Below are 112800 nucleotides of genomic sequence, written 5' to 3' on the forward strand. Positions count from 1 at the left end.
GTTTCGCTCGTGGCTTTTTTACGACGGATATCCCGTAGTCAGTGCTGAGTTTTTCGACAATGGCTTCGAAGAACGCGGCTTTCATGCGGGTATCCTCAAGTTCTGCTTCGAGTGCTTTTATCTTTTGTTCAGGGGTCAGTGTGGTGGGCTCAGTCATTAAATGTCCTCGCATTGATGTAGATGGTGTCCCTTGGGACCAATCCAGTTTTCCATGCTTGCGTAGCCAAACTAACACGGTGGAGCAACCTTGAATACCGTACTTGTCTTGGGCCTGCTTATAGGTTAGCTCGCCTTTTTCCACTTGGTCGACAACGGCCAATTTAAAAGCGAGGGAATAATCACGTTGAGTTCGTTTAATTGTTGAAGTCATTACACTCTCCAAAATGAGTTTGAAAAGTGTCAACGCTATTTAGGACGGGTCAATCATTGGAATTAAGAGGCAAAGTGTGAGCTTTTTCTGCTTTTTATCAATTAGCTGCTAGAATTGCGCGTTGTTTTATTGCCGCAACAAATTGAGCAACATATACAAGCAAATACAAGGAAATAAGTAATGCAAAGCTATCCAATCACTTGGCCAATGGCTCTCCTTACTGGCATGGTTGCCGTGCAACTAGCGGGTTGTAGCGATCCTAAACCTATGGCTTTGGTCGCCACTAGCAATGAGTCATTAGTGCAGTTTGATAATGGAAAAGTGATTCAATTTAGGGAAAAACCGAGTCCGCAATACCGCCATATTCCCTGTGATTTACCCGCAATCGAATCCATTATTGCAAATAATATGGCTGTTGCAGCCATCACCAAAAGTGGTGATGTGATCACTTGGGGAAACAGCTTTACTGGGGGAGATAGTCGTGAAGTGACTGCTCAACTTAAAGATGTGATCCAAATTGTGCCAGTTAAGGATGGTTTTGCCGCGCTGCGTAAGAATGGCACTGTGGTGTATTGGGGTAATGCGGGTAAGCTTAGCCTCGACAAAATCCTACAAAAGCGTATGACAAATATCGTAAAACTCTATGCCAACAATAATGCGATTGCGGCGCTCGATGCTACAGGCAGGGTGTACACTTGGGGTTATGGGCCCGAAGGGGGCAATAGTATGCATGTGCAAGAACAGCTTGTTGATGTAGTCGATATCTTTGCTGAAGGACGTAGTTTTACGGCACTTAAAAAAGACGGCAGTACTGTGATTTGGGGGCAAATTGAAAGTTCAGCCAATATGAAAAAGCTGCTCCCGCAACTCATTGATGTAGTGAGTGTCGAGTATACCCAAGGTACCTATGCTGCCTTGAAAAAGGATGGCAGTGTCGTGACTTGGGGGCATAGTAGTGATGTTTATCCTATTCGCAGTGCGCTACTAGATGTGGCGAGTATCACGACCAATCGCTGTGCTTTTGCCATCTTAAGTCCAGCGGGTGAGGCGCACTTTTGGGGTAATGAAACTAACTGCGGTATCGATTGGCTCAAACAAAGGGGTATTCAAGGCGTGAGCAGTATTGTCAGCGTCGGTACAGGCTTCTTGTTACTGCGTGACAATGCCGTACCGCAAATCATAGTCGACGATACTGACTACGCTTATCTTTACGGTTTTCACTATGCCCAAGATATTCTCAACCAATATTGGCAAGAAGGGAGTCGTATTATCAGCGGACAAGCTTCATTTGTGTTTATTCGACCTGATGGTAAGGTCGTGCCAGTAGGCTATAGAGCTAATCTAGAAAATGTCGAGAAGTTAATAGATCGTATTCCGAGATTAACTTGGTTAGGTGCAGTGGATGATGCTTATGTAGGGATCAGTGAAAAGGGTGAGTGGGTATCTTGGTCGATGAATACCGATATGTTCGCTAAATCTCCTGTAAAGGTTGCCGATTCACTCGTGATTAAACCCCTCGATTTTACGCCTGTTGCCCAATGTGAAACCTCGGAGCTGCGTCAAGCCATTTTGAGTAAGGAAAGACCAAAGCCCGAAGTGAAAATGTGGCTGTTTAGCGAATAGTGTTTACCTATTGCCGTCATGGCGAAGATAGAACGGGATGTTTCCCTGTTATTTACACCGTGATAGTGATTGTTTCTTTTAAATCTCTTTAAGATAGCCAACAGACGCTTACTTGAGTTTGATGGACTTTCATCCGTATAGACGTCTATAATGCTCGCGCTTAGTGTAAGTTGATAGGGTATAAAGAGATTAATGAAGTTTCTCTAGCCCTATGTATCAAATTTTTAGTCAACCTTCTGAGGTGCTTGCGTGCTCAGGCCGCGAGATAATCGGGAAGCCAGTGAAATTCTGGCACTGCCCCCGCAACGGTAAAAGGTGAGAGACTGCCGCATTCCATTCGAAGTTCAAGATGGACTCGATAATAGAATGTGCAAAGGTGAGTCTCACGTTAATCCTTATTCTTAATGGATTAACATAGCTTAAGTCCGGAGACCGGCCCTAAAGGTGTTTTTGAGATTTCGGTGGGCAGATCTCAAAATACGATAGTCACTGTCAGTATTTATGACTGAATGAACGGTATCGTGGCGTCTATGCTCCGTTTTCCTTGCAGGAGTTAAAGGTAAAATGGCAACAAATCCAACAAAAATCGCGCTGCTGATCGGCAGCCTTTGCAGTTTTTCATTTATCGCGCCAGCTATGGCAGCCGATGATACCAGCACAGCTAAAATCGACGAACATCTGGTCGTGATTGGCCGCACTGATAATACGCCACTCAATATTGCTGCCAATGTGAATGTGATTGACGCTGCTGCGATTGAAATGAGCGGCGCAACGAGCTTGACCGAAGTATTGCGGGGTCGCAGCGGTATTCAAATTTCCGATAATAATATCGGTACTAGCTTTGCTATGCGTGGGTTTAGTGCCAGCACTGCCGTTAACAACACGCTGATTTTGCTCGATGGCCGTCGGCTTAACAATATCGATATCGCCGCCCCGAGTCTCAATGCCATTCCCCTTAACCTCGTTGAGCGCATTGAAATTTTGTCCGGTAGTGCGGGTGTGCTCTATGGCGATCAAGCCGTAGGTGGTGTGATTAACATTGTTACTAAGTCCCCTGAAAATACTGGCGGTAGCGTGCAGTTATCGGGCGGTAGTTTTAACACCTATGAAGGTCGCGGTGATTTGTCCGGCGCGATTAATAAGGAGTGGCGTTACTTTTTTACCGGTAGTTACAACCAAGGCGATAATTATCGCCAGCATAATGCCAATGAAACCGGCTCCATTTTAGGGCGTATTCAGTATAAAACCGCCACTGACGCTTTCTTCGTTGAAACCAGCTATTACGATGATGACCGTGAAAATCCGGGTTCACTCACGAAAGAGCAATTTAAACAAAATCCACGTCAGTCAGTAAACTCTCAAGAATATGTCCATGAGATGACCACGGCGGCACGTACGGGGTATCAGCATCAACTTAACCAAAACTGGGCGCTCGCAGCGGATGTAGACTACAGCGATACTTTAGTCTCTTCATTAAACTGGGGCTCGAACAGCCAGAATACGCGTTCGTTGTTGATGTTTAGCCCTAAAGCACTAGCCAATTACAGGATGCGTCAGGGTGAGCTGAATTTAGTGACAGGCTTAGATATTAGCCGAGGTAAGGCCGATTTTGATTCTATGCAACGCAATAATGTGCAGGAAATGCAAAGTGTCTATGTGCAGGCCACTGTGCCATTAAGCCATACCTTAAGCTATGTTGCTGGTGGCCGTTATGCGCGGGTAACCGATGATTTAGTTGATGGCAATGTTTATTCTCAAGGTATTGATTTAGATGAAGATGCTACAGCATTTGAATTAGGTTTAAATTACCGCCCAAGTGTCGAGCACAGGTTATATCTGCGTGGGGAAGATAACTTCCGTTTCGCCAAAGTTGACGAGCAGGCCTATACCTCGCCGGGCGTACTTGGCTTAAAACCCCAAACTGGCCGCTCCTATGAAGCGGGTTGGGATTGGGTGCTGACCGACCAAACTTTGCGAGTGAGTCTATATCGTCTCGATTTAGAAGATGAAATTGTGTATGACTCAAGTGCCACTAAACCCATTGGTGGTGTTTTTAGCGGTGCAAACGTCAATGCCGACGCTTCACGCCGTTACGGCACCAGTGCCGATTGGGATTGGCAAATCACTAAAGCCTTGCAATTAGGGCTTGAATATAACTATATCGATGCTGAATTTACCGATGGATTGAATGATGGTAAAGAGTTGTCTTGGGTGGCTAAACACTCGGGGCGCGGTTATGTCAGTATGGATTTTGCCGATAGTTTCCAAGTCTTTGCCGAGGCGATTTATACGGGTAATCGCTTTATTGAAGGTGATAATGGTAATGAAGGAGATAAGCTGGCGAGCTATGTGCTCGGTAATTTAGCCTTGAACTACAACCGTGACGCTTGGCTTGCTAGCCTACGTATCGATAACCTGTTTGATAAAGACTATGTTAGTGCTGGTTACTATGTTGATGGAGTGTATGATGGCTACTACTCCGGCCGAGGTCGTGATATACGCTTAACCTTGGGTTACCGCTTCTAATTGCTTGCCAAAAAACTTAGCCGCCTTTAAATAAATTTAAAGGCGGCTTTTTATTTTTACGTTAAACTATTTGTTTAGATATTTAGTGTGCTTGATATAGCATCAGATCTGTATAATAATTATCTGTTCTAGCCGAGGATTTTAATGCTCATCTCTTTAGACTAGAATATATAAGTAAATATTACAGTTATGGGACTCACTAAAATAATGAACTGTCTCTATTGACATCCATGAAATTACCAGAACGAACAACATTTAATCTTGAAATGTCAACACGCTCTGGTAATCGAATTATTAATTATTATCTATCATTTAAGCGCTGATTGATTATCTGTATCATCAAATAGATAGTTAAAAACAAGATTAGCGTCTAATGTTTCGATTGTTTCTATCGTAGATTTTTTCATTGTTTTATAGAATGCGACGATACCATGTTTACCTAGGGTGACTTCAGAATTGATTTTCTTGCCAGTGCCCACCTTAGCTCCATCAACATACCAGTCAGCATCAACGTTGCTAGTGAGTGTTACGACTGTAGACTTCAGACCTAGTTTGTCATTGAGCATAGACTCGATTTTATTGTTATATGACGGTTTAAAAGTCATATTAACTTTATAGTGCAGCTCACCATTCATATTCATGCTGGCATCAATAACTTTATATGACAGAAGAACGCTTTTATCACTAAGAAAGGGATCTGAGTTGACAGTGTTTTTAACTGTATACTTTTCAGTGTCTTTTAAACAATCATTTATAGATTGAAATTTAGAACATGTCATTGAACTTTCTAAATCGATGGATTTAATATTCTCAGCACTTGATAATTCAGTTATGATTCGATTTACAATTTTCTTTTTTAACGAAGACAGTTGTTCGATTTTCTGGATGCGTTTGCTGTTGATAATATCGTACTGTTTTAATATGTCCTGATAGTTTTCTTTATTTCTAACTTCATCACTTACAGATTTCTTTTCAAGTGAATCAATATTTTTAACTAAGGTTTCAATTTCTTTAAAATAGTTGTTAGCGTTATTTTCTTTTAAGATTTCATTAGGTAGTGCCAATATAGCTTTGTTGTAGTTCTCTTTCTCATTCTTGATATTTGTAAGTAATAAATCATAATCATATTCATTTCGCTGATGCTCTGATAATCGATTATTTACCGATATTAACAAATTATCAATATCAAATTCTTGTTTGATCTCATCTGCAGCTTGGTTTTCGGTTGTTGTTATCAATTCTATGGCGAACGAGTTACTTACAAAAAAGCACAAAAAAGCAATTGTAAAGTTACTGTATCTCATCTTTCTCTCCGTTAATTTATCTGAAACAGTCAAAACGCTTACTATTTCTGAGCTTTGAGCAAAAAACTATATTCTACGTATAATACTTAAGTTGATTTTTCTTTTCAAATGGATTGTTTTTGTTGATTTTAGTCACACTTGCTCAATTTTTCATATAACTTTAGCGTGTAATTGTGATCTTTTGGGTGTTTTAAACTTGTTTTATTTGATTGTCATATAATATCAATTTAAATGTCAGTCATTTTTAAAGAATTAACATATGTATTTCAGTTGGTTATGTGATATTTCTTGATGTTTTTTAAAGTTTGATTATCAAGGTAGCGTTTAGTTTAGCCGCTTATTTTTTATCAGCTTTGGAGTTGTAGTCATAGCTGTATTTATGTGCAATTCTAGAGGATATCTGCTGTCGGTTAAGTATGGTCGAGTAGGTATTATTGTGAAAATGGTGAGGTGTTATCTAACTTAAGTATTTGCTAATTTTACAGCATTAATGATAAAAAATGTTTTAAAACATGGCATTAAGAAGTGTTTTAGTGTTTTATCATTCGTGTTATCTATACAGTATTAATTTATAGTTATCTTCATTACACTATCTACGACTAAGTGCTGAAATTCTTTGAATGTTGGGTATGATATGGGCCGTAATCGAATCATCTTATTGTTAATAAACAGGTGAAAAGTGTCTTATGACTGATCTTGAGCAACAAGTTTTTACTCAAGTTAGGGCGATCATAGCAAATGAAGAGCAGGTGATTGGCCGAAGAGGGATTTTAATTCCCCTTAAAAAAGCGATCCTTGCCGAAGGCGATATTCGTAATGTGATCGATATTATTTCGAGTGATCCTGCATTGGCGGCACATATGCTAATGCGTAGTCATTCTGCGCAGGCGGCTGTGGTGGCAAATCACAAATCTCGCTCATTGAAAGAAGCGTTGATCCGTTTAGGCCAAGTCAATATTTACCGTTATGCCTTTACTTTCTATCTTAAAGAACGCCTCGATGAGCTGCCGCAGCCCTATAAAAAGCTAGTGCAAGGTTATTGGAAATTAACAGAAAGTATTGCGATTGATGCGGTAGACAGTTTGGTGGATATGGACGCCGTTGAGATTGATCCCGATGAAGTGCAAACCTTAGCGCTCTTTAGTGTCTTCGGCCAAATTATTACGCTCACCGCCTTTGCTTATCTTAATGCCAGTGCTGAGCAATTTTTCCATCTCAGTGTGATTAAGTCATTGATTGATAAACAGCAGCAAACCTTAACCATAGAAGCGTTCGAGGCGTTAGATCTCGATCAAGATCTGCGCCAAGAGTTTATGATTGCCCACAATCTGCGCCAGACCCGTAACCCAAATTCCCCAGGGTTAATCCTGCGCCGTGTCTTGTCTATGCGTGGATTATTGATGAATCCGCTATAACGGCTGGATTCAATAAAGGGTCGCTTGATTCGATTAGTGATGGCTCAATTTAAAGTAAACAGCCTGCATGCAGGCTTTTTTGATCACTTTTTAGGCTTAATTCGTCTTCTGCTGGCGGGATAAACCTTCACTCGCCACCAGTTGTAACCAATTCTGGATCAATGCAGAGTTAGCACTGTGGCGGCGATAGGCACCAAATAGCGGTCGTTTTAAGCCTTCTTGGCCGAGTTTTACCGTGGCGAGACTCAGTCCATGTCCTTCATTGATCGACCAACTTGGAAGTGCGGTTATGCCGTCTTTACAGGCGATGCGCTGCAATAACATCATGGTTAAATCACAGGTTTTTTGCTCGCCCGCCTCTATGCCCGCAGGCTCTAAAAAGTGGCGATAAATATCTAAACGCGCTAACGGCACGGGATAACTGATAATTGGCAAGTGAGCCAATTGCTTAGGGGTGACATAGGCCGCTTTTGCTAAGGGATGATCTTTTGCAACCACTAACTTCACTTCAAAATCAAACAAATGCTGATAGGCGAGTGAATGCCCAGGCACAGGATCTGAGGTTAATACGATATCCAGTTCACCCATTTCTAAGGCATTGAGTGAATCGAACAGGTGACGGCTCGACAGATCTAACTCAGCTCTGGGGTGATCTTGTCTAAATTGCTCCATCACAGGCATTAACCAGCGAAAACAGCTATGGCACTCAATGCCGACTCGCAACTGATTGGTTTCGGTTTCCAGCCCATTCTTCAAATCTGTCTCGGTTTCTAACACCTTAGGCAAAATTTCTTCGGCCAGATGCAGCAGGCGTGCACCTTCTTGGGTGAATGACAGCGGTTTACTCTTACGCACAAAAATGGGTGAGTTAATTCTTTGCTCCAACTCCTTAATTTGATGGGAGAGGGCAGATTGAGTGACAAAACGTTTTTTGGCTGCGCCCGCTAAGCTGCCACTTTCCTTCAGGGCCATTAAGGTTCGCAGGTGTCTTAGTTCGATCATGTTCACTCCAAGTGAATTTCGCTCATGTTGTGCTTGAAATCAATTCTGTTGCTGGGATAGAGACTAACACAATAAACTTCTAGACGTCCAGACGCCCATTGTTATTTATCAAGGCTGAAGTGCTGAAAAGTGCCAAGAGAAAACAAATTTTGTGGGTGCAAGTGCCGAATATGGCTTCTCTCAAATAAAGGAAGATAGAGTATGCAATTAAATAGTCTTGGGTTTCCCCGTATCGGGCGTCGTCGTGAATTGAAATTTGCCTTAGAAAAATACTGGCGTGGTGAGAGCACTCAGGCGCAATTGCGTGAAGTGACGAGTGAACTTCGCCGAACCCATTGGCAGTGGCAAGCTGCTGCTGGTACTGAGCAAGTTCCCGTAGGCGATTTTGCCTTTTATGATCAAGTGCTGACCTTAAGCGCGACTTTAAATGCCATTCCTGAGCGTCATCGTGGTGAAGGGGTAATCGATCTCGATACCTTATTCCGTGTTGCCCGCGGCAGAGCGCCAACGGGTCAAGATGCGCCAGCCTCTGAAATGACTAAGTATTTCAATACTAACTATCACTATCTGGTGCCTGAGCTTAGTCAAAACCAAGTGTTTTCGATTGCCTATGACCAATTTTTCGATGAAGTCAGCGAAGCGCAGTCCTTAGGCTATAAAGCAAAACCTGTGCTACTAGGCCCCGTCAGTTACTTGTACCTTGCTAAAACCGTGGGCCAAGATTTTGATAAGTTAAGCTTATTACCCAATTTATTAACTGCTTATGCTGACATTTTGGCGCGTTTTGCTGCTCAAGGTGTGCAATGGGTACAGCTCGATGAGCCAATACTCGCACTGGAATTGGATAGCGAATGGCAAGCGGCGATCACTGAGGCGTATCAAGCACTCAGTACTGCGAAGGTGAAGATCCTTCTTACCAGTTATTACGGCGGTATCGCTCACCATCAGGCGCTGGTATCGGCCCTGCCAGTTGCGGGGGTGCATGTCGATTTAGTTACAGCGCCGGATCAATTGGCAATCTTTGCTAATGCGCTTGGTCAAGATCAGATTTTGTCGGTGGGAGTGGTCAATGGCCGCAACGTGTGGGCGGCAGAGGTGGATTTGATTGCCGAACGCATAGGCGCGGTTGCCCGTGATCTCGGAGATCGCTTGTGGATTGGTACTTCTTGCTCACTCCTGCACAGCCCTGTGGATTTAGAGGTGGAAGCCACGCTTGAGCCCGCGCTGCGTCAACAACTCGCGTTTGCGAAGCAGAAATTACTCGAACTGGCCAATGTGCGCCAATTGCTACTGGCACCTGAATCGATAGCGGCAAAAGAGATTGTGCAAACTTGTTTGGCGCGCCGCGAGGCGAAAGCGCAGGCCGCCGACAGCCAAGTGATTGCTCGCGTTGCCGCCTTGACATCTGCCGATTATGAGCGCGTCAGTGATTTCAGCGTACGCCAAGCAGTGCAGCAACAGAAGTATCGTTTACCTCTGTTGCCGACCACTACCATTGGCTCCTTCCCACAAACACCGGCAATCCGTGGATTACGTAGTCGCTGGCGCAAGGGCGAGCTGAGTGATGCACAATATACCGAGCAATTACAACAAGTCACCCGCGATACTATCGATCGCCAGTTAAAGTTGGGCATAGATGTGCTAGTACACGGTGAAGCTGAACGTAACGATATGGTGGAATACTTTGGTGAGCAGCTTGCGGGCGTTGGCTTTACCAAAAATGGTTGGGTGCAAAGTTATGGTTCACGCTGTGTTAAGCCGCCGTTGATCTATGGTGATGTTAGTCGTCCAAAGGCGATGACGGTCGATTGGGCCGAGTTTGCCCAAAGTCTCACCGACAAGCCTGTTAAAGGCATGTTGACTGGCCCTGTGACGATTCTGCATTGGTCATTCGCCCGTGAAGATATCGGCCGCGATGTGATTGCGACTCAGCTGGCGTTGGCGATCCGTGACGAAGTGGTGGATTTACAAAATGCGGGCATTGGCATTATTCAAATCGATGAGCCCGCCTTCCGTGAAGGTCTGCCATTGAAACATAGTGAGTGGCAAGCCTACTTAGATTGGGCGGTCAATGCCTTTAAACTCAGCGCTGCTGGGGTGATTGATGAGACTCAAATCCACACCCACATGTGTTACAGCGAGTTTAACGATACGATTGCCGCGATTGCTGCCATGGATGCCGATGTGATTACTATCGAGACTTCGCGTTCACGGATGGAGTTACTCAACGCCTTTGAAGATTTTGAGTATCCCAATGAAATCGGTCCCGGTGTGTACGACATTCACTCGCCAAACACCCCAAGTGTTGAGGCTATGGTGCACTTAATCGAGAAAGCGGCGCAGAAAGTGCCCGTACGTCAGCTGTGGGTCAACCCAGATTGTGGCCTAAAAACCCGTACTTGGGATGAAGTCGAACCCGCCTTGAAAAACATGGTCGATGCGACCCGTGAGCTGCGCCGCCGTTTAGGGTAATTGCCCATCAGTTGATTAATAATGATATCAATATGATAGAAAGCGGATGTTTACGCATCCGCTTTTATTCTTTGGTTATCGGCGAACCATATTCCGCCTGTTTTGAGGCAACGCAAGTATTGTCGCGAGTATGAATCAGCTGAATTGAGTGATTAATTCGGTTAATCATTGGGTATAAGTTATTTGGAGTCATTATTTCGAAAGGGTTGGCTAGGTATTTAGTGGTTTCTTTTTTATTTTAAGTCAACACTTGTGCATGCTAATTAGCTTGTAGTATTAGCTAAGTCTGATGGGAATCTAGTTGGAATGGCGTAATCATTGCTGACTAAAATGTATATGCAAGCAACCCGTGATTAGGTTCAGCATAAAGCTGACACTATAGGGGAAGCCCATTGATGCTTGACCATTTTCGGCACCCTTTACCCATTTTACAATTAGCGGGCAACCGCAGAACAAACTGTTTGGTGCACGCCAGTACAATATGTGGATCATCAATATAATGCTGAATAAGTTCGCGCACAGGCACTGCATATTTGAGCGGTTCCGGTATGCAATTACTCTGCAATTCCGATACGCGCAGCTTACCTCTAGTATCGGCAGGTACTTGCTTTGTAAACCTGCGATGATCGCTGTAAACTACCCTGCCTTTTGACCGTGCATTTATAGCGCGGTATACCATCAGCGTTTGCTCTTGAGCTTATAACGTAAAATGCCATTTTGGGGCACCCAGTCCAATCCATAGTGGATCACGATAGGTTCCCCGAACAATGCAGAAGATGCAAAAATTAGCAAAAATATCATTTAGTCGGTAGCCAATGAATTTAGATAAAACCCCAACACACCAAGGCTTAGGCCGTAATTCAATCGATAGAACGTTTAGCGTGGCGCCTATGTTGGATTGAACGGATTTTAAGCTAGTTGATTGATAAATATTAATAAAATATTTGCGTGGATGCCTATTGGATACCTCACTTTTTTTTGGTTGGTTTTGGATACCTGAAAGCGTAATCTACTGTTTATCAACATTGAGGTGATCTATGGATAGAAAAACTTTAATAATACTGGCGGTGATGTTAACGGTCTGTCCTACTTTTTCGGCCTTTGCCGAAGTCTATAAATGTGCTGATGGAAAGTATCAAGCAGATCCTTGCGATGAAAACAGTCAGCCAGTTGATTTAAGTGGCGTCGGTAGCTTTATTAAAAGCAGTGACAGCATTTCTCAATCAAGCGTGGGTTCAAACGCTACTTCTGATAAGAAAAATGAAATCAGTACCTATATTGAGAAGCAACGTATTGCCCGAGAGATCACTCGGCTTGAGGGTGATCGTAAGCGGGTGATTGCTGCGCGTGACCAGCGCTTACGTAATCTTCGTGAAAGTCGGCAGTATGCGAATAACAACTTAGCCGGTGCAACCTGGCAACAAAGCTTAGCTCAGGAACAAGTCGCTGCAGCGCAAGAGGCCGACACGTTGGTTTCATCTATCGATAGACAAATTGAGCAGCTTAAAAATGAGATAAAATAAAAGGGCCGTTTGGCCCTTTTGTTCATTTGGTTTTAATGCGACCTAGAAAGCGGTTTAAACAACTGGTTTGCTTTGATGTATAGCGCTGACTCTTTCTTTTCTAACTTGTCGAGATAGCCATCATTGCGCGTCTCTTTACGTTTTGACATGCTGATCGCTAACTTACGTGGTCTGCTAATACCCTGTTTCCGCAATGTACTACGGACTATCCACATAGATATTCCAGTTTCTGCTGAAACTTCTTCAATGCTCATGCCTGATAAGTACAGTTCGGATATGCTATTCATTTAATCCCCATCCTATCTAATCGAGCAATCACGGCTTGCTCACGGCCTTGAACAGTTGATAGATCAAACTCAGGGCGCTTACTCAGGATTGTCACTTGTTGCTCAAGCTCGGTAATTCTGGCTTTAAGTTCTGTGTTCTCTGCGATAGCTAGGTTAAGTCTGTCATTCATCTTCATGCTTAACCTGCCTTGGCTTATGCCATACTTCCCATGTTTTAGCCTGAAACATACCAGCAAAAGTCTTGAACGTACCAAGTATAATCAGCTTCCAAAATGCCATGATAATATGAACCAAGAAGCCGAAAGCATTTAAAGAAATAACCGCGAAAATAGTGGGCAAGGTCATCAACACCATTAACGATCTTCTAATGCCGTTATGTTTGATTGTGCCAATATATCTAGGCCTTAAACTTTTTTTATCTTCAGTGAATTCAAACATTAGTCACCATCCTTATTACTATATTTATTTTGAAGTTTGGTAAAATTTTCAAATCCCATTTCTTTAGCTGCTATATCTAATCGTTTCATATAAGCGCAATCTGGATAATCGGCTTTAATCTGCTTTGCTCGGCGCTTACAAAAATTAATTTTATCCATCACTCACCTCCATTAGCCGCTTGGCGATGTTCAGCCGCCAGAAAGTTAAAAGCATCCTTAATATCTTGATAGTCAAAATCACCGCTGACCGTTGTGTGTCGCAAAGCTATTGAAACAAAGTTAACAGGGTCAATTGATTCGATAGCCTTGGCGCTCAGCTCATTTAATGCATTACGCGCTGTTGTTGCGTCATCGTCATCCCATGGCTGTGTGTCATAGCCATAGTTAGCTTTAAGGTGGTAACGTGCCAACTGATAAACGTCATAAACGGTTAGTTCAGCAGTGACGGTGCCACTTAGATAAACATCACGGGGTAATTCAGCAAAGTTCATTACTGCCTTGGCACGGACATGGTTAAGGCATTGTTTTGGAGTGACTTCAAATAATTCCCACAAAGAACATGGGATTGGGTCATCATCCGAATCATCTGCATCAACACTAAGATCAGCCATTGTTTTATTAAAGCGTTCAACATACGCCGCTAGCTGGTCGCGTTCTGCGGTGATTGCTTCGAGCTTTTCACAGGCCGAAACCAGTGCATCTAGCGTTTTGTCGAATAAAGCTGGCAGCTTTTCGGTATTGGCCTCTTTCTTAAGCTGTGCGGCTTTAGCCTGCGCGATGATCATATCTAACGTGAAATCTTCCATATCTAAGCTCATGCTGCCTCCGCGTCTTTGATTTTCATTACTTGCAGAGCGTGAGCGCTGATAAGTTCTGACGCATCAGCCATGGCTTGTGCTTCTTCTAGATATCCGTTAGCGCCAGCATTATCGGATGCTTCAATAAGCACTAATGCTAATTCACTCACTACACTTGCTTTGATTGATTCAAGCTCATCAATCAACAGCCTTGGTGACTCCTTACGCTGGTGCAGCATCATGGCGAAGTTGGCAACATCTTCAAATGTGCCATCGTTACCTTTGCTTAAATGTTCAACCAATGCCGCAGCTAATTGATCGCCTGAGCACAGCGCTTGATCATTCCAACCGCTGCGACCTTTTGATCTGGCATAGGCCATTTTTAGGCGCATAGCATTGGTGAATCTGTCGATGCCGATATCATCGATATGCGTTGATTGTTCCAACTGCATTGCGTTTACTTGGTCTTTCAATTGCTGAATCTCAGTACCTAGCTTTTGTTTAACATCGAGTAGATCGGTGGCAGGAACATAAGCACCAAGACCTTCAACATTGATTTGTCTTGAGCCGTTGCCGTCTAAAAACACTCTGCGTTTAGTTGTCATCACTTACCTTCCTTTGCTAAATCTTCTGCTAATTTTTTCAGGAAATGTTGACAGCTTCCTGAGGTTTCTTTGGGTGCCTTGTACCATTTCCGCAAGGCATCACGGATTACTTTTGATTGCTTCATAAATCCTCACATCACGAGAAAATTCGGGTTGTTTATGTCTTGCTCTGTCACTGCCCATTGAAGCCAGTTTTTCTGAATTTCCCTTATCGCCTTCTTGCCTTTTAAATCGATTTCAACAATGTTGCATTCGAAGGTATCTAATCCATTGATCTGATATTTATTCATCAACTCTTCATTGATTGATGGCTTTGCATAAAAGTCTTGTGCATTACGAATGGTTATAAAAAAGCCCATTTTCATTGGTAATAAAATGGTTAGTTTATGGCTTGCGGCCATGGCTAAAGCTTGTGGTAATTTCATGCTGCCTCCTTCTCCATCGGCGCGAAGAACAGGGCAACTGGGCCATCTTCTGTATCGTGAATACTCAGTAAGAATGATCCGGCTTTGTCGCAAACTGGGTTCCAATCACTGATATCGATGTCGCCATCATCGAAATAACGCTCAATCAGATCTTCATCGGCGTCAGACTCAAACCAAATAACAACAAATTCACCTCCATTTGCTGCAGCCCATGCCTCACATTCTGCTCTTGGAGTACCTTCATCCCATTCAGGCAAATCTGGATGGGTCCAATAGCCTTCATCACGTTCAACTTTTGCTGCTTGTATTGGGTTCATAAAAACTCCTATGCCGCTTCGGCGGTTTGAGTGCAAAGCTCGGGGAGATTTGCGCGGGTGAGGGCTTCGGCAAATTGCGGCGGTACAGAGTTGCCCACTCGGGCGACTTGCTGCTTTTTGGTCGATTTGCCGTTGTAGTTGTTGATGATGTAATCAGGGGTGAAACCTTGGCAGGCGAATAGCTCATGGGGTTCGAGCATGCGCATACCGATATCGATTATTTGATAGGGTTCACCCTTGATCATCACTAGGCCAAAGCGGTCATTGGTGGTGATGGTGTGCAGTGGCTCGTTACATGCCACGCCGTCTTGTTCGTTGCCGTAGTATTTGATGAAGAACGCGCGCACTTCGCCGAGGTGTAAGCCGCCTGCGGTGATCGTGTGTGCTGGTTCGTCCATTGCAAAGCCGATGTTAGTGCCGCGCAATTTAATCATGTGGCTGGTGATCAGCGCGTTGTGATCAACCGTTGTCACTGTCGGCAAAGGGTTGTTTAGGTCATCACCTAGTCCCGTATAGTTACCGCCGTAATGCTTGCAGATATTGGCGGCAGCGAGCACAGGTTGCACCACAGCAAAGTGACCGCCTTTGACTTGGGCGCAGATAGTGCGCAAGGGCTCATTAACTGCCATATTGCGTTGATTGCTGGCGTTAGCGTGCTCGGTAATGAATGGCGCTAATGTTGGTACCACAATCCCATGCGCTTCATGTGCTGCCGTAATGGTATTGAAAGGCTTATCTAAACCTTGACCGCGAAAACCATCACCGCCGTGATTGCAAGTGACAATAAACGGCTCTTTGGCATCAATCACAAAGCGCTGAATACCTTTAGCAATGCGCTTCATGGTGTTTTCAGCCAGTGGCTTTTTACGGCCAAAAATTGATTTGCAGGGCAGTGACCAGTCTATGCATTCGGCGGCTGTGCGCCACGCTAGCAGCTTGCCCGATTTAACCGCTTCGCTATCCGGTGCGCCGTGGGTTGGCTCAGGCCAAACGATTGGCTGACCATCACAACGGGCGATCATGAATAGACGCTTACGGATTGTAGGTGCGCCGTAGTCACAGGCCCGTAGCTCGCGCCACTCGACCTTATAACCCAGCCCGTTAATCAGTTTGGCGGTATCGAGCAAGCCTAAGGTTTCAACGCATTCAGCTAGTGCGGGGTGATCTGCATCTATGCCTGTGCTTAACATGCTGACAAATGCGTTAAAGGTTTCGCCTTTGCGCTCAGGGCAGGGATGCATTGCATCCGTTACCGGGCATTGAATTAACGGCCCCCACGTTTTAAATTCCTCGACATTCTCAAGCATCATCACGCGAGGGCGTACCTTCATCGCCCATCGAACCGTTACCCACGCTAAGCCGCGAATTTCTTTATTGACTGGCTTGCTACCTTTGGCTTTTGAGAAGTGTTTGCAGTCGGGTGAGAACCACGCCAAATCAACTGGTTTACCTGCCGTCGCTTGTACTGGATCGATATCAAATACCGACTCACAATAGTGCAGGGTGTTCGGGTGATTAACTGAGTGCATCGCAATGGCGTCAGGGTCATGATTGATAGCGATATCAATGCTGCGACCGATTGCCCAGCCAATACCAGTGGAAGCACCGCCGCCACCCGCGAAGTTATCTACGATTAAGCCGCGCATGATGTATCTCCATTGATCCTGAGTTTTGATTCGGCGTTGAGTGCGAACTTATCGGCGTCTGCTTGGTTAAAGTCTTGGCAATCTACTGCGTTGCAGGTTCTGACGATGCCCCAGCCGTGATAGTTGTTAGGCTTGTAGGTCACTTCGACTTGTTGCTGATCAAAGTGAATGGACCAGAATGGTGCGTATACGGTGACGACGCCGTTGGTAGTAGTGAACGCTCTCATGCCATCACTCCTATTTCGAGGTAGCGCGCTTCAAACTTTAAAACTCGACATAGATGGCTTATTTCAATTTCCATCTTTTCGGCGATTTGGAACGGACGTAAACCTTCTTCATGCAGCTGGCGACACAGTTCAATATCGTGATTTGAGTGTTTTGCTAACGGGCTGTTTTCACCAACCTTCATGAAATACACACCTAATTGAAGTGCCTTGCCCTTTACTGATGCTTTACTCCTGCCAAGTAGTTCGCCAACTTCAAATGCAGTATTTGTCATTGATAGCGATTTAAGCTTCTTAATTTCATCAAGATGCCATGGCTGCTTTTGCACTAATGTCCGGCCAAAGTTGAGTGATATTTTTCTGTAACACGCCGCTCTTCTTAGTTTTCTTTCTTCAACTCCATAGAGCTGGCAAATCTCTTTCACTGACATTTTCCCTGCATGCTCTAGGGCTTTCTCATAAATAGGATTCGGCTTGAATTGGGTTGCTAAGTTAGTTTTCATGCTGCAACTCCCATAGGTTCACATTTTTCGAGCATGGCAATTAAGTTACTTAGAATGTCGTTATCACTGACATTGTCGAGTCGTAACTTATTAACCTTTTCACACAATACGCGGTGCCTAAGCTCATTGAATTTGTTGGGTTGTTCCTCAAATGCCTTTTGAACTAATTTAAGAACTTCAATCGGCCATACGCTATTAGCTGGCTCAGCTAGCACCTTCGCTATTTGTTCCTCGATATCAATCTGCGCACTGACTTGAGGCGCAATGATTGGCTCGCCTTGTACTGCAGTCTCTGGGCGCGTTTCAATGGTCCCAGTGATGTAAGTTGCGGCTTTTTTCTCGGCTGCGGCTTCAACCATATCGAGCAGCTTTTTACCTTGAGCGCGGAGGCTGTCGCGGTGAATGTAGCTGATAGGACCGCCGCGCCATTCTTTATCAAAAATGGCAATCGCACCTGCGAAGCCGGCGCTGCTGGCTTTTTGTTTGTCATTGGCTGGTATAAACCAATCAGGTAGTTTGAAACCCACACGACCTTTGATGAAACAGATGTGATCTGCCAGTTCTGGCCACCATGTCTCGGACGGCACGCCACGGATTAAGAACGCCAGCTTTGCCCCTTGGTCGCGCTCAGTTTTGGCTTTGTTCATGATGGTGATCATGCCCGTCATGTCGTTGCCATCTTCGTCTTTACATGGGCGTGAGTAAGGTGGGTTGGCAAAGCCTTTGCCGCCGTTTAGGTCTGCCGTCCAATCTTGGGTGAGCGCGTTATCTTCAGCGGTGTAGTAGCGCGCACAGTGGGCGTTATCGCCGTCGGTAAATAGGTCCATGTCGAATGGGCCAAAGACAGCATTAATCCCCCAAAACAAATCTTCGGGTGTGCGCCATTGATCACCGACTTCTTCAAGCAAGTGGGCTTGTTTGGTTTTGAGTTCGCGCAGGTCGCTGGCGTATTGGCTGTTGACGCTCATGCAACTTGCTCCTGTGGGATTGAATCAGTTAACTGATAACTGGCTAATTGGGTTTCTAGCTGTGTTTCGAGCTGTGCGATGCGCGCATTGGCAGCGGCGAGCTTGGCTTGGTGCTTTTCCCAGTCGATTTCTTTGATGGCTTCAACAACGCCCATGGTGTTGTTGAGCGTGGTTTGGGCGCGCATCAGGTTTGATAGCTCGATACGGTTGCGAGCGGCGCAGCGTTCTGGCTCCAAGCCTGTGGTGTAATGCAGCTTTAATGCGGCAATAGTGGGCTCGGATGTAATGCGCGTTAGCGATAGCAGTAAGTCGAGTTTGCGCTCTGACTCACTGCCAGCGAGTAAGTAGAGCATTTCGCGTGGGGCAGCTTTAGTCATGCTGCACCGCCTTCGATAACTACACCCTCGAATGCTGGCGGTTGATAGTTCGCCCATCCAAGCAATTGATAATCACTATTGAAATCAATCTTTTCGTAGTAATTATCAAAGTCTGTGTGTTGGCGATTCATAACCCAACCGACAGAATTGACATACTCACCATCAACATCAACAAGAAGGTCTTCATCACCTATTGGCTCACCATCTTCATCAAGATTCACTGGTCTATTTTGGTATTGCGCTAAATAAACGTGAGTTTTGTTGGTGTGCTGGCTATGAACAGCAATCCAGAACTCTTGCTCTTCACCTACAGGAACTGCTGGAATAGTTTCAGGTGCTTGCCATATTGGTTTAAATGTAGCTAGCTCTAATTCCAGTTTGCGATAATCACAGTATTGAACCAATGCACCGCGCGCATCTACTCGACAAGTGCTAGTGGCTTTAAATCTAATTACGTTTTTCATGCTCTATTCCTTCTTTCGTGAATAACGTGCTTACGCGGCGCTTGATTGTTCTGCGGTGGTTGGTGTGTTGTTTGATGGTTTCGATTTTGCGGGTTGCTGACGGCCGCAGTGATGAACAAACGCAGGTGGTTTGATGCGGTCTGATTCATCGAGTCGCATTGGCATCATCATCACGACGATTTCACGTTGAGCACCCATTACTGCGACAGCTGCAGAGTCAGAACCGAAAAAACAAAGATTGGCACCGGCTAACTGGTTGTGTTTTAGCTTTATTAGACGGCTAAAAAGCTCAGGATTTATGGCGATTTGACTAACAGATTTAGGCTTATTAAGGCGCTCGAATAAGCGACCAGCATTAGGATATTGGGCGTCTATGGGGTTGATAAACTCTAGGTATGTAACCAAATCCCTGACGGCGTGCTCATTGATATCGTCAAAGTCATTTAGCCAATCTTGAATATCATCAATCCCCGTTACCATGGCGATGCCATCGATGATTACTACGTTTTTAGTCGGCATTCTGAGTGACGGAACTTGCTTTCCATTTGCAGCTGATAACAGTGCTTTGCTGATTGGGAAGATGTATTCGCCATCACTAACGCCCTCAGCATCGTGAATGGTGACGAGTGTATGGCCGTCAGTGGCGGTGAGGATTACGCCCTTTTCAGGGTGCGGCTTTACGTGAAAGCCGTTTAGGTAATAACGCACATTTTGCTTGGCTGTAAATGCGGCTAACATGGCTAAATATTTGTTGTTGAATATGATTTTCATGGCTGCTCTCTGCTCTGTTTTTACTGCACTTATGGTTGTGTTACGCGGCTATTTCGCCGTTGTAGACTTGCCAAGAGATAATTTCTTTATTGGTCTTGGGGTTAACCTTGCCCGTGGGTTTGCGGTAACGAACGTGCAGTCCACGGCATTGGTCCTGTTTTTTTTGCTAGCTCAATGTATTGCGCGCAAAGCGAAGGCGTTGAGAGCGAGTGCGACAGCTTTTGTGGCATCATTTTTTCAAACTTGGCCTTTGCCATTTCATCTAGCTTGGCTTGGTACTCCGCAGGGCTGAGTTCCCGACGGTTTGGGTGTGCGCCTTCGTATAGGCTGCACTTTTTAGCCGCTTCTTTTTTAGCTATGGTCATGGACACGCCGTATACGAAAAACATGGTGCTCTCCCGTTTCTTTGCTGCTAATGTTTAGTGCTATGCCACGCGGCTTTGGTTGCTAATCTGGTCTTTTGCTGCGGCGTCTCGTTGTTTGTCGAGGTACGCGGCTAGGTCGTTAACGTTGACCAACCACGGGGCTTTATTGCCTTCGCCGCCGCGAAAGGCGGGGACGGGCAAGCGGCCTGCTTTGGCGTAGTTCGATGCGGTGCGTGGCTCAAGGGCAAAATACTCTTTGCTGATTTGTTCAAGCGGCACGATCACTTTGTTGAACTGGGCCATAAGTAATAATGCGGTGTTCATGCTTGCTCCTTAGGTTGTGCGTTGGTTGGCTTTTCGTTTCTAATCACGGCAAGGTGGCGGCGTTTGGTGGCGCGCCAGCCTTTGATCACCTGTTCTAGTGCCATGCGTTCGCGGGGATAGTCGGCTATCAGTTTTTCGGTTTCAGCGATTTGTTTATCGCAGTGATCACTTAAGGCACTCATATTGGTTGCGCTCATAGCCGTTCCTCTGTTTAACGAGCAATTAGCAGGCAAGTTGATGCACGTTGGTTGGCGCTTGGTCGTTGCGCCATACTGCTACAGTGCCGTACAAGCCTTTATTGGGTTCGTTAAACCGCAGGCTAAAGCTGTTGCCGAGTTCGCCAGTGCGGCCGATGTATTGGCTGTAAAAAGCTGGACTAGGGTGGTTGTAGGCAAGGTGTTTGGTTAGCTCTGCACAGCGCATTTGCACTCGTGGGCAGTCCATTGGATTGGTGTGGCCCTTGGCGAGTGCCATTAGGCAAGCAAAGCGAATGGCGACCAGTAGACGAAACTCTGTGCGCTGTTTTGCGGTGGTTTGAACTTTCGCTAGTATCATTTCCCTGTCCTCTGTAGTGGGTACAGGTATAAAGTTAAGATAACTTGACTTATTGGTCAAGTGGTAAAGTTTAAAAAACTTGACTTATTTTTGATTATTTTTGATTTGGTGATTTTTAGAGCAGAGGGTGTTATAAATAAGATGTTAAAAAATGGAGATTTTTTAGTAAGGATTTAGCTATGCCGATCACATGTCCATCATGCCAGTTTATTCGTGAAGATGATCAACATTTGGATGTTCCTGAATGGAAATGCCCTAATTGCGACATTGTTTATGAGAAATTCATTAAAAATTACAATGATGGTGCTATACCTGCCAGCCCATCAACGATAAAACCTGTCGATCAAAAGCCGCCAGTTGTAAGTTCATCTGAGCCTAAAAAAGATAAACCCAAACCTTCAGATGAACAGGCATCGTCCCAGCCAGCCCCGTATAAGCCTGAATCTACTCGGTCTAAGGCTGGTCAATTTATTGAGCGCCATGATCTTGGGCATTTTGTTACCGCCAAAGGTGGTTTGATTATGCTACTGGTGTTTATCACGGGGTTCTTTGCTGGTAGAGAGTATTTTAAATACGAGGTAAGACAAGCGGTGGTGAGTGCTTTCCCCGGATTAGCAAAACCTGCGGAGCAAAGTTCAATCCCTAGTACTGATGTTAAATTACCTGAGGTTTTTACCAATTCTAAGAAGTTACCTGTTTTTTTAATTGCTAAGGATTATCGGGATTTTGACTCAAAGCTTGGTGGAGATGCTGTGACCATGGACATTCACATCACAAACACTTTTGATAAGGACATCACTGGTTTTAATGGGGTCTTGGTGTTTAAAGATATTATTGGAAATGAAGTTATACGTTTGAATATTAAATTCACTGATGGGATCGCGGCAGGGGGGAGTGTCGTTTGGCAAGGTGAAATGCAATACAATCAATTTATTGATTCAATCCGAGCACTACGCAATGCAGAGCGTGAAAAATTGAAGATCGAGTTGGAATTAAAGAAAGTGGTGTTTGCTGACGGTACTGTTGAAGAGTTTGATTAATCGAAACAAAAACCCGCAAATGCGGGTTTTAATTTCGATCTCTAAAATCTTTGGCCTTTTGTTTATAGCCTCGCATTAGAGAATGACTTTTACAAATGTTATGGGCATCATCTTGAATGACGTCCATCACTAGATATTGGTCAGGGTCTAAATCACCAGAAGTATAAACAAGGTATGAATTACTCGTTTTGCCTGCTAACCATGTTTTATGGCAAGAAACCCCATTCACGTATACGTGAAGGTGGTGAACTTCTGCATCAAACATCGATTCTGGTCTTAAAAATGGGGCATCTTTACCGAGATAGGCTGGTTTTTTTCGCTTATTAGAATCAAAGTAGGCTTCTAAGTCTTTTTTTAATTGAGTGAGCTCAAAACCCATGCGCTTGAGCTCAGCCTCTAGACCTTCCATGAAAGTTACTGTGCTAACCACTCGTAACTACTCCTTAAAAAATTAGTGCCTGCCGTACACTTTGTTGCTAGCGTCAACTGCTGCAAGCCAAAACTCTTTAGATGGAGTGAAGTGTGTATCAGTAATAATTTCAACATCACCAAGTTGCTCGGCATAAAAAGCCGCAACATTACTAATCACTTTATAAAGTTGGCCATATGTAGCCACCACTTTACGCAGTAATAAATAACCTTCTTCACCATGTTCTGTACGTACTTTTTCGCCAGTTTTAGCAAAAAAGCTTTTCATTAAGCCACTATAACCTTTAAGTGTAGACTCTAGGTTTAACAGGTTTTGATATTCTTCTGCTTCAATAGCTTGATCACCATTACATATATCATAATGGTATTGTTTAAAATCTAGCAGTATCTTACTTAGCTCGTGAATACGACATTCTAATATTTTATATGGCGAATTTTTGTGGCAATTTTCAGCTGCAACGCTGGTATTTGATAGCATACTGGCCTCTACATTAGCTGTAGTTGCACCAAATGCACTTGCAATGATGGTGGCGATTAGCATAGCAGATCCCCCCTTCATAATGACTACTCCGTATTTATTATAGCAGCTTAGACGCAAAAGGCCTGTTACGTAGTGTAAACAGACCACTTTCTAAGGCCGCGACATTATCCATTTCCCTGACTAAAATACAAGCGATTTAGACAATTTCTATCAAAACACCTGTATCGTATAATTCACTCTACACGAGAAATCACAAATTACAAATAGATAACAAAGGATATTTTGATATGGATAGCAGATTGTAAATGTTTGAAATACTGTGTTTATATACAGATTAGATCAATACTGAGTACCAAAACACTTTGCCGATGATCTTGATGTGTTTTAGCTGATCATGGCTGATATGTTCATCTGGCCATTCGTCAGTATTGTAACTGCGTAGGCGCATGCCTCCACCTGGTAACTTGTAGAGCATTTTTACGCGCAACATGCCATCGTGATCAATAGCATACATTTTACCGTCGATAATATTGGTTTGTGAGGTGTCAACCCCCACGGTTGATCCGTGGGGTAATACCGGTTCCATACTGTTGCCGTTAACTTTAACACATCGAGCCTCTGATACGCTTACTCCTTGGCGCCTAAGTGTGGATTTGGAAAAACGGAGTTTAGGGCCGTAGTATTCGCGGATGTCTGCTATTCCTGATCCCGCTGCTAGCTCTACTTCCATATAGAACGGTATCTCCACTTCGTCATCACCGAGCGGGCTATTTCTATCCCACGTTTCAAAACCGCCCAACCATTCAGCGTTTGATTCTGGATTACTTTGTTTTTCTTCACCATACAAAAGGTATTCGGAAGCGCAATTAAGCGATTTAGCCAATGCATAAAGGTTTTCGCCCTTGGGTGAGGTTGCACCTGCTTCCCAAAGCGAAATAGTGGCTTTTGTTACGCCAATCATTTTTCCAAGCGCTGGTTGCGTTAATCCAAGCGCTTTGCGTCTTTCTTTGATTCGTTCATTCATCATAGTAAAGCCATCTTAACTTGATTGTGGTCAAGTTACCTTTTCTTTTGTTGACAAAATGGTATAGTTTTCTTAACCTTTCAAAAGATCACTTTTCGGAGTTAATTGATGAAAACAAAAGATGCAATAAAGCACTTTGGTAACAAAGCAAAACTCGCGAAGGCACTGAACATTTCAAAGTCGGCAATTACGCAATGGCCTGATGACGTTCCAGCGCTTCGCGCTTTTCAAATTGAGCGTTTAACGGGTGGTCAACTGAAGGCGACTGCGTTGCAGTTAGCCAATCCAGAGCAGGCCGCTTAACTTATTTTACATTAGCAGAGAGAGGGTATTTAGCATGAAAACCAATTCACGTATGAATGTTAGTCGTTTGAATCTATTAATGAAGTCTATTCACCGTGTGTTAGAACTGCCGAAAATGAATCGTTTAGCGCTAGCGATGGATGTAGTCGCAGCGGTTGATCGCCTGGGGTTGGCTGAGGTGTTGGCGGCTGAGGGGATTACGTTTGCACGCACTGATGATGTGCATAACAACGCACGGGTGAATGCGCAAAAGCTGTTTCGCTGGCTTGGGCAATATGAAGGGCAACATCCGCAAACAGATCAGTTGTTTTATATCGAACAGGCGTTAGTGTCTGCGCTGCCTGAGCATTTACGGGTGCAGTATCTGAATGATGTTTTTGGTTGCACTGGGGTGACTGTGATTGCTGATCGCTTAAGTGATGGCCATGTGTTGCATGTGTCCGATATGGCCGCACAACTGACTAAAGAGAACGCCGAGGCGCAAGTGGCGGTGATTCATTTGGCTAATTCACCCAGCCATGATGATTTAATTAATGCTCACCGTGAGCTACGTGAGTCGGCGGCAACGACCCAAGGCAGTATTGCGGCGCTTGAGTTGGCCCATCCTTTTTTGGCGCGTTCTGGTTGCGATAAATCCCCCACTGTTGCGCTACGTAAAAATGAGCGGGGGCCAGATGGCAGATAACGTGGATGATGCGAATAAGCTGGCCGATTTGCAGTTGCAAGTGGCGATGGCGGGGCGAGAACGTCCTGTGATTAGGCCGTTTATGGGGTGTTGTTATTGGTGTCGCGATCCAGTTGCCGCGCCAAAGGTGTTTTGTGATGCCGATTGCCGTGATGATTTTGAACGTGATGCGGCGTTAAAAGGGAGAGTGAAACGATGAGTTATGCAGATGAGGTTTTGGTTAAGGTTGCATTAAATCAGTTAAGTGATAAGTGCGCGAGTGATAAAGCCGCTATTCCTAATGTGGGTGCTAAACCAAAGTTCCCGAATTGGAATGCGTTAAATCAGTTAACTGATAAGTGCGCTCATATTGAGCACACACCAGAGGAAGATGCTGAGTTTGAACGCATTGAGCGTAACCAAGCTATTGCATTGATGGCTAACGTGATCCGCACTGCGCCAACCACGAGCGCGGAGGGTATTGCAACAAGGATGTTTGAGGCGGGTTATCGGTTTGATAGTTCGAAGGTTGAAGTTTAAGAAAGCCCGCTAAAGTTTGGCGACTGAGTGCGGGCTTAATACCTAAAGAGAGGCGATTACATGTTACGCATACATGGGAATTTCGTCAATTTTATGCTGGCTATCACTTGGTTTGGTGGTGCGCTATGAGCATGGAATTGATGGTTAAAGCGATGAAGGCCAAAGTGGGTAATCCACTGCGTAAGCTGGTGTTGATTAAGCTTGCTGATAACGCGAATGATCAGGGCGAGTGCTGGCCGAGTTATAAAGCCATTGCTGATCAGTGTGAGATCACTCGGCGCAGTGTGATGGCTCATGTAAAAAAGCTTGAGGAAGATGGATTTTTACGCCGTGAGTATCGGGCTGGCGAGAAGGGTAATTCGACTAATATTTTCCATATTAATTTCAGTTTTCCACCGCTAAAAACAGTGAGTGAATTAAGTTCATCGGGTGAACCAGATTCACTACCCCCTAGTGAACCAAATTCACTAGCTAGTGAATCATATTCACCACCCCTAGTGAACCAGATTCACCCAGAATCTATCAATCTTGAATCTATCAATGATCCTTTAAAAGACTCTTGTCCAGTCATTAGCACTAAATCAGTTTTCAATGCGTTTTTCAAAGCATATCCAGCGCATCGCAAAGGCGGTTCGGATGCTGCTGCGTGGAAGGCGTGGAAGGCCGAAAAGCTGACCGATGATGATTGCGTGTTAGCGGTGTCGTGGCTTAAGAACGCTGCGGCTGTTGAACCGAGTTGGGGTTTTAGTGCTAACGGCCAGTTTGTTATTGGGATCACTCGGTTTATCCGCGAACGCCATTGGTTAACGCCGTTGCCGAAGGCTGGGCACAACTCGCATTTGGATATTGCGGTTTATCAGGAGTCGGCTGGGCGGTTTGAGTCGGTTGGTAGCGAGTTTAATACGGAGCTATGACGATGATAGATATGAGCCAAGAGGTTGACAAATTATTGAAACGCCTAGGTTGTCCTGAGCATATCAAGCCTGATTCGCCTGAGGTTTATCGGCATAAGTTTCGTGAGTTGCAGCACCGTGATGAGGTGATTAAGTCGAATGAGCATCGTAGTCGTTTGAATAACGCTTTGTTTGGTAAAAGTGGCTTGAATGCGCATTTTTTAAGTTGTTCGTTTGAAAATTATCAGGTTGAACGGGCAGATCAGCGCAAGGCGTTGGAGGTTGCTAAGCGATTTGTTGAGAAGTTTGTTGAGTTGTCGGCTGTTGGTAAGGGTTTTTTGTTTATCGGTACGCCTGGCACTGGCAAAAACCATTTAGCTGCTGCGATCGCAAACGCATTGATGGCAAGACATCACTCGGTGGTGTTGTTGAGTGTGATGGATTTATTTGCGCGGGTGCGTGATAGCTATAACGACCGTTCGCTGAGTGAAGAACGCTTGATCGCCGAGTTTATGCGCCCTGAGTTGTTAATTATCGATGAGATTGGCCTGCAGCGCGGCAGTGTTGACGAAATGCTGTGGTTAACACGGATTATCGATAAGCGGCTTTATGGGCATAAGTCCACGGGTTTTATCACTAATTTAGATACTGCTGAGTTGCAAAAGGTGCTGGGTGAGCGGGCCTACGAGCGTTTACTTGATGCGGCTACGGTGGCGGTGACGTTCAACTGGCCCAGTTACCGTGGTAAGCGGGGGTGAGCATGGCGGCACTTAAGCAATTACCCGATGATGCGCCCGATTTTTATTCGGCTTTGGTGAGTGATGCAGCGGCGCGGCCTGTTGTGCAAGAGGCGGTTAATGATGTTGTTTTTGATGATGTTGCTGAGCAAGTGCGGCTTGAGGTTGAGCGCATTAAGGCTGAGGTGGGCTTTGCTGACACGCTGGTTAAGCGGGTTTATCCGCTAATGTGGCATTGCCGCGGTGGTGAGAGTGATTTGCGGTTTGTGCAGCGTTGTATGCGTGTTATCCCTGATCCGTTAAAGCATGACGTTTCGATGACGTATGAGTCGTTATTTGGGATGGGTGGTCGCAAGGGCCGCTTGTTTGCTAACCATTATTTGCATGGGTTAGCGAGTCAGTTTAGAGGAGTTCCCCATGGAAAATAATTTAACTCAACCGGCTAAGCCGTTAACTCAGCGTGAGCGCCTAGCAAAGATTATCACCGGATCACGTTATTGGACGCTGTTTGAGATCCAACAGGAGTGTTTAACCCGCTTTGGTTCATACGATAGCGAAACAGCGTTAAGTGCGCGCTTTAGGGATATGCCTTTGGATAAGCGCTGTAAGCGTATTCGCTATGGCACTAAACACACCTTTGAATATCGGTTGGAGGCTTAGGCAATGGCTAACGCGAGTGGTGTTGAAGTTGGCAAGCTGAAAGATGCGCCTATGCGACGCTGGCTGCGTGGCGGAGTGACGCGGGATTATCGGGATCCTGAATATCCGCAGTTGCGTTTGCGGGCGACTGCGGACCGTAAAAAGGCCTCGTTATTTTTGGTGGTTAATGAGGGCGGTAAGACGGTTTGGCAAAAGCAAGGTGTGTGGCCAAGCATGTGTATTAAGACGTTTTTAGAGCAGTTGCCTGTGGTGATGGCTAAGCGTAGTGCGGGCGCTGAGGTGTTGCGCGGTGAGTTTGTGACTGTGGTTGATCTGCTTAAGTGGTTTTTGGCGCATATCGAGGGCAATCGTTCGTTTAGCCCAAGTTGGCGGGCGAATTGTAAATCAGTGGTGAGTAAGCATTTGTTGGGGATGTTTGCTGATTTTCCGCTGGCTGATCTTTCGTTTGTAGCGGTCGATACCCGCTTGGTTAAGCCGATGTTGGCTGAGGGTTATTCGACTAACTATATCAAAAGTGCGGTGAAGATTTTTAAGCGGGCGATAAGTGCGGCGGCTGATTTGCGGTTGGTGGAGGTTAATGCGTTGGCGGGGTATCGGGTGGAAATGAGTTTGAAGATGGACCCGTGTGTTGGAACGCAGTTGATGGAGTCGGACTTAGGGCCGTTGTTTACTGCGCTGCGTGATGCGATTTGGCCTGTGGCGATGTTGTTTATGTTGATGCTGATGTTTGGTACCCGCATTAACGAGACTCGTTTGGCACGGTGGGAACATTTTGCGGGGGATTGGTGGTTAATTCCTGCATCGAATGCGAAGAACCGCCAAGAGCATAGGTTGCCATTGACTCCAACGGCTAAGGCGTTGTTGACGCATTACTTGCAGTGGCAGGTTAAGCATGTGGGTAAGCGGGCGTTTTTATTCCCTGGGGAAGATGGGGCGATTAGTATTCGCACGGCGCAGTATTGGAGTGTTGATATTCGCTTTAAAGCGTTTACTTCTCATGCTCTGAGAAAGCTTTGCCGCACCATTATTGCGGATATGGGGGTAGATACCATGGTCGGCGAGCGGCTGCTTAATCATGCCTTGCCTGTGCTTTTGCGTACCTATGTTCACTCGACCTTGGATAAGGGCATGTTGAGTGCACTCGATGCTTATCATGCTCATTTAATTTTGCGCGGTTTTAACGAGGTTGCGCCCGAGATAATCCCTAGATCGTCTGTAGATCATCAGCATGACAAAACCAAGATGGCTAGCGGGTGGCTGTGATGATCGTTGCATCAACCCCTATGGAGTATGCAATGACTCAAATTAAGGTGAATTTATGAGCAATCGGTCAGCAATAATTCTAAAAACTGGGCGCTGTATACGCGGGTTTAGTCAGCATGAAGTGGCCGAAATTTACGGGGTTGATCGTCGGACTTATCAACGCTGGGAAAGCGGTAAGTGCAATGTCCCTTCTAATGATTTTCTTGCCATCTTAGATGATGTTTTTCACTTATCGATTGAGCAGATCACGGGGGTGGCGAATGAGGCAGTCTAATTTATGGGTGACTTTGCAAGGCGTTAACAGTGATGACTTGGTCAACATGAAGGCATTGCGTGCAGGCCTTAACACCTGGGGGAGATATTGGGCCTTCCAAGAACTAGGCCGCAACTATGGTAACCGCAGCGCCTGCGATAAGTTGGACGATCCTGTATCGCGCGGTGGTGCGGTGGTGCATGAGTTGAATGTACCTAAGCATGTTGCTCAATACGACATGGTGATTGATCGCCTATCAATCAACTGCAAGCGCGCTATCCGTGCCCATTATGTATGTAAAGGCCAATGGGCCTTGATGGGCTTTGATAGTAAGAAGTCTTATATCTACTGGCTCAGACGAGCCGAAATGCAATTAGTTAAGTGAGGTGAGTGATGGATCAATTCTTTTTGTTTGGTGATTTAGAAACGGGTGGACTTAACGGTCGCTTAGATAATGGTCAGTTGGGTATGGAGTATTACCCTATCTTTGAGGTGGCTTTCATTGTGACTGATAGTGAGTTAAATCAAGTGGGTGAAGCACTGCACATCGTTATACATCAAGACGATGAGAGTATTGCAAGGTCACACGAGTGGGCCATAGATGTGCATACCAAGAGTGGATTGTTAGCTGCTGTTCGTGCCTCATTAGTATCTTTGTCACAAGCTGAACAGATGGTTATAGAACACCTCAAAGCACTTGGAATACCCAAGCATGACCGTAAATCTAAGACTGGCGTGGTGTTTGCTGGTAACTCAATCATGTTTGACCGTTCGTTTATTATGTGTCAGATGTCTGAGTTACATGAGTACATGCATTACAGACAGCTAGACATATCTGCACTAGGGCTAGCAGCCAGAGCTTGGGCGCCTGAGGTTGAGCGTAATGCGATTAAGGCTAAGCTGTATCAGCATGAAGCCTTAGCCGATATTCGGGAGTCGATAGCGGAACTCAAGTACTATCGCGATAAGTTGTTTGCTTGTAAACCTTCCGCCTCTTCGAGCGGTTGGCTGTGACTCATCCCAAGTGAGAACGATTACCATCTCGGCTAGATGCGACTTGTTATCATCGCGGGTCCTTCCGGCCGCCTTCACTGCGGGGGCGGTGACGCTCAGTGCTTCACTACATATGAAAATTTTAGGTGGTTGAGTTGTTGTTTTATAGGGTAGTGGTTTTAAGTTCTGAATCTTTAAATCTAAACAAGTGGTTAACAGTTTGATTTTAATTATCTTTTTATGTTTATGGTTGTTGCCAATTTTTAGCAATTAGTGGAATGGATAAATAACAACTTAGTCAGATCTTTTTTGATCGTTCGATCATTCAATCAAAAAACTCGCGCGGTTTTTCCATAAACCATTTTGCCAACGCTGGGAAAATGGTGTTGTCTGTGCGTACCAAATCAGTTAAGTGATAAGTAATTTAAAATATTCAACTTACTAAAATCTAAAATCAGTTAAGTGATAAGTAAATCAAAAAAACACTGTGAACGAGTTTTCACATATCACACCTTTACAAATTTGGGAACGGCACATTTGCCGCTTTATGCGGCAGATCTGCCGCTTTCAAGCCCATTAAAATCGGGTAGATTTATATACGCTTGCTAAAGCTTCGTTTCTGGTTCGCACTCTCTCCCGCTCAAGGCTCCATCGTGGAGCCTTTTTATTTGGTGCTTTTATGGCTCGTGTTTCGCTGCGCAAAAAAGTTTACATCGCTGGCCCTATGACTGGGTTGATTGATTGCAACCGCCCTGAGTTTCATTTGGCTGCCGATGTAATGCGCGAGATTGGTCATATCGTACTTAACCCGGCAACCCTACCGGACGGATTAACCGAACCCGAGTACATGGCAATTTGTTTGCCGATGTTGATGTGCTGCGATCGGATTTATCTGCTCGATAACTGGGCGAGTTCAAAAGGCGCAAAAGCGGAATATGCGTTAGCAACCAAACTGGGCTTGGAGATTGTTTTTCAAGATGGGGTGGATCATGAAATAACGCTAATCGGTTTGCGGGGTGATCAATAACCGCCGCCTGATTTCTCACAGGTGTAACCGCAAAAGAGAGTTCGCCTTGCTCTAAGCAAAAGCAACGCAGTCAGCGAAAGGTGGCCGATCTTGAAAAGATAACGGCATGACGTAGTTCGGGTTCGCGCCCCGTTAATGCATCTGTAGCGTACTAATACTTACCTAACTTACTTACTCAATTACCTACTTAGGAACTCACTATGTTTACACTCAAATTTTATAAAGTGCCTTTTGATGATGGTGCAGAATCTTCTGCTGTTGTTTCTGCAAAGTCATATGAAAAATATAAGCGTAGTAACGGCACTACAGAAATCATCGTACATGATTCAGCAGTTCAAAATCTTGGAGTTTGTTACAACGTATCAAACGAAGAACAGCATTATCAAACTTGCTATGTTGAAAACATTGCAGGAAAAACAATAGATACAGTTAATTCCTTAACATTTGCCAACCCAATCTAAATATTAGCCAACCCCCGCTGAACAAAAGCGGTCGCTGCAATGGTGGCCGTGGTGGGTCTGTGTTGCCGTGGTTTAGACATGCTCACCGCCACGGACGTTGAAAGACACTAAAAACATCAGCTGTTAGAGGCGGCTTACCTCACCGTTGATCTAACCGTTGGCCGCGCTAAGGCTAACCAATATCTTAAGGAGTAGCCCATGTCATTAAAGCAAAAGCTCATGGCACTGGGGCTGTCCTCCGCTGTTGCATTGGCAGGGGCGAATTTAATTGCCCCAGCCGAAGCCCCAAACGGTGAGCCGATTTTGCACACCTATCTTGATCCGGTGCAAATCCTCACCGCTTGCTTTGGGCACACAGGCCCCGAGCTTGAACTCAACCAGTTTTTTAGCGACCAGCAATGCATTGAAATGTTCGCCGAGGATTTAGGCAAAGCGGATCGCCAGCTGCGCCGCCTTACTTATCCGGTGCAGTTAACCGAAGGTGAGCACGCGGCGTACATCAGTCTCATTTACAACTTTGGCGCGGGTAACTTTCAATCCTCCACTTTGCTAAAGCTATTAAAGCGTGGCGAACGGGTAGCGGCTTGTCGTCAACTCACCGAAGCCTGCGGCAAACATGGCTGCAATGGTTTCGTTTATGCCAATAACGTCAAATTGTCTGGTTTAGAAGTACGGCGCCAAAAAGAACAGGCGATATGCCTTAAGGATCTCTATGTTCCAAAAACTCATTAACGCCACTGGCACCTTGCACTTGTACATTATCGGCGCGCTGATACTGGTGATTGCATTACTCGGTATTAGCCTCACCGCCACCAAAACCGACCTAGCCCTAAAAAATGCACAGCTAGAGTCTGCCGCTATCAACCAGCGCATGTTGCAGGATGACCTAACGACCATTACCGACGAATTACAAGCACAAGCCATTGAACGTGACCGACTCGCAAAGGATTACGCCTTTGCCTTAGCACTCAATCAACAAGCCGCCAAAGCCAAGGCCGAGATTGATCGCCAGCTTGCCGATCAGCGAGAAGCAATTAAAAAACTAAGGACCTCAGCCAATGAACAAACCCGAAGTTGGGCTAATACTGCTGTGCCTGATGATGTTAAGCGGCTGCTCAAGCACGCCGCCTATTGCGCGCACCGTAGTCACCAAGCAGACCCAATATGTGTTACCGCCGCAATCATTAATGAGCCAGTGCCTGCCAGCCGAATGTAGCTCAGACGCTAATGCCGATCTGCCCGATTGCATCATTCAACTCTTAGCAGTGATCAGCAAATGCGATACCGATTGGCAAAACCTCGAAACATGGCGTGAGACCAAATCCAATGAACTCAACTGAATCAATCCGCGAAGTTGGCACGCAAAAAATGCTCGCCGCTGCGTCTTATAGTGCATCCGCTACAACCGCAGCCGGAGGAGTGTTTACAGTGAATAATTTAGCGCTGTGGATAGGGATATTTTTAACAGTGCTCACATTCCTTGTTAACTGGATATATCAAGCGTTTAAAGACAGGCGCGACGCGGAGCGGCATGAGTTGCAAACACAAGTGCTAAAGGCACAGTTAAAACAGGTAGAACAACGCAATGGCCCGCATTCAACCCCAAGAGACAGCGCCTGTTCTGCTGAATAAAACCGACCTGTGCAAAAGTCTCGGCATCAGTACCCAAGCGTTTGATAAATGGGATGTGCCCGTTCACAGCAAAAAAGGCCGTGAATGCCTATACACCATGTCAGATGTGGTCGCTAATCGCGTGGCTAACGAGCGTAAAAAACACCTCAGCAAACCCGATGAGGATGATCCAGAAAAGCCAGATCTCGACTATGAGCGCTGGCGCTTAACCAAAGCTCAAGCAGACGGGCAAGAACTTAAAAACGAAAAAGAGCGCCAAGAAGTCGTTGAAGTCGGCTTTTGTACCTTTGTGCTCAATCGAATCTCTGCCCAAATCGCCCCAGTGTTGGATCAAACCCACATTCGGATGAAGCGCAAATACCCCGACATTCCAGAACGCTATATCGACGCCTTTAGAGCGGAGGTGATTAAAAGTCAAAACACCGTAGCCGAACTGGCAGCGGGTATCGAGGATCTACTACATGAGTATATCGGCAGCACAGATTAAAAATCTGAAAGCTGCCGTGGCTGCTGGGCTGCGTGGATTTTATCGCCCGCCCATGCTTACTTGCTCAGAATACGCCGACGAACATTTTTACATGTCGTCGGAGTCCAGTTATACCGAAGGCAAGTGGGAAAGTTTACCGTTTCAAATTGGCATTCTTAATGCCATGGGTAACGACCAAATCAGCACGCTTAACTTAATGAAGTCGGCGCGGGTCGGTTACACCAAAATGCTGATGGCTAACTCGGCTTACAAGATTGAGCACAAAAAGCGCAACGTGCTCATCTACCAGCCGCGTGATGCACAAGCCAAAACCTTTATGAAAAAGCACGTTGAAACGGCGATCCGCGATATCCCCGTTTGGCGTGCGCTTGCCCCTTGGATGGGGCGCAAACATAAATACAGCACGCTTGAAGATAAAATCTTCACCAACGGCAAAACGCTAATGGTGCGCGGTGGTACCGCTGCGGCTAACTACCGTGAGATCTCCACCGATGATGTTATCTATGACGAGCTAGCGGGTTTTGACGAATCCATCGAGCACGAAGGTAACGCCACCTCATTAGGTGATACCCGTATCGAACTGTCGATGTTCCCCAAGTCCATTAGGGGATCAACGCCTAAAGTGCTCGGCACATGCCAGATCGAAAAGGCCTGCAGTGAATCACCGCACTTTTTTAAATTCAATTTACCGTGCCCACACTGTGGCGAACTGCAATCGCTTAAATGGGGTGGGGCCGAAGAACCCTTCGGCATTAAGTGGCGCAAGAATGAGAAGGGCGAGCACGACCCAAGCACCGCATATTACCTGTGCGAGCACTGCGGTTGCTGCATTGAAAACAATCAGCTCGACGATATGGAGTTGCACCCAAGCGCGATTTGGATATGTGAAAACACCGGCATCCGCACCCGCGATTTTATTGATTTTTACGATGCCGAAGGCAATGACATAAGCACACCGTCAAGCATCTCGATTCACATTTGGTCGGCGTATAACTCGCTCAACAGCTGGGCGAAACTGGTTACTGAGTTCTTTAAAGCCAAAGGCGATAAAGAAAAGCTGCAAACCTTTGTCAACACCAAGCTGGGATTGCCGTGGGATAACGACACAGGCGATCGGGTAGAGTGGGAAGATTTAAAACGCCGCTGCGAAATGTACCCCAGTGGCAAAGTGCCCAACTGGGTGGTGTATCTCACCTGCGGTATCGATACCCAAGACGACCGTTATGAGGGCCGCATTTGGGGATGGGGCGCGGGTAAAGAGGCCGCGCTAATCGACCGCTTTATTTTATATGGTGAACCTGCAAGCCAAGTCTTAACAGACAAAGTGGCCGAGCGTATCGCAAAAAGCTATAGCCGTGCCGATGGGGTGATCCTCAATATCGGTATTACCTGTTGGGACTCAGGCGGTAACTACACCGATGAAGTCTACAGCATGAGTAAAAAGCTTGGCGTCATGCGGGTAATCCCGATCAAAGGCGCCAACGTCTACGGCAAGCCGATCGCCAACTTCCCGCGTAAGCGCACCGCCAAGGGCGTGTACTTAACCGAAGTCGGTACCGACAACGCCAAAGAGTTGATCATGGCGATGTTACGCATCTCCCCTGATGTGGATGTGCGTAAACCTGGTGCAATTCACTTCCCGCTTAACGAAGCGGTTTGTGACGATATAGAACTGCAACAGCTTACTGCCGAACGCAAAATTCCTAAGCGGGTAGATGGCCGCATTGTCTACCGCTGGGATGCGGGGAATCGCCGCAACGAGGCACTGGACTGTTTCGTCTACGCTTTGGCCGCGTTGTATATCGCCATTGAAAAATTTGGCATCAACCTCGACAAGCTTACAAAAGTCACCCCGATCGCCACATCAAGCGAGCAACCAAAAGACCCTAAACCTAAAGCCGCAAAACAGGCCAATGCGAATGCGGCTTACCTAAACGGTGGCGGTGGTGGCAGTTCTGGCGGTTGGCTGTAGTTAATACCATAAAGCCAAGGATAAAAGCATGACCAAAACCCAATGCCAACAGATGATCGATACGTACTTTCAGGCCGAGCTTGATGTGTTGGCAGGTAAGCAAACCACGATCAACGGCAAGACGATGACCACAGAAGATCTAGGCGAAATCCGCGCAGGTCGCCTTGAATGGGAACGCCGCTTATCAGCCTATAGCCGCCCACAAGGCGGGGTAAAACTCGCGAGATTTGGCTAATGAAAAATGTAATTGATACACGCAATCCACCATCGCCTCCAGTGCCGCCGCCATCCAGAGAAATTAACTATGGTGAAGATGTAAAAGACCTTATTTATATCTTTGCTGTTTATCTGGCGGCTTTGATCGTTATTCCTTTACAAATTTACCAGTTTTCCACTCTTACCGATTTTTTCTTAAATTAATTCACTAGGGGCTTAAATGAGCATTATCAATGATGCGCTGGCGATATTTGCCCCGCGTTTAGCATTACAGCGTGAAGCGGCCGCAATGAGCTACCGCAACCTGAAAGGGTATGAAGCCGCCAGCCCAAGCCGCACGCATCGCGCTAAAAAGGAAAGTCGCGGGGCTAACCAAGCGGTGTTTGCTGCGGGTAAAAGCCTGCGTGAGCAAGCTCGCTGGTTAGATGAAAACCACGACTTAAGTATCGGTATCCTTGACCGCTTTGAAGAACGGGTTATTGGTGCCCAAGGGATTGTTGTTGAGCCGCAGCCTCGCAGCATTAGCGGTGAAATCCTTGATGACTTAGCCAACGATATTCAACGCCGTTTCGGTGCGTGGTCGCTTAAGTGCGATGTCACAGGCCGCTTTAGCCGCCCTGAGCTTGAACGCTTAGTGCTGCGTAGCGCGCTGCGGGATGGTGATGTTTTCGGTCAGCATGTGATGGGAAAAGTGTCGAAGTTCGGCCACCCAAACGAGCAAGGCACTCAATACAGCATTGAAGCCTTAGAAGCCGACTTTATCCCCTACGAGTTTAATGACGTATCCAAGCGGGTACGCCAAGGGCTTGAGGTTAACGGCTGGGGCCAAGTTGTTAACTATCACGTATTGCTGGATCACCCCGCTGATCAAGTTGGCTTTCGCTACAAAACCAAAGTGATACCCGCATCGAGCATGATGCACTTAGGCTTATTCAAGCGACTGCACCAACTGCGCGGCGTGTCGATATTCCACGGCATTTTAACCCGCCTAGCCGACATAAAGGACTATGAAGAATCCGAGCGAGTAGCCGCAAGGATTGCCGCTGCGCTGGCGTTTTATATCAAGCGTGGTGATGCCAGCATGTTTCAACCAGACCAAAGTGGTGAATCGTCAAGCCGCGAAATCCCTATCGCCCCAGGCATGACCTTCGATGATCTCAAGCCCGGTGAAGATGTTGGGATGATTGAGAGTAATAGACCCAACGTCCATATGGTGGAATTTCGCAACGGCCAAATGAAGGCCGTTGCAGCGGGTAGCCGTGGCAGTTATTCCAGCATTGCCCGCGACTACAAAGGCAGTTATTCAAGCCAGCGCCAAGAGCTAGTTGAGCAAGACGAATCCAACCGCATTATGCAGCAATGGTTTTGTGCCGGTTGGTCGCGCCCTGTATTTCGCAACTGGCTAAAAATGGAAATGCTCAACAAGCAGGATCCTTTAGTGTTGCCGCCTGATATCGATATGCGCACCTTATTTGATGCGGTGTACTACGGCCCAACCATGCCGTGGATTGACCCGCGCAAAGAGGCCGAGGGTTGGGAAATGATGATTGCCGCCAACGTAGCCACTGAGGCCGATTGGACCCGCGCCCGAGGCCGCAACCCAACCGAAGTCAAGCGCCAGCGTAAACGCGAGGTGGAATACAACCGTGAAAACCACATGGTGACCGCCAACGACCCCGACCCATCGCTAGGAGATCCAAATAGTGAAAAAAACCAAGATAGCAATAGCGGCAGCAGCGCTAAGCGCAATGCTGCCAAGCGGAACGCTGATCGCGCCCGCCGCAACGCTGAGCCAGATTAACAACGAGTCTCACCCAAGCAAAAGCTGGTATAGCCTCAAGGCACAAAACGGCAATGCCGAGTTGATGATCTACGACGAGATTGGCGGCTGGGGAATTACAGCTAAACAGTTTGCCCGTGATCTACAGGCCCTAGGCAAAGTGGGCACCATTACCGCCCGTATTCATTCGCCAGGCGGTGATGTGTTTGAGGGGATGGCGATTTACAACATGATCAAGGGCCACCCTGCGCACAAGGTTTGCTACATCGATGGCCTTGCTGCTTCGATGGCTAGTGTGATTGCCATGGCATTTGATGAAATCATCATCCCTGAAAACTCCATGATGATGATCCATAAACCTTGGGGTGGCACCCTCGGTGATGCGGATGATATGCGCAAATACGCCGATTTACTCGACAAAGTAGAAGGTAACTTAGTCGGGGCTTATCAACAAAAAACAGGCTTACCCGAAGATGAACTTCACGCCTTATTAGCCGCTGAAACATGGTTAACAGGCCGCGAAGCAGTGGAAAAAGGTTTTGCCAACACACTAACCGATCCGCTGCAAATGGCGGCATCACTTAATTCAAAACGTCTTAAGGATTTTACCAATATGCCTGAACATCTAAAAAACCTGTTTGCACCCAAGGGAAACATTCCTTCGCCTGCACCACAACCCGCACCTGCGCCAAATGCTCAGGTTCCTGCTCCATCAAATCAACCCGCGCCAGCGGCACAACCAGATGCAGCGACTATTCAAGCGGCGGCGATTGCGTTAAACACTGCGCGCATGAATGGCATTAACACGGCTTTTGCGGCATTCCCGCAACTTGCAGAGTTAAAAAATCAGTGTATCGCTGATGCGACCATTGATGCCGATAAAGCCAAAGACATGATCTTGGCTAAGCTTGGCGAAAACACCACCCCAGCGGCGGCCATGCCAAATCGCGTGATTATTCACTCTGGCAACGGCAACTTAGTTGGCGACTCGATCCGCGCCCAGCTAATGGCGCGCTCAGGCCACGCGAAAGCAGAAGCTGATAACGGTTATGCAAGCTATAACCTGCGCGAACTGGCGCGGGCATCACTGGCCGATCGCGGTATTGGCACTGCTGGCATGAATGTGATGCAAATGGTTGGCCTAGCGTTTACTCATTCAAGCTCTGACTTTGGCAACATTCTGCTAGATGTGGCTAATAAATCAGTGCTAAAAGGTTGGACTTCTCAGGTTGAGTCCTTCGAGCGTATCGCCAAGAAGGGGCAGCTAAGCGACTTCAAAATTTCCCATCGTGTCGGCCTGAATGATTTCAGCGCATTGGAAAAAGTTGAAGAAGGTGCTGAGTACAAATACGGCACTATCGGTGACCGTGGTGAAAAAATCATGCTGGCGACCTACGGTAAGATTTTCACATTAACCCGTCAGGCGATCATCAACGACGACATGAGTATGTTGATGGGTATCCCTGAAGCCATGGGTAAAGCGGCAAAACGCACCGTGGGTAACCTGTTCTGGGCGGTCATCACTGGCAACGTCAAGATGAGTGATAACGTGGCGCTGTTCCATGCCACTCACAAAAACTTAGGTGCGGGTGCGCCATCGGTAGCCGCGATTAGCACGCTATCTGAGCTCATGGAATCGCAAACATTAGGCGAAGAAGCGCTGAATATTCAGCCCGCCTTTGCACTGTGCCCACCTAATCTGCGCCGTGAGTTTATCCAAATCATCAAATCTAGCTCTGTTAAAGGTTCTGATGTTAACGCAGGTATTGCCAACCCAATTCAAGATATGGTGGAAGTGATCTCCGAGCCACGCTTGAAAGCGAATAGCGACAAGGCTTGGTATCTGGCGGCTGCTCAGGGGGAGGACACTATTGAGGTGGCATACCTCGACGGTATCGACACGCCCTACATCGAGCAAATGGATGGATTCAGCACTGACGGTGTGGCTACTAAAGTGCGCATCGATGCAGGTGTGGCACCGCTTGATTACCGTGGTTTGGTGAAATCAACAGGCGTGTAATTAATAAAGCAGGGCGCTTCGCTGCTAGAACGGGCTCGATAACTGCTCCTGCGTTATTCTACCGCCTGCATCCATGCAGTTGTGCGCCCTTATAGATTCTAGATTCTAGAGTCTGGTCCCTTCTTTATCTCAAGGAAACCCCATGAAAAATTACATTCAAGATGGCAAGACCATCAGCTTTACTCCCACCGCCGCAGTTGCCAGCGGTGAAGCCGTATTGCTCGGTATGTTGTTAGTTGTAGCTATTGCCGCTATTGCCGAAAATACACAAGGCGAAGCACTCACCGAAGGCGTGTTTGAACTGCCTAAAAAATCCACCGATGTGGTAGCCCAAGGTGTTGATCTGTATTGGGACGATACGGCAAAAGAACTCACCACCACCGCCACCGACAATACTAAAGTCGGTAAAGCATGGGTGGCGGCGGGCAACCCATCCACCACGGTTTGGGTGAAGATCAATGCCTAACGTGGGCAAAAACTTTGCCGACCGGGTGAACGGTAAAATGGCACGGGTGTTTAAGCGCTTGGCTGACCCGTGCCAATTTACCCCAGTGGATGGCACCGTGCCATTTACTCGCCTGGTGAGCTTGGATGATAACGGCGCCGAAATTGCCGCCTCAGCCAATGAGTATGTGCCCGAGCTCATCAGCCGTGCCGAGTTCTTACTCAGTGAGGGCGCCGTGAGTGCAGGTGATCAATTTGCCTTAGGCAGTGTTGACGAAAGCGGGGCATTTATCCCCAACGGCCAACAAGGCCGACTCACTCAGCGGGTAAGCATGGATAGCGTTTGCGTGGCGTTTATCTATATCACGATTGAGGACTAGCTCATGGCTCGGATAAAGATTGAAGGCATGGAGGCGGTAACAAAGGAGCTGAACCGCATCCGTGCCGCCCAAGCACCCGCGATTAATCGTGCCATTGAAGACACGGTTAAATTTGGTGAAAAGGCGGCGGTAGATGCCATCTTTAACCGCTATGGCTATAACTCCCGCAGTTATATCGAGCAACACCTCTCGGTAAGTGTGGACCCGCGTAATTTAAAAGGGGTGATCACCGCCCGTTATCGCGCCAGTACCTTAACCAGATTTGCCAGAGCATTAACCCGCACAGGCAAAAACGGCCGTTCAAGAACCGACGGCCATATGGTTAGCGCACTGCGCAATCAGCCTGTTTGGTTTAAAGGTACTTTTACCGTGATTGGTAAAAACGGCAATCAAATCATGTTCCAGCGCCAAAAAGGCGATAACAGTTGGCGCAAGCTTAAAGGTCAAAAAGCCATGTACGGCCCTTCAGTGGCAGGCAGTTTCCGCAAAATCCGCGACGATATTGAGCCGCCGATTATTGCTCATCTGCGAAGTAAATACGGCCAGTACACGAATAGATAGGCGCTAGGTTATAGATCCTAGGGCCTCGCTGTTCCTATCCCTTTTTTAAGGACTCCCCATGATCCAAGCAATTATCGACCGTTTAAAAATGGTTGAAGGCGCGGCCGTGCGCGAAGGTTTTTACGCGCAAGGTGTAGCCAAGGATAAGCAGTTTATTTTTTTGCAACCGTTTACTGATGGCTTTGTCGCTAAAAACGGGGTTGATAGTTATCGTGATGATCTGGTGCTGCAAGTAGTGGCGGGTATCACTGTTGATAAAACCCCAACGCCAACTGCTGATCTGATTAACCTTGTGCGCGCCATCCGCACAGCTTTTTACAAAGATGAACGCACAGTTGAAAAACTCAGTTGGTTGCCATTGGTGATCACTTTTAAAGAGCTAGAACCCTGCAAGTACATCATGCCCGAAGCCCACGAAAAACACGGGTTAGCGGTGCTCACCCTATCCCTTGTTAATACAGTTAAATTTGGAGACTCACTATGAGTGAAACAGTCGTTGAAAGTTACATCGGCTCAGGCATCGTTTACGTTGCTGGCCGTGACGTTGGCAACGCCTCAGGCGTAAAAATTGCCATCGAGCAAGAAACCAAAACCCAACCAAACTACCGTGGCGGTGGCGGCAATGCTGCTGAAATTACCAAGGTAAAATCGGTTAAATTGTCATTCACTATGAACGACTTTAGCAACGCTAACATGGCGTTAGCACTGCGCGGTAAAGTGGAAGTGTTAACGGCTGGCACAGTGGATGATGAGCCAATCACCGCAGTATTGGACGGCCTAGCCGATACCAAGTTTATGATAGACACCACCGGAGTAACTGAGGTAACAAACGAAGCTGGCGCAGTCACCTATGTCAAAGACACTGACTATGTAGTGAGCGCAGGCGGTATCCGTGCGTTATCAACTGGTGACATTACCGAAGGCCAAGCGCTTAAGGTCAGTTACACCAAAAAAGCGGGTAATGCGATGCAAGCATTAACCGAATCCGGTGCGGTGGTGCCTGTGGTGATTGACGGTGTTAACGATGCAACAGGTAAACCGTGGACGCTGAAGTTTTTCAAGTGGAGCCCAAGCCCGACAGCGGGTATGGACCTAATCGGCGATGACTTTGGATCGTTTGATATCGAAGGCGGTGTACTTGCTGACGGTTCAATCGTGGCCACAGGTAAGTCTAAGTTCTTCGTCCGTAGCGCCGCTTAATCCTTCTGTTTAACCCTCTAGCCCACAGCATTTATTCAATGCTGTGGGCTTTTTATTTTGGTTTGTTTATTCCATTGGTGATGCCATGAGTTTTAATGATCAAGAAGTCAATCTAACTATCCAAGGTAAGGATCTGTTTTCGGCTGAGGCCAAAAAGTCTGAGCAAGCGTTGCAGGAGTTGGGGCGCGAGAGCGAAAGGCTCAATGAGCAACTAGATGATTTAAAACAACAACAAGAAGCCATCCGCGCCATTGACGAGTTAACCGCCTCGATTAGCCGCAATGAGCAGGCGTTTAGCGACAACAGTGTTGCGCTTGATCAATTAAAGCGCGAGCAAAAACAAGCAGCGACCGAGGTTAAAACCCTTGAAACCGCCCAGCGTGAAGCGGCGGCATCAACCGCAAAATTAGAGGGCGAATATAACCAAACCGCGGCGCAATTAGCGCAATACGATAATCAGCTTGCCTCGGCCCGTGCTGAGGTTGAGCGCTTAAGCGCTACCCAAGGCAAAGGCGCACAGGCCACGGCAGCCCAAGCGCAGGCACTGTCAAAGGCAAAAGCTGATTTACAACAGCTTGAAACCACCCAGCGGAGTACCGCTGCTAGCGCTGAAAAGCTTAGCCAAGAACTCGAACAGGAGCGCCGCGGCCTTAATCAATTAAACACCGCTGTCGATGAGGCCAGCCGTAAAAAAGCAGAGTATGCGCTTAAAGTTAAAACTGCCAGTAGTGAACTGACTCAACTTGGTTCGTCTGTGAGTCGCAATAAGCAAGAGCTCGGTAAGCAGCAAGCTGTTTTGCAAAAAGCTGGCGTGGATATGGAACGCCTTGGTGATGCCAGTAAAGAGTTAAAACTAAAGCAAGCGGCAGCAGAACAAGCACTTAAAGGCGTGAATGAAAAGCTAACTGTGCATAACGCCTTATTGCAAACGAATAAAACAGTTGCGGCATCAACCAATGCTCAAACGGCATTAACCACCAAAGCGGTGCAAACCTTAGCCAAGGCTTATGCGGCATTACTTACCGCTCAGCAAGCGGTGACTGCGGCTAAAAGTGGGGTTGAAAACTACGGTGAGTTAGAAGCAGCCATTACCAAGGTGGAAAAAACCACAGGTAACGCCCGTGAAACTGTGGTGAAAATGGCCGATGAGCTTAAAAACCTCAGCGAAAACGTCACCCCAAACAGTACCAATGAATTGCTGCGCATGGCCGAAGTGGCTGGGCAATTGGGGACTAAATCGACTGAAGATATTCTCAGCTTGGTGGCTGCGGCTGATGCGTTGGGGTTATCAACCAACTTAGCCGGCGATGAAGCGGCAACCATGTTGGCCAGAATCCTTGGCATGACTCAAGAAGGTATCCCAGAGATCCACAATTTGTCATCATCAGTTGTGGCATTGGGTAATGATTTTGCGGTGACCGAAGCCGATATCGTGCACATGACAAAGGAGATTGTGTCAGGTACCCGTGAAATTAACTTAGGCAGTGCGGCAGCAGCGGCCTTTGGAGCTACCTTAGCCGAGTTAGGACAGCCTGCAGAACGTTCGCGCACGGCAATACAACGCCTTGGTGCTGAGATTAATAGCGCCAGCAAAAAGGGTGGTGACTCACTTGAAACCTTAATGAAGATCACGGGGTTAACTGCCAAGCAAATTGAGCAAGATCTTGGTGATGCGCCTGAAAAGGTGTTAGTTAAATTCCTCGAGGGGTTACAACAGGTTAAGGCTGAGGGCGGCTTAGTCGCTGATTCGCTTAAGGCCATGGGTATTGATGGCACCGAGGCAACAGGTGTTTTAACTGTGTTAGCTGGCGGCACTGAACGGTTGAAAACTGCATTAGAGCTTAGCAATAAAGCCTATGCCGATGGCGATTACCATATGAAGGAAGCGATTAAAGCTTACTCAACCCAAGAGTCTGCACTTGGTCGTTTATCAAATAAGTTTCACCAACTCACCACTGACATTGGACAGGCGTTTTCGTATGACACGGACCGCGCTATTCGCGGTACAAGTGATGCTATAGATGATGTTGAACAAAGTGTCATTGGTTTGATGGAATGGCTCCCACAATTAATGGAGGGGTTCCTTGAACTTGCCAGCAGTGTTGAGAATTTTACAAGCAGTTTAACTGGTAATGATCTCAACGTATTTGAGTCGTCTTTCAGTAGAATTTCGGTACTCACTAACAGCCTTAAATCTACATTTGATTTAACAGCACTCGGAATACAGGGTGTCACGTATGAGATCGGTGAACTTGTGTTACGATCTGCCGCATTGTCCGGTATCAAAGTGGATACTGGTTGGATTGACAATCTGCGTAGACGAATGGGTGATACCAAAACGGCTATTGCACAGGATTTCAAGGACATTGAAAACTCTGTTAAACGTATGGCGGGTGAATCTTCACTCGCCTACGAAAAGCTTTTGGATTCGGCTGATCAATATAAGGGTGCAATTAATAAGCTCAGCGCAGAGCAACAAGCAAACCTAAAAAATATCCTTGATAGCAATAAATATAATGCGGAGTCAGAAACGTTATATCGTGACTTAACATCTGCAATTGTACTCGCTAATCGTGAGCTTGATATTGAGATTGCATTAAAAAATAAGTCGGCTGATGCCAGCGCTAAAAAAACCGAAGCTGAAACTAAGGGCTTGGATGTTACGACCAAACAGACTCTCACTCTTGCTGAAAATTCTGCGGCATTAAGAGCACAGACTCTGTCTCTTGATGAAGCTAGAAAAAAGGGGATTGAGCTACAAGAAAGCTATGATAAAGGTTTTATAAGTGGTGAAACCTACACCAACATGCTTAAGTTGTTGAATGAGTCGGTAAAAGTTAACAGTGCTGAAATTGACAACAACAATAAGGTCCAAAAATCTCAAACCGAGCTAACCACGGAGTTCCTTGCTAAGCGTAAAGAACTACAGTCTCAGTATGATAAAGGTTTGATCACTGAGAAAGAACTAACCTACGCCCAACAAGATTTGGCGCGGGCTTATGATCAGTCAATCGCCAGCGCCAAAGGCTCAGCCAGTTCAACCGAAGCATTGTCCGATGCGCAATTAGCCTTACAAGAAAAAATCCTCACCACTGAAAAAGCGATTCGTGAACTGCAAAAGGCGGTTGAGGATGAAAATAAAACCAGTAGTGAACTAGCGATAACTAAAGCCAAACTCGCCAAAGAGGAAGCTAATCTTGCCGACCTAAAACGCCAAGCCGCTGAACTGGCAAAAATTGAAAACGCCAACTATAGCGAACTGCTGATTATGCAGGCGCAATACCAAGTGCAGCTTGAAGCCTTGGAGCGTAGCTTTAAAGCGGGGTTAGTGACTAAGCAAGAGTACGATAGTCAGTCTCAGGTACTTAAAGGCACCTTGGATGAACTGAGCAAAGTGCTGGGTGAAAGCAGCAAAAAGACCGATGAAAACACCGCGGCGACTAAAGAAAATACCAAGGCGACTAAGGAAAACACCGCTGCAGGGATTGAAAACGCCAAGGCCATTGTTGAACAGTTAAGCTCGATTGATGAGTTTCGTGGTAGTGCTGTTGCTACCCGTGAAGTGATGATCTCCCTCAATAAAGAGTACGATTATTCAAGCGCTACCATTGAACAAATGACCGAAAGGTTAGCGCAATTGGATAATCAAATTGAGGGGGCAGATCAAAAGCGTGAGCGCCGCGAAATTAATAACGCGATTCGTATGCGTGATTGGATTGCGCAAATTGAAAGCGGTTCACTCAGCTTGCAGGAGCTTGGACGCATTGCTGATTTAGCCAATGACTCAGTGATTAAGCTTTCTGAAAACCAACTTACGCCACTTAACAAAGCAATTGATGAGGCTCGGGCAAAGTTCCAAGCGTTAACGGATGAAATCAATCAAACTACGCTCGATATCCAAGACAGGTTAGATGCTGCCTTGGGTAACGAAACGGCCATTGCTGAACGTAAATTTGCCAGCGAGTTAAAAGAAGTTGAAAGCCTAATTGAAACCGCCAAGTCTTACGGTGATAGTCAGTTAATTACCAAGTTGCAAAAGAGCCTGAGTGACTTAAAGCAAGCGCAAGATATCGAGCGCAAAACCAAACAAGCCCAGCAAGAAGCCGATAAAACTGCTAAAGCCAAAAGCGAGGCCGAGGCCAAGCAGCAAACCGCCGCGGCTGTCAGTGCTAAACCTATCCAGCAAACCACTACAACCACCACGAACACATCTAGCGCGAATGCCCCCGGGGGCAATAGCGCAGATACCGTGGTGCTGAAGTTGCAGGTGGGTGGCAACACCTTTGACGCCCAAATGAAGCGCAGCCTGGTGACTGAGTTAGTAGCGGAGATCAAGCGACTGCAATCGATAGGCGGGTAAAAAGGTGCTAGGCCCTAGGTTATAGACTTCACTCTTTTGCCGTCATCCTCGCGAATGCGGGGATCCAGCTTTTAGGACCTAGCATATAGGCTTTACCCCTGGCACCTTCTTTTTTCGACAAGGAACCCCATGACCACCATCGATACCATCGCGATTGGCGCGGATCTGCTGTGGCTGAATCGCAACGAAAAGGTGCGCGTTGTGGCCAACCTCAAGCGCGCGTTAAACGGTGCGCCGCAGGTGCAGCAAACCGCTATACCTGCTGGCCATGCCATGACCTTAGGCACTAAAGACGGCTGGCTTGTGCGCAGCGAGTTTGAGCAATTACAGGACCATGCCGCCAGTACCTTAACCGCCTTTACCCTCGCTTATGAGGGCACCGATTACAACGTGATTTGGGATAACACCCAAGGCGCGCCGATCGCCGGCGAAGATGTGTTTGACGAAGTTGCCGGCTATCCGCAGCTAACCAATGTCACCCTGAAGTTTTTAACGATGTAGTGATAGATCGCTTCGCTGCTAGAACGGGCTCGCCCTTATAGATTCTAGATTCTCGCGTCTAGATCTTCTTTACCCATTTTAATGGATATCATATGACTATCACCCGTGCAGATTTAAAAGTATTTAAGCCAGAACAGCTTGGCTCAAGCGATGATGCGGGCGGTCAGCGCACTAAGCTGGCGGTTGAGTCTGGCAAGCTTAACGAACTGTTTCGCGCAATATCAGATATCGACCACGCCGTAAGCGCTGTTGATATCGTTAAGTGTTATCCCGCGCTTGATACTGCTGATACATCAGTGTTGCTCGACGCCCATGTATTTATCAGCCAAAAACCAACCGATGATTTAGTGAGCATGTTAATCGCTGAGGCTGACACGCTAGACGATGCCGACCGCATGACTGATATGGTTGAGATTCTGGAATCCTCAGTTCGTGCTGGTCAGTTGATCCGTAAAGGCTTGATCGGATTATTAGCAGGTCAAGATTCGTTCCCACGCGCTTATTTGCAATCATCTTACTTTTTTAACGGCCAAGAATATTGGTCAAATGTAACGCTGGTGCAAGGCCAAAAGATTGTTATTTCAGTTGAGTACACTGGGGCTGAAAATGCGCTTTATCCACGCTTCGAGCATTTTTGCGAGATATTAGAAACTGTCACAGGAGGTGCAACAGGTATTGTCCGATTCAAACCAGCTATTCCATTTAACACACCAGATACCAACATCAATATTGGTGGTGAAACGGGTTGTACTAAAATGCGTTTAACTAGCGATAACGATGGCATTAAATATCACGGCGTAAGCAAACTCACTGCTGCATCTTCATCAAGCAATGAGATCATGCTTGAGTCAACAGTGAGCGAACTTTTACCCAAAGTTAAAACAGTAAATCCCCTCTCTGGCAACAGCATCACCACAGACAGCGGCGGCATTATCGCTAAAACGGCGAGCACGCCATACATTGCAGGGCAACAAACTTATATCTTTGAATTAGCTGATTTGCTCAATGATGATTTTGTTAACACTGGTTTGTTTTTAGCGCCAAAAGTGGTCAATGCATTAGTGACATGGAATAGGTCAATCGTTGGTACTACAGTTACATTTACAGCGACATCTAACCTCAGTACTTACGATATTTCGGCGATCACTATCGAATATATATCTACATCAAAATACGATGTATTCAGCTACGGCGACACATTCCCTGCCTCAAAAGTAATAACGCTTGGTTCAACGCAAATGGTGGTTTCGTTCACTAACACAATCTATGGTGCACAAATACTTACCGAGAACTCAGATGGTAACTTTGTTGATGCTCAGATGAGTGTGCGTTTAGTGCAACTTGATTACGAAACTGGCGTTGCCACTAAATTTTTAGACAGCCGTGGTGAGTTCACTATCACATATAGCTGTTTAGTTGAGTCATCAACAAGTGCTGACAATATTGCTAATTTTGCACTAGTGACAGATGCGCCCGTGCTCGACACCTTCTATGTGCAAGTGAGCAATACAGCGGGTGACACATTATTATCGGGCTCGAGTGATAGTGACGGCGTGATCACTGGCTCAAGCGTAACTGGTACGATCACAGGGACTAACGTATCACTGACTTTTGCTCAGAACGTGGACCTAAAAACGCTACGTTATGACATTAGCGAAACAGTATCGCTATCACCACCGCCAGAACTCTACGGCTTAAACCCTTTGCGGATTAAAAACGGCGGGGTAGTAGAGGCGTTCACTGCGTGGAATCCAGTATCAGTCCAAGATACACAAGTGCAAGTATTATCAAGCCCTGCGCCAGCGCAAACCAAGTCAGTTCGCGCCAATGCGCGCTTTGTTGATATCACTGACGCCGAAGGCAAATCACTCTGGACGCTAGCTAACACTCATTACACATGGGTTAAAGCGACTGGGGTGGTTACTATCAACAGCGATTTTACTGGTTTTACCGCGCCATTCGTTCTGACCGATACCATTGGTGAAGTTGCGCTAGTGACTGAGGTGCGTAAAAACTCGCTGGTACTCGCATCGCCGCTAAGCCAAATATATCCCATCGGCGCCAATGTATCGAGTGTGCAAAATCTCGGTGATTTACAAGCCCGCGTTGGCCCTGTTCGCGATATGACTGCGTGGGCTAACAACTGGGACTTAGATGGCACGCCAGCCACGGGCAATTTAAACGCGGTGGATTTTCCGATTGAAGTGCTCAACAACACTGCGATAAACGAAGATTGGGTATTGATATTCACCTCAGCAACAGCGTTTCGGTGCGTTGGACGTAGGCTTGGGCAAATCGCCACGGGTGACACATTAAACGACTTTGCACCTATTAACCCGCTCACTCTAGCCCCGTATTTTATCATCCGCGTAGGTGCGTTTGGTGGCGGCTGGAATGCGGGTGAAGCTATCCGCTTTAAAACCTTCGCAGCATCAAAACCCGTGATGCTACTGCGCACAGTGCAAAGCGGTCATTCACAAATCACCACTGACCGCGCCGTGCTAGCGTTCCGCGGCAACGAATCTTAAACAGTTATTCGTCATCCTCGCCCATGCGGGTATCCAGCTTTTACTTTGTCATCCTCGCGAACGCGGGGATCCAGCTTTTACTTTGTCATCCTCGCGAATGCGGGGATCCAGCTTTTACTTTGTCATCCTCGCGAACGCGGGGATCCAGCTTTTTATTTAAGAGGATTAAACAATGGGATTACCAGTAACCGTTTATCGTTGGGATGATGCTGGGGCACCACAACTGACAACAGGAAAACCAAGTGAGTTAATTGATATTCTTAAAAAATGTTTAGTAACTGGTTATGGTGCAAAAGCCGCACTTGGATGGAGTATAGCATTTGAAGATGCCCCAACATTTAAAGTTGCATTTCGCAATTCAACCGCCGATGGTAGTGGTGGTTATGTGCAGTTTTGGTCAATCAATGGTCTAGATACAAATAATAATGACATTAGGCTTAGAGCGTGTGCAGGTATGAGTGCGCTTGATACATTCGTAAAAAGTGGTATTCAACAACAATTCAAAATAGCTACAACAATGAAGTTTTGGGTGTTAATAGGTACATCCGCTGGTTTTTATTTGATGTTTAACTATCGCACTACTAGCCCCTTATGTTTATCAAATGATGGTCCTACAATGTTTGTTGGTGACATAGATACTACAATAGTTAGTGATGCTGGTCGTTTTATTAGTGTAATGACCAGTACAACATCAGATATGACCAGTTCAAATTATACATATCGATTAGAATATCAAATCACAAATAACGTAGTAATAGGTAAGATGTATGACGCGGATGGTGATAGTTCGTTTGTTAATGTATATACAGCGCCAGGTGTATTTGTTAATTCCGCGTCAGTGACTGGTGAAATTGGGGCAATTGCAAATTTTAAACCAATTATTATTCATTCATCAAATTCATCACAAGATGTACTTGATAGACTAGGTATAAAACAAGCATATAGTGTAACTCGACCATTTATTAGAGGGAAATTTCCCGGTGTATTAAAATCGCTGCAAAGTGCATATAGTGACCAAACATGGCCTTTATTGTTGGAAATTAACACCCAAGATTATTTTTTAATGCCTGGCTGGATAAATACTCAATGGTGGATAAACACGGTGGAGTGGTATGAATAGTATAATTAATATTGTTACTCAAAAAATAGGTGTAATCCCAGTTGGACTCATAGCAGTAGATATGGATTCAGCAGCAGAACGATTAGTTATTTCTGATCGTTTGCAGCTATTACCCATCAACATTGTAACGCGACCATCATCTGGAATTGCAAAGATATTGGTGCCTCAAATATACACCATTTCTAACTCACTAATTGTTGGCATTCTAGATGATAGCGGCGTTTACGACTGCAAATTCGTAGATGGTGTTATGGCTGAATTAGTTGATGCTAATACTGTTGATATGAGTCAGTAAATGAATTTTGAAAAACCATGGGTTAACCGTGTATCACCAGTAAAATTGCGATTCATCGATCATATAACCCTACGTTTTTCTAAGTTACTACGTAACTCTACATCCCCAATACGCTTGAGATTACTCGATGAATTTCATGGTGTAGTGTTGCGATTTGATGATCCATGGGTTGATCGCACATCACCAATCATCATCCGTTTTGTAGATGAACCACTACCATCTGACAACACGGTAGGCATTGAGATCGGCATAGGTTGGTTCGCACTCGATGCAATAGAACAAGCATTGTTGCTAGCCGAGTTTGCAGCAGATCATGAAATACAGTTTGAGTCAGCGTATACGAGTGATGTGCCATCATCCGTTGATCACAGCATTGCTTATCGAGCGGATGAATCAATTGGATTACATGCAGATTTTGTTTGGTTAATCAATGATGAGATGCGCACAGATACCGCAGTAAGCTGGCAAATACCAGAATCCCACGGAACAGCAATTAGTTTTGATTGGAATACACCAGTTGATCACATGTATAACACGGTTATCAACTGGTTAGATATTGCAGCACATCAGTCAAACATAGATGTTAGTTGGATAGACGCTAAACAGCAGCAAACAGATTTGATAATTAAATACAGTGGATTAGCTGTTGATACAGAGCAATCAATAAAATGGGGTTTTCACGAGCCGCGATGGGTGTGCTCAACTAAATACCGCCCGCCAGAGGGCAAGGTCACGCTGCGCTTTAATGAGCCGCTTGGCGCCACAGCAAACCCCGTAGTGCTGCGCTTTACTGCATCACCGAACTATTGCTACTGGGACGATGGCGGCGGGCTAATTGACAGTAGCCCAGTATTACCCCCACTTGATTTTAAAATCCCGATTGAACCCCAAATTCGCAGGTACTACTTAATGCAGCCAACGATCACATGCGTGCGAGTGTCCGACGATTTACCGATTGTGATCAGCAGCGTGAACATTAGCCACAGCCGTGGTCAGTGGGCCAGCGCTGTGAGCTTGGAGTTCTCAAGCCGCATTGATGCCGAGCGGGCTCATAATGAGCTATTGCTGATCACAATCAACGGTTATGAGTTTTATGCCATTGCTGAACAGCCAAGCGTAAGTAAAGTATTCGGCAGTGCAACATATAGCAGCACAGGCCGCTCTCGAGTGGCAGAACTAGCAGCGCCTTATAAGCTGCCGCTTAGTTACACCAACGCTACCGCCCGCAGCTTTGCGGGTTTGTTGGGGGATTTGCTGCAAACCACAGGCTGGACGGTAGAGTTAAGCGGCATCCCTGATTTTACAATTCCAGCGGGGGCGTTTAGCGTGGGCAATAAAACGCCTATTGAAGCAGTAGCCGAGGCGGTAGGGCAATTGGGCTGCATGATCTTAACCGATGATGCGGCCAAAAAGCTGACTATCGTCCCGCGCTGGCCTACTGCACCGTGGGAAATGGCAACTGCAGTGCCAGATCTGGCATTGCACGATGCGGTGATCACTAGCTATAGCGACTCAGTGAGCCGCAATCCATTGTGTAACGTGGTGTGGCTGCGTGGCGAACAGCAGGGCATTAGCGCCAAAGTCAAACGTGCAGGCAGTGCGGGCAATATCCCCGCGGCTGATATCAGCGCCCAGTTGATTGTTGACAACCAAGCCGCCCGCGTAGCCGGTACCAACGCACTGGCAGAAACGGGCGATAAGCTGAGTGTTAATTTGTCGATGCCAGTGATGGCCGATTTACCACCCGCAACACCTGGTATGTTGGTGGGCGTCACCATCAACAGCGAAGTGTTTAAAGGCGTGTGTGATAGTTGGACTATCCGAGCCAGCATCAGCGACCGTGGTGATATCGATATCGAGCAAAGCATCACACTGATCAGCCCGTTGGAAAGTTAGGTTTTGCCGTCATCCTCGCGAATGCGGGGATCCAGCTTTTAGTATCTTTATTCCGTCATCCTCGCGAACACGGGGATCCAGTTTTGCTTTTATAGAGTCTAGCCCCTATCTTAGAGGTTCCCATGCTTAAACAACTTCAGTCAGCTTTGGTATTGCCCCGTCAGATCATGCTTGTGTCTGCGGTTAATGCGGATGGCACTGTCACCGCCAGCAGCGCCAGCGGCCACACTATCCGCGCTATTGGCTCAGGAACGGTAGGCGATCATATCTATGTACAAGACGGCAGGGTGCTAGGGACTGCACCAGATTTGCCATTTGTGGAGATAGAGGTTTAGATTAAATGACTATTCATCATGAACTTTAATAGTGTAATTTTGGAGTTCTAAGTAGCAATAGCTTTTTTTAACTCCAAATCCTTCTTCAATATACCCAACTTCATCAAGGAAGATACCAGCAGTATCACCGCTAATAACTTTTCCTTTAGCGACTAATTTTCCAATTTTGTTATCAGTTAAAGAAACCACTTTGCCATCAAGTTGGCCTTTTGAATATTCGGTCATGTCAAATCCTTGTTTAATTAGTTTAAACATCCTTATCATGCAAACGCTTAGGAAATAACTCGGTATACACTTGCCACAGTGTATTGATATTCCTATGCCCTGTCACCTGCGCAACCTCATCAATAGTGTAACCCTTTTCAAATAGCCGGCTTGCTCCTTCGCGCCTTAGGTCGTGATAGCGTAAATCTTCAATGCCCAATTCATTACGCACACGCTGAAACCCTGCAGTAACACTGCGCTCATTGTAAGGGAAAACTCGCGCATCATTCCTCGGCTGCTTTTGCAGTATCTCCCACGCCCCACCTAGCATAGGCACTAACATGTGATTCCCCGCTTTTTTCCGCGGGTCCTTACGGTCACGAACGATCACGGCCTTTTGTGCCTCATCTACATCGTCCCATGTTATCCGGCACACTTCACCAATACGCATGCAACTCAGTATCGAGAAATCCAGCAAATCAATATAAGGGATATGTGCAGCCCGTTGATCTGCTCTTTCAAGCAAGCCTATTTTCAACTTCTCAATTTCAACTGATGTTGGCCTACGCGAGCGGCGTTCTGACTTGCCGATAAGATTTTGGCTATGCAAAGTCTCATAAGCTTCAATCACAGATATTTCTGAAGCATCATAGCCGTAGTTTGGCTTAGCCATTTTCAAACACCAGCGCAAATAGCTGACATCATGATTAACAGTAGATGGCCCAGCGCCAGCTTCGCGCCTTAATTTACAATGCTCAACAATGTGATGCGATTTGATGTCAGTAACAAGCCGCTTACCTATGTCGCTATCAGCTAACATATTCATTACATAAAGCTTAGTTCGACCTAAGCTGATGTGCGGATCGTCAATGTACTTAGCGATTAATGCCTGCAGTGTTATGCCATCATCCAATGCACCAGGTACACCTTCCGACTCTAGCTTGGCAACTTCTTGCTTCGCCCACGCTTCAGCCGCCGCTTGCTTTGTAAAAGTCTGGTGATCGCTGTAAACTATCTTACCTTTCTTCTTCACCCTAACGGTGCATTTGTAGCGTGTAGTTCCATCAGCGCGAGTTCTAGGATCAATTACATAGAACGCCATTTTGGGTACCCAGTCCTATAATTTTGGATACCTCTCAGGATACCTGACAACGTTAAAATGTGCAAAAATGCGTAAAAATTAGCAAAAATATTAACTTTTCGGATTATAATGAATTTAGATAAAACCCCAACACACCAAGGCTTAGGCCGTAATTCAATCGATAGAACGTTTAGCGTGGCGCCTATGTTGGATTGGACTGATCGCCACTATCGTTACTTTGCGCGTTTAATGTCGGCGAATGCCTTGTTGTATACGGAGATGGTGACAACAGGTGCAATACTCCATGGTCGCGGTGACTACTTGGCCTATAACCTAGAAGAGCATCCTTTGGCACTGCAGTTAGGTGGTTCCAATCCACAGGATTTAGCACGCTGCGCCAAACTCGCAGCTGAGCGAGGTTATGATGAAGTTAACCTCAATGTGGGTTGCCCTTCCGATCGCGTGCAAAATGGTCGCTTCGGTGCTTGTTTAATGGCGGAGCCTGAGCTTGTGGCTGAGTGTGTTTATGCCATGAAACAAGTTGTTGATATTCCGGTTACAGTCAAAACACGCATAGGTATTGATGAGCAAGACAGTTATGAATTTCTTACACACTTTATCGATATAGTCAGCGCCAAAGGTTGTACCGATTTTACTATTCATGCCCGTAAAGCTTGGTTACAGGGATTGAGTCCAAAAGAAAATCGTGAGATCCCGCCGCTCGATTATGATCGTGTATATCAACTTAAGCGTGATTACCCTGCGCTAAATATCGGTATTAATGGGGGGGTCACAACACTTGAGCAAGCGCAAGTCCATTTGGCGCAGCTCGATGGGGTGATGATGGGGCGTGAGGCGTATCAAAATCCCTATATACTTGCGCGGGTTGATCAGGTGCTTTGCGCCAGTCAAAGAGTCGTGATTAGTCGTGAGGATGTTATTGACGCTATGTTGCCCTATATCGAAGCACATCTACAGTCTGGCGGGCGACTTAACCATATCACTCGACATATGATTGGCCTATTTCAAGGTTTACCCGGTGCCCGCGCTTGGCGTCGTTATTTAAGTGAAAACGCCCATAAAAATGGTGCGGGAATTGAGATCGTTAAGCAGGCATTTCAAAGTATTCAGACAGAAATGGTAGTATGATTTTTGTTCATCTTAAAAGGTGGTGAAATTAGCTAAAGCTAGTAGTATTTTTCACCACTTCTTATTTTATCTTTTTATTTTTTTAATTTAAGAATATTTAAATTAATTATTATTCAATAGGTTAATTGGTTTATTTCAAGTTGGCACGCCATTTGTAATAGTCTCTTCGTCAAGTTAATTAATCGAAAGGGACGACATCATGTTTACTTCAAATCTTAAAAAGTCAGTTCAAGTGAGTGTGTTATTAGGCGCGTTAGTCGGTAGTGTTGCAGTGCATGCACAAGCTGCTCCTGTGTCAGATGTGGCGGTTGCAATTGAGCAAACCCTCACAACGCAAGCACAGGAATTGTTAGTGAGTGCTAAGCGTGAATTAATATTATCACTACAAACGCAACTTGCAGAAAGTATCTACGATTTTAATAGCCAACTTAGCTTAAGTGCCGACAATAAAACCGAATCGGCCGCTGCCGGTGAATATAGCGCTAAGTAATAGGAGCTGCCTATGTGGTTTGTAGCCCCGTTAGTGACTTTGCTACTGCTACCAGTGATTAGCCTCGCGTTGTTCTCAGGAATTATCTGCTGGTTTCAGTGGCACTGTTGCAGCGAAAAATAAGTGAGTATTTAAGTGATGGCGGAGTTTAAAATGAAACGAGTTCAAATGCGGATGGAAAATTCAGATCGTTTAGTCTGTGGTGTTGCTTCAGGAATGGCGTGGCAATTTGGTTGGTCTTGTTTTTGGACAAGAGCAGTATGGGCTGGAGCTATCATATTCATGCCTGGGGTAAGTTTACTGGTTTACTTTGTGCTGGCGCTTTTAGTTAACCAGTGGAAGAAACCCATCTAAGTCGATTATAGATAGCATTTTTTGGATATTGCATTATAAACAGTTCTATAAACGTTAATGCTTAATCCATCAACAAAGAGGGCACTTGACCCTCATGTAAGTAGTGAACGCTTAACTGTCTAGTGAGCATTATTTTTTAAGAAAGGCCTGAAATCTGGCTTTTGCTTCATCACTCTTTAGCCTAGCGCTAAATTGCTCCAGCTCTTGATGCATTTGATGTTGTACTCGATTTTTATGTGGACGCATCAATTGGCGAGTAATTTGCAGAGCCTGCGGCGGTTGGTTAGCCAGTTTTTTAGCTTGGGCTAGTGCATAACTGAGTAGATCTTCTTGGGCGATAATCTCGTTAATCATATTGAGTCTATGGGCTGTGTTGGCATCGAAGCTTTCCCCGAGCAACAACAGTTCAGCCGCCTTTTGATAACCAACAAGTTCAGGTAAGAGTAAGCTTGCACCGGCCTCTGGCACCAGCGCTAAGTTTACAAAGGGTAGCTGAAATTTTGCGGTGTTATCTGCGTACACAAGATCGCAGTGCAATAGTACTGTAGTGCCTATACCAATGGCGGATCCAGAAACTGCGGCAACGAGTGGCTTTTTAAGTTCGAGTAGGCAAAATAAAAAACGTACAGCGGGATGATTAGTGCCTAAGTCACTATTTTTCAAAAAGTCTGCAATATCATTCCCCGAGGTGAAACAATTATCTTGCCCATGGAGCATAAAGGCACGAATGTCGTTGTCTGCCTCACCTTCGATCAGGTATTCTGTCAGTTGTTTATACATATTAAGATCAAGTGCATTGCGTTTATCAGGGCGATTAAAGCTGATAATACGGACACCTTGATCATCCTGAACCTGTATATGACTCATGGGTTGTTTTCCTTTACGACGACATTGGGTAGACATGGAGTTTAAGACATTGAAACCAATATTCAAACAGATGTTTAATTGTCTCGCACTATCCTGTGCATCGTTTTCTGTGTTGGCGAGTGTGGTTGTGACCGAGGGGCATGTACGAGCTATGCCTGATACAGTGCCTAATACCGCAGCTTACTTTACGCTTGAAAACCACACAGATAAAGCGCTTCGCCTTATTGGCGTTCAAACTGATGTGGCAAAAGAAGCACAACTTCACACCATTATTGAAGAACAAGGCATGGTTAAAATGCGTCATGTTGAGGGATTTGATATTCCATCCCACGGCACATTGACGTTAACGCCATCGGGAAATCATGTCATGCTGCTTGGTTTAAAAGCGCCACTTGTCTTAGAGCAACAAGTCGAATTGCAATTGCAATTTGACGATGGCGAAAACATGGCGATAACACTGCCCGTCAGTAAACAAGCAGAGAACACTGCTGAGCAAGAGCATCATCACCATCATTAAGGAGTCGCTTGATGCAAATAACATGGAAGAAAGTCACCGCAGTCGGTTTATTTATAGTGCTAATTGGTTATGCAGTGAGTGTGTGGTGGAGTATTGAACCCGATACGCTTACCCCTCAAGAACTGACTGCAACAAATAAGAATGTTGTTGGTTTTGCCACCACAACATCGCTGATCTTAACCGTTGAAACGTTATTGGATAAACAAGGCGGTTGGTTATCTAACGATGTGATTCCACCTTCCATTTTTATGGATAACATGCCAGCCTTTGAATTCGGAGCGTTAGAGCAAGCCCGTGACTTGGCACTCATCATGCGTAAAGAGTTTAGCCGCTCACAGTCACAATCCACCGCTGATAAAGATTTAGGTGAAGCGCAATCGAAGCTGAATATCGATCACACAAGTTGGTTAGTGCCTAGTGCGGAAAGCGAGTATCGTGATGCCGTCAAGCTATTAAAGCTGTATCGCGCGCGTATGGTGGATCCGAACAATCAAGATGCGCAGTTCTACGCTCGGGCTGACAATCTCAATGAATGGTTAAAAGAAATTCAAAAACGTTTAGGTAGCATGTCGCAGCGTTTATCGGCAAGTGTGGGTCAGGAAAGGTTAAACACGGACTTAGCTGGTGATAATTCTGCGCGTCAATCTACACCTAATTTAGCAAGCCATCAGGTGAAAACAAGTTGGTGGAAGATAGATGATGTGTTCTATGAAAGCCGTGGGGCTTCATGGGCATTACTGAATTTTATGCGTGCTGTTGAAGTCGACTTTGCCGACGTTTTAAAGAAGAAAAATGCTGAAGTGAGCCTAAAACAAATCATCCGTGAATTGGAAGCTACTCAGCAAACCGTCTGGAGCCCTGTTGTACTTAATGGCAGTGGTTTTGGTCTAGTCGCTAATCATTCATTGGTTATGGCTAACTATGTATCCCGTGCGAATGCCGCGGTGATTGATTTAACGAACTTGCTATCTCAAGGTTAATTATGAAAAAGACACTCCTCGCCAGTGCTGTATTAGGATTTTTGATGGCCACATCAGCCCAAGCGGCAACTGTGGTAGGTTTTAAACTTGGCGGTGACTACTGGCATGCCGATACCAGCGGAACTCTTGCTGATAAAGGTCAACCACAGCAAACTTTTAATTACAGTTCATCGGCTCAAGGTAGTTATTGGATTGCCGTTGAGCATCCATTGCCATTTGTGCCTAACCTCAAAATTCGTGAAAATAGCCTTGACCAAAAAGGGAACATGTCAGGTGCGGACTTCAGCTTTAATGGGCATGATTTTACAGGTAATGTGACGAGTTATACCGATCTAAGTAACACTGACTTCATACTTTATTACGAGCTGCTGGACAATGATATTGTGTCATTTGACTTAGGTGCCGCTTACAAGCTGATGAATGGCTCTCTGCGTGTACAAGATCCTGGACATCCAGAAGAGAAAGATGTCGATAGTGGTATTGTGATGGGTTATGCCAGCGCCCAAGTCGGTATGCCGGGATTCGGTTTATTTGGTTTTGCGGATTTAATGCTCGGTGTTGATGAATCGAGCGTTCATGACTATGCAATCGGTCTTGGTTGGGAGTTTGATGGCCTCGCTGTGGATACGCGCGTGCGTGTGGGCTACCGTGAGTTTTTATTCGATGTGAATAATTTTTCCGGGATCAGTGCTGATACTAAGTTTGATGGTTATTTCGCAGGTGTGGAAATCATTTTTTAATCATTTCTTGCCGCAATAGAATAAATAAAAAAACCGCCCATAGGGCGGTTTTTTATTGAATGACATTAGCGCTAATCTTACTCAGCTTTTAAGCCGCTGTTGATTGCGATAACATCATCTTCGTTAAGTGTACCTGCAGCTTGCTTCAGGGCGACGATCGAATTGATATAGCTGTAACGAGCCTCTGACAATTTGCGTTTTGAGTCATACAGGTCACGGGTGCGGTTCAATACGTCAACGATAGTACGAGTACCCACTTCAAAACCTGCTTGTGTGGCTTTCAATGCACTTTCAGATGAAATGACTGATTGCTCATAGGCTCGGATTGAGCTAATAGAGGCACCTACGTTGTTGTAGTTATTACGTACATTCTTAACAACGCTACGGTAGGTTTGCTCAAGTTTCTCGCTTGCTTCAACATATTGAAATTGAGCTTCCTTGACTTGAGAAGTGACTTTAAAGCCCTCAAAAATCGGGATGCTTAAATTCACCCCTACGTTCACATCATCAAAATCAGGATCGTTAACATTACCTGTTTCTTGCTCAAGACCCTTGCTGTAACCCGCATTTAAGCTCAAGGATGGCATATGACCCGCTTTATAAAGGCTGATGGTTTCCTGAGCGATATCTTTACCAATACGTTGGGTCATCAGATCGACACTGTTCGATTCAGCGATCTTTAACCATTCACTTGGTGAAGAGGGGGCTGGAGTCGTAGCGGAGAAACGATTTGTATCTAGTACATTAATTGTTTTGTGGTCGATACCTGTGATTTCACGAAGTGCTTCGTAGCTATTGGCAAGATCATTTTCAGCAAGGATCTCGCTAGCAGAAGCTAAGTCATACTGGGCTTGAGCTTCATGCACATCCGTTATTGCCGTTAGACCTACAGCAAAGCGTTGCTTCGTTTGCTCAAGTTGGCGTTCGATTGCGCGTTTTTCTGCACCTTGGAACTCGTAGTTATCCTTAGCTGTTAACACATCGAAGTAGGCTTTAGTTACGCGAGTAATTAAGGTTTGTAAAGTTGATGCATAGCTTGAATCAGCTTGAGAAGCGGCTTTCTCTGCGAGGCTTAAACCCACCCAAGCACTGTGATCATAAATGATCTGATTTAGCTTAAGACTACCCGTTAAACCACTGGTATCATCCCTAGGGTCATTCCATGCTTTGTCATACCCTACGTTTGCGCTAAGTGTTGGTAACAGAGGCGCACGATTTTGCTCAATTTTTTCGAATAAAGCATCACGCTGAGCCTGAGCTTGTAACACTAGAGGGTCACTAGTCAGTGCTTGTTGATAAATTTGCAGTAAATCATCTGCTTGTACCGCTGATGCGGAGGCGGCGAGAGTTAATGCTGCGCATAAAGAACGGATCTTAAATTTCATTTGCTGTCCTTATTAGACAAAATCTCCCAAAGGAGAAATATTTTAACTTCGTTTAGACTAAGTAATGCCTTTACCAAGGCGGTTTGCGCTTCCCGACGCTTCCCGATACAGCTAAAACTTAATGATGTAGAGTCTAAAAACTCTGACACTCGCAAGTCAAATGCGAAGTGTAACAGATTTTATTTTAAAAATGTGTCAAATTGCCTTGATAATAGGCGCAAATTTAACTTTTAAGGATAGAGTATGAAACCCCCTGTTTTTTCGCAAATGGATATTGAAATTCTCGATAAAAAGTCACTATATCAAGGCTTTTTTGCGCTAGAACAGTTCACTTTTAGACACAAACTTTTTGCGGGAGGATGGAGCCAGCCTGTGTGCCGAGAGGTATTTGAGCGGGGCCATGCGGTGGTTGTATTACCCTATGACATTCAGCGCGATCAAGTCGTATTAATCGAGCAAGTACGTTTTCCTGCATTAGCGACCACTAAATCTCCTTGGCTTATGGAGTTAGTCGCGGGTATGATTGCGCCCGAAGAAACGGCTCTGGATGTTGCGCATCGTGAATTGCTTGAAGAAACGGGCCTAGTTGCTAGCAACATTCATTTTGTTAACAGCTGTTTAGCAAGCCCAGGTGGCAGTACTGAACGTTTTTATTTCTATTGGGCCGAAGTGGATTCAACCCAAGCCCGTGGATTGCATGGATTAGCTGAAGAACATGAAGATATTCGATTGCATGTAGTGAGCCGTGAGCACGCTTATAATAGTGTGGTTGCTGGGGAAATAGACAATGCATCGACCGTAATTGGATTGCAATGGTTGCAATTAAACTATCAGAAACTGGTTTAAGTTGGACAGAATTTGGCTACCTCCACTTCACATCAAAAACCACGCTATCGACCCAATGTCAGTGATTTCTTAGCACTGTGTGGCCGCAATTATGGCTATATGCTGAAATGGTTACCTCTGGAGGTCGCTATTGGTCAATCATGGCAGCTAGAAGGTGAGTTTGGTATATTAGTTGTGCGTATTTTAGAAAATACCAAATATACTCAACTGGTTGAGATATCACGCCCTCTTGGAATGGTCGAGTTTATCAATACTCCCAAGGTGTTAGTGAGAATTTATCACGATGCTAAATTAGCAGAAGTGTTAACTGGTCAACAGATTTACCAATTACGCCCAGTGTATGATTATCCCAATTTACGCATGTATCATAGTGATGAAAAGTACCAGGTAAACGCATTCCTGGAAGAGTTGTTGAAGATTGGTAGCCAACAACATTTAGTATGCCAGTCTTAAAATTTGGGTATTCAATGTGCTGAAAGAGGCAGTCTCTTACTCCATAGCTGAAGGAGAAAGTGTGCGCATAGTGCAGGTCACCGATCCGCACCTTTTTGCCGATCCTGAGGCTCAGCTTTTGGGAGTTAACACCAGCAAAAGTTTTGCTGGTGTGCTTAATACTATTAGGGCGGTCGATTATCCTGCACACATAATGTTAGCAACGGGGGATTTAAGCCAAGATTATTCGGCTGAGTCTTACCAACAGTTTGTTAAAGCTGTTACGCCGGTAGGTTTGCCTTGTCATTATCTTCCGGGAAATCATGATGATCCTCGTATTATGTATTTGCATATGCAAGGTGAGCAGATTTTTGGTCAACAGCGTATCCTCGCTGGCAAGTGGCAAATTTTAATGTTGGATTCCACTGTTCGAGGAAAACCCGGTGGTAATATGGCCCAGAGCCAGTTCGAGCTTATCGAAGAGGCCATTGCAGCGCACCCCGAATATTACACTTTACTGGTGATGCACCATAATCCGATTTTGGTTAACTGTACTTGGTTAGATCAACATTGTATGGATAATGGCGCGGAGTTTTTAAAGCGTGTTGCTATGTATCCTCAAGTTAAGGGATTGCTCTGGGGGCATGTGCATCAGCGAATTGATACCCACTATGAAGGGCCGCATGGTGCGCTACAGCTTATGGCGACGCCTTCTACATGTATCCAATTTAAGCCTTTATCGCCTTATTTTGCCTTGGATGCCTTGCAACCCGGTTATCGTTTGCTGGAGTTGAAGGCCGATGGTAGCATCGGCACCAATGTATATCGCGTACCGGGTAACCACTTTTTCCCCGATAATGATTCCAGCGGTTATTAATGCGAGTGACCGCAGCTTGAGGAACTATGCTGCTTTATATTCACGGGTTCAACAGTTCACCTTTTTCTGATAAAGCGGTAATGACTGCGCAATACGTGGCGCAGCATCATCCGTCAGTCATCTTTCATCAACCCCAATTACCTAATACTCCTAAGGCCGCAATGGCACTTCTGCTGGAATATGTGGAAGCGGCATTAAAGACTAATGAACCACTCACCTATATTGGTTCATCATTGGGTGGGTATTTCGCCAGTTATTTCGCTGAGCATTATGGTGGCCGAGCGGTATTAGTTAACCCTGCGGTAAAACCCTTTGAGTTGTTTAATGAGTTCATGGGGCCACAGTTTAATCCTTATACAGGAGAAAACTACCAAGTATTACCTGAACATAAGATTGAAGTCGCTGAATTTAATACGCCAGTTATCCGCAATCCCGATCGTTTTTTGGTACTATTGCAAAGTGGCGATGAAGTGCTCGATTACCGTGAAGCACTGAGTAAATATCACCATTGCCAATTGCGGATTGAAGCGGCTGGAGATCACAGTTTTGTGGGTTACGAGCACTATCTGCAAACTATAAGCCAATTTTTACACTTACCTTGACAAACCGACATCCAGAGCCGCAACATGGCCGGATATAACAATTTATAGCGGACACTATGACGAATCAATACACCTCTGACGCCATTGAAGTCCTTAACGGACTCGATCCCGTTAAACGCCGTCCAGGTATGTATACCGATACCTCTAGACCTAACCATTTAGGTCAAGAGGTCATAGATAACAGCGTTGATGAGGCCTTAGCGGGTCATGCAACCAAAATTGAAGTTGTTTTACACCCAGATAACTCCCTTGAAGTCACTGACGATGGCCGTGGAATGCCCGTGGATATTCATCCCGAAGAAGGCATTCCAGGGGTTGAGCTCATCCTCACAAAATTGCATGCGGGGGGAAAGTTCTCCAATAAAAATTACCAGTTCTCCGGTGGTTTACATGGGGTTGGTATTTCGGTTGTAAATGCGTTATCGCGTCGTGTTGAAGTGACGGTTCGTCGTGATGGTCAAGTTTATGATATTGCCTTTGAAAATGGTTTTAAGGTCGAAGAGTTAAAAACCACTGGTACCTGTGGTCGCCGTAATACGGGTACGCGAGTGCATTTTTGGCCCGATGCGAGCTATTTTGACTCTGCAAATTTCTCCAACTCAAAACTCATTTATCTGTTGCGAGCTAAAGCCGTACTATGCCCTGGATTGCGGATAAAGTTCACCAATAAGCAGACCAATGAAGTCCATGAATGGTTTTACGAAAGCGGTTTAACCGATTATCTCAAGGCTGCTATTGGCGATAACTTGATGTTACCAGAGGAGCCTTTTGTCGGCTGTTTTAAGGGGCAAATTGAAGCGGCCGATTGGGCGATCACTTGGTTGCCTGAGGGTGGCGAATCCATCAACGAGAGTTATGTAAACCTTATTCCTACGCCACTTGGTGGCACCCATGTGAACGGGTTTCGTCAAGGTTTGCTCGAATCTATGCGGGAGTTCTGTGAGTTCCGTAATTTGATCCCCCGTGGAATTAAATTATCACCAGAAGATATTTGGGACAGAGCGGCGTTTATTCTGTCGGTTAAGATACAAGATCCACAGTTTGCAGGGCAAACTAAAGAAAAACTTTCCAGTCGCCAATGCTCGGCTTTTGTTTCAGGTATAGTGCGTGATGCTTTTTCACTCTGGTTAAATTCGAATACGGAATTAGCCGAGTCTTTAGCCGAATTATGTATTAACAATGCCCAGCGTCGCCTTAAGGCTGCAAAAAAAGTAGCACGAAAAAAGGTGACTTCAGGCCCCGCATTACCGGGTAAGTTGACGGATTGTAGCGGGCAAGATCCTATGCGCGGGGAATTGTTCCTTGTAGAAGGGGACTCTGCTGGTGGTAGCGCTAAGCAAGCTCGGGATCGTGAGTTTCAAGCGATTATGCCACTGCGTGGTAAAATTCTTAATACTTGGGAAGTTGACGCTTCTCAAGTATTGGCTTCTCAAGAAGTGCATGATATTTCAGTCGCTATTGGCTGTGACCCCGATTGCAGTGATATTTCAGAGTTGCGTTATGGCAAGATTTGTATTCTGGCGGATGCGGACTCCGATGGGTTGCATATTGCCACTTTACTCTGTGCGCTATTTTTGAAGCATTACCGTATATTGGTCGAACAGGGTCATGTGTATATTGCTATGCCGCCACTATTTCGTATCGATATAGGTAAAGACGTATACTACGCCTTAGACGAGGCTGAAAAAGAAGGTATTCTCGACCGTATCAGCGCAGAAAATAAAAAAGGAAAAGTTCAAGTTACGCGCTTTAAGGGCTTGGGAGAGATGAATCCATTACAGCTTCGGGAAACAACGATGGATCCTAACACCCGTCGTTTAGTACAGTTGACTATAGATGATGTGGAAGAAACCGATTCTTTAATGGATATGTTGCTCGCGAAGAAACGTTCTCCGGATCGTAAATCTTGGCTCGAAGATAAGGGTGACATGGCTTTACTTTAATGTTGTGCATTATTGCCGATAACGATAAAACATAGGCATAAAGAAACTACAATGTTGTATATAAAAACTAATAATTATAATTGTTTAAAGGTGTTCTCAGCCTATATTATTCTACTCACATCTGTGACTTTACTCCCCTTTCACAGTGCAGTAGCGGCGTCTCAGTCGGTCATGATTACCGTTTCTAAGGGATTTGGCTTATCCCTTTATGCCTCTGATTTGGGTGATGCCAAACAGATAGCTATGGGATCAAATGGCACTTTATTTGTGGGCTCCAATAAAAGCGGCACTATCCACGCGTTGGTCGATAGTAACCAAGATGGTCGAGTGGATAAGCGTTATGTCATTGCAAAAGGCTTAAAATCCCCTGAGGCGATAGCCTTTTACAATGGCGATCTTTTCGTTGCGACTGAGCATCGAATTATGCGCTTTATCGATATAGAGCAGCGCCTGCGTCGCCCTAGTCGCCCGAAAGAAATCTACAGTGATCTGCCTGGGTCGGATAAAAAAAGTACCAGATCAATGAATTTTGGTCCCGATGGTCGTCTTTATATTTCTATCGGTGCGCCCTGTAATGTGTGTGAGGCAGCAACACCCTATAGCAGCATAATAGCTATCAATGTAGATACCGGGGCAAATGAGCAGATAGTCTCTGGTGTGCGTGATGCTACTGGGTTTGATTGGTCGCCCATAGACGGTAAGTTGTGGTTTGCCGATCAAGGGCGAGATTGGATGGGGGATAATTTACCCCCCGATGAAATCAACCGTGTTGATTCTATTGGAAGCCACTATGGTTTCCCCTATTTACATGCCACATCCGTCGTTGAGCCAGCCTACGAAAAGCCTAAAAATTTAAAAATTACCGTTCCTATTTATGAGTTACCTGCCCACGTAGCACCGACAGGGCTGGCTTTTTATCGTGGTGTTCAATTTCCAGAAATGTTCCACAATCAACTGTTTATTGCCGAAAATGGTTCCTGGAACCGCTCGAGCAAAGTCGGTTATCAAGTGGTAATGCTTAAGATTGAAAATCAACAGGTTGTGAGTCGTGAAACCGTAGTCAGTTTTCTTGACGGGGAATTTCCCGTTGCTCGCCCCTATGCGCTGTTATCAGCCGATGATGGGGTTATGTATATATCAGATGATTTAAAAGGTAATGTGTATCGCTTGTTCTTTAAAGGTGGCGATAGTACTGAAGAACCACAGGAACTAGAAGAAAATGAGTGACGCAATCGAGTTAAGCCTAGATGGGGTAGAGCAAATGCCGCTGCGGCGCTTTACCGAAGAGGCTTATCTGAACTATTCCATGTACGTCATTATGGACAGGGCCTTACCGCATATCGGTGATGGGCTTAAACCAGTACAGCGCCGAATTATTTACGCCATGAGTGAGCTAGGTTTATCGGCTCAGTCTAAGCATAAAAAATCAGCCCGTACTGTGGGTGACGTATTAGGTAAGTACCATCCCCATGGTGATAGTGCCTGTTATGAGGCCATGGTGTTGATGGCGCAGCCATTTTCCTATCGATATCCCTTAGTTGATGGACAAGGTAACTGGGGGGCGCCCGATGATCCTAAGTCATTTGCAGCTATGCGTTACACCGAGGCGCGTTTATCTAAGTTTTCCGAAGTGTTGCTCAGTGAACTGGGTCAAGGCACTGTTGAGTGGGGCGCAAACTTTGACGGAACATTAAAAGAACCCAAAGTATTGCCTGCTCGTTTACCGCATATTTTACTCAATGGTATTACGGGTATTGCTGTGGGAATGGCGACGGATATTCCTCCCCATAACGTCAGAGAATTAGTCTCTGCCTGCGTGGCCTTGCTCGATGATCCAAAGCTCGAACTCGAGCAATTGATGAGTTATGTGCCTGGGCCAGATTATCCGACTGAAGCCGAAATTATTACCCCGTCTGCCGATATTGCGAAAATTTATGAATCGGGTCGTGGTTCATTGCGAGCGCGGGCGGTTTACAGTGTCGATGGCGGTGAAATTATTATCACCGCTTTGCCACATCAAGCCAGTAGCGGCAAGATTTTAGAGCAAATCGCAGGTCAAATGCAGGCGAAGAAATTGCCTATGGTGGCCGATTTACGCGATGAGTCGGATCATGAGAATCCAGTGCGTTTAGTGGTGGTGCCACGTTCAAACCGTGTCGATTGTGATCAGCTAATGGCACATTTATTTGCCACCACAGATTTAGAAAAGAGCTTTAGGGTTAATCTCAACGTACTCGGGCTCGATGGACGTCCGCGAGTCAAAGGGCTGAAAACCCTATTAACTGAGTGGCTGGAGTTCCGCGTTGATACGGTTAAACGCCGGCTTGAATATCGTCTAGATAAGGTGGTATCGCGGTTACACATACTCGAAGCTTTGATGATCGCTTTCCTCAATATCGATGAAGTGATTGAAATCATTCGTTTCCACGATGAACCAAAAGTCGAGTTAATGGCCCGTTTTTCACTCAGTGATAAACAAGCCGAATCGATCCTCGAATTAAAATTACGCCATTTAGCTAAGTTAGAAGAATTTAAGATCACCGCCGAGCAGAATGAACTCGAAGCCGAGCGCGAAAAGTTGGAACAGTTATTGGGTTCTGAGCGGCGGTTAAAGACCTTGATCAAGAAAGAATTAATTCAAGATGCTGAAACCTATGGCGATAATCGTCGCTCGCCAATCGTATTGCGTCATGAGTCCAAGGCATTAACAGAACAAGAGCTGACTCCGACAGAAGCAGTGACGGTTGTCTTGTCGGAAAAAGGCTGGGTGCGCTGTGCTAAGGGGCATGATATCGATCCGCTATCCTTATCCTATAAGGCAGGCGATCAATATCTGTGTAGTGCCATGGGGCGCAGCAATCAGGCCGCCGTATTTATTGACTCTTCTGGGCGGGCATTTGCGACAGATAGCCATACTCTGCCATCGGCCCGTAGCCAAGGTGAGCCAATCACCACCCGCTTTAATATGGCACCTGGTGAAACGATGCAACACGTGCTCATGGGTGAAGAGGAGCAATGTTACCTGTTAGCCACTGATGCGGGTTATGGTTTTATTTGTACCTACAACGATATGGTGTCGCGCAATAAGGCGGGTAAGGCCTTGCTGAGTCTACCGACAAACGCTAAATCATTGACGCCTAAGTTGATCGACCGTACTAAAGAGATGTCACTGTTAGCGATCACCAATGAAGGCCGTATGTTGCTGTTCTCGCTTGCAGCCTTACCACAATTATCTAAGGGTAAAGGCAATAAGATTATCGGCATCCCCTCAGAACGTGCAAAGAGCCGTGATGAGATAATGACGCACCTGCAACTAGTGCCGAGTGATACCTCGGTTACCCTGTGGGCGGGTAAGCGAAAACTGACCTTAAAATCGAGTGATCTTGAGCATTATCGTGGGGAACGTGGTCGCCGTGGGGCTAAATTACCTCGTGGCTTGCAGCGGGTTGATAGTGTTGAATTAGGTGAGGGTGGAGAGCCATTACTTAACATCTAATGATTTTGTATATTAAAGGCCACTGAAGCTATTCCATCTCGGTGGCTTTTTTATATATTTTAATAAGTTAACTCAATTAATGCTTACGATGGTACAGTAAATATCGACAGAAAAAGTCAGTTAAACCCTGACTTAACATATATTTTTTGCCAAATTTCAGGCACAAAAAAACCGACACTAGGTCGGTTTTAATCCCTCATTAGAAGGATTGGTACCAGTGGCCGGAGTCGAACCGGCACGCTTTTAAGGGCGCGGGATTTTGAATCCCGTGTGTCTACCAATTTCACCACACTGGCATAACTAAATTTTATTTAGAAACAACAAAAAGCTGGCTATCTCTAAGTGCTGGGAATTATACCTTTGCCTATGACAATGGCAAGCCTTTTACCTAGACAAACGTACAAATTAGATTTAACCGCTCAAAAATCATGCTCTTGAGATTATTCAGCACCATGGGAGAGTAAAAATTGCGTATATTCCTTATCACTTTTTTGAATATGGTTAACCAGCCAAGATTTTAAAAAAGACATTAATTCATCGGCAACATCTTCTCCTTTTCCTACACGTTTCTGAAAATCAAGAACTTGGCCAACAAGTTGCCCGTGTTTTTCTTTATGGCTTGTACTTTGAGGATAACCAAAACGCTCAAATAGCTCTTCTTCATAGGAAAAATGATTTGCAGTGTAATCCACCAATCCTTGTACTATGCGTTTTATCGCTTCTAGGCCATAATCTTCACTTAAAGTTCTGTGCAATTCATTGATAAGTGAGACTAATCTTTGGTGTTGTCGGTTAATTTCAGGCATACCTATATCAAGTTCCGGCCCCCATTTTACAAATAACTTACTTAATGCTTGGTTCGAATTAAATAGTGCTTCATCCACATGGAATCGCTGCAGCAGCGAGCCTATTTCCTGTGACATGTTATAAACCTTAAGACTCGATAAATTCGTGTTATTTGTACGGCGTGCATTGTTTAGAGCCAGCTTTGCCATGGCGTTAATATTTTTATTTATCTCCTCGGCAACCGTATATTGTTCCTCTGAAGCTGTAGCGATTTGGTGAGACATATCTGTAATAGTATCAACTTGAACAGCGATATCACTGAGGGCGTGATGCGCTTGGCTTACCATCAGTGCTGTTTCATCTGCGATAATGACGTTGTTCAACATGACCTCAAGCCCTTTATGGGCACCTTTTTGTAATCCTGCAATTTGCTGTTGGATCTCGACTGTGGCTTCGGATGTTCTTAGTGCTAGGTTTCGTACTTCATCTGCGACAATGGCAAAGCCACGGCCATGCTCACCCGCTCTAGCACTTTCAATAGCAGCATTTAAAGCGAGCAGATTTGTTTGCTGTGCTACTTGGGAAATGGTTTCGATAATGCTACTGATGTTATTAGTATCTGTTGCTAGGCGTTCAATAACAGTTTTAGTTTCATGGAGTTGTTGGGTAATGCCATTAACTTTATCGACAATGCCCGCCATGATTTGATCGCTATGTTTCGCTGAGTTTTGAGCGATATCGGCAGCTTTGGCAGTACTAACCGCATTTTGTGAGACTGCTTGTACCGTTGAAACCATTTGTGTTATTGCTGTCGCGGCTAGCTCAGTTTGATGTTCTTGCTCTAATACACCTTGCTTTGCCTGTTCACTGATGATTTTGATATCCGAGGCAACTTTTTTCATCCCTTCGCAAGTATCTGACAAAGATAAAATAGTTCGACTGACGTCTTCACCCATGCGGTTGATACTATGCACAACCTTGATAAATACGCCGGCATCTTTTTCATCTAACTGATAACTTAAATCCCCATCTCCTAGATGATGGGCTGCATCTTCAAGTTTGCTTAGGTTGTTAAACAGTTTATGGATATAAAAAAATAATATTGCCGCCAGTACAAGTAAGCAGAGTGTGGCAATAATGCGTTGCTCTATGATTAGACAATAGAGGGGATAAATGAGTAGCAGCAGGGGGGCGAAGATTGAACGATACACTATCGTGCTCCTTTGAACCGTTGTTTTTGTCATTTTTGGCTCCTTCAAAAATGGGGTCTGGTTTTGCGGAAATGAGTCAATTTAAGCACCAGAACCAATCTCTTTAGCATCTTGGTGATTCAGATAGTTAATCCTAACCGCTATCGCGACAAGAAACAAAGTCAATACCTTGATCTATGACTAAATACTCCTTTGGTAAAATTTGATTTGCATCACATAGTTATGCTGATGATTAGCGTTTTGTATGCCCATCTTGGTTTTTTATTGATCCGGATCAGTGTTTGCTTGAATAAGGGAAGCTAGTTTAGAGGGGACTTCACTGGAACGAGGATCTCAGTCATGGCATTTTGGTTAGATTTAATGTTTGGTAACCCTATTGGCTTACTTTCAATGATTGTTATCTTTAGCACAATAGGGATAATTTCGTATATCACTTGGATGTTCATTGTGAAGTCAGCACAACAGCCGTAGTTTTTGCTTCCATTGTTTATTATGTTCTTTGTTTAAATTGCAAAATATTATGGGGGCCTTAAATGCCCCCATTTTTTTATGCCAGCCTTAAACCTTATTCAAATTTAAGCTTCATCCTTTATTAGAGAGTTGACGTTTTGAGATTAAATTTTGTCCACTCAGGCAAGGTTGTGCCCGCGAAACGAGAAACTAAGTGTAGTTATGCTAAATAAGTGACGAGCTGCTCATCATAAAAAGAGTCAAATCGCTGTAAAAATAACCCTCAAACGTCGATACGCTCTAGATAGCGTGCTTGCGATTTTGCACTAGGCCATTTAAAAATTGCGGTCTTGCTTTGATCAAATGCTGCATTTCCTCTTGGCTTGGCTCACCGGCAGGTAGACGTAACACATCGCGATTCAAATATATGCGCGCTTTCATTGCAATTTTATAGTCGGCTGTTGGGCCTTGAATGGCGTAATGACGTTCATTACCTAGGTTTTCTAAAATACAGGCGTTTAGCAGACTTTTCACAGCAGGTTCATTTTGCGGCAGAGTCAAAATAGTGGCACCTTGCAAGAAGAACTCACGTAAGAGTGCCCGTTCAGCGCGGTCAAGCAAATTCACTTTAGCCTCTATAGTTTCGATAATACGTTTATCACTCAAATGGCGAATGGATTCATCCAAACCTAAGTTCAACAATCGACTTAAAAAATAGGCAATAGAAATAATGAGCCCTAAACCCACAAAATGGGCGTTTTCCGGCACAAATTTATCGAGAGCCAGTATTTCTAACGCATTGGGTGGAATAGATAATAAAACGACACAACTCACCATCAACCACAGCATGATTTTGAACATCATTTTTTTAGGGTTAAAGAACTTAACTGAATCAAGTTTGAGTTTTAACATAGCATTATCCCAGTGACAGAAAATTGAACTTATTGACTAATAAGCAAATTCAATGCCATATATGGGATCACATTTGATGGATTTTTCTGGTGGATAAAATGCACAATTCAAGGCATCGGGTCTATGCTTATAAACATCTCAAATCGCTATTCTGTATAGAAAATTTAAGATGCTGACATTCTTTAGCCAATTTATCAAAAGTCCAATAGGTAGGCATCTTACCCTGTCTATCGTCCTCTTTAGTTCACTGATCACGTTAGTTACTACAGCCTACCAACTCGTAAATGATTACCAAGGTGATGTTCAGCGCATCGATAGAGTTTTCTCCAACCTTGAGAAAGCCAACTTAGATGTGTTAGCGGCAAGTGTTTGGGTTATTGATGAGCGGCTGATTAATACCCAGTTAAATGGATTGATTCAATTACCTGATATTAACTACATTTCGATCAAAGACGACAGTGGTCAGTCTTGGAGCTCAGGTACGCAAAAATCTGAGCAATCCCTCGATAGAATCTTTCCTTTAGTCTACAAATCCCCCATTGAAAATATCAATGTTGGGATGCTAGAAGTGCAAGTCGATATGGATGCGATTTATCAGCGCCTCTACAACAAAGCAATTCTTATTCTGTTATCTAATGGGATTAAAACCTTCTTAGTTGCTGGATTTATTCTTTTCTTGGTGTGGTACAACATAGCCAAACATCTCGATAAATTGAGTAATTATTGTAAACGGATCAATCTTGACGCTGAATATGAGCCCCTTCAATTTGATCGAAAAGAAAAAGCTGATGAGTTTAAGCAGGTTGCCGATGCTATCAATAGCATGCAGAACCAACTAAGGAATTCCTTTGGCGCCCTTAAAAACTCTAAAGCTGAGTTGCAAACGGCCTTAGAGGATAGAGAACGACTGCTTAAACTTGAACGCAGTTATAAAGAAGAACTTGCAAGGCAGGTAAAAGAAAGAACTCAAGAATTAGAACAATCCCTCGCTGCATTAAAACGGGCGCAGCAGGTATTAGTTGAACAAGAAAAAATGGCGGCATTGGGGGGATTAGTTTCAGGTGTCGCCCATGAAATAAACACACCCATCGGTATTTGTCTTACTGCCGCGAGTGCACAGCTCAGCCATATAGATGAGCTTATTGAACTGATCCATAGCGAACAAGCGACGCTGGATGAAATCAATGCCATTTTGGATGAATACCAACAGAGCTGTGAACTTATTGTACGCAATATCACTAAAGCGAGCAGCTTGATCCAAAAATTCAAGACGGTTGCGATTGATCGTAGCCAAGAAGAACATCAATGCTTTAACTTAAACGAGCAACTTAATGAGATCTTTGAATCGTCATTGCTTATGCATCCAAATCTTGAGGTTAAAGCTTCTATACTCGTTGAACCTAAACTCAATATAAAAACTAATATAAGTTTACTTAATCAAATGGTTAGCAATATTCTCTCTAATGCGTTTACCCATGCATTTCAAACTCGGGAAGGTGCCCTTGTGCAGGATAACCTTATTCAAATTGATGCAGGTATTGATGAGGGATTTGTCCATGTAAGCATACAAAACAATGGGATAAAAATACCGCCTGAAGTCGCAGAGCACATGTTCGAACCTTTTTTTACGACAAGTAGAAGTAAGGGCGGGACAGGGTTGGGGTTATCGGCGGCATTTAATACCGCAACCTTACTTAATGGCACTATGAGTTACCAAGCGGATTCATCATTAGGTGGCGCGCAGTTCAACATCCGTTTTCCTTTTGTTCAATGCGATTCAATACAGATTAGTCAATACTAGGATGAAGATAAAAACCCCACAGGCTGGGTTGTGGGGTTTCAACGCTATACATCTTTAATTTCTATACAAACAGCATTCTATCCGTTGGCGATTTGTGCCAGTCTCGCCAGTACGCGACTTACAGCCACAAAACCAAAGGTGCCAGTCACCATAGTCACAGCACCAAAACCAGAGGCACAATCCATTCGCATACTGCCATCGGCCGTTGCCTTAGTACTACAAACCGAACCATCCGTTTGGGGATAGACTAACTGTTCACTGGAAAATACTGCGTCTATAGCAAACCGACGTTGTACATTTTTAGAGAAATTATATTCGCGGCGTAAAATGTTACGCACTTTAGCCAGCAGAGGATCTTGGTAAGTTTTAGCGAGATCCGTCAGTTGAATTTGGGTTGGATCCGTTTGACCTCCCGCACCACCCACAGTCACTATCTTAATCTTTTGACGTTTACACCAAGCAATGAGGGCCGCTTTTTGTTTCACGGCATCAATACAATCGACAACGTAATCGATATTGCCACCCTCTTTAGTGCCAAGCAAATAGTCACCTAGGTTATCAATAGTGATAAAGTCTTCAATTTCATTAACTTGACAATCTGGATTAATCTCACGGATCCGTTGTGCCATCACTGCGACTTTCGATCCGCCAACAGTCGAGGTGAGTGCGTGGATTTGGCGATTGATGTTAGTGACGCAGATATCATCTAGATCAATTAAGCTAATTTGTCCTATGCCACTACGAGCTAAAGCTTCTGCGGCCCACGTACCTACGCCACCGATACCAATCACTACCACATGGGAACGCGCAAATTTTGCTAATGCCTTTTGTCCGTACAAACGGCCAATTCCACTAAAGCGATTCTGATAGGCTTCAGTCATAAATACTTACCTTCTATAGACTTGAAAAAGCTTGTTCCCTATCAGGGCTCAGTTGGAGCCAAGATACAGGTACTGTGCAGTACAACTAAAAATGCGCCATGGATTCTAAACGATTTAGCATAAAAATCGAAATCAATCTCCGAGCTTGCATAGGGACATTATCAAGGTATGGATATCAATTAAATGTAACAAAAGGGCTTCTGTTGAATAGTCTGATAATGTTATAGGTTAAAAGCATCAAAAGAGTGTTTTTGATATGTAAAACAGTATGTTGAAAATAATGTGATTTTAGGTAATTTTGATCTAGATCACATTTTGTTTTGTTCTGTCTATGCAAACTCTGCCGCACAACATCTCAAGTTCAGTGTGGGTGCCGATTATCGTCTTTTTACTAAGACTATGGTCTATGGTCACGACACTCGCTTCGATGGTGACCTTATGCTATCTGATGCGAAACAGGACTTAGATGATATTGTATTTACAGTAGGTTTACGTGTTGATTTTTAAATAAATTACTTAGTATTTTAAAACTGTATTTTGGGTAAAAAAAGCAGTTTCTATCACTTTTTTTACCCACCTATAGCCAAAAAACACTCATAAGCCTGCTTTATGACAAACTTGCTACAACATTAGTATATGCTACAGTTAGCGTCGCCAACTCACTTAGGCCTACGCGTCTGTTCTACCTCTTAAGTAGTAAGTGATAAATGGTGTTTTACTGCTTTCATGTCAAATTGTGATCGAGGTATGTAGGAATATCCTAAAAAAGTCTGAATAAGGGCAAGGACAGCCAAAAACTTGATCTACGACACAGCCTGCAAGTCGTAAAACTGTAAAAATCGGCGGCAACTTTGTTACTGATACTAGTAGCAAATGTTTAAAACCACACAAAAACCATGAAAAATGGATAAGAACTTAGGTTCGAGGGAGCACAAAACATGAAAAAGACATTCATCTCTGCATCAGTTGCATCAGTATTGGCATTGGCTTCATTCGGTGCGCTAGCCGAAGGCCCAAGCTTCTATGGTCGTTTTGATCTAGGAGTGACCACTACAGATTCAAGCACTACCCTACAAGGCAGTACTAAAGGTTCTACCGTTGGAGAAAGTGGCACTTATCTTGAGAACAACTTCTCATGGTTAGGTGTAAAGGGTTCTGAAAAAGTTGCCGACGGCGTAGACATTGTATACCAAATGGAGTTTGGTGTTGATAACACCAATAACACTGGTAATACATTCACCGCTCGTAATACATTCTTAGGTTTTAAAACTGCCGCTGGTACAGTGTTCGCGGGTCGTAATGATACCGTATTTAAGCAAGCTGAAGGTAACGTAGACTTATTCGGTAATACTAACGCTGATATCGACCGCTTAGTGAGCGCCCAAGTTCGTAGTGGTGACGGTGTATGGTACTATTCACCAAAAATTGCTGATTTAGTTACCATTAATGCTACCTATTTATTTGATGATAACTATGAAGCTACAGCCACAACTTCAGATAGCATGTATGCTTTAAGTGTGACTTTAGGTGATAAAGCATTTAAAGCGCAAAACTATTATTTAGCCGCAGCTTATAACAGTGCTATCGGTGGCGTAGATGCTTACCGTGGTGTTGCTCAGGTCAAGCTTGGTGACTTTACTGTTGGCGGTTTATTCCAAAATGCCGAGAGCATTACAAATGATAACCGTGATGGTAACTCATACTTCGTTAACGTAGCCTACAAACTACCAATGGGTATAAACCTGAAAGCGGAATATGGTAAAGACGAAGCTGGTTTCGGTAGCTACTTCAAAAATGCATCAGGTATTACTAGCAATATGACTGTAGATTTGGATGATGTTAACGTTGATCAATTCATTATCGGTGCTGATTATCGTTTAGTTAAATCAACACTGTTATATGGACACTATGCACATTATGAAGGTGATTTCACACAAGCTGGCGTGAAACAAGATCTGATCGAAGATGACGTAGTTTCTATCGGTGTACGTTACGACTTCTAAATCCCAATAGATATTGATTGAAAAAAACCTACTGTTCGCAGTAGGTTTTTTGTTTTCTAGATTCCAAAGGTGTGCGATTGATTTACCTTAAGTATTCTTGAGGTTTTAGGCATCGCGGGGTAGACCCTTTTCAATAATCCGTACTATTCGCGCTGTTTTACGACGTGCTTTTTGTTGCACTATTGTGCTGCTGGCAGCAAGACGTGATTGCTGTGCATCGATTGCCCACTGAATATGCTCCCGTACCATTTCATCCACTTCTGCACTTTCTTGGCGAGCAGCTAATGCCTCTAGGATCACCGGACTTGCTGGTGCATTACCGAGTGCCACGGCGATATTACGTAACCAGCGTTTATGCCCAATTCGGCGAATAGCACTCCCTTCGGTTTGTTTCAGAAACTGGGTCTCAGTCCAAGCAAATAAGCTAAGTAGATCAGGCTGCTTTAATGTCGGGCGAATATGAAAGTCTGCTTCTTCCGTCAGTGGTGCTTGGCGATTGACCGGACATACAAGCTGACAATCATCGCAGCCATAAATTCTATTACCCATAAGTGGTCTAAATTCTTCGGGAATAGCGCCTTGTAACTCAATAGTGAGATAGGAAATACAACGCCTACTATCGACGATATAAGGTTCTACAATTGCGCCCGTAGGGCAGGAGGTGATACAGGCTACGCACGTGTTACAAGCTTCCTGAATAGGAATATCAACGGGCACAGGTAGATTAATAAAGAGTTCACCTAAAAAGAACCAACTTCCTGAATCATGGTTAAGGATGAGCGAGTGTTTGCCTGTCCAGCCAATACCGGCTTTTTCAGCTAATGGGCGTTCGAGAACCGGAGCCGAATCGACAAAAGGTCGAAAGTCTGCAACATCGTAGCCGAGGGTGACTAACTCTGCACTTATTTGATCCCCAAGCTTTTTTAAGCGAGAACGGATCAATTTATGATAATCCCTTCCTCCGGCATAACGGGAAATATACCCTAAGTTTGGGTCGGTCAGATTTGTCGCAAAGCCAGCTTCTGGTGGCAAATAATCCATACGCACCGATATGACTCTTACTGTACCTGGATGTAGTTCATGTGGGCGAGCACGCATCATGCCGTGGCTTGCCATATAGGCCATTTCGCCATGATAACCTTTGTCCAGCCATGCTTGGAGTTCAATCTCTTGACGGGTTAAGTCGGTATCACAAATGCCAACCTGTGCAAATCCCAGTGCTTTTCCCCAGCTTTTAATTTGCTGTGCAAGTCGAGAGAGCATAATTGCATCGGGATAATTGGGCTTAGGATGAATACTGGGCGACATGGACATACTGAAATGACATCGTTAGGTGGCAATATGATACCAGTTTTAGGTTGATCGCGACGAGTTAACTAAAAGACATGGCTTTTTAAAGGTATATCCTTTGAAACGGTATTGAGCTCGGCTTAGCGTGGCAGGTACAGGCATAATTAGGAGCACTTATTTATTCAGCGACTTTAACGCAATTTCTTCCTGCGTTCTTCGCTTCGTAAAGGGCGGCATCAGCTCGTTTCAACAGACTGGCAAAGTCTTTATCCTGAGACAAGGCGTTATGATTGCTAGCATCAAAGGTAGCAACACCTGCGCTAACCGTGAGTCTAAGCGTCGAAGGTAACTCTTTGGCACTAAAATGTGCGATATGGGTTTGAAGCTCATTGACAAGGGTTAAGGCACGTTCTGCATTGGTATTAGGTAAAATAATTAAAAACTCTTCCCCTCCGATACGACCAATGAGATCTTTATTACCTATTAATGCATTCGTGGCATTCGCGATCGTGATAAGAGCGTTATCACCGATTTCATGACCAAAGTTATCGTTGATTTGCTTAAAATGATCCGCATCAAAAATAATCAATGAAAAAGGGGTTCGTTGCTTTAAGGCTTGCTGGAAATATTGGTTTGCTTGATCGTAGATATGCCGACGGTTAGGTAGTTGAGTTAAATAATCCGTTAGGGCGATGATTTGTAGCTGGCGATTTCTGTGCACTTGTTTATAGGCAAATACAGAGACAATGGCGAGTATGCATCCCGTTAACAATAAAATAATAAGTTGTAGTGATTTGTTCTTTTCAAGGAGAGTGAGTTCCTGCTCCTTAAGATTTTGGTTTTCAATCAATTGTTTATTCTCAGACTCTATACGATTGGTACTAAACTTGACCTTTAATTCTGTTGTGTGATGTGAAAGATAATTGCCATCAACCTGTTTAGTTAAAGTCACAAACTCCTGAAGCGCTTGATAAGCTGCTGGTAAGTTATTAATTGCAAAATATATATCACTCTTAAGATATAGTAGTTGAAGCAGTCCTCGATCATTTTGAAGCTTACGGAATACCTGTTCTCCCTGAGTGAGCTCCTTTAGTGCTTCGGCATAGATCCCTTGCTTAAATTTCAGTTCAGCCATAAATAACTTCATAAAACTGTAGGCCGGTGGATCTTTTTCATCAATTATTGGAGCGGCTTTGGCTAAATAACCTTCTGCTTCAGAAAGACGATCTAATTTGATTAAACTGAAAGCGATATTTGTCGCTAGAACGGCAGCTACAGCTTCTTGCTGATGTTCCTTGAAATAGTTATAGCTGATTAAGTAGTTATCGATAGCCTGTTGATGTTCACCCAGTTCATCTAAGGCTAAGCCTATGTCAGAGGTGACACTAATCGCGAGTTCTTGATTATTATTTTTGACATAAATTTCTTTGAGTTTAGTGTAATAGCTAATCGCACTTTGGGGATCGCCATAACGTCTAAAGCTCCCTGCAATACCCGCAAGGTTGATATTTGCCCAGCCAGTTAAATTGAGTGATTCATAAAGATTTTGTGCGGTGACAAGATCGTCCAATGCCGAAGAAAAATCGCCAATATAGGAATACAGTGCCCCACGTAAACTCCGTGAGTCGGCGATCAGCTTAAGATCTTCCTGCTGATAGGCTCTTGTCACACTTTTATTGTAACCTTCCATAGCGCCATGAATATCGCCACTTTGTTCCAACAACCACGAATGGCAAAGGGTCAGATCAGTCACATAATGGGGGGAGGCCGTTTTAGGTATACTCGCTAACGCCTTGGTCGTATTTTCAAGTGCCAATTTAACTTGATTATCACTTTCAACGGATTGATCCCAGCACTTTAATAGTTGGAGTTTTTCAGTTCGGATAACATCATGGCTTGGGATCAATTGGCTCAGTAATTTAAGATTTTCTTCGATCACTTCGCGAGTCATTGGTTCGCCACGGTCGAATTTTTCGAATATTTTATCGGCCTGACTTTTTTCGCTGGCCATCACGGAACTCAAGGCCAGTAAAAACAATAATAGAGTGATAGGTAAATATCGTAACGGGTGTGGCAAAGTCGAATATTCCTGTTTTTGTTGAAACCATTAGTTAATCATTATTTTAGCATAGCTCTAACCATTAGCTTTTTGCCAGCTTATTACACTGATATATAGCAATTTTGCATTCAGCTGGCGATCGAGGTATAAACATCGCCTTAAACATCAGGGCATCATCATGACGCCTTTAGAGGCAATGGTATTTTTAGTTTATCTTCGCCGCCAGTTTTAGTTATGGTCAGTGATTACTGCATAGATTAGAGAGTTTTTATGATTGAATTATCAGATGCTTATCGCGAAATCGCGGAGCAAATTTCTTACAATGTCGCCAATAAAGTACTCCCCATGGAAAAATTGCCAGAGAGTTTATTGGCGGCTTACCAAAGCCTATGTGCCGAGTTACTGGAAGACAGGGAAACTAAATTTAGCCAAGCTTGGGATGCTTTACCTGCCAGTGCACGTAATTTGATGCTACAGGCGGAGTTTCATGGTTTTTACATGGCTAACGCTTGGCTGCAATTAAGTCGTGTTGCCCAAGAGATTTCAGAGCAAGCCGATACGGACGAAGCCATCAAAGAGAAGGAATACAATGGTATTTTTACTCGGTTAGCCGATGAATCCTTGAAGGAAAGCCTGCGTAAATTGAAAAAAGCGCGCACCGATCGTTCTATGCTCAATAGCTTTAAACAGGTTATGGCACCTTAGTTTTGTATTGAAATGAAAATTGCGCCTGAAATGAAAAAGCCCGTCACTTAACAATGGCGGGCTTTTTAGCATATCATTCAACTAGTAAGATAAAACCTTAGAATGACGTACGCTTGTAACGGCGGTATTCTGGTTTCCAGAAATTACCTTCAATTGACTGTTGCAAAATCTCATCGCTCATTGGCAGAGTTAAACCTTGCTCTATCGCTACTTTACCCACGGCGAAAGCGATGTGCTTACTCACCGCATGGATATCTTCCAATTTAGGCAATAGTGGACCTGTACCGTCAATTGCCAGTGGCGAACATTCGGCTAGTGCACGGCTTGAGGCCATTAACATGGCATCGGACACATGGCGCGCGCCGGAAGCTAATACTCCTAAGCCAATGCCTGGGAAGATAAAGCTGTTGTTGCACTGGGCAATCTCAAAGGTTTCACCATCGACGACAACAGGCTCAAACGGGCTACCCGTAGCGACGAGTGCTTGACCTGAGGTCCAATGCAAAATGTCCTTTGGTGTCGCTTCTACGCGGCTGGTTGGATTCGACATAGGGAAAATAATCGGGCGAGCACAATGGCTGTGCATAGCACGGATGATTTCTTCGGTGAAGAGTCCTGGAACGCCAGATACCCCAATGAGGACAGTTGGCTTAGCGTTGTTAACCACATCGAGCAGCGAAATATTGTCGCTGAAGTTGATCCAGTTTTGGATCTTCGTACATTTCTGAGCTAATTTTTGCTGGAATGGCAACAGGTTAGGCATGTTGTCTAGCAATAAACCCCAACGGTCAACCATACATACTTGGCTGCGAGCTTGCTCATCGCTGATCCCTTCTGACACCATTTGCGCCACGATAGCTTCGGCGATACCACAACCTGCGCTACCAGCACCGAGGAAGGCGATACGTTGTTGATTCAATTCTGTGCCCGCAGCCTTACAGGCGGCGAGCAAGCAACCTACGGCAACCGCAGCAGTACCTTGAATATCATCGTTAAAGCAGCAATAGCGATCCTTATAACGCTCTAGGATCGGCATGGCATTCTTTTGGGCAAAGTCTTCGAATTGGATCAACGTATCTGGCCAACGAACGTGGACAGCTTGCATAAAGGCTTCGATAAACGCAGTGTATTCTTCGCCGCCGATGCGTGGATGGCGCCAGCCCATATACATAGGATCTTCTAACAACTGCGGATTATCTGTGCCCACGTCTAAGGTAATGGGCAGAGTGTAAGCTGGACTGATGCCGCCACAGCTAGTGTAGAGTGACAGCTTACCGATAGGGATCCCCATGCCGCCAATACCTTGATCGCCAAGGCCTAAAATACGTTCACCATCAGTAACTACGATAATTTTAACTTTTTGGCGAGTCGAGTTATTGAGAATGTCATCGATCCTATCTTTGTTTGGATAGGAGATGAACAAACCACGGTTGCGGCGATAGTTTTTCGAGAAGCGCTCACAAGCCAAACCTACCGTCGGCGTATAGATGATGGGCATCATCTCGCTGATGTTATTTTGCACTAAACGATAAAATAAGGTCTCGTTAGTGTCTTGAATATTACGTAGGTAAATATGCTTGTCTAAGTCGTTATTGAAACTTCTAAATTGATCGTAGGCGCGGGAAGCCTGCTCCTCAATCGTTTCAATGGCATAGGGAACTAAGCCTTCGAGGTTAAAGAAAATACGCTCTTCTTCAGAAAATGCACTGCCCTTGTTAATCAGTGGGGCTTCAAGAATGGCGGGTCCTGCAAACGGAAGATAGAGGGGGCGTTTATTATCGTCCATGGGTAACCTTTTGAGTTATTGTTTAAGTGGTCAATACGTGCTGTAAGTCACGTAAGGTTATCATGAAATGTGATCTTTGTTGTCCGTGGAGCGAGGTATTTGTGGTTTTTTTTGCAGCAGTAAAAAAGCCAATTGTTTTAAACAGGAATTCTGAGGTTATTCAGATGGAATTATTACTGTCTTGTTTATAGAAAATCAGCCATAAAAAACGCAGCCTTGGCTGCGTTTGATATTATGAGCGAATGCTTAACCTTATGCGCCGCGATACTTAAGTGATAAACCGCGGATAAAATTGCGCAGAATTTGATCGCCACACTCTTTAAAATTCTTGTGATCCGGGTTGCGGAACAGGGCGCTAAGTTCTGATTTTGACATTTGCACTTCGGCTAAAGCCAGAGCAGCAACTATGTCTTCTTCACGCATTTCGAGGGCAACTCTCAGCTTTTTGAAGATGAGGTTGTTGTTTAAACGTGAAACGGGCGCTGGAATTTCAGCACCTTCACGTAGACCGCGCTTCTCGATAATAAGACCATCTAAAAATTGACATAAGGTCGTGTCGTTACAAGCTTTATAACCTTCTTCCTCTTCTTTACGTAGAAGATCAATCATCTCTTCGACAGGCACTTCTCTTCCAGCTTTGGCAAAAATTTTAATCATTTTTGCATTGCTAAAATCAAACACGAAGCGCAAACGGCGCAAAATATCATTATTAATCATGGTCATCTCTTGGCGCGGCTGCGCTATCTGGTTTAAGAGCCCGCATTATATACCCAAACCACCTCTAAATGCAGAATTCAGAGGGAATTTAATGCCAGTTAGCTAATGCCATTTACTGCTCCTGCATAAATGACATGCACGCCGTCCTAACTATTGCCACGGTTTGCGGGCTGACGGACTAAACCCATTTAACATTGAGGTTGAGTTTACGTTCAATTGCGCGCGCACGTAAGCGTGAATGTCATCGTGGATTTTAAAACCGTGGATTTCAATTTAAACATGTCGACTCGTTAACCTTTAATGGTGTTGTACCAATAGATAAACAGTGCCGCGAAAATCAGCAGATAACTTAGGCCAAACCAAGAGAGTAGTTTCATCTTAGCACCGTATCTATCGGCCTCGGGGAGCTGTTTACTGGTCATTAAGCGGTAGTTTAACCAAGCAAAAATGACTGTGGTCATAAAGGCTAAGATCATCACAAACTCGAGTAGCGGCAATAGTGCGCCTTTAAAGAAGAGGATCAGCAACAAGCCAAAGGCACTGATGGCGAGCATAATCCCTGTGAAACGTTTATCAGAGCTGGTCGCTGAAGTGAGTAACTGCCAGCCCATATCTAAGGTGCGGCTATAACCATCGATCACTGTCACTGTGGTACTAAAAATACAGAGAAACGCCACAATACCAATAAGATAACGACTCTCGCCGCCCATCACTTGGCTGTAAAGATTAATTAGTTGATTCGCAAATTGCGCGCCGGAATCTGAAAAACGCTCACCACTGCCGTGCATCACTAAGGCACCTAATGCTAAGAATACAATCGCGAGGATCGCAGTTACTATGTAGCCTAAGTTAAAGTCGAGCAGCGCCTGCGCTTTCGTCACTGTCTGGCTTTTTTGTTTTTCGAGCAACCATAGGGAATTCCAAGCACTCACTTCAATCGGTGCCGGCATCCAGCCCATCATGGCGACCAGAAATCCCACATGGGCCCATTGCCAAGGTGAGGGAGAGACGAAATTGCTCGCTAATGGTTGAGCGTGATCCCAAGCCAAGGCCACGGCAATTAATGTGGTTAAGGTTAGGGCAAACATGATGATTTTAGTGAGTCTATCGAGCAGTTGATAATGACCTAAGATCAGCAAAGCCAATGAACTCAGTAATACCAGCAGGGCCAACCAATCGATGGGCAGCGGAATAAACTGGGTCAACATAGCGGCAGTTAACATGCACACACCTGCGGTACTGGCAACTGCGGCGATCACATTGAGTCCAGTAAACAGCAGTAAGTAACCTCGACCCTGTTTTTGGTAACCGTGCAGTAAACTCTCCCCTGTGGCAGCGGTGTAGCGTGCACCAGCCGCAAAGAAGGGATACTTAAGCAAATTCACCCCAAGAATAACCCATGCCAGTTGCCAACCAAATTCGGCGCCGGCGCGAGTGGATGCGACTAAATGGGATGCACCAATAGCCGCTGCAGCCATAAGAACACCTGGCCCCATGGCTTTAATGCCGAGCATAAGGTGTGCAGTCCAATGAGAGGGGGATAATGCAACAGAGGATTTAGTCATGTCGTTATCTAATATTGCCTATTTAATCGATGGACAATGAAGTGAGCTAAAGTTTGCTTAGGCTATGGGTTTTAGCTTAAACATAAGAACATAAATGTAAAACGATAAAAACTGCTTTAGCCATTAAGTTTTTGGGTGAGTAAAGCTTCGATCCGTTTTAAGCTTGCTGCCATCTCGGTCACGTTTTGCAATAACACATTATCTGGCTGCACCGATGGGATTGTTGGGTGCGAGGGTTGAGTAAGACGTTCTTTTTGTTCTAGTACGCGGGTTCTAAACCTAGGTGCATCGATTATGCCGACTAGGCTTATCAAGGCCCCAGCCCCCGATTGTCCAGCAGTTTCAACTGTGAGTTTATGCAGGCCAAAAAGGCGCATAATCGGACCTTGGATCAATGCCATATCGGTAATTTTATCTAAAGGAACTGTGTTTTCGGTGCGCGTTAATATGCCACGGCGTACGATAAGTTTGTTATGGGTAAGCTGCGCACTCATATTGTTAATATAGCGACGAGTTCCCCACAGCCCAATTGGAAACCAAAGCAATAACAAGGGAATACCTACTATGCTTAAGCTGAAATAGGCTGCCCCAGAAAGCAACCAATACCAACCTAAATTTGCTGCAAACTCTGCTTGATAAATAATTTTGTCTTCCATATTTCCTCCATAAATTCCGTTACTAAACATCATGATGTGGCTTGAGTTTGCACTGTATGCTGGGATGATTATCTTGAGTTATTTATGGATAAAAATACAGATTTTTAACATATTAGGATATGCTTTTTTAACTCTATGATTTTGCAGCATAATAGCTTTGAAGAATTTTAGTATAGAAGATAGGGTGTTAACTGTATCAAAGGTAAAAAAGGGCAGATAGTGATATCTGCCCTTAATTTTCATGCTGGTATTAACCGTCTGGATTCAGCCGCTTATAGCTGCGTTGCTGCCCATTTTGCGCGGCTTTCACGGCTTTCACTCATGCCATTCTGTTCGCGGTAAGCTTTATAGGCTTCAACATTGAGTGGGATTAAACTCACATCCACCTCGAGTACCAATTTGCACTCCTTCTTAATGCGCCATGCGGATGTGTTGTAAAGTTCTGCCAGTGGCAGTGAGCTTAAAAACTCAGGATTATATTGGTTATAAATGGCTTGGGTTGGATATACCACAAAGGCGAGTTGACGCTTAGGTTCTTTCTTAAATAATTCTTCAATACCATCGCAGGTGTTGAGCACTTGCATCTCAATGATATCGTCGATTTCTAATAGCTTCTTTTGGGCAAGCTCAGGTGCCAGTTGTTCGCCGTTTTCCCAGGCTAATACATCGGCTTCGCTATGGTTGGTAAGCGTGCCAACTTGAGCCGCACTTAAGCTTAGTGATTGGCGTAAGTAGCTCATTTCGATGGCATTCAAGCCAATATTTTTAGACATAATGCTGTTCTCAAGTTCGATAGTAAAAAATTAGTATTTGTTTTTTAACCAAATATCTTCAACCCATTCCCAGAAGGATTCCCAATAGATATCGGCAAAATCCCCATTTTTCCAAAAGTGCACTTGACCCTCTTGGTCGATGCAATAAAAGTCATCACCCATCTGACAAATGGCAATCATGTCCCTTGGCATACCGATTGACCAAGCATAGCAGGTGACTTCCGGGAGATAAGTGTGTGAATAGGGATCTGCAACGGTAACGGGTTCAATTGCGCCATAAATGACATCACTGGCATAAAGTAGATATTCCTTTAGCTCCCTTGGCAATGAAATGAGGATCTGTTCTTCCACTTCGACTAATTGCTCAAATGTGGGTAATTCGAGCGGAACGGGCACGGTTTCACTGCGTTCTTGGAGTTGCTCAATAATGTCGTGCATGGCATTTCCTGCGGTTAGGGCTATGGCGCGGGATTATATACTCAAATAGCGCTTTGATGCGAGAGAGTGGTTTTCGCGCAATATTTTGAGGTAACTTTTAGCGCTGTAAAAGATGGAAAAAGGCGCTGGCACCTTTGCAGGATACCAGCGCAAGAGTGGAAGGTTTAGGCGACGGCGACTCTTAATAAACTGGCCTCATCGACCCGTTTATAGTTAAGCCAAGCTTTGTGATAAAGCTTGTGTGATTCTTGGCGCAGTTGGGTAATTTGCGCTAACTCAAACTCGCTCAATGGACGCTGTTGTTTGATCGCATTCGCCTCAATCATCTGCACTTTCTCATATACCTCGTGCTCGGAACCATTTTTGATATCGGCGATATCTTGTAGATGTAATTGCACTTCAGCAATCATGCCTGATTGGGGTAAGCGTACCAGCAGGTTGAGATCGCGATAGCCTGAGGCTTTTGGCGTGGCAAAGCGGTTTTTTTGTCTAATGACTTGGGTTTGTTCGCTCAATACTTGATAGGCCTGCATTAGCTCTTGGATGCTATCGGTAACGATACTGGCTCTAGCAAGATCCGTAATTTGGCTAGCATCACCGTTGAATTTAGTCGCGACTTTATCGGCGGCACGTTGATAGCTTTTTACAGCAGGGATAATGATGTGCGCTTGAGATTGCGTTGCAATCTGTTGGAGTAATTGACTCAACTCGGCTTGAGCTTCATAGGCCCGTGAATATAAGTTTGCTAGGTCGGTTGAGGTTTGGAGTGGTGTGTCGAAAGTTTGGCTGCTTAGAGCATACAGACCTTGAATATCATGGCTTTGTGCTTGTCTTGCACTGTAATTGCTGCGGTCTGTTTTCGTGTCACTGATATCTAGGGCATTTGCAACAGTTGCACGGCTTGATAATAAGAGTAGAAAAATAAAAAAGGTACGAAATAACTTATTCATAACGGCCTACTTCCTTATTGGGAGTGATATACCTCAGGGCACCACATTAGACTGTTATTGCTTAATTAAAGCTGAATTAATAGTGAAGACTTGTTCATGTTGTACAGGGGTCACATTCATTGCTCTGTGGTTTAGATAAATAAAAATGGCGCTACCCATTACAGGCCGCGCCATTTAGTCGCTCAGCCAAGTTGGCTGAGCGGTGATTTAAATTTGGCTTACCAAATTTTTACGCGTTTTTCTGGGGCGATATACATAGCATCAGCGGGTTTTACATCGTATGTGGTGTAGAACTCAGGCATGTTTGATAAAGCACCCAGTGCGCGGAATTCCGCTGGTGAGTGTGGATCGGTGGCTACGCGGTTACGCATGGCTTCTTCTTTGGCTTTTGCTCGCCAAATTTGCGTGAAACCGATAAAGAAGCGTTGATCGCCCGTTAGGCCATCGATAATCGGTGCTTCTTTTCCGTTAAGCGATTTTTTGTAAGCGCGATAAGCGATAGTCACACCGGATAAGTCACCAATGTTCTCGCCTAAGGTTAAGCTGCCGTTTACATGCAGATCATCAAACACAGCATAACCATCGTACTGGGCGATCAGTGCTTTACCGCGTGCAGAGAATTCTGTTAAGTCTTGCTCTGTCCACCAATCACGCATATTGCCTTCACCGTCGAACTTAGCACCTTGATCGTCAAAACCATGGCCCATTTCGTGGCCGATAACGGCACCAATACCACCGTAGTTCACCGCATCGTCAGCTTCCATATTGAAGAATGGCGGTTGCAGAATCGCAGCAGGGAACACGATTTCGTTCATGGTTGGGTTGTAGTAAGCGTTAACGGTTTGTGGCGTCATGTGCCACTCGTCTTTATCAATTGGCGCGCCCAGTTTAGCTAATGACTTAGCATGTTCAACTTCGCTGGCACGCATAGCGTTACCGACTAAGTCATCTGCTTTGATTGTCAGTTTGCTGTAATCTTCCCATTTGTTTGGGTAACCAATTTTCGGGTTGAATTTTGCTAACTTATCCGCAGCGGCCACTTTAGTGCTATCGCTCATCCAAGCCAGCTCTTTGATGCTGTCACCATAAGCGCCACGCAGGTTTTCAACCAGTGCTTGCATACGTTCTTTGGCTTCAGGTGCAAAATGGCGTTTTACATACACTTTTCCGACAACTTCACCCAAAATTCCGTTTACTGTTGCTACACCGCGTTTCCAGCGAGGTTCTTGCTCTTCTTGGCCGTTTAAGGTTTTAGAGAAGAATGCGAAGTTTTCGTTATCTAATGCTTCACTTAAATTGCTGGCGGCATGTGTGAGCACTTGCCACTGCATATAGGTCTTCCAAGTGGCGAGATCGGTTGTTTTAAGAACTTCGTTTAAACCTTGAATATAGCTAGGTTGGTTAACGATAATATCGGCTTGTTTATCTGCACCTAAAACGGTTAAGTAACCTGTCCAGTCGATGTCTGGTGCTAATGTTGGCAGATCCTTCACTTGATACAAGTTGTAGGTTTTAGTGCTGTCACGGGTTTCAACGACATCCCAATGCTTAGCGGCAATGGCAGTTTCTAGGGCTAGGATAGATTCTGCGCTAGCTTTAGGATCGGCAAGACCTGCAAGGCTGAACATTTTTTCGATGTGGGCGACGTACGCTTTACGGATATTAACGAAGCGTTCTGACTCGTTAAAGTAGTAGTCTTTTTCCGGCAGGCTTAAACCGTATTGCCACAGGTGTGTCGCGTAGCGGTTAGAGTTTTTGGCATCGACATCGATATAAAATGCCATCGGGGTACCCGTACCAGCGATTTGGCTGTGGGCGAAGTACTTCACTAATTCATTTTTGTCTTTTAAGGCATTAATTGCATCAAGTTCGCCTTGGATTGGTGTGACACCCAGTTTGTTGAGTGTGTCTGTATCCATAAATGAGCGATATAAATCGGCCACTTTTTGTTCATCTGTGCCAGTGGCGAGATTGGGCGTTGCAGCCACTTCTTCGATAATGGCTTTAACATCGTCACGTGATTTTTCACGTAGATCGTAAAATGCACCAATGCTAGTGCGATCCCCTGGGATCTCAGTGTTTTTTAACCAAGTACCATTCACATATTTGTAAAAATCGTCCTGTGGACGAACCGATTTATCAAAATGGGCAAATTCAATGCCTGAGCCTAAGGCTTTAGTCACGGCAGCCGCAGTCGCAGTTTGAGTGGTTTCAGGTGTTTTAACTTCAGCCGTTTTGTCATTACAGGCAGTCAGGCCTGCGATTAATGAGGCACACAGTCCCCCAATAAGTACTTTTCTCATGTCGTTTCCTTCGAGTTTATTATTGTGCCCCTATCTGGGGCTGTTATTGGTCTAAATGGGATTGCTTCAGGCGCAACAAAACGTATGTTAATGCTTTAGTAGGAAGCTAAACAAGGTGATTACACTGTTTAGGTGAGATTTATTATCAGTGATATGTAACTAAAAATTACCATGGGCTGTGATGTAACCTAGAAGCACAAGCTTACCGTATGCGAGCCTTTTGAAGTTAGTGAATACTTAGTTCTGTTTGGGTGTATTGCTCAAATAATCTCAATATATTGAAACTCGGATGTTGAGATGGCTTGGGTATCGATCATTAAATCAGTTAAATTGCCCTTTAAGGTCATCGGCCTCATAATATGGCAGTTTTCTTTATTGAAGTTGAGTATTAACGTGCGTTTAGACAAATTTATTTGTGAAAGTACCTCTCTCACCCGTTCATTGGCGAAAAAAGCCTTGCACCGTGGCGATATCAGCTGTGATGGCGTAGTCGTTAAAGACTCTGGTTTTAAAGTAACTGAGGGAATGCAGGTTTGCCTCGAGGGAGAACCCATTGTTTTAGTGGGCGAGCGCTATTTAATGCTCAATAAACCTGTCGATACGATTTGCTCAACCATAGATGAGGCCTATCCCTCGGTGTTGAGTCTGCTCGATGTACCTAAACCTGAAACCTTGCACATCGCGGGTCGTTTAGATGCGGATACCACAGGACTTGTGTTGATCACCAGTGATGGTCAGTGGTCACATAAAATCACATCGCCTAAAAAAGAATGCGGTAAGCGTTACTTAGTACAATTAGCAGATCCAGTGGATGACGGTCTGATTGACGTTTTCGCCAAAGGGATTGAACTGCGTAATGAAGACGGTCTCACAAAGCCCGCTATTCTAGAGATTATTGATCCGCAACAGGTACGTTTAACCATTACCGAGGGTAAATATCACCAAGTGAAGCGCATGTTTGCCGCCGTTGGCAACCTCGTCGTGGGATTACACCGTGAAAGTATTGGACAAATTGAGTTAGACCAGGCTTTAGCATTAGGCGAATGGCGTTACTTAACTGCTGAAGAAATCGCTTCTATATAGTGATTTCAATAAAAATGAGTTTTCCCATAGAAATGCCGCTCAACCTTGAGCGGCATTTTTGTTCACAGGGCGTGATTAAGGTTTTTTGAGGGTAAGGTTACCGCTGATGGTATTCATTGTGACATCCGCAGTACCTGCACCCGTTTGGAAGCTGAGTGACTCATTAGGCACGTATTTTTGTTTTTGAGGCACATCTTGGCTTAAGCCATTTTTGATTTTTCCACCGGGACCACCGTTTAGGTCAAAGCTCGCATCCGGCTGCTCTGCGAAGGTGGCGGTAATATCACCGCTGACGCTTTCAAGATTCGCTTTATCAAAGGTTTTTGCCAGTGATACTTGGATATCACCGCTCACAGTTCTGACACTGATGTCTTTTGCTGTACTAAAGTTCGCTGTTACTTCACCTGATACTTGTTCTACTTTGACCTTTTCGGCTAGTGTTTTGCTGTCTAGATCACCACTCACAAGTCGATACTTGATTTCACCTTTACTTTCAGTGTCTTGGATTTTTCCTGACACAGTATCTAACATGACTTTACCTTCCAGTCCTTTAGTGGTGATGTCGCCAGAAACCGTGTGCAACGAGGGGCTGCCGCCAAGGTTATCGGCGCTAATGTTGCCACTGACGGTATTTAAATCCAGTTCACCTTGAGTTTGGGCAATTTGCAGGTTTGCAGAAATAGTGTCGGCGCTGAGTTTGACTGTTTTAGGAACTTTGATCGTGAGTTTTGAGCCTTTATCATCACTACCGTTGTAGTGACGGGGCATTTTATCTTCAATATTTAAGTTATTGCCTTTTTGCTCAAAGACAAAACCTTCACTTAGCTCGTCGAGTGTACCAGTGACACTGACTTCATTTTTATCCCAGCTCTGGATTTGCACATCACCACGTTGAACCTTGATTTGCAGTTGAGTACCGCTGCTAATACTCAATTGTTTGTCCACACTTTGGGCCGCAAACACGCTGCCCATTAAACCGAGATAGAAGGTTGAGACTAATAGGCTGGTCTTAGTTAGATTAAAGTGGCTCATAGGGTGTTTCCTTGTGTTGAGTTTTTAATGGGGAGTTTTTGGCCTTGCTGCAATAGGTCTAGTTCACGCTGTTGTACCCAAAGCCAGAGTTGCCATAATTGTTTATCGGTTGGATTAGCTTGTAATGCTTGGTAAATCTGCATACCTGCTCGTCTAAGTTCCTCTAATCCTTGTTCTACCGGAGTGCTAAAACTGCTGGCCTGCCAGGTGGGAACATTCGGTGAGTGTTCCAGTGCGTCGACTTGCCCTTGGTGTGTGGCCGCAATTTGTGTCAGTAGGGTTTGCAACGCTTTATCACTGTCTGTATTGGTACTCTGTGCGGTGAGTAATCCCCTTGGTGTTTCCTCTTGGTATTGGTAGCCGAAAAATACGACTAACAATATCGCTGCAGCCATTGCCCATTGCGGCCATAAGTGTCGCGTTTGCTTAGGTGCATCAGTGTTAGGGTGCAATGGCTTATCCATACGCTTTTCGATCGTTTGCCAAAGATCCTGCTTTGGTATTAACGCCTTGGGGGCTTTAGCGATCAATTGTTCGAGCTGTTCTTCACGGGAACGCGGTGGTAACGACATTACAGCATCTCCTGTAGTAATTGCTTCGCCCTGTGGTATTGGGTTTTACTGGTGCCAACGGCAATACCAAGCAGTTCGGCTATTTCCTCATGTTGGTAACCCTCAATGGCGCAAAGTACGAACACCATGCGAGCCCGTTCAGGTAGCAGGAGGATAAGCTTATCCAAACCTTGATATCCCTCGTCCGTACTATGGGGCTCATTGTCATTTTCAATTGGAATAAAACGCGCCCAAAAGGATTTCTGTTTACGAATACTGCTCAATGCTTGATTCACGCAAATGCTATGTAACCAAGTTGAAAATTGACTATCGCCTCGAAATTGCGGCAATTTTTGCCACACGAGGATAAAACACTCTTGGGTGATTTCTTCAGCCTGAGCGACTTGACCACACAGACGTAAAGACAGCGCATAAATACGTTGATGATGGTTTAAGTACAGTTGCTTAAATGCTGTACCATTACCTTGGCTCGCGAGGGTGACAAGATCAAAGTCAGACATTGTGCTGTTGAGTGGCAGTATCCCTGTCGTCACTGTACTTTCCTGTCATGGTGATTGAATGTTGTAGTTTTGACGCCCTGAAAGTGGCAAAAGGTTTGGACTAAGTGAAAATATTTTATTCCAAGTCGCTGTGGGTCTGCCCCATCATAGGTATTAACTGTCCATTTTGTCATAAAAGTGTCATATAAGCTTATGACAGCAAAGTATTATTTCAATGAGTCCACATTATTCCAAGCTACGAGTCAATTAAACTCGAGCTATACTTCTTCAGATTCAATCGACATCGTTACTGTTTGCGCAAACACAGCACTGTAACTCTGGGCGGTGAAAGCCAATTAGGTTTATGATCATCAATTGACTCACATAACTATATGTATAAAAAGTGAATGTTGTGGATACTGTTGCCTGCTACTGGCTTAGTTTCTCACTCTTTTAAGTAAAAATGATGATATCGGGGATCTTCTATGTTAATCCGCTCAAAGCTGTTACTCAGTGCGGCAGTATCCATCTCGGCATTAATTGCGATGTTTGGCTTACAACTCCATTCTAATTCGGTGGAATCGGAACTTTCCCATGCGGCTCAAAATGTACTTGAATTAGAACGGGACATGCTAATACTCCGTAGAAATGAAAAGGATTTCTTTGTTCGTAAAGACTTACTATATGTCGAAAACCATAAGCAGGTTTATGCTCAGATAAGTCAATCTATCCCCGCACTGGAACAAATCTTTAAAAAATACGATGTACCCACGCAATCTTTAGAGAATTTTTCCCATCATTTAAATCAATATCAGTCGACATTTAGTGAGGTGGTACAGTTACAGCAAGAGATAGGTTTAACTCCTAAAACGGGGCTTTACGGCACACTAAGAAGCGCTGTCCATAATGTAGAGTCACTGCTTAAGGAATATGATCAGTCATCCCTGGCGGTCGCCATGTTGCAATTAAGGCGAAATGAGAAAGATTTTATGCTTCGGCGCGAGCTCAGCTATGTTGAAACCTTCGATGCCAATATTATTCTATTTAACAATAGCTTGCTTTCATCGGGCTTAGATAGCGAAACCCAGGGTAAAATTTCAGTTCTTATTGGACAATATCAAAAAGATTTCAAAGGGTTAGTGAGTAAAGAACAACAACTTGGGTTAACTGAAAAAGACGGAACTATGGCGCGGATGATTGCGGCAAACAAGTTAACTGAAACAAGCGCCGATGAGCTGCATAGTCTTGCGCTCAACACCATTGAAGTGGCTAAGAGTAGTAGTGTTAATCTTGGCATGATGGTGTTTTTATTAATAACGGTACTGTTGTCTATCATCACTTACCTGATTATCCGCAGTATTATCACACCTGTTGAGCGTATCACTCAGGTGATTTCCCGTATCGAGCAGAGCAAGGATTTAACCTTAAGATGTGATGCTTCAACGCAGGATGAACTGGGTAAAATTGCTGAGCATTTTAATAGCATGGTTGGGAGTTTTCAGCACCTTATTGAACAAGTTATCGAGTCGGTTGCTACCATCAATACATCCTGTAAGCATGTTTCAGAAAATGCGATGTTGGCCTCTGAAGGTGTAGCACAGCAGCTAAATGAAACCGATATGGTGGCAACGGCGATTACTGAAATGGGGGCAACCATAGATGAAATTGCCAAAACCACTGAGCTTGCAGCGCAAAAAGCGGGGAAAACCCACGATAATGCGCAGAGTGGTCAACTAGAAGTTGAGCAAACAATTCATAAGATCCAATCTTTGGCCGAACAGCTTAATAGTTCAGCGGCGGTTGTGAGTGAATTAGAGCATGACAGCGAAACCATTGGCAGTGTGTTAGATGTGATCCGTGGTATTGCGGAGCAAACAAACCTACTTGCCCTTAATGCTGCCATCGAAGCTGCACGTGCGGGAGAACAGGGCCGAGGTTTTGCTGTTGTTGCCGACGAAGTCCGTAGCCTTGCGATGCGAACTCAATCCTCGACTCAGGAAATTGCCAACATTATCCAAACCTTGCAGAGCCGTACCCGTTCTATTGTGCAGCTTATGGATGCCAGCCAAAAGCAAGGATCAGAAAGTGCGGAACAGGCTGCAGCAGCGGGTGCACTGCTGAAACTTATCAATAATGATGTGCGTAATATTATGGATATGAGCACGCAAATTGCGGCAGCTATCGAAGAGCAAAGTATGGTTGCCGCTGAAGTGAACAAAAACGTCGTCGTGATCCGTGATATTGCTGAAGAATCATCAAAAGCGGCTGATGCTAACGCTTCAGCATCCGATGAGCTTAAGGCCCAGGCCGAGTATCTCTATCGCGCAGTAAGCAATTTTAAAATCTAAACCTTTGGGGAAAACAAAAACGCACTCAAAGGAGTGCGTTTCTTTTACTGCAGGTCGCCAGATTAATGGCTAAACATCGCAGAGATAGACTCTTCGTTGCTTACGCGGCGAATGGCCTCCGCCAGTACTGCAGACATAGTCAACTGAGTTACTTTAGCCACTTTTAACATTTCTGGACTTAAAGGAACTGTGTCAGTAACGATAACTTCATCGATCACTGAGTTGGTAATATTTTCAGCCGCTTTACCTGAGAACACTGGGTGAGTCGCGTAAGCAAATACGCGGTTTGCACCATGTTCTTTTAAGGCTTCAGCCGCTTTACACAGAGTGCCGCCTGTGTCGATCATATCGTCAACGATAATGCAGTCACGGCCTTGAACATCACCTATGATGTGCATAACCTGAGCAACGTTCGCCTGTGGGCGACGTTTGTCGATAATAGCTAAATCAGAATCATCGAGCAGTTTGGCAACCGCACGGGCGCGAACAACGCCGCCAATATCGGGTGAAACCACCACTGGATTATCTAATTTCTTCGCTAACATATCTTCCAGTAACACAGGGCTACCGAATACGTTATCAACAGGAACATCGAAGAAACCTTGGATTTGCTCAGCGTGCAGGTCACAGGTCAAAACGCGGTCAACACCTACGCTTGACAGGAAATCGGCAACCACTTTCGCGGTAATAGGTACACGTGCGCTACGAACGCGACGGTCTTGACGTGCATAACCAAAGTAAGGAATAACTGCGGTGATACGACCAGCAGATGCACGGCGCAGCGCATCAACCATAACGATGAGTTCCATCAGATTATCGTTGGTCGGCGCGCAGGTAGATTGGATGATGAACACATCGGCTCCACGTACATTTTCGTTAATTTGGACACTGATTTCACCATCGCTGAAACGACCAACCACTGCGTCTCCGAGTTTGCAAAATAGACGATCGGCTATCTTTTTAGCGAGACTGGGGGTGGCGTTCCCAGCAAAGAGCTTGATGTCGGGCACTGTATGAACCTCAGGCGTTTGCTTTATATTTTAGTGGCTAGAGTAACGACGATGTAGGGACGGGAGGACCCGAGACGTTATCGTATGTGGTTACCCTAGAAGAAAGTAGTTTACGGATGATCGAGCCGCGTGATGAGCGGCGAAATATTCATCCCTTTTGCAACAAATCCTTGCATATCAGACGGTAATTTCGCCAAGGCTGCGAGAGCTTGTTGCTGTTGTGTAAATTCCCCAAACACGCATGCGCCTGTTCCGGTCATTCTCGACGGCGCATATTCTAGCAGCCAGCCCAAGGCCTTGGCAACTTGAGGGTACTTAGATACGACCAGTTTTTGGCAGTCATTTGTCCATACCTTACTCATCAAAGTGTCGATGGCAAGTTTTGGGGTGTTGCGTGGTAAAAGGGGATCTTGGAACACATCTGCGGTGGAAACATGGGTATCGGGTGCTATGACTAAATACCAAGGTTCAGGTGGCGAGACCGCTTGTAAGCGTTCACCCACACCTTCGGCAAAAGCAGCGAAACCATGAATAAAAACAGGAATATCGGCACCAAGTTTAAGGCCGATTTCTGCCAATTCTTCGGTCGATAATTGGGTGTTCCACAAGCGGTTTAACGCTACGAACGTGGTTGCAGCATCCGATGATCCACCACCCAAACCACCGCCCATAGGGAGGCGTTTATCTAGCCAGATTTCAGCCCCACCTTTAAAGCCTGTCACTTGTTGTAGTGATTTTGCGGCTCGCAGAATTAAGTTATCGCTATCTGCGACAACGCCAGCCATATTCGAGTGCAAAATCAGCTCTGAGCTGTCAGTGACCTTGAAATCAAGCATGTCACAGTAATCGATAAACTGAAACAAAGTTTGCAACTCATGATACCCATCGGCGCGGCGGTCATTGATGTGTAAAAACAAGTTGAGCTTGGCTGGCGCGGGCCAATTACGGGAGATGGTCGCTGACATGCTAAGGTTTCTCTCCGATTATAATTGCGGCCTTGCCAAGGGCTTGCCATTGATTTATTTGTAGTTTGAGCTGTAAATCGCCACGTTCAAGTTTTAACTGATGGGGGACATTAGCACCGCTCTGTAATTGCCAACTTAAAAATTCGACTAACCAAGACGGTGGTGTTAGATCATTAATCAGTTGTTTAGGATTAGCTTTACTATCGCGGCTTAACACGCGATCCTTCGAGCCGATTTGGCCTGTTATCCACAAAGGTAAATCGGCTAAGGGAATCGACCAACCGCTGACTCGTTCCAGTAAATCTTGGGCGTTATCGTCTTTAAAGTCTTTTCCATCAATATGTAAATGGGCAGAGTTCGGTGTCGCTTCTAGCGTTAACACTGTCGTACCTAGCATTGTGGTGAGCGTGAGCTCGTCACGCTCTTCACTATGGCGCCAATAAAGATTGGCACTGAGCTTATCTTCGGGGGTTTTTATGGCAAGTTTGCCCTGTAACTCCCACGCTTTTGCTTGGTTGGGATTACTGATTGTGATTGGCGTTAAGTCGTCTGCAGGAGGCAGCGTTTGGCAGCCACCCAAAAAGAGCAGGGTGCTCAAGGCAATACAAGAGAAAATGGATTCTGTGAAGCGCTTCAAATTATTCATCTATGACTGATATACCAAAGTCCTTATGATACGAGGGCTTGGAAAGAATACCAATGCCAATCGTAAAATTTCCATCGGCGGTCACTTCGGGTTAGCTTCGTAGAGGCAATCCATGTTTACCTAGATTGATAGAAAATTTAGGTAACAAGTTAGACCTTTATTCGGTTTTGTTAAGCGTATTCTGTTTTTAGTTGGGCCAATTCAGTAGAATGCCCTTATTAAGAGAGTCGCCAAGAATCTAGAAAGAGTCAGATGAGCCTTGTAGCAATCGGTATTAACCATAAAACAGCCACGGTAGACCTGCGTGAGAAAGTTGCCTTCTCTCCGGACAAAATTCATGATGCCATGAAGAGTCTGGCCAGTCGTACGCGCTCGGGTGAAGCCGTTATCGTCTCGACCTGTAATCGCACTGAGTTGTATTGTAACAATGGCGATGAGGCTGACATCATTCAATGGCTTGAAGAATATCATGGCCTAGATCATAAAGATGTCGCGCCTTGCCTATACAATTATCACGGGCAAACTGCGGTTAAGCATTTGATGCGCGTCGCTTCAGGGCTTGACTCATTGATTTTAGGTGAGCCGCAAATTTTAGGGCAAGTGAAGCAAGCTTTCGCTAAAGCCAAAGAAGCGGGCACAGTCGCCTTAACCATTGACCGCCTTTTTCAAAATACCTTTTCAGTCGCTAAAAAAGTGCGTACCGAAACTGAAATTGGTGCTGCAGCTGTGTCGGTGGCCTTTGCCGCTGTAAGTATGGCGAAGCATATCTTCTCCTCACTTTCGACCACTAAGGTGCTGTTGATTGGTGCGGGTGAAACGATTGAGCTGGTGGCCAAACATCTAAAAGATAATGGTGTTGCCTCCATGGTGGTGGCAAACCGTACTTTAGAACGTGCTCAGGGCATGTGCGAAGAGTTTGGCGCAACCGCAATTACGTTAGCGCAGATACCAGATTATCTCCCTAAAGCCGATATCGTGATATCCTCTACCGCCAGCCCGCTGCCTATCCTAGGTAAAGGCATGGTCGAAAAAGCGCTAAAGCAGCGTCGCCATCAACCTATGTTATTGGTTGATATAGCAGTTCCCCGAGATATTGAGGCGGAAGTCGCCGATTTAGACGATGCGTTTCTGTATACAGTGGACGACCTGCATAGCATTATTGAACAGAATATGGCTTCCAGAAAAGAAGCCGCCGAGCAAGCTGAATTAATTACTGAAGAACAATCCTATCTGTTTATGGATTGGGTACGTTCTTTAGAGTCGGTCGACAGTATTCGTGAGTATCGCAATCAGAGCATGGCGATAAAAGATGAGTTAGTAGAACGCGCCCTGAATAAATTAGCTCAGGGGGGCAACACTGAACAGGTATTGATTGAATTAGCCAATCGCCTGACGAACAAACTTATCCACGCACCAACCCAAGCCCTCACGGCGGCGAGCCGTCAGGGTGATTTGAATACACTCGGTCAGTTAAGAACAGCGCTTGGATTAGATAAAAACTAAGGTTAGCGAGTTAAATGAAGGAATCCGTTATCCGCAAGCTAGAAGGCTTGCTCGAGCGTAATGAAGAAGTTTTGGCCTTACTGGGTGATGCATCCGTTATCGCTGATCAAGACCGTTTTCGCGCATTATCAAAAGAATATTCTCAGTTAGAAGAAGTGGTTGCAGGCTTTAAAGCCTATCAGCAAGCACAGGCTGATCTCGACTCCGCAAAGGAAATGTTGGAAGAAGATGATGCCGAAATGCGCGAGATGGCGCAGGAAGAAATGAAAGTCGCAAAAGTGGAGTTAGAGCGGCTCGAAAGTGAGCTGCAAATCCTGCTGTTGCCTAAGGATCCTAACGACGATACCAACGCCTTTATCGAAATTCGTGCAGGCGCGGGTGGCGACGAAGCGGCCATTTTCGCCGGTGACTTATTCCGCATGTATAGCCGTTATGCCGAAGCGAATCGCTGGCAGATGGAAGTGATGAGCTGTAACGAAGGCGAACACGGTGGCTTTAAAGAAATTATCGTAAAAGTCAGCGGTGAGGGTGCCTACGGTAAGCTTAAATTTGAGTCGGGCGGTCACCGTGTTCAACGTGTACCAGAAACCGAATCCCAGGGGCGTGTGCATACTTCGGCTGTTACCGTCGTTGTGATGCATGAAGTGCCTGAAGCTGAAGCGATTTCGATTAACCCTGCTGATCTTAAAGTCGATACTTTCCGCTCATCTGGCGCGGGTGGTCAGCACGTTAACAAAACCGACTCGGCTATTCGTATTACCCATATTCCAACGGGGATTGTGGTCGAGTGCCAAGATCAACGTTCGCAACATAAAAACCGTGCCCAAGCCATGAGTGTTTTGGCTGCACGTATTCAAGCGGTTGAGGATGAAAAACGTCGTAGTGCTGAAGAGTCGACCCGCCGTAGTCTGGTTGCCAGTGGAGACCGCTCCGAGCGTGTGCGTACCTACAACTTCCCCCAAGGCCGTGTGAGTGAGCATCGTATCAATCTAACTTTGTATCGCTTAAATGAAGTGATGGAAGGCGATTTAGATGCAATTTTAGCACCACTGATGCAAGAGCATCAGGCCGATCTGTTAGCCGCACTGGCTGACGAGCAGGGGTAATTTTGTCAGATCAATCTAGCATCGCTGAAGCTCTGCAATGGGCTTATGTGCAGTTAGCGTCAACCTCTGAATCCGCCCATCTGGATGCAGAGGTTTTTCTGCTATATTGCCTCAATAAAAATCGTGCTTATCTCTATACTTGGCCTGAAAAGGCCCTGACGATTGACCAGTGGAAACGCTTTCAGCAAATGGTACAAAAACGCCAAAAAGGCGTTCCTGTTGCGCATATTGTGGGCGAACGTGAGTTTTGGTCGCTGCCTTTTATTGTCAACGACACTACTTTGATCCCACGTCCCGATACCGAAATTCTGGTTGAAACCGCGCTAAATTTACCCCTATCGACCTATGCTAAAGTGCTCGATTTAGGCACGGGCACTGGCGCAATTGCATTGGCATTAGCGTCCGAGCGTGAGTCATGGGAAATTACCGCTGTCGATAAGGTCGATGATGCCGTAGCGCTGGCTATCGCAAATCGTGAAAACTTAAAGTTGCCGCAGGTTGAAATCCTCCAGAGCGATTGGTTTAGCGCAGTAAAGTCGCGGGATTTTGACTTAATTGTCTCAAATCCGCCCTATATCGATGAGGCCGATGAACACTTGCACCAAGGCGATGTACGCTTCGAGCCGCAAAGTGCATTAACCGCCGCTGAGGAAGGCTTTGCCGATCTTTACTATATCGCCAAGACTGCCCGTGATTATTTAAAACCTAACGGTTATATCCTACTCGAACACGGTTTTGAACAGGCCGTAAAACTCAGAGCTAAGCTAATTGAGCTGGGTTATGAAAATGTCGCCACAGTGCGGGATTTTGGCAGTAACGATAGATGCACTATGGGCAAATGGGCGGAGTAATTCGCCCTTGTTTTTGGTGAAGGTGTTTACTTTGTGAGCCGTTATTCGTTATTTTTTGTTCACCATTCACCATTCACCATTCACCATTCACCATTCGTGAACCGTCATTCCCGCAATGCTTTTGAGCGGGAATCTAGCTTTTAAGTCACTTAGTCTTGATTAAGTACAGCCATTCCAGTGACACGTCGTCTGCTTCTTTTAAAAGAAGTATCCCAGTAGGCTCGACGGCGGCATACCGCCCATGATCACCTCCATGCCAGTGCTTAATTCCGTTGGCTCTTGGATTTCCATTTAGCCTGTTTTTTACTTTCATAATGAAATTTAACAATGGGTGCTGAGATGGTCACCTCGGTCTTGGCTTTCAGCCATTTGTTGAGCTAAACGTTTTGTATCTTCGTCTACATGAAATTACTGCTGGCGTTAAATATCACAACACTTTCACCATAAAGAATTTACTGCCCGTTTCGGGGTAGGCTTGTTGTACCCATTGCACATGGTAACCGTGGCGCTCGTAAAAGGGCTTGGCTTGAAAATCGAGGGTATCAAGTAGGGCAAATTGACAGCCTCGTGCCTTTGCCTTGCTTTCAGCCTTCAATAATAAGCCTGAGCCAATTTTTTGTTGGCGAATGGCATCATCAACCCAAAGGTAATCAATCAAAAACCAATTGCCGAAGGTTTTGCCGCTAATTCCAGCTAATAGTTTACCCTCTGGGTCTTGTATTTTTAGCCCCAGATTTCTACGGCTAAGTCCTTGCCATTGGACTTGGTTGAATTCCACTATTTTTTGCTTTACCGCTTCGGCAAAATCGGTTGATTCATCGTCAATGAACGTTAAATTCATGGTGATTTCCTATGTATTTTGAATCGAATTGAGCGCGTTAATCTAGACCGTTAGGCATTGGTATGATGTAGCTATTAGGGTAAACTAGCGCCTTTGTCACTGGCCATAAGTATCGAAATGGAAACTTTTTACAGTCTATATCCTGCGGTTAAACATCTGCATTTTACCTTTATTGCGTTGAGTGTGTTACTGCTTACCGTGCGCTTTGTGCTGCATTTACGTCAGTCTGTATTGATGGATAAGAAATTACTCAAGATTGCTCCCCATGTGATCGACACTTTCTTACTGCTTTCTGGCTTAACCTTGTGCTTTATGATCAAGCAATATCCCTTTGTTGATCCTTGGATGACCGAAAAAATCGGTGCAGTTGTGGCTTATATTGTCCTAGGTGCGATTGCGATAAAAGCGAATAGAAACAAACTGTTCAAAGTATTTGCTTTCCTAGGTGCTATAGGTTGGTTGGTGTATGCCGCCAAGTTGGCGCATTTTAAACAAGCGGTATTACTGGGTTAATGGGTAAATATACACTTCAAGATGGCATTTCATTGCCCGATTCGGCTTTGGATGTAGGTGCTCACCTTGGCTTTTCAAACCTTAAAACGGCTAAATGGGCGTGGTTTGAATTGGCGGGAGCTGTATTAAGTCATTACTTAGTCGATCAACAGCAGCGTTTAAATGCGCTGCTGCATTGGTTTTATCAAGACCTCGGTTTTTGTGCTCGCGACAATTACTTTAGTGTTGAGGCCGCAGATTTAGGTACTTGCCTTATTAGCAAACAGGGCAATAGTACGACGTTAGCTACGGTATTGATGCTACTAGCAAAACAACTCGATTTAGAGCTTGAATTGTTGTTGCTACCGGGTAATAGCGTGCTGCGCAGTAAAATAGCTGGCGAGGTGCGCTATTTTGACCCGCTAACGGGGAATGAGCTGACTCGCCACCAACTGCACGTACTAGTGCGCGGTGAGTTAGGTAATGCGGCGCAGTTAAAACCAAGCTATTTTAAAGCCGCTTCGGTTAAAAGGCTTATTACCCGCATGCTGCATGAACTAAAAGCTGGTTGCATTGTTTCTCACCAATTTGAGGCGGCATTGGAATGCTGTAACTTGCTTTTGCAATGGCATGCAGATGATGTGCACTTAAATCGTGAGCGCGCTTTTATCGCCCAGCAATTAGGCTGCATTAATGTGGCGGTGGCCGATTTGCAGCACTTTGTTGATAACAGCCCGCACGATCCTGTGGTCGAAATAGTGAAGATGCAGCTTAAAGAACTCAATGAGCACGCTGAGATTTATCATTAGAGAAGAGCCTTTCGAGGCTCTTCTTATTTATTCAATTGTGCAACTCAATTAAATCAGCAAAAAATAATAACACTGGGCAGATGAAAGTTTGACCCAGGGACTTAAAGGTTAAGTCTCTAATATAAATAAAATAATTACTGTATCGACAGGGAGAAATTAGCATGACAGGCACAGCATTCGTCACCAATGACGCGGTGGCGCTCGGGATACTCGCAACTATTTTAGGTTTTGTTTTTTATACCAGTAGTAGTAGCCATCCCTTTTGGCAAAAGTTTTACCGTTTTATTCCTGCGCTATTATTGTGTTATTTCCTGCCATCACTGTTAAATACCTTTGGGGTAATCGATGGTCAGACATCGCAACTGTACTTTGTTGCATCCCGTTATTTACTACCCGCTTGTTTAGTGCTTCTTATTTTAAGTGTTGATTTAAAAGCTATTTTAGGTCTTGGACCTAAGGCTGTGATCATGTTTTTAACCGGTACTGTAGGTATAGTGATCGGTGGGCCGATAGCCCTGCTTATGGTGTCGGTGATCGAACCCTCTTTAATCGGTGTCGATGGCCCCGATGCGGTGTGGCGTGGCATGACAACGCTTGCCGGGAGTTGGATTGGCGGCGGTGCAAACCAAGCTGCAATGAAAGAAATCTATGAAGTGGGTGGCAATATTTTCTCTGTGATGGTGACAGTCGATGTGATTGTGGCCAATATTTGGATGGCGGTATTGCTATTTATGGCATCAAAAGCCAAAGAAATAGATGCCAAAACCGGTGCAGATACTTCGGCTATCGAAGCTTTAAAAAATAAAGTCGAAAAGTATCACGCTGAAAATGCGCGAATTCCTAATCTTCGGGATTTGATGCTCATTGTCGCCGTTGGGTTTGGTATTACGGGTGTCGCCCATATTGCGGCTGATTTTCTGGGACCATTCTTCGAAGCCAACTATCCGTGGACCGAGGATTACAGCTTAACGTCTAAATTCTTCTGGCTAGTAGTGATAGTCACAACGATTGGGTTAGCGATGTCCTTTAGCCCTGTGCGTCATTTAGAGGCGGCAGGAGCATCGAAAGTGGCATCGGCTTTCCTCTATATCTTAGTGGCGACCATTGGTTTGCATATGGATGTGAGTAAAGTACTTGATACACCACTGTATTTTTTAGTGGGTATTATTTGGATGGTAGTGCACGCGGGCTTTATGTTATTAGTGGCTAAGTTAATTAAGGCACCCTTATTCTATATGGCCGTAGGCAGCCAAGCGAACGTAGGCGGCGCGGCGTCGGCGCCAGTTGTCGCAGCGGCATTCCACCCCGCATTAGCGCCAGTGGGCGTATTATTAGCCGTGTTTGGTTATGTGTTAGGGACCTATATGGCTTGGATTTGCGGCCAAATTTTACAGATGGTTGCGGTTTAGTCGCCTTAGCACCTATATTCAGTTCACCGCTGGGCAGAGTCCAGCATTTGAGAGAGAAGTTGCGATGAGTAATAAAATCATAAGCTTAGGTTCAATCGAAATTGCAAACGATAAACCTTTTGTGTTGTTTGGTGGCATGAACGTGCTTGAGTCTCGCGATCTTGCTATGTCGATTGCTGAAACCTATGCCGAAGTCACCCAAAAATTGGGGATCCCCTATGTATTTAAGGCCTCCTTTGATAAGGCGAATCGCTCTTCGATCAACTCTTACCGTGGTCCTGGTATGGAGGAAGGTTTAAAGATTTTTGAGGAAATCAAAAAAACCTTCAATCTGCCGCTGATCACCGACGTACATGAAACCTATCAGTGCGCACCCGTTGCTGAAGTGGTTGATATTATTCAGTTGCCAGCATTCCTTGCCCGTCAAACCGATTTAGTTGTGGCCATGGCAAAAACGGGCGCCATCATCAATGTGAAAAAACCGCAGTTTTTAGCGCCCCACGAAATGCGCCACATCATCACTAAGTTTAACGAAGCGGGTAATGACGAAATCATTCTCTGTGAGCGTGGTTCAAGCTTTGGCTATAACAATCTAGTGGTTGATATGTTAGGTATGGATGAGATGAAGCAATCGGGTTATCCGGTGATTTTTGACGCGACCCATGCACTGCAACGCCCTGGTGGTCGCGCCGATTCCGCTGGTGGCCGCCGTGCCCAAGCTACCGAGCTAGCTCGCAGTGGTATGGCACTTGGTCTAGCAGGTCTGTTTATTGAAGCCCACCCTGATCCTGATAATGCTAAGTGTGATGGCCCATGTGCGCTACCTTTGCACCAGTTAGAAAATTATCTGAAGCAAATGAAAGCTATTGATGATCTCGTTAAATCCTTCGAGCCAATTGATACAAGCAAGTAAGCATAAATATATTCTTCGATCCTAAAAGCCCTGACTCGTTCAGGGCTTTTGTTTTTAAGATGAAATACACTGCCATTTAGTGATGTTTTATTATGATGTAGATAATCACTTTGAGAATAAATTAATAAAAATAGGTACTTGGCTAATACTGATTAGTATTACTGCTAGTTTAGTGATATGGGATATTTTCAACTGTTTTTTGAATCTCTGTAAGGTTAGAGCCTCATATTCAAAGGGTTACAACAGCCATATAAGGGATTTGCAGGGTAGCAAACCCCATGAAGCTTGAGGAGCTAAAACGCTGGTTAGTCGAGCCTCTTTAGCGTAGTAGCAATCTAAAGCAGAGTGTTAGACTCATCATATCGCATCGATACCTTCTTCTGAGGTACGGATGCGTACGACTTGTTCTAGGTCGGCTACAAAGATTTTTCCATCGCCCACTTTACCCGTATGTGCGGCTGTCATTATAGCTTCGATCACGGCTTCTTCCTGCTCAGAGTGAATGGCCATTTCGAGTTTTATCTTAGGTAAAAAATCGACTGTGTATTCGGCGCCACGATAGAGTTCTGCATGTCCCTTTTGGCGACCAAAGCCGCGGACTTCGGTAACAGTCATACCATTCACACCCAGTTGGGTAAGGGCCTCACGTACATCGTCTAATTTGAAAGGTTTAATAATTGTGGTGACCAGTTTCAACTTTACTCTCCAACAAACATCAGGCTCAAGTTGCACGGGTAAAGCAGGAATCAGGCCATAAAAACAAAGCATTTATTATCATTGTGTTAATCTAAATGCGCACCGCAACAGTTTAAGATTTGATATAAAATGGTGCGAAATTAAATTGATTTGCATCATGTTGGTGCGTTGCCTTGGTGCAATTTATAACTCATTGTTTGGTATGAGTGCAGTAGTGAAAGTGTTTATGTTGGAATAGATGTTGAGCATCTGACTTAACCATAAACATTAGCCGAGTTTTAGTGGTGGATATTTTAATAAACAATGCGTTAAATTTAGCTTTTTAGATGTGACCAGAAGATTTTGATGTTTCTAGCTGTTTAATTTTTGTGCACATTTCTGTGTTGGTGGTTGCACTTAAGCCGTGCACTTTAGCTCGCTCACAGATATAGCCATTGATCTGATCTATTTCCGTCTGTCTTTGATGTGCAACATCTTGGTGCATCGAGGAGAAATTTCCTGCCGTAAGCGTTATCACTCGGTAAACTCTATCCTGCAAAAATACCCTGTCGAGCTGTATGCCATCTTGTGCGGCCACATATACCAGCTCATCAAGGATAGCTGCAATTGTGTGATTAAACTGTGGCTGTGCCAGTGTACCATTAGTGCATTTATGTATTGCGGTTAAGGGATTGATTGCCGCATTGACCGCCAGTTTTTGCCATAGACAAGGAATGATGGCATCCACCCATTCACAATTTGGGATAGCTTCTAATAACAGATGCCGATAACGATCATCGAGCGGTTGACCACTAAAATGACCAATTTGGGTTAACCCATGCCCCGTTTGCTTTATCTGCCAACGATTATGGCGTAACACACCCTGTGATGTTGTGCCCAAACTAAGGCCGCGAGTACCGATAAGTGGCGCTAGTGCTAAATGTGGCCCCATGCCATTGTGTAGTAGCAAAATATGGCACTGGCTTGAGAGTTTATCGAGTAAAGGCGTAATAGCATCAAGTACTTGATAGGCTTTAACACAAACAATGATAAGTTTTATACCCGATAGTGCTTCCAGCTTGGGTTCAATGATTGGCACCGAGTAATGACTTTCAAGCGCTTTGCTGGTCATCTGCTCAGGTTGTATGAATGCTGTAAAGCTAAGTTGTTGTTCCCGCCGTGTATCGATATTTTTCCCTATAAAGCCGACAGGGATCCCTGCCGCGTGAAGCTGATGACAAATCAATTGCCCTACTGCACCCGCGCCTAAAATTGCGATTTCAACATTAGCAGAGATCATTTTCGCATGCCTTACTCACTATCACTTACTATCGGTAGACCAAATACCTTACTGTTTTATTCCTGCAATTGTGCGGCGCGAAAGTATTTTCCATAGGCCCAAAGGCAAAAGTAGAACAGTGCTATACCTGCAAAATCGGCAAGCACATCGCCTATCGATGCACTACGGTAGGGCAAGCGGGACTGCACTAACTCGATGAGTACTGCATAGCTTGACAGTAAGAGCGATAGCCAATACCACTTGGGGCGAAAAGCTAGGTAGGTAAGATAGGATAGGCAAAAAAAACTCCCAAGATGGCCTATCTTATCGATATGAGGAATGCTCTGCGAATAGGTCGGTCTGGAAAACACCAGATAACTGATTACTACAAAGGCTACGGCTAAAGCCAGCTTAAATACGGTATTTTTAGTTATCACAAATATGTTTGTATTAGCTTAGAGTGGGGCAATGATAGGAAAATGTGTGGCTAAAGTCACCCATATCCCGAGTTTTATCTTGCTTAGGGTGAAGTTAATCTTCAACTTGCCGCGGGGAGTCGGTAAACTATGGGCATTTACAATCACCTAAGGTGCGGCAACCATGCCTTCATTTGATATTGTGTCTGAAGTCGACGAAGTCGAATTACGTAACGCGGTAGATAATTCTCGTCGTGAACTCAGCAGTCGTTTTGATTTTCGTGGCAAGAATGCTGAAATCGAATATAAAGATCATGTGGTCACTCTGTCTGCTGAAGATGATTTCCAATGTAAGCAGTTAGTGGATATTTTACGCACTCAATTGAGCAAGCGTAATGTTGAGCCATCTGCCATGGATGTGGATGAAAAGTCGGTACACAGCGGCAAAACATTTTCGTTGAAAGTACGCTTTAAGCAGGGGATTGAAACTGATATCGCGAAAAAAGTGGTTAAGATGATTAAAGACAGCAAGCTGAAAGTGCAATCGTCGATCCAAGGCGATACCGTGCGCGTTACGGGTAAGGCCCGCGATGATTTGCAAGCGGTTATGGCGTTAATGCGTCAATCTGAATTAGGTCAGCCTTTCCAATTCAATAACTTCCGCGACTAATATGATTTGATGCCTGTTTAAGGGCATTCAAAGTATTCTATATAAAAAAGCCCTCGATGCTCAGCATTGGGGGCTTTTTGTTTGATGATTTTGTTAAGTTGAGCAGCGGCTAGATGTCTGATTGATGGGTTTTGGTCTGTGCATTATCCAGTAACGATGAACTCGGATGCGGTGCGTATTTATGAACTAAATGGATCAATATCAATACCGGGAAACCGATGATGCTGGCAACAACAAAGAAATTTACATAGCCAAATGAGTCGACGTAAGCACCCGAAAAACCAGCAATAAACTTAGGGAATAGCAACATAATAGACGATAGCAACGCATATTGGGTCGCGCTGTAACCGTTACTCGTTAGGCTAGATAAATAGGCTATAAAAGCAGCGGTAGCGATCCCCGCGCTGAAGTTATCCACAGAAATAGCAAAGGTTAAAAAGGGCACATCGTAGCCAATGACCGCCTGCCAAGCGAATAACAGATTAGTCACCGCAACCAGTAAAGCACCGAGGAAGAGGATCTTCATAGTACCAAAACGCGCTAACAGTACGCCGCCAAAAGCTGCGCCAACTAAGGTCATGATAAGGCCATAGATCTTACTCAAATAGGCGATTTCTTCCTTTGTGAATCCCATATCCACATAGAAAACGTTCGCCATAATCCCCATCACAATATCTGAGATCCGGTAACAGGAAATAAGTAGCAAAATAAGGATAGCACTACGGCCATAGCGTTTAAAAAAGTCGATAAAAGGTAGCACGCTAGCGGTATAAACCCAGGAAATACTCGCCGCTATGGGTCGAGGATAACTTGCGCTTAAACGTTGTTTTAATTCGAGTTCAGTGGCATCTGCAGCGCGGGTATCAACTTCAGGTTCGCGGCTAAAAAGGGTGGTTAAAATTCCCACCGACATTAATCCTGCCATTACTAAGTAGGAGGTCTGCCATGCGACTAAGTTGTATGCGGTATTGCCTGGTTCCACCCAAGCGGCAATGGTGAGTGCGCCAGCGGTAGCAACAATCATGGCACTGCGATAGCCCACTTGATAGGCCGCTGCGAGCGCTGCTTGCATTTTTTCCGGTGCTGATTCAATCCTAAAGGCATCAATCACAATATCTTGGGTTGCCGAAGCAAAGGCGACCAGTAGGGCGAAAATAGCTAAGCGTTCGAGATCTTTTAAGGGATCACTAAAAGACATGCCGAGAATTGCGGCCACCAGTAATAATTGGGCAAAAAGCATCCAACTGCGTCGTCGCCCTAGGAATCGGGTTAATAAGGGTAAGGAAAGCCTGTCTACCAGCGGTGACCAGGCCCATTTAAAGGCGTATGCCAAGGCTATCCAACTGAAATAACCAATAGAAGTACGATCGACACCCGCTTCGCGCAACCAGAATGATAGGGTCGAAAATACCAGCATCAATGGAAGCCCAGCGGAAAATCCGAGGAAGAGGAGGATTAAAACGCGCTTGTGATAGTAAACGCTAAGAGCATCGAGAGTGCGTTGAATAAAACCTGTTGCGGACATTGGTATGAGTCTAAGTGTCGAATCTGCCTAGCTTACGGGTAAGGTGCCATTAGGTTCAAGGACTAATACCAATCCTTTTAGAACTAAGACGATTGCTCATTGGCACTTCGTCATAAAAAATGGCCCAGTTGTGCTGGACCATTTTAGCTGCGATATCGCCGTATTGATTGCTTACTATGGATGTCTTATTTAGGCCTATTAAGGTCTTATCCCAATGCAACCGTTAGGCATTCTGCCTCCCAGGCTGAGAAAATCACAACAATCATGGATTTGCTTACGCAGATATTGATTGCCACGAATAGTACAGTCTGGCCAAGTGTTAAAGCTATGGAGCAAATGCCAAAACACTTTCTCGGTTTCCGTTTGCGCGTCGCCTGTCGGATTGAGCAATTGCCATTCCTCTAGCGTATCCCAAAGATAGAGCTGGACTTCATGGAATTCGAGTTCATCACTCAAAAATGCTTTTCCATACACAGCAAGCTGGGGTGCTTTATTATCGATGAACTCAGTTGTTGTCATCGTATGCCTCCTTTCAGTTGCTATCTGAGTATAGAGGTATAATTAGCGCTTTTACTCGAATTTTTCTTATTATTTTTTGGGCAGTAATTTAGCGGATTTTAATATGATTGGTGTGACGGGAAAATCTGGCCAATTGAGCTTAGCATTCGTGGTCGTTTCTACTACGGCCATGGCTTCCAATACGGGTTTACCTTCAATCACTTCACCAAAGACCGCATAACCCCAGCGACGTTTTGAAGGGTCGAGTTTAGTGTTGTCGGCCACGTTAAAGTAAAACTGGCGTGTAGCCGAGTGCGGATCATTATCCCGAGCCATGGCAATAGTGCCCATACTATTTGTTAGACCGTTGCCCGACTCATTCACTATGGGTTTACCTGCAGGCAGTTCATCCAATTTAGGGTTGAGTCCACCCCCTTGCACCACAAAATCGCTAATCACGCGGTGAAAAATCGTGTTGTCATATTCACCTTTCACCACATAGGTCAAAAAGTTGTCGACGGTAATAGGTGCTCGGGTTCTGTCTAACTCGACCACGATTTTGCCTAAACTGGTATCAAACTCGACTTGGGGATACAAGGTGTCTGGTTGAATGTCGATTGCAAGGCTGCTGTGA

At 45.0% G+C, this 112800-nt stretch carries 124 protein-coding genes, 1 tRNA gene, 2 pseudogenes and 1 riboswitch (1 of these 128 only partly in view); of the genes and pseudogenes, 70 read left to right on the top strand and 57 right to left on the bottom strand.

What is annotated here, in order from left to right:
- Positions 1–370: pseudogene (locus L2744_RS00005) on the bottom strand (IS3 family transposase); the annotation flags it as partial.
- Positions 371–550: 180 nt separating this feature from the next.
- Between L2744_RS00005 and L2744_RS00010 the strand changes: the two are divergent.
- Both L2744_RS00010 and L2744_RS00015 read left to right on the top strand, forming a co-directional pair.
- Positions 551–1993, top strand: coding sequence for an RCC1 domain-containing protein (locus L2744_RS00010; RefSeq protein ID WP_248990112.1), 1443 nt, complete (start codon positions 551–553; stop codon positions 1991–1993).
- Between the two features lie 222 nt (positions 1994–2215).
- Positions 2216–2448: riboswitch (cobalamin riboswitch) on the top strand.
- A gap of 109 nt (positions 2449–2557) precedes the next feature.
- Positions 2558–4519, top strand: coding sequence for a TonB-dependent receptor (locus L2744_RS00015; RefSeq protein ID WP_248990113.1), 1962 nt, complete (start codon positions 2558–2560; stop codon positions 4517–4519).
- A 308-nt stretch (positions 4520–4827) separates the two neighbouring features.
- Here L2744_RS00015 and L2744_RS00020 read toward each other — a convergent pair whose 3' ends face one another.
- A complete protein-coding gene (locus L2744_RS00020; RefSeq protein WP_248990114.1) occupies positions 4828–5823 on the bottom strand; it encodes a hypothetical protein in 996 nt (331 codons plus the stop codon).
- A 686-nt stretch (positions 5824–6509) separates the two neighbouring features.
- Between L2744_RS00020 and L2744_RS00025 the strand changes: the two genes are divergently transcribed.
- Positions 6510–7238: an HDOD domain-containing protein gene (locus tag L2744_RS00025; protein WP_248990115.1), complete on the top strand. Its 729-nt coding sequence runs from the start codon at positions 6510–6512 to the stop codon at positions 7236–7238.
- A gap of 96 nt (positions 7239–7334) precedes the next feature.
- Here the strand turns inward: L2744_RS00025 and L2744_RS00030 are convergent, their stop codons facing one another.
- Positions 7335–8240, bottom strand: a complete 906-nt coding sequence (locus L2744_RS00030; protein WP_248990116.1) for a LysR family transcriptional regulator — start codon at positions 8238–8240, stop codon at positions 7335–7337.
- A gap of 201 nt (positions 8241–8441) precedes the next feature.
- Here L2744_RS00030 and metE point away from each other — a divergent pair, with 201 nt between their 5' ends.
- Both metE and L2744_RS00040 read left to right on the top strand, forming a co-directional pair.
- Entirely contained in the window at positions 8442–10712 is a 2271-nt protein-coding gene (gene metE, locus L2744_RS00035) for a 5-methyltetrahydropteroyltriglutamate--homocysteine S-methyltransferase (RefSeq protein ID WP_248990117.1), read from the top strand.
- Positions 10713–11749: 1037 nt separating this feature from the next.
- On the top strand, positions 11750–12235 hold the full coding sequence (locus L2744_RS00040) for a hypothetical protein (RefSeq protein ID WP_248990118.1): 486 nt from the start codon (positions 11750–11752) through the stop codon (positions 12233–12235).
- A gap of 32 nt (positions 12236–12267) precedes the next feature.
- Here the strand turns inward: L2744_RS00040 and L2744_RS00045 are convergent, their stop codons facing one another.
- From L2744_RS00045 to L2744_RS00135, 20 genes are all read right to left on the bottom strand, one after another.
- On the bottom strand, positions 12268–12522 hold the full coding sequence (locus tag L2744_RS00045; protein WP_248990119.1) for a SigE family RNA polymerase sigma factor: 255 nt from the start codon (positions 12520–12522) through the stop codon (positions 12268–12270).
- The gene (locus L2744_RS00050; protein WP_248990120.1) at positions 12519–12698 is read right to left on the bottom strand and encodes a hypothetical protein; all 180 of its coding nucleotides are present in this window, start codon (positions 12696–12698) and stop codon (positions 12519–12521) included. The genes L2744_RS00045 and L2744_RS00050 overlap by 4 nt, the downstream gene beginning before the upstream one ends.
- Positions 12685–12960 (bottom strand): hypothetical protein, encoded by a 276-nt coding sequence (locus tag L2744_RS00055; protein WP_248990121.1) that lies wholly within the window; start codon positions 12958–12960, stop codon positions 12685–12687. Before L2744_RS00055 ends, L2744_RS00050 begins: the two co-directional genes overlap by 14 nt.
- On the bottom strand, positions 12960–13118 hold the full coding sequence (locus tag L2744_RS00060; RefSeq protein WP_248990122.1) for a hypothetical protein: 159 nt from the start codon (positions 13116–13118) through the stop codon (positions 12960–12962). The genes L2744_RS00055 and L2744_RS00060 overlap by 1 nt, the downstream gene beginning before the upstream one ends.
- A complete protein-coding gene (locus tag L2744_RS00065) occupies positions 13118–13777 on the bottom strand; it encodes a hypothetical protein (protein WP_248990123.1) in 660 nt (219 codons plus the stop codon). Before L2744_RS00065 ends, L2744_RS00060 begins: the two co-directional genes overlap by 1 nt.
- Positions 13774–14361, bottom strand: coding sequence for a hypothetical protein (locus tag L2744_RS00070; RefSeq protein WP_248990124.1), 588 nt, complete (start codon positions 14359–14361; stop codon positions 13774–13776). The genes L2744_RS00065 and L2744_RS00070 overlap by 4 nt, the downstream gene beginning before the upstream one ends.
- Positions 14361–14486 carry a hypothetical protein gene (locus L2744_RS21530; RefSeq protein WP_259581587.1) on the bottom strand — a complete coding sequence of 42 codons (126 nt, stop codon included), beginning with the start codon at positions 14484–14486 and terminating at the stop codon, positions 14361–14363. The genes L2744_RS00070 and L2744_RS21530 overlap by 1 nt, the downstream gene beginning before the upstream one ends.
- A gap of 6 nt (positions 14487–14492) precedes the next feature.
- Positions 14493–14786 (bottom strand): hypothetical protein, encoded by a 294-nt coding sequence (locus tag L2744_RS00075; protein ID WP_173496366.1) that lies wholly within the window; start codon positions 14784–14786, stop codon positions 14493–14495.
- Positions 14783–15103, bottom strand: coding sequence for a hypothetical protein (locus L2744_RS00080; RefSeq protein ID WP_173496365.1), 321 nt, complete (start codon positions 15101–15103; stop codon positions 14783–14785). The genes L2744_RS00075 and L2744_RS00080 overlap by 4 nt, the downstream gene beginning before the upstream one ends.
- Before the next feature lie 8 nt (positions 15104–15111).
- Positions 15112–16749 (bottom strand): DNA cytosine methyltransferase, encoded by a 1638-nt coding sequence (locus tag L2744_RS00085; RefSeq protein WP_248990125.1) that lies wholly within the window; start codon positions 16747–16749, stop codon positions 15112–15114.
- Positions 16737–16976 carry a hypothetical protein gene (locus tag L2744_RS00090; RefSeq protein WP_248990126.1) on the bottom strand — a complete coding sequence of 80 codons (240 nt, stop codon included), beginning with the start codon at positions 16974–16976 and terminating at the stop codon, positions 16737–16739. Before L2744_RS00090 ends, L2744_RS00085 begins: the two co-directional genes overlap by 13 nt.
- Entirely contained in the window at positions 16973–17476 is a 504-nt protein-coding gene (locus tag L2744_RS00095) for a hypothetical protein (protein WP_248990127.1), read from the bottom strand. Before L2744_RS00095 ends, L2744_RS00090 begins: the two co-directional genes overlap by 4 nt.
- The gene (locus tag L2744_RS00100; protein WP_248990128.1) at positions 17473–18444 is read right to left on the bottom strand and encodes a phage N-6-adenine-methyltransferase; all 972 of its coding nucleotides are present in this window, start codon (positions 18442–18444) and stop codon (positions 17473–17475) included. Before L2744_RS00100 ends, L2744_RS00095 begins: the two co-directional genes overlap by 4 nt.
- Positions 18441–18821, bottom strand: coding sequence for a hypothetical protein (locus L2744_RS00105; protein ID WP_248990129.1), 381 nt, complete (start codon positions 18819–18821; stop codon positions 18441–18443). Before L2744_RS00105 ends, L2744_RS00100 begins: the two co-directional genes overlap by 4 nt.
- Positions 18818–19285 (bottom strand): hypothetical protein, encoded by a 468-nt coding sequence (locus L2744_RS00110; RefSeq protein WP_248990130.1) that lies wholly within the window; start codon positions 19283–19285, stop codon positions 18818–18820. Before L2744_RS00110 ends, L2744_RS00105 begins: the two co-directional genes overlap by 4 nt.
- A gap of 30 nt (positions 19286–19315) precedes the next feature.
- Positions 19316–20056 (bottom strand): beta clamp domain-containing protein, encoded by a 741-nt coding sequence (locus L2744_RS00115; protein WP_248990131.1) that lies wholly within the window; start codon positions 20054–20056, stop codon positions 19316–19318.
- Between the two features lie 101 nt (positions 20057–20157).
- Positions 20158–20445: a hypothetical protein gene (locus tag L2744_RS00120; protein ID WP_248990132.1), complete on the bottom strand. Its 288-nt coding sequence runs from the start codon at positions 20443–20445 to the stop codon at positions 20158–20160.
- Positions 20446–20481: 36 nt separating this feature from the next.
- Positions 20482–20745, bottom strand: coding sequence for a pyocin activator PrtN family protein (locus L2744_RS00125; RefSeq protein WP_248990133.1), 264 nt, complete (start codon positions 20743–20745; stop codon positions 20482–20484).
- Positions 20742–20942 carry a hypothetical protein gene (locus L2744_RS00130; RefSeq protein ID WP_248990134.1) on the bottom strand — a complete coding sequence of 67 codons (201 nt, stop codon included), beginning with the start codon at positions 20940–20942 and terminating at the stop codon, positions 20742–20744. The genes L2744_RS00125 and L2744_RS00130 overlap by 4 nt, the downstream gene beginning before the upstream one ends.
- 25 nt (positions 20943–20967) lie before the next feature.
- Positions 20968–21300, bottom strand: coding sequence for a hypothetical protein (locus tag L2744_RS00135; RefSeq protein ID WP_248990135.1), 333 nt, complete (start codon positions 21298–21300; stop codon positions 20968–20970).
- A 179-nt stretch (positions 21301–21479) separates the two neighbouring features.
- On the opposite strand from L2744_RS00135, the gene L2744_RS00140 reads away from it, so the two are divergent.
- Positions 21480–22340: a hypothetical protein gene (locus L2744_RS00140; RefSeq protein WP_248990136.1), complete on the top strand. Its 861-nt coding sequence runs from the start codon at positions 21480–21482 to the stop codon at positions 22338–22340.
- Positions 22341–22368: 28 nt separating this feature from the next.
- Here the strand turns inward: L2744_RS00140 and L2744_RS00145 are convergent, their stop codons facing one another.
- From L2744_RS00145 to L2744_RS00155, 3 genes are all read right to left on the bottom strand, one after another.
- Entirely contained in the window at positions 22369–22770 is a 402-nt protein-coding gene (locus tag L2744_RS00145) for a type II toxin-antitoxin system YafO family toxin (protein ID WP_086023996.1), read from the bottom strand.
- 21 nt (positions 22771–22791) lie between these two features.
- Positions 22792–23328, bottom strand: coding sequence for a hypothetical protein (locus tag L2744_RS00150; RefSeq protein WP_037427198.1), 537 nt, complete (start codon positions 23326–23328; stop codon positions 22792–22794).
- A 256-nt stretch (positions 23329–23584) separates the two neighbouring features.
- Positions 23585–24277: a S24 family peptidase gene (locus tag L2744_RS00155; RefSeq protein ID WP_248990137.1), complete on the bottom strand. Its 693-nt coding sequence runs from the start codon at positions 24275–24277 to the stop codon at positions 23585–23587.
- Between the two features lie 105 nt (positions 24278–24382).
- Between L2744_RS00155 and L2744_RS00160 the strand changes: the two genes are divergently transcribed.
- From L2744_RS00160 to L2744_RS00330, 36 genes are all read left to right on the top strand, one after another.
- The gene (locus tag L2744_RS00160; protein ID WP_248990138.1) at positions 24383–24577 is read left to right on the top strand and encodes a Cro/CI family transcriptional regulator; all 195 of its coding nucleotides are present in this window, start codon (positions 24383–24385) and stop codon (positions 24575–24577) included.
- A gap of 34 nt (positions 24578–24611) precedes the next feature.
- Complete coding sequence (locus L2744_RS00165; RefSeq protein WP_248990139.1) at positions 24612–25262, top strand: toxin YdaT family protein; 651 nt, start codon at positions 24612–24614, stop codon at positions 25260–25262.
- A complete protein-coding gene (locus L2744_RS00170) occupies positions 25252–25461 on the top strand; it encodes a hypothetical protein (protein ID WP_248990140.1) in 210 nt (69 codons plus the stop codon). Before L2744_RS00165 ends, L2744_RS00170 begins: the two co-directional genes overlap by 11 nt.
- A complete protein-coding gene (locus L2744_RS00175) occupies positions 25458–25781 on the top strand; it encodes a hypothetical protein (protein WP_248990141.1) in 324 nt (107 codons plus the stop codon). Before L2744_RS00170 ends, L2744_RS00175 begins: the two co-directional genes overlap by 4 nt.
- Positions 25782–25906: 125 nt before the next feature.
- Positions 25907–26695 carry a helix-turn-helix domain-containing protein gene (locus L2744_RS00180; RefSeq protein ID WP_248990142.1) on the top strand — a complete coding sequence of 263 codons (789 nt, stop codon included), beginning with the start codon at positions 25907–25909 and terminating at the stop codon, positions 26693–26695.
- Positions 26692–27432 (top strand): ATP-binding protein, encoded by a 741-nt coding sequence (locus L2744_RS00185; protein WP_248990143.1) that lies wholly within the window; start codon positions 26692–26694, stop codon positions 27430–27432. Before L2744_RS00180 ends, L2744_RS00185 begins: the two co-directional genes overlap by 4 nt.
- Before the next feature lie 2 nt (positions 27433–27434).
- Positions 27435–27839 carry a hypothetical protein gene (locus L2744_RS00190; protein ID WP_248990144.1) on the top strand — a complete coding sequence of 135 codons (405 nt, stop codon included), beginning with the start codon at positions 27435–27437 and terminating at the stop codon, positions 27837–27839.
- Positions 27829–28071 carry a hypothetical protein gene (locus tag L2744_RS00195; RefSeq protein WP_248990145.1) on the top strand — a complete coding sequence of 81 codons (243 nt, stop codon included), beginning with the start codon at positions 27829–27831 and terminating at the stop codon, positions 28069–28071. Before L2744_RS00190 ends, L2744_RS00195 begins: the two co-directional genes overlap by 11 nt.
- A 3-nt stretch (positions 28072–28074) precedes the next feature.
- On the top strand, positions 28075–29334 hold the full coding sequence (locus tag L2744_RS00200) for a tyrosine-type recombinase/integrase (protein WP_248990146.1): 1260 nt from the start codon (positions 28075–28077) through the stop codon (positions 29332–29334).
- Positions 29335–29389: 55 nt separating this feature from the next.
- The gene (locus tag L2744_RS00205) at positions 29390–29608 is read left to right on the top strand and encodes a helix-turn-helix transcriptional regulator (RefSeq protein WP_248990147.1); all 219 of its coding nucleotides are present in this window, start codon (positions 29390–29392) and stop codon (positions 29606–29608) included.
- Positions 29595–29972 carry a hypothetical protein gene (locus L2744_RS00210; RefSeq protein ID WP_248990148.1) on the top strand — a complete coding sequence of 126 codons (378 nt, stop codon included), beginning with the start codon at positions 29595–29597 and terminating at the stop codon, positions 29970–29972. The genes L2744_RS00205 and L2744_RS00210 overlap by 14 nt, the downstream gene beginning before the upstream one ends.
- 8 nt (positions 29973–29980) lie before the next feature.
- Positions 29981–30601 (top strand): oligoribonuclease, encoded by a 621-nt coding sequence (gene orn, locus L2744_RS00215; protein WP_248990149.1) that lies wholly within the window; start codon positions 29981–29983, stop codon positions 30599–30601.
- Between the two features lie 658 nt (positions 30602–31259).
- Positions 31260–31607, top strand: coding sequence for a DUF4406 domain-containing protein (locus tag L2744_RS00220; protein WP_248990150.1), 348 nt, complete (start codon positions 31260–31262; stop codon positions 31605–31607).
- A 200-nt stretch (positions 31608–31807) separates the two neighbouring features.
- On the top strand, positions 31808–32068 hold the full coding sequence (locus L2744_RS00225; RefSeq protein ID WP_248990151.1) for a hypothetical protein: 261 nt from the start codon (positions 31808–31810) through the stop codon (positions 32066–32068).
- A 198-nt stretch (positions 32069–32266) separates the two neighbouring features.
- On the top strand, positions 32267–32800 hold the full coding sequence (locus tag L2744_RS00230; RefSeq protein ID WP_248990152.1) for a lysozyme: 534 nt from the start codon (positions 32267–32269) through the stop codon (positions 32798–32800).
- Positions 32781–33284 (top strand): hypothetical protein, encoded by a 504-nt coding sequence (locus L2744_RS00235; protein ID WP_248990153.1) that lies wholly within the window; start codon positions 32781–32783, stop codon positions 33282–33284. The genes L2744_RS00230 and L2744_RS00235 overlap by 20 nt, the downstream gene beginning before the upstream one ends.
- Positions 33169–33408, top strand: a complete 240-nt coding sequence (gene lysC, locus L2744_RS21680) for an Rz1-like lysis system protein LysC (RefSeq protein WP_376711921.1) — start codon at positions 33169–33171, stop codon at positions 33406–33408. Before L2744_RS00235 ends, lysC begins: the two co-directional genes overlap by 116 nt.
- Entirely contained in the window at positions 33395–33700 is a 306-nt protein-coding gene (locus tag L2744_RS00240) for a holin (RefSeq protein ID WP_083848322.1), read from the top strand. The genes lysC and L2744_RS00240 overlap by 14 nt, the downstream gene beginning before the upstream one ends.
- Positions 33654–34187, top strand: coding sequence for a terminase small subunit (locus L2744_RS00245; protein WP_248990154.1), 534 nt, complete (start codon positions 33654–33656; stop codon positions 34185–34187). Before L2744_RS00240 ends, L2744_RS00245 begins: the two co-directional genes overlap by 47 nt.
- Positions 34162–36159: a phage terminase large subunit family protein gene (locus L2744_RS00250; RefSeq protein ID WP_248990155.1), complete on the top strand. Its 1998-nt coding sequence runs from the start codon at positions 34162–34164 to the stop codon at positions 36157–36159. The genes L2744_RS00245 and L2744_RS00250 overlap by 26 nt, the downstream gene beginning before the upstream one ends.
- 28 nt (positions 36160–36187) lie before the next feature.
- Positions 36188–36394, top strand: a complete 207-nt coding sequence (locus L2744_RS00255) for a DUF6148 family protein (RefSeq protein WP_248990156.1) — start codon at positions 36188–36190, stop codon at positions 36392–36394.
- Entirely contained in the window at positions 36394–36579 is a 186-nt protein-coding gene (locus L2744_RS00260) for a hypothetical protein (RefSeq protein ID WP_248990157.1), read from the top strand. Before L2744_RS00255 ends, L2744_RS00260 begins: the two co-directional genes overlap by 1 nt.
- Positions 36580–36595: 16 nt before the next feature.
- Complete coding sequence (locus L2744_RS00265; protein WP_248990158.1) at positions 36596–38176, top strand: phage portal protein; 1581 nt, start codon at positions 36596–36598, stop codon at positions 38174–38176.
- On the top strand, positions 38079–40175 hold the full coding sequence (locus tag L2744_RS00270) for a ClpP-like prohead protease/major capsid protein fusion protein (RefSeq protein ID WP_248990159.1): 2097 nt from the start codon (positions 38079–38081) through the stop codon (positions 40173–40175). Before L2744_RS00265 ends, L2744_RS00270 begins: the two co-directional genes overlap by 98 nt.
- Positions 40176–40317: 142 nt before the next feature.
- Entirely contained in the window at positions 40318–40641 is a 324-nt protein-coding gene (locus L2744_RS00275; protein ID WP_248990160.1) for a DUF2190 family protein, read from the top strand.
- Positions 40634–40999 carry a hypothetical protein gene (locus tag L2744_RS00280; protein WP_248990161.1) on the top strand — a complete coding sequence of 122 codons (366 nt, stop codon included), beginning with the start codon at positions 40634–40636 and terminating at the stop codon, positions 40997–40999. The genes L2744_RS00275 and L2744_RS00280 overlap by 8 nt, the downstream gene beginning before the upstream one ends.
- Positions 41000–41002: 3 nt before the next feature.
- Positions 41003–41560, top strand: coding sequence for a hypothetical protein (locus tag L2744_RS00285; RefSeq protein ID WP_248990162.1), 558 nt, complete (start codon positions 41003–41005; stop codon positions 41558–41560).
- Between the two features lie 58 nt (positions 41561–41618).
- Positions 41619–42044, top strand: a complete 426-nt coding sequence (locus L2744_RS00290; RefSeq protein WP_248990163.1) for a hypothetical protein — start codon at positions 41619–41621, stop codon at positions 42042–42044.
- On the top strand, positions 42041–42760 hold the full coding sequence (locus L2744_RS00295; protein ID WP_248990164.1) for a phage tail tube protein: 720 nt from the start codon (positions 42041–42043) through the stop codon (positions 42758–42760). Before L2744_RS00290 ends, L2744_RS00295 begins: the two co-directional genes overlap by 4 nt.
- 85 nt (positions 42761–42845) lie before the next feature.
- Positions 42846–47120, top strand: coding sequence for a phage tail tape measure protein (locus L2744_RS00300; RefSeq protein ID WP_248990165.1), 4275 nt, complete (start codon positions 42846–42848; stop codon positions 47118–47120).
- Positions 47121–47249: 129 nt separating this feature from the next.
- A complete protein-coding gene (locus L2744_RS00305) occupies positions 47250–47621 on the top strand; it encodes a hypothetical protein (protein ID WP_248990166.1) in 372 nt (123 codons plus the stop codon).
- 92 nt (positions 47622–47713) lie between these two features.
- Entirely contained in the window at positions 47714–50149 is a 2436-nt protein-coding gene (locus L2744_RS00310; RefSeq protein ID WP_248990167.1) for a hypothetical protein, read from the top strand.
- Positions 50150–50321: 172 nt separating this feature from the next.
- A complete protein-coding gene (locus L2744_RS00315; RefSeq protein WP_248990168.1) occupies positions 50322–51269 on the top strand; it encodes a hypothetical protein in 948 nt (315 codons plus the stop codon).
- Positions 51262–51564, top strand: a complete 303-nt coding sequence (locus L2744_RS00320; protein WP_248990169.1) for a hypothetical protein — start codon at positions 51262–51264, stop codon at positions 51562–51564. The genes L2744_RS00315 and L2744_RS00320 overlap by 8 nt, the downstream gene beginning before the upstream one ends.
- Positions 51565–53460, top strand: a complete 1896-nt coding sequence (locus tag L2744_RS00325) for a hypothetical protein (protein ID WP_248990170.1) — start codon at positions 51565–51567, stop codon at positions 53458–53460.
- A gap of 122 nt (positions 53461–53582) precedes the next feature.
- The gene (locus tag L2744_RS00330) at positions 53583–53795 is read left to right on the top strand and encodes a hypothetical protein (RefSeq protein ID WP_105251461.1); all 213 of its coding nucleotides are present in this window, start codon (positions 53583–53585) and stop codon (positions 53793–53795) included.
- Between the two features lie 9 nt (positions 53796–53804).
- Here the strand turns inward: L2744_RS00330 and L2744_RS00335 are convergent, their stop codons facing one another.
- Positions 53805–54020: a hypothetical protein gene (locus tag L2744_RS00335; RefSeq protein WP_248990171.1), complete on the bottom strand. Its 216-nt coding sequence runs from the start codon at positions 54018–54020 to the stop codon at positions 53805–53807.
- A 22-nt stretch (positions 54021–54042) separates the two neighbouring features.
- Positions 54043–55101: a tyrosine-type recombinase/integrase gene (locus tag L2744_RS00340; RefSeq protein WP_248990172.1), complete on the bottom strand. Its 1059-nt coding sequence runs from the start codon at positions 55099–55101 to the stop codon at positions 54043–54045.
- Positions 55102–55209: 108 nt separating this feature from the next.
- Between L2744_RS00340 and dusA the strand changes: the two genes are divergently transcribed.
- From dusA to L2744_RS00355, 3 genes are all read left to right on the top strand, one after another.
- Positions 55210–56229 carry a tRNA dihydrouridine(20/20a) synthase DusA gene (gene dusA / locus L2744_RS00345; RefSeq protein WP_248990173.1) on the top strand — a complete coding sequence of 340 codons (1020 nt, stop codon included), beginning with the start codon at positions 55210–55212 and terminating at the stop codon, positions 56227–56229.
- Between the two features lie 199 nt (positions 56230–56428).
- Positions 56429–56719: a hypothetical protein gene (locus L2744_RS00350; protein WP_248990174.1), complete on the top strand. Its 291-nt coding sequence runs from the start codon at positions 56429–56431 to the stop codon at positions 56717–56719.
- A 153-nt stretch (positions 56720–56872) separates the two neighbouring features.
- The gene (locus L2744_RS00355) at positions 56873–57073 is read left to right on the top strand and encodes a PspC domain-containing protein (RefSeq protein WP_248990175.1); all 201 of its coding nucleotides are present in this window, start codon (positions 56873–56875) and stop codon (positions 57071–57073) included.
- 129 nt (positions 57074–57202) lie between these two features.
- On the opposite strand, the gene L2744_RS00360 is transcribed toward L2744_RS00355, so the two are convergent.
- Positions 57203–57940 (bottom strand): enoyl-CoA hydratase-related protein, encoded by a 738-nt coding sequence (locus tag L2744_RS00360; protein WP_248990176.1) that lies wholly within the window; start codon positions 57938–57940, stop codon positions 57203–57205.
- A gap of 34 nt (positions 57941–57974) precedes the next feature.
- Here L2744_RS00360 and L2744_RS00365 point away from each other — a divergent pair, with 34 nt between their 5' ends.
- Genes L2744_RS00365 through L2744_RS00375 form a run of 3 tightly spaced genes read left to right on the top strand, consistent with a single transcriptional unit; the run spans position 57975 to position 60177 of the window.
- Entirely contained in the window at positions 57975–58457 is a 483-nt protein-coding gene (locus L2744_RS00365; RefSeq protein WP_248990177.1) for a copper chaperone PCu(A)C, read from the top strand.
- An 11-nt stretch (positions 58458–58468) separates the two neighbouring features.
- Positions 58469–59437, top strand: a complete 969-nt coding sequence (locus L2744_RS00370) for a DUF2333 family protein (RefSeq protein ID WP_248990178.1) — start codon at positions 58469–58471, stop codon at positions 59435–59437.
- 2 nt (positions 59438–59439) lie between these two features.
- Positions 59440–60177, top strand: coding sequence for a TIGR04219 family outer membrane beta-barrel protein (locus L2744_RS00375; protein ID WP_248990179.1), 738 nt, complete (start codon positions 59440–59442; stop codon positions 60175–60177).
- A gap of 77 nt (positions 60178–60254) precedes the next feature.
- Here L2744_RS00375 and tolC read toward each other — a convergent pair whose 3' ends face one another.
- Positions 60255–61562: an outer membrane channel protein TolC gene (tolC, locus tag L2744_RS00380; protein WP_248990180.1), complete on the bottom strand. Its 1308-nt coding sequence runs from the start codon at positions 61560–61562 to the stop codon at positions 60255–60257.
- Between the two features lie 243 nt (positions 61563–61805).
- On the opposite strand from tolC, the gene nudF reads away from it, so the two are divergent.
- The 7 genes from nudF to parC are packed head-to-tail and all read left to right on the top strand — an operon-like array spanning position 61806 to position 69758.
- Positions 61806–62408 carry an ADP-ribose diphosphatase gene (gene nudF, locus L2744_RS00385; protein WP_248990181.1) on the top strand — a complete coding sequence of 201 codons (603 nt, stop codon included), beginning with the start codon at positions 61806–61808 and terminating at the stop codon, positions 62406–62408.
- A 12-nt stretch (positions 62409–62420) separates the two neighbouring features.
- The gene (locus L2744_RS00390) at positions 62421–62861 is read left to right on the top strand and encodes a DUF1249 domain-containing protein (RefSeq protein ID WP_248990182.1); all 441 of its coding nucleotides are present in this window, start codon (positions 62421–62423) and stop codon (positions 62859–62861) included.
- 16 nt (positions 62862–62877) lie between these two features.
- On the top strand, positions 62878–63717 hold the full coding sequence (gene cpdA, locus L2744_RS00395; RefSeq protein WP_248990183.1) for a 3',5'-cyclic-AMP phosphodiesterase: 840 nt from the start codon (positions 62878–62880) through the stop codon (positions 63715–63717).
- A 26-nt stretch (positions 63718–63743) separates the two neighbouring features.
- On the top strand, positions 63744–64319 hold the full coding sequence (locus L2744_RS00400) for a YqiA/YcfP family alpha/beta fold hydrolase (protein WP_248990184.1): 576 nt from the start codon (positions 63744–63746) through the stop codon (positions 64317–64319).
- Between the two features lie 56 nt (positions 64320–64375).
- The gene (parE, locus tag L2744_RS00405; RefSeq protein WP_248990185.1) at positions 64376–66262 is read left to right on the top strand and encodes a DNA topoisomerase IV subunit B; all 1887 of its coding nucleotides are present in this window, start codon (positions 64376–64378) and stop codon (positions 66260–66262) included.
- Positions 66263–66313: 51 nt separating this feature from the next.
- A complete protein-coding gene (locus L2744_RS00410) occupies positions 66314–67489 on the top strand; it encodes a PQQ-dependent sugar dehydrogenase (protein WP_248990186.1) in 1176 nt (391 codons plus the stop codon).
- Positions 67482–69758, top strand: a complete 2277-nt coding sequence (parC, locus tag L2744_RS00415; protein ID WP_248990187.1) for a DNA topoisomerase IV subunit A — start codon at positions 67482–67484, stop codon at positions 69756–69758. The genes L2744_RS00410 and parC overlap by 8 nt, the downstream gene beginning before the upstream one ends.
- Positions 69759–69967: 209 nt before the next feature.
- On the opposite strand, the gene L2744_RS00420 is transcribed toward parC, so the two are convergent.
- Positions 69968–70054: transfer RNA gene (locus L2744_RS00420), tRNA-Leu, on the bottom strand.
- 144 nt (positions 70055–70198) lie between these two features.
- The gene (locus L2744_RS00425) at positions 70199–71788 is read right to left on the bottom strand and encodes a bacteriohemerythrin (protein ID WP_248990188.1); all 1590 of its coding nucleotides are present in this window, start codon (positions 71786–71788) and stop codon (positions 70199–70201) included.
- Positions 71789–72094: 306 nt separating this feature from the next.
- Here L2744_RS00425 and L2744_RS00430 point away from each other — a divergent pair, with 306 nt between their 5' ends.
- On the top strand, positions 72095–72226 hold the full coding sequence (locus L2744_RS00430) for a DUF3149 domain-containing protein (RefSeq protein WP_011790653.1): 132 nt from the start codon (positions 72095–72097) through the stop codon (positions 72224–72226).
- A gap of 279 nt (positions 72227–72505) precedes the next feature.
- Here the strand turns inward: L2744_RS00430 and L2744_RS00435 are convergent, their stop codons facing one another.
- On the bottom strand, positions 72506–73117 hold the full coding sequence (locus tag L2744_RS00435) for a superinfection exclusion B family protein (protein WP_248990189.1): 612 nt from the start codon (positions 73115–73117) through the stop codon (positions 72506–72508).
- Positions 73118–73286: 169 nt separating this feature from the next.
- Between L2744_RS00435 and L2744_RS00440 the strand changes: the two genes are divergently transcribed.
- Complete coding sequence (locus tag L2744_RS00440; RefSeq protein WP_248990190.1) at positions 73287–74918, top strand: ATP-binding protein; 1632 nt, start codon at positions 73287–73289, stop codon at positions 74916–74918.
- 77 nt (positions 74919–74995) lie between these two features.
- On the opposite strand, the gene tcdA is transcribed toward L2744_RS00440, so the two are convergent.
- Complete coding sequence (gene tcdA / locus L2744_RS00445) at positions 74996–75799, bottom strand: tRNA cyclic N6-threonylcarbamoyladenosine(37) synthase TcdA (protein ID WP_248990191.1); 804 nt, start codon at positions 75797–75799, stop codon at positions 74996–74998.
- Positions 75800–76156: 357 nt separating this feature from the next.
- On the opposite strand from tcdA, the pseudogene L2744_RS00450 reads away from it, so the two are divergent.
- Positions 76157–76306, top strand: a pseudogene (locus L2744_RS00450) (porin); the annotation flags it as partial.
- A gap of 431 nt (positions 76307–76737) precedes the next feature.
- Positions 76738–77802: a porin gene (locus tag L2744_RS00455; protein ID WP_248990193.1), complete on the top strand. Its 1065-nt coding sequence runs from the start codon at positions 76738–76740 to the stop codon at positions 77800–77802.
- Between the two features lie 105 nt (positions 77803–77907).
- On the opposite strand, the gene queG is transcribed toward L2744_RS00455, so the two are convergent.
- Positions 77908–79110, bottom strand: coding sequence for a tRNA epoxyqueuosine(34) reductase QueG (gene queG, locus L2744_RS00460; RefSeq protein WP_248990194.1), 1203 nt, complete (start codon positions 79108–79110; stop codon positions 77908–77910).
- A 160-nt stretch (positions 79111–79270) separates the two neighbouring features.
- Positions 79271–81169 carry a tetratricopeptide repeat-containing diguanylate cyclase gene (locus L2744_RS00465; RefSeq protein WP_248990195.1) on the bottom strand — a complete coding sequence of 633 codons (1899 nt, stop codon included), beginning with the start codon at positions 81167–81169 and terminating at the stop codon, positions 79271–79273.
- A gap of 252 nt (positions 81170–81421) precedes the next feature.
- On the opposite strand from L2744_RS00465, the gene L2744_RS00470 reads away from it, so the two are divergent.
- Positions 81422–81856, top strand: a complete 435-nt coding sequence (locus tag L2744_RS00470) for a DUF3069 domain-containing protein (RefSeq protein WP_248990196.1) — start codon at positions 81422–81424, stop codon at positions 81854–81856.
- Between the two features lie 97 nt (positions 81857–81953).
- Here L2744_RS00470 and L2744_RS00475 read toward each other — a convergent pair whose 3' ends face one another.
- From L2744_RS00475 to L2744_RS00510, 8 genes are all read right to left on the bottom strand, one after another.
- A complete protein-coding gene (locus tag L2744_RS00475) occupies positions 81954–83642 on the bottom strand; it encodes an NAD-dependent malic enzyme (protein ID WP_248990197.1) in 1689 nt (562 codons plus the stop codon).
- Between the two features lie 252 nt (positions 83643–83894).
- The gene (locus tag L2744_RS00480; protein WP_248990198.1) at positions 83895–84359 is read right to left on the bottom strand and encodes a YehS family protein; all 465 of its coding nucleotides are present in this window, start codon (positions 84357–84359) and stop codon (positions 83895–83897) included.
- Positions 84360–84649: 290 nt separating this feature from the next.
- On the bottom strand, positions 84650–85924 hold the full coding sequence (locus tag L2744_RS00485) for an Nramp family divalent metal transporter (RefSeq protein WP_248990199.1): 1275 nt from the start codon (positions 85922–85924) through the stop codon (positions 84650–84652).
- Between the two features lie 116 nt (positions 85925–86040).
- Entirely contained in the window at positions 86041–86580 is a 540-nt protein-coding gene (locus L2744_RS00490; RefSeq protein ID WP_248990200.1) for a PH domain-containing protein, read from the bottom strand.
- Positions 86581–86852: 272 nt separating this feature from the next.
- Positions 86853–87353 carry a DUF4447 family protein gene (locus tag L2744_RS00495; RefSeq protein ID WP_248990201.1) on the bottom strand — a complete coding sequence of 167 codons (501 nt, stop codon included), beginning with the start codon at positions 87351–87353 and terminating at the stop codon, positions 86853–86855.
- Between the two features lie 30 nt (positions 87354–87383).
- Positions 87384–87791, bottom strand: a complete 408-nt coding sequence (locus L2744_RS00500) for an SMI1/KNR4 family protein (RefSeq protein ID WP_248990202.1) — start codon at positions 87789–87791, stop codon at positions 87384–87386.
- A 164-nt stretch (positions 87792–87955) separates the two neighbouring features.
- Complete coding sequence (locus tag L2744_RS00505) at positions 87956–88741, bottom strand: RelA/SpoT domain-containing protein (protein WP_248990203.1); 786 nt, start codon at positions 88739–88741, stop codon at positions 87956–87958.
- A 218-nt stretch (positions 88742–88959) separates the two neighbouring features.
- Complete coding sequence (locus tag L2744_RS00510; protein WP_248990204.1) at positions 88960–91044, bottom strand: M13 family metallopeptidase; 2085 nt, start codon at positions 91042–91044, stop codon at positions 88960–88962.
- 330 nt (positions 91045–91374) lie between these two features.
- Here L2744_RS00510 and rsuA point away from each other — a divergent pair, with 330 nt between their 5' ends.
- Positions 91375–92127 carry a 16S rRNA pseudouridine(516) synthase RsuA gene (gene rsuA, locus L2744_RS00515; RefSeq protein WP_248990311.1) on the top strand — a complete coding sequence of 251 codons (753 nt, stop codon included), beginning with the start codon at positions 91375–91377 and terminating at the stop codon, positions 92125–92127.
- Between the two features lie 75 nt (positions 92128–92202).
- On the opposite strand, the gene L2744_RS00520 is transcribed toward rsuA, so the two are convergent.
- Genes L2744_RS00520 through L2744_RS00530 form a run of 3 tightly spaced genes read right to left on the bottom strand, consistent with a single transcriptional unit; the run spans position 92203 to position 94264 of the window.
- Positions 92203–93159 carry a DUF4097 family beta strand repeat-containing protein gene (locus tag L2744_RS00520; RefSeq protein WP_248990205.1) on the bottom strand — a complete coding sequence of 319 codons (957 nt, stop codon included), beginning with the start codon at positions 93157–93159 and terminating at the stop codon, positions 92203–92205.
- A complete protein-coding gene (locus tag L2744_RS00525) occupies positions 93156–93731 on the bottom strand; it encodes an anti-sigma factor (protein WP_248990206.1) in 576 nt (191 codons plus the stop codon). The genes L2744_RS00520 and L2744_RS00525 overlap by 4 nt, the downstream gene beginning before the upstream one ends.
- The gene (locus tag L2744_RS00530; RefSeq protein ID WP_248990207.1) at positions 93731–94264 is read right to left on the bottom strand and encodes an RNA polymerase sigma factor; all 534 of its coding nucleotides are present in this window, start codon (positions 94262–94264) and stop codon (positions 93731–93733) included. Before L2744_RS00530 ends, L2744_RS00525 begins: the two co-directional genes overlap by 1 nt.
- A gap of 431 nt (positions 94265–94695) precedes the next feature.
- Here L2744_RS00530 and L2744_RS00535 point away from each other — a divergent pair, with 431 nt between their 5' ends.
- Entirely contained in the window at positions 94696–96558 is a 1863-nt protein-coding gene (locus L2744_RS00535; RefSeq protein WP_248990208.1) for a methyl-accepting chemotaxis protein, read from the top strand.
- A gap of 62 nt (positions 96559–96620) precedes the next feature.
- Here the strand turns inward: L2744_RS00535 and L2744_RS00540 are convergent, their stop codons facing one another.
- From L2744_RS00540 to lolB, 3 genes are all read right to left on the bottom strand, one after another.
- On the bottom strand, positions 96621–97568 hold the full coding sequence (locus L2744_RS00540) for a ribose-phosphate pyrophosphokinase (protein ID WP_011073601.1): 948 nt from the start codon (positions 97566–97568) through the stop codon (positions 96621–96623).
- 110 nt (positions 97569–97678) lie between these two features.
- Positions 97679–98533 carry a 4-(cytidine 5'-diphospho)-2-C-methyl-D-erythritol kinase gene (gene ispE, locus L2744_RS00545; RefSeq protein WP_248990209.1) on the bottom strand — a complete coding sequence of 285 codons (855 nt, stop codon included), beginning with the start codon at positions 98531–98533 and terminating at the stop codon, positions 97679–97681.
- Between the two features lies 1 nt (position 98534).
- The gene (gene lolB / locus L2744_RS00550) at positions 98535–99179 is read right to left on the bottom strand and encodes a lipoprotein insertase outer membrane protein LolB (protein ID WP_248990210.1); all 645 of its coding nucleotides are present in this window, start codon (positions 99177–99179) and stop codon (positions 98535–98537) included.
- Positions 99180–99431: 252 nt separating this feature from the next.
- Here lolB and hemA point away from each other — a divergent pair, with 252 nt between their 5' ends.
- Genes hemA through prmC form a run of 3 tightly spaced genes read left to right on the top strand, consistent with a single transcriptional unit; the run spans position 99432 to position 102639 of the window.
- Positions 99432–100682: a glutamyl-tRNA reductase gene (gene hemA, locus L2744_RS00555; RefSeq protein WP_248990211.1), complete on the top strand. Its 1251-nt coding sequence runs from the start codon at positions 99432–99434 to the stop codon at positions 100680–100682.
- A 14-nt stretch (positions 100683–100696) separates the two neighbouring features.
- Positions 100697–101788, top strand: coding sequence for a peptide chain release factor 1 (gene prfA / locus L2744_RS00560; RefSeq protein WP_248990212.1), 1092 nt, complete (start codon positions 100697–100699; stop codon positions 101786–101788).
- A 2-nt stretch (positions 101789–101790) separates the two neighbouring features.
- On the top strand, positions 101791–102639 hold the full coding sequence (gene prmC, locus L2744_RS00565) for a peptide chain release factor N(5)-glutamine methyltransferase (protein WP_248990213.1): 849 nt from the start codon (positions 101791–101793) through the stop codon (positions 102637–102639).
- A 427-nt stretch (positions 102640–103066) separates the two neighbouring features.
- Here prmC and L2744_RS00570 read toward each other — a convergent pair whose 3' ends face one another.
- The gene (locus tag L2744_RS00570; protein ID WP_248990214.1) at positions 103067–103480 is read right to left on the bottom strand and encodes a GNAT family N-acetyltransferase; all 414 of its coding nucleotides are present in this window, start codon (positions 103478–103480) and stop codon (positions 103067–103069) included.
- 117 nt (positions 103481–103597) lie between these two features.
- Between L2744_RS00570 and L2744_RS00575 the strand changes: the two genes are divergently transcribed.
- The 4 genes from L2744_RS00575 (at position 103598) to kdsA (ending at position 107103) form a co-directional block, all read left to right on the top strand.
- Positions 103598–103993 (top strand): SirB2 family protein, encoded by a 396-nt coding sequence (locus tag L2744_RS00575; RefSeq protein WP_248990215.1) that lies wholly within the window; start codon positions 103598–103600, stop codon positions 103991–103993.
- Positions 103993–104781 (top strand): transglutaminase family protein, encoded by a 789-nt coding sequence (locus L2744_RS00580; protein WP_248990216.1) that lies wholly within the window; start codon positions 103993–103995, stop codon positions 104779–104781. Before L2744_RS00575 ends, L2744_RS00580 begins: the two co-directional genes overlap by 1 nt.
- Before the next feature lie 161 nt (positions 104782–104942).
- On the top strand, positions 104943–106190 hold the full coding sequence (locus L2744_RS00585) for a DUF819 family protein (protein ID WP_248990217.1): 1248 nt from the start codon (positions 104943–104945) through the stop codon (positions 106188–106190).
- A 64-nt stretch (positions 106191–106254) separates the two neighbouring features.
- Complete coding sequence (gene kdsA / locus L2744_RS00590) at positions 106255–107103, top strand: 3-deoxy-8-phosphooctulonate synthase (RefSeq protein WP_248990218.1); 849 nt, start codon at positions 106255–106257, stop codon at positions 107101–107103.
- Positions 107104–107460: 357 nt separating this feature from the next.
- On the opposite strand, the gene L2744_RS00595 is transcribed toward kdsA, so the two are convergent.
- From L2744_RS00595 to L2744_RS00605, 3 genes are all read right to left on the bottom strand, one after another.
- Positions 107461–107799, bottom strand: coding sequence for a P-II family nitrogen regulator (locus L2744_RS00595; protein WP_248990219.1), 339 nt, complete (start codon positions 107797–107799; stop codon positions 107461–107463).
- Between the two features lie 322 nt (positions 107800–108121).
- Positions 108122–109078 (bottom strand): ketopantoate reductase family protein, encoded by a 957-nt coding sequence (locus tag L2744_RS00600; RefSeq protein ID WP_248990220.1) that lies wholly within the window; start codon positions 109076–109078, stop codon positions 108122–108124.
- 56 nt (positions 109079–109134) lie between these two features.
- Complete coding sequence (locus L2744_RS00605; protein ID WP_248990221.1) at positions 109135–109494, bottom strand: VanZ family protein; 360 nt, start codon at positions 109492–109494, stop codon at positions 109135–109137.
- 163 nt (positions 109495–109657) lie between these two features.
- On the opposite strand from L2744_RS00605, the gene L2744_RS00610 reads away from it, so the two are divergent.
- Positions 109658–110143 (top strand): YajQ family cyclic di-GMP-binding protein, encoded by a 486-nt coding sequence (locus L2744_RS00610; RefSeq protein WP_248990222.1) that lies wholly within the window; start codon positions 109658–109660, stop codon positions 110141–110143.
- Positions 110144–110252: 109 nt separating this feature from the next.
- Here L2744_RS00610 and L2744_RS00615 read toward each other — a convergent pair whose 3' ends face one another.
- From L2744_RS00615 to L2744_RS00625, 3 genes are all read right to left on the bottom strand, one after another.
- The gene (locus tag L2744_RS00615; protein ID WP_248990223.1) at positions 110253–111668 is read right to left on the bottom strand and encodes an AmpG family muropeptide MFS transporter; all 1416 of its coding nucleotides are present in this window, start codon (positions 111666–111668) and stop codon (positions 110253–110255) included.
- A gap of 198 nt (positions 111669–111866) precedes the next feature.
- Positions 111867–112187, bottom strand: coding sequence for a hypothetical protein (locus L2744_RS00620; protein ID WP_248990224.1), 321 nt, complete (start codon positions 112185–112187; stop codon positions 111867–111869).
- Between the two features lie 69 nt (positions 112188–112256).
- Positions 112257–112800, bottom strand: partial view of a peptidylprolyl isomerase gene (locus L2744_RS00625; protein WP_248990225.1) — the 3' portion only. It continues 41 nt past the right edge of the window; 544 of the gene's 585 nt are visible here — the last part of the coding sequence; the start codon falls outside the window, past its right edge; the stop codon is at positions 112257–112259.

This window comes from Shewanella profunda (assembly GCF_023283765.1).
In the GTDB taxonomy this organism is placed as follows: domain Bacteria; phylum Pseudomonadota; class Gammaproteobacteria; order Enterobacterales; family Shewanellaceae; genus Shewanella; species Shewanella profunda.

Bases quoted from the DNA above. Each gene is read 5' to 3' on its own strand.
- L2744_RS00190 (WP_248990144.1), top strand. From the start codon at position 27,435: ATGGCGGCACTTAAGCAATTACCCGATGATGCGCCCGATTTTTATTCG.
- L2744_RS00245 (WP_248990154.1), top strand. From the start codon at position 33,654: ATGGCCCGCATTCAACCCCAAGAGACAGCGCCTGTTCTGCTGAATAAA.
- L2744_RS00125 (WP_248990133.1), bottom strand. From the start codon at position 20,745: ATGAACACCGCATTATTACTTATGGCCCAGTTCAACAAAGTGATCGTG.
- L2744_RS00015 (WP_248990113.1), top strand. From the start codon at position 2,558: ATGGCAACAAATCCAACAAAAATCGCGCTGCTGATCGGCAGCCTTTGC.
- L2744_RS00110 (WP_248990130.1), bottom strand. From the start codon at position 19,285: ATGAAAAACGTAATTAGATTTAAAGCCACTAGCACTTGTCGAGTAGAT.
- L2744_RS00470 (WP_248990196.1), top strand. From the start codon at position 81,422: ATGATTGAATTATCAGATGCTTATCGCGAAATCGCGGAGCAAATTTCT.
- L2744_RS00165 (WP_248990139.1), top strand. From the start codon at position 24,612: ATGAAAACCAATTCACGTATGAATGTTAGTCGTTTGAATCTATTAATG.
- ispE (WP_248990209.1), bottom strand. From the start codon at position 98,533: ATGTCAGCGACCATCTCCCGTAATTGGCCCGCGCCAGCCAAGCTCAAC.
- L2744_RS00255 (WP_248990156.1), top strand. From the start codon at position 36,188: ATGACCAAAACCCAATGCCAACAGATGATCGATACGTACTTTCAGGCC.
- L2744_RS00010 (WP_248990112.1), top strand. From the start codon at position 551: ATGCAAAGCTATCCAATCACTTGGCCAATGGCTCTCCTTACTGGCATG.
- L2744_RS00480 (WP_248990198.1), bottom strand. From the start codon at position 84,359: ATGATTAATAATGATATTTTGCGCCGTTTGCGCTTCGTGTTTGATTTT.
- L2744_RS00180 (WP_248990142.1), top strand. From the start codon at position 25,907: ATGAGCATGGAATTGATGGTTAAAGCGATGAAGGCCAAAGTGGGTAAT.
- L2744_RS00340 (WP_248990172.1), bottom strand. From the start codon at position 55,101: ATGGCGTTCTATGTAATTGATCCTAGAACTCGCGCTGATGGAACTACA.
- L2744_RS00435 (WP_248990189.1), bottom strand. From the start codon at position 73,117: ATGTTAAAACTCAAACTTGATTCAGTTAAGTTCTTTAACCCTAAAAAA.
- L2744_RS00285 (WP_248990162.1), top strand. From the start codon at position 41,003: ATGGCTCGGATAAAGATTGAAGGCATGGAGGCGGTAACAAAGGAGCTG.
- L2744_RS00490 (WP_248990200.1), bottom strand. From the start codon at position 86,580: ATGGAAGACAAAATTATTTATCAAGCAGAGTTTGCAGCAAATTTAGGT.
- L2744_RS00065 (WP_248990123.1), bottom strand. From the start codon at position 13,777: ATGAGCTTAGATATGGAAGATTTCACGTTAGATATGATCATCGCGCAG.
- L2744_RS00570 (WP_248990214.1), bottom strand. From the start codon at position 103,480: ATGAATTTAACGTTCATTGACGATGAATCAACCGATTTTGCCGAAGCG.
- L2744_RS00505 (WP_248990203.1), bottom strand. From the start codon at position 88,741: ATGAATAAGTTATTTCGTACCTTTTTTATTTTTCTACTCTTATTATCA.
- L2744_RS00325 (WP_248990170.1), top strand. From the start codon at position 51,565: ATGAATTTTGAAAAACCATGGGTTAACCGTGTATCACCAGTAAAATTG.
- L2744_RS00195 (WP_248990145.1), top strand. From the start codon at position 27,829: ATGGAAAATAATTTAACTCAACCGGCTAAGCCGTTAACTCAGCGTGAG.
- L2744_RS00130 (WP_248990134.1), bottom strand. From the start codon at position 20,942: ATGAGCGCAACCAATATGAGTGCCTTAAGTGATCACTGCGATAAACAA.
- L2744_RS00485 (WP_248990199.1), bottom strand. From the start codon at position 85,924: ATGACTAAATCCTCTGTTGCATTATCCCCCTCTCATTGGACTGCACAC.
- L2744_RS00305 (WP_248990166.1), top strand. From the start codon at position 47,250: ATGACCACCATCGATACCATCGCGATTGGCGCGGATCTGCTGTGGCTG.
- L2744_RS00580 (WP_248990216.1), top strand. From the start codon at position 103,993: ATGGGTAAATATACACTTCAAGATGGCATTTCATTGCCCGATTCGGCT.
- L2744_RS00120 (WP_248990132.1), bottom strand. From the start codon at position 20,445: ATGTTTTTCGTATACGGCGTGTCCATGACCATAGCTAAAAAAGAAGCG.
- L2744_RS00150 (WP_037427198.1), bottom strand. From the start codon at position 23,328: ATGAAGGGGGGATCTGCTATGCTAATCGCCACCATCATTGCAAGTGCA.
- tolC (WP_248990180.1), bottom strand. From the start codon at position 61,562: ATGAAATTTAAGATCCGTTCTTTATGCGCAGCATTAACTCTCGCCGCC.
- kdsA (WP_248990218.1), top strand. From the start codon at position 106,255: ATGAGTAATAAAATCATAAGCTTAGGTTCAATCGAAATTGCAAACGAT.
- L2744_RS00510 (WP_248990204.1), bottom strand. From the start codon at position 91,044: ATGAGAAAAGTACTTATTGGGGGACTGTGTGCCTCATTAATCGCAGGC.
- L2744_RS00585 (WP_248990217.1), top strand. From the start codon at position 104,943: ATGACAGGCACAGCATTCGTCACCAATGACGCGGTGGCGCTCGGGATA.
- L2744_RS00350 (WP_248990174.1), top strand. From the start codon at position 56,429: ATGTTTACTTCAAATCTTAAAAAGTCAGTTCAAGTGAGTGTGTTATTA.
- tcdA (WP_248990191.1), bottom strand. From the start codon at position 75,799: ATGACTGAAGCCTATCAGAATCGCTTTAGTGGAATTGGCCGTTTGTAC.
- L2744_RS00070 (WP_248990124.1), bottom strand. From the start codon at position 14,361: ATGACAACTAAACGCAGAGTGTTTTTAGACGGCAACGGCTCAAGACAA.
- L2744_RS00295 (WP_248990164.1), top strand. From the start codon at position 42,041: ATGAGTGAAACAGTCGTTGAAAGTTACATCGGCTCAGGCATCGTTTAC.
- L2744_RS00025 (WP_248990115.1), top strand. From the start codon at position 6,510: ATGACTGATCTTGAGCAACAAGTTTTTACTCAAGTTAGGGCGATCATA.
- L2744_RS00425 (WP_248990188.1), bottom strand. From the start codon at position 71,788: ATGACAAAAACAACGGTTCAAAGGAGCACGATAGTGTATCGTTCAATC.
- queG (WP_248990194.1), bottom strand. From the start codon at position 79,110: ATGTCGCCCAGTATTCATCCTAAGCCCAATTATCCCGATGCAATTATG.
- L2744_RS00440 (WP_248990190.1), top strand. From the start codon at position 73,287: ATGCTGACATTCTTTAGCCAATTTATCAAAAGTCCAATAGGTAGGCAT.
- L2744_RS00615 (WP_248990223.1), bottom strand. From the start codon at position 111,668: ATGTCCGCAACAGGTTTTATTCAACGCACTCTCGATGCTCTTAGCGTT.
- L2744_RS00030 (WP_248990116.1), bottom strand. From the start codon at position 8,240: ATGATCGAACTAAGACACCTGCGAACCTTAATGGCCCTGAAGGAAAGT.
- lolB (WP_248990210.1), bottom strand. From the start codon at position 99,179: ATGAATAATTTGAAGCGCTTCACAGAATCCATTTTCTCTTGTATTGCC.
- L2744_RS00170 (WP_248990140.1), top strand. From the start codon at position 25,252: ATGGCAGATAACGTGGATGATGCGAATAAGCTGGCCGATTTGCAGTTG.
- L2744_RS00140 (WP_248990136.1), top strand. From the start codon at position 21,480: ATGCCGATCACATGTCCATCATGCCAGTTTATTCGTGAAGATGATCAA.
- L2744_RS00105 (WP_248990129.1), bottom strand. From the start codon at position 18,821: ATGACTAAAGCTGCCCCACGCGAAATGCTCTACTTACTCGCTGGCAGT.
- L2744_RS00210 (WP_248990148.1), top strand. From the start codon at position 29,595: ATGAGGCAGTCTAATTTATGGGTGACTTTGCAAGGCGTTAACAGTGAT.
- lysC (WP_376711921.1), top strand. From the start codon at position 33,169: ATGTTAAGCGGCTGCTCAAGCACGCCGCCTATTGCGCGCACCGTAGTC.
- dusA (WP_248990173.1), top strand. From the start codon at position 55,210: ATGAATTTAGATAAAACCCCAACACACCAAGGCTTAGGCCGTAATTCA.
- hemA (WP_248990211.1), top strand. From the start codon at position 99,432: ATGAGCCTTGTAGCAATCGGTATTAACCATAAAACAGCCACGGTAGAC.
- L2744_RS00080 (WP_173496365.1), bottom strand. From the start codon at position 15,103: ATGAACCCAATACAAGCAGCAAAAGTTGAACGTGATGAAGGCTATTGG.
- L2744_RS00375 (WP_248990179.1), top strand. From the start codon at position 59,440: ATGAAAAAGACACTCCTCGCCAGTGCTGTATTAGGATTTTTGATGGCC.
- L2744_RS00020 (WP_248990114.1), bottom strand. From the start codon at position 5,823: ATGAGATACAGTAACTTTACAATTGCTTTTTTGTGCTTTTTTGTAAGT.
- L2744_RS00185 (WP_248990143.1), top strand. From the start codon at position 26,692: ATGACGATGATAGATATGAGCCAAGAGGTTGACAAATTATTGAAACGC.
- L2744_RS00500 (WP_248990202.1), bottom strand. From the start codon at position 87,791: ATGCACGACATTATTGAGCAACTCCAAGAACGCAGTGAAACCGTGCCC.
- L2744_RS00040 (WP_248990118.1), top strand. From the start codon at position 11,750: ATGGATAGAAAAACTTTAATAATACTGGCGGTGATGTTAACGGTCTGT.
- L2744_RS00280 (WP_248990161.1), top strand. From the start codon at position 40,634: ATGCCTAACGTGGGCAAAAACTTTGCCGACCGGGTGAACGGTAAAATG.
- L2744_RS00095 (WP_248990127.1), bottom strand. From the start codon at position 17,476: ATGAAAACTAACTTAGCAACCCAATTCAAGCCGAATCCTATTTATGAG.
- parE (WP_248990185.1), top strand. From the start codon at position 64,376: ATGACGAATCAATACACCTCTGACGCCATTGAAGTCCTTAACGGACTC.
- L2744_RS00090 (WP_248990126.1), bottom strand. From the start codon at position 16,976: ATGAGAGCGTTCACTACTACCAACGGCGTCGTCACCGTATACGCACCA.
- L2744_RS00250 (WP_248990155.1), top strand. From the start codon at position 34,162: ATGAGTATATCGGCAGCACAGATTAAAAATCTGAAAGCTGCCGTGGCT.
- L2744_RS00455 (WP_248990193.1), top strand. From the start codon at position 76,738: ATGAAAAAGACATTCATCTCTGCATCAGTTGCATCAGTATTGGCATTG.
- L2744_RS00160 (WP_248990138.1), top strand. From the start codon at position 24,383: ATGAAAACAAAAGATGCAATAAAGCACTTTGGTAACAAAGCAAAACTC.
- parC (WP_248990187.1), top strand. From the start codon at position 67,482: ATGAGTGACGCAATCGAGTTAAGCCTAGATGGGGTAGAGCAAATGCCG.
- L2744_RS21530 (WP_259581587.1), bottom strand. From the start codon at position 14,486: ATGAAGCAATCAAAAGTAATCCGTGATGCCTTGCGGAAATGGTACAAG.
- L2744_RS00475 (WP_248990197.1), bottom strand. From the start codon at position 83,642: ATGGACGATAATAAACGCCCCCTCTATCTTCCGTTTGCAGGACCCGCC.
- L2744_RS00260 (WP_248990157.1), top strand. From the start codon at position 36,394: ATGAAAAATGTAATTGATACACGCAATCCACCATCGCCTCCAGTGCCG.
- L2744_RS00200 (WP_248990146.1), top strand. From the start codon at position 28,075: ATGGCTAACGCGAGTGGTGTTGAAGTTGGCAAGCTGAAAGATGCGCCT.
- L2744_RS00240 (WP_083848322.1), top strand. From the start codon at position 33,395: ATGAACTCAACTGAATCAATCCGCGAAGTTGGCACGCAAAAAATGCTC.
- L2744_RS00235 (WP_248990153.1), top strand. From the start codon at position 32,781: ATGTTCCAAAAACTCATTAACGCCACTGGCACCTTGCACTTGTACATT.
- nudF (WP_248990181.1), top strand. From the start codon at position 61,806: ATGAAACCCCCTGTTTTTTCGCAAATGGATATTGAAATTCTCGATAAA.
- L2744_RS00290 (WP_248990163.1), top strand. From the start codon at position 41,619: ATGATCCAAGCAATTATCGACCGTTTAAAAATGGTTGAAGGCGCGGCC.
- L2744_RS00100 (WP_248990128.1), bottom strand. From the start codon at position 18,444: ATGAGCGTCAACAGCCAATACGCCAGCGACCTGCGCGAACTCAAAACC.
- L2744_RS00320 (WP_248990169.1), top strand. From the start codon at position 51,262: ATGAATAGTATAATTAATATTGTTACTCAAAAAATAGGTGTAATCCCA.
- L2744_RS00410 (WP_248990186.1), top strand. From the start codon at position 66,314: ATGTTGTATATAAAAACTAATAATTATAATTGTTTAAAGGTGTTCTCA.
- L2744_RS00225 (WP_248990151.1), top strand. From the start codon at position 31,808: ATGTTTACACTCAAATTTTATAAAGTGCCTTTTGATGATGGTGCAGAA.
- orn (WP_248990149.1), top strand. From the start codon at position 29,981: ATGGATCAATTCTTTTTGTTTGGTGATTTAGAAACGGGTGGACTTAAC.
- L2744_RS00365 (WP_248990177.1), top strand. From the start codon at position 57,975: ATGGAGTTTAAGACATTGAAACCAATATTCAAACAGATGTTTAATTGT.
- L2744_RS00135 (WP_248990135.1), bottom strand. From the start codon at position 21,300: ATGATACTAGCGAAAGTTCAAACCACCGCAAAACAGCGCACAGAGTTT.
- L2744_RS00620 (WP_248990224.1), bottom strand. From the start codon at position 112,187: ATGACAACAACTGAGTTCATCGATAATAAAGCACCCCAGCTTGCTGTG.
- L2744_RS00335 (WP_248990171.1), bottom strand. From the start codon at position 54,020: ATGACCGAATATTCAAAAGGCCAACTTGATGGCAAAGTGGTTTCTTTA.
- L2744_RS00520 (WP_248990205.1), bottom strand. From the start codon at position 93,159: ATGAGCCACTTTAATCTAACTAAGACCAGCCTATTAGTCTCAACCTTC.
- L2744_RS00075 (WP_173496366.1), bottom strand. From the start codon at position 14,786: ATGAAATTACCACAAGCTTTAGCCATGGCCGCAAGCCATAAACTAACC.
- L2744_RS00055 (WP_248990121.1), bottom strand. From the start codon at position 12,960: ATGTTTGAATTCACTGAAGATAAAAAAAGTTTAAGGCCTAGATATATT.
- prfA (WP_248990212.1), top strand. From the start codon at position 100,697: ATGAAGGAATCCGTTATCCGCAAGCTAGAAGGCTTGCTCGAGCGTAAT.
- L2744_RS00360 (WP_248990176.1), bottom strand. From the start codon at position 57,940: ATGAGTCATATACAGGTTCAGGATGATCAAGGTGTCCGTATTATCAGC.
- L2744_RS00060 (WP_248990122.1), bottom strand. From the start codon at position 13,118: ATGGATAAAATTAATTTTTGTAAGCGCCGAGCAAAGCAGATTAAAGCC.
- L2744_RS00370 (WP_248990178.1), top strand. From the start codon at position 58,469: ATGCAAATAACATGGAAGAAAGTCACCGCAGTCGGTTTATTTATAGTG.
- L2744_RS00155 (WP_248990137.1), bottom strand. From the start codon at position 24,277: ATGATGAATGAACGAATCAAAGAAAGACGCAAAGCGCTTGGATTAACG.
- L2744_RS00330 (WP_105251461.1), top strand. From the start codon at position 53,583: ATGCTTAAACAACTTCAGTCAGCTTTGGTATTGCCCCGTCAGATCATG.
- L2744_RS00495 (WP_248990201.1), bottom strand. From the start codon at position 87,353: ATGTCTAAAAATATTGGCTTGAATGCCATCGAAATGAGCTACTTACGC.
- L2744_RS00230 (WP_248990152.1), top strand. From the start codon at position 32,267: ATGTCATTAAAGCAAAAGCTCATGGCACTGGGGCTGTCCTCCGCTGTT.
- L2744_RS00525 (WP_248990206.1), bottom strand. From the start codon at position 93,731: ATGTCGTTACCACCGCGTTCCCGTGAAGAACAGCTCGAACAATTGATC.
- L2744_RS00600 (WP_248990220.1), bottom strand. From the start codon at position 109,078: ATGATCTCTGCTAATGTTGAAATCGCAATTTTAGGCGCGGGTGCAGTA.
- L2744_RS00315 (WP_248990168.1), top strand. From the start codon at position 50,322: ATGGGATTACCAGTAACCGTTTATCGTTGGGATGATGCTGGGGCACCA.
- L2744_RS00265 (WP_248990158.1), top strand. From the start codon at position 36,596: ATGAGCATTATCAATGATGCGCTGGCGATATTTGCCCCGCGTTTAGCA.
- L2744_RS00205 (WP_248990147.1), top strand. From the start codon at position 29,390: ATGAGCAATCGGTCAGCAATAATTCTAAAAACTGGGCGCTGTATACGC.
- L2744_RS00355 (WP_248990175.1), top strand. From the start codon at position 56,873: ATGAAACGAGTTCAAATGCGGATGGAAAATTCAGATCGTTTAGTCTGT.
- metE (WP_248990117.1), top strand. From the start codon at position 8,442: ATGCAATTAAATAGTCTTGGGTTTCCCCGTATCGGGCGTCGTCGTGAA.
- L2744_RS00220 (WP_248990150.1), top strand. From the start codon at position 31,260: ATGGCTCGTGTTTCGCTGCGCAAAAAAGTTTACATCGCTGGCCCTATG.
- L2744_RS00085 (WP_248990125.1), bottom strand. From the start codon at position 16,749: ATGCGCGGCTTAATCGTAGATAACTTCGCGGGTGGCGGCGGTGCTTCC.
- L2744_RS00175 (WP_248990141.1), top strand. From the start codon at position 25,458: ATGAGTTATGCAGATGAGGTTTTGGTTAAGGTTGCATTAAATCAGTTA.
- L2744_RS00045 (WP_248990119.1), bottom strand. From the start codon at position 12,522: ATGAATAGCATATCCGAACTGTACTTATCAGGCATGAGCATTGAAGAA.
- L2744_RS00300 (WP_248990165.1), top strand. From the start codon at position 42,846: ATGAGTTTTAATGATCAAGAAGTCAATCTAACTATCCAAGGTAAGGAT.
- L2744_RS00310 (WP_248990167.1), top strand. From the start codon at position 47,714: ATGACTATCACCCGTGCAGATTTAAAAGTATTTAAGCCAGAACAGCTT.
- L2744_RS00275 (WP_248990160.1), top strand. From the start codon at position 40,318: ATGAAAAATTACATTCAAGATGGCAAGACCATCAGCTTTACTCCCACC.
- L2744_RS00430 (WP_011790653.1), top strand. From the start codon at position 72,095: ATGGCATTTTGGTTAGATTTAATGTTTGGTAACCCTATTGGCTTACTT.
- L2744_RS00050 (WP_248990120.1), bottom strand. From the start codon at position 12,698: ATGAAGATGAATGACAGACTTAACCTAGCTATCGCAGAGAACACAGAA.
- L2744_RS00535 (WP_248990208.1), top strand. From the start codon at position 94,696: ATGTTAATCCGCTCAAAGCTGTTACTCAGTGCGGCAGTATCCATCTCG.
- L2744_RS00115 (WP_248990131.1), bottom strand. From the start codon at position 20,056: ATGAAAATCATATTCAACAACAAATATTTAGCCATGTTAGCCGCATTT.
- L2744_RS00575 (WP_248990215.1), top strand. From the start codon at position 103,598: ATGGAAACTTTTTACAGTCTATATCCTGCGGTTAAACATCTGCATTTT.
- L2744_RS00610 (WP_248990222.1), top strand. From the start codon at position 109,658: ATGCCTTCATTTGATATTGTGTCTGAAGTCGACGAAGTCGAATTACGT.
- L2744_RS00400 (WP_248990184.1), top strand. From the start codon at position 63,744: ATGCTGCTTTATATTCACGGGTTCAACAGTTCACCTTTTTCTGATAAA.